Origin of the sequence: Zoogloea dura (assembly GCF_012927165.1) — a bacterium.
In the GTDB taxonomy this organism is placed as follows: Bacteria; Pseudomonadota; Gammaproteobacteria; order Burkholderiales; family Rhodocyclaceae; genus Zoogloea; species Zoogloea dura.
Genome location: NZ_JABBGA010000006.1, coordinates 1 through 114,241 on the forward strand (window position 1 = coordinate 1; position 114,241 = coordinate 114,241).

Annotated in this window: 97 protein-coding genes (1 of these 97 cut by a window edge); 62 read left to right on the forward strand and 35 right to left on the reverse strand. The window is 66.4% G+C overall.

Annotation, left to right across the window (positions count from 1 at the left end; all coding sequences use genetic code 11):
* The 3 genes from HHL15_RS09245 to HHL15_RS09255 form a co-directional block, all read right to left on the reverse strand.
* Window positions 1–197 (reverse strand): leucine zipper domain-containing protein (locus HHL15_RS09245; RefSeq protein ID WP_169145479.1); only part of this gene is annotated, 197 nt, incomplete at its 3' end.
* A 268-nt stretch (window positions 198–465) separates the two neighbouring features.
* On the reverse strand, window positions 466–2,514 hold the full coding sequence (gene fusA / locus HHL15_RS09250; protein WP_169145480.1) for an elongation factor G: 2,049 nt from the start codon (window positions 2,512–2,514) through the stop codon (window positions 466–468).
* A gap of 117 nt (window positions 2,515–2,631) precedes the next feature.
* Window positions 2,632–4,371, reverse strand: a complete 1,740-nt coding sequence (locus tag HHL15_RS09255; protein ID WP_169145481.1) for a SulP family inorganic anion transporter — start codon at window positions 4,369–4,371, stop codon at window positions 2,632–2,634.
* A gap of 239 nt (window positions 4,372–4,610) precedes the next feature.
* On the opposite strand from HHL15_RS09255, the gene HHL15_RS09260 reads away from it, so the two are divergent.
* From HHL15_RS09260 to HHL15_RS09270, 3 genes are all read left to right on the forward strand, one after another.
* Window positions 4,611–5,750: a response regulator gene (locus HHL15_RS09260; protein ID WP_328825011.1), complete on the forward strand. Its 1,140-nt coding sequence runs from the start codon at window positions 4,611–4,613 to the stop codon at window positions 5,748–5,750.
* Window positions 5,747–10,228 carry a PAS domain-containing hybrid sensor histidine kinase/response regulator gene (locus HHL15_RS09265; protein WP_169145482.1) on the forward strand — a complete coding sequence of 1,494 codons (4,482 nt, stop codon included), beginning with the start codon at window positions 5,747–5,749 and terminating at the stop codon, window positions 10,226–10,228. The genes HHL15_RS09260 and HHL15_RS09265 overlap by 4 nt, the downstream gene beginning before the upstream one ends.
* A 74-nt stretch (window positions 10,229–10,302) precedes the next feature.
* Window positions 10,303–11,538: an MFS transporter gene (locus HHL15_RS09270; protein ID WP_169145483.1), complete on the forward strand. Its 1,236-nt coding sequence runs from the start codon at window positions 10,303–10,305 to the stop codon at window positions 11,536–11,538.
* 11 nt (window positions 11,539–11,549) lie between these two features.
* Here HHL15_RS09270 and HHL15_RS09275 read toward each other — a convergent pair whose 3' ends face one another.
* The 3 genes from HHL15_RS09275 to HHL15_RS09285 all read right to left on the reverse strand — a co-directional run bounded on the left by HHL15_RS09275 (window position 11,550) and on the right by HHL15_RS09285 (window position 14,777).
* Window positions 11,550–12,017, reverse strand: a complete 468-nt coding sequence (locus tag HHL15_RS09275) for a M15 family metallopeptidase (protein WP_169145484.1) — start codon at window positions 12,015–12,017, stop codon at window positions 11,550–11,552.
* A 188-nt stretch (window positions 12,018–12,205) separates the two neighbouring features.
* The gene (locus HHL15_RS09280; RefSeq protein WP_169145485.1) at window positions 12,206–14,116 is read right to left on the reverse strand and encodes a sensor histidine kinase; all 1,911 of its coding nucleotides are present in this window, start codon (window positions 14,114–14,116) and stop codon (window positions 12,206–12,208) included.
* Window positions 14,117–14,129: 13 nt separating this feature from the next.
* A complete protein-coding gene (locus HHL15_RS09285) occupies window positions 14,130–14,777 on the reverse strand; it encodes a response regulator transcription factor (protein ID WP_169145486.1) in 648 nt (215 codons plus the stop codon).
* 210 nt (window positions 14,778–14,987) lie between these two features.
* Between HHL15_RS09285 and HHL15_RS09290 the strand changes: the two genes are divergently transcribed.
* The 3 genes from HHL15_RS09290 to HHL15_RS09300 all read left to right on the forward strand — a co-directional run bounded on the left by HHL15_RS09290 (window position 14,988) and on the right by HHL15_RS09300 (window position 18,403).
* On the forward strand, window positions 14,988–15,743 hold the full coding sequence (locus HHL15_RS09290; protein WP_169145487.1) for a hypothetical protein: 756 nt from the start codon (window positions 14,988–14,990) through the stop codon (window positions 15,741–15,743).
* An 18-nt stretch (window positions 15,744–15,761) separates the two neighbouring features.
* A complete protein-coding gene (locus tag HHL15_RS09295) occupies window positions 15,762–16,736 on the forward strand; it encodes an alkaline phosphatase D family protein (protein WP_169145488.1) in 975 nt (324 codons plus the stop codon).
* Window positions 16,737–16,930: 194 nt separating this feature from the next.
* Window positions 16,931–18,403, forward strand: a complete 1,473-nt coding sequence (locus HHL15_RS09300) for a malonyl-CoA decarboxylase (protein WP_169145489.1) — start codon at window positions 16,931–16,933, stop codon at window positions 18,401–18,403.
* Window positions 18,404–18,406: 3 nt separating this feature from the next.
* Here HHL15_RS09300 and HHL15_RS09305 read toward each other — a convergent pair whose 3' ends face one another.
* A complete protein-coding gene (locus HHL15_RS09305; protein WP_169145490.1) occupies window positions 18,407–19,540 on the reverse strand; it encodes a GNAT family N-acetyltransferase in 1,134 nt (377 codons plus the stop codon).
* A gap of 99 nt (window positions 19,541–19,639) precedes the next feature.
* On the opposite strand from HHL15_RS09305, the gene HHL15_RS09310 reads away from it, so the two are divergent.
* From HHL15_RS09310 to gltX, 3 genes are all read left to right on the forward strand, one after another.
* Window positions 19,640–21,259: an NAD+ synthase gene (locus HHL15_RS09310; RefSeq protein WP_169145491.1), complete on the forward strand. Its 1,620-nt coding sequence runs from the start codon at window positions 19,640–19,642 to the stop codon at window positions 21,257–21,259.
* A gap of 84 nt (window positions 21,260–21,343) precedes the next feature.
* Complete coding sequence (locus HHL15_RS09315; RefSeq protein ID WP_169145492.1) at window positions 21,344–21,682, forward strand: P-II family nitrogen regulator; 339 nt, start codon at window positions 21,344–21,346, stop codon at window positions 21,680–21,682.
* Between the two features lie 135 nt (window positions 21,683–21,817).
* Window positions 21,818–23,215 carry a glutamate--tRNA ligase gene (gltX, locus tag HHL15_RS09320; protein WP_169145493.1) on the forward strand — a complete coding sequence of 466 codons (1,398 nt, stop codon included), beginning with the start codon at window positions 21,818–21,820 and terminating at the stop codon, window positions 23,213–23,215.
* 55 nt (window positions 23,216–23,270) lie between these two features.
* Here gltX and HHL15_RS09325 read toward each other — a convergent pair whose 3' ends face one another.
* Complete coding sequence (locus HHL15_RS09325) at window positions 23,271–24,086, reverse strand: outer membrane lipoprotein (protein ID WP_169145494.1); 816 nt, start codon at window positions 24,084–24,086, stop codon at window positions 23,271–23,273.
* A 127-nt stretch (window positions 24,087–24,213) separates the two neighbouring features.
* On the reverse strand, window positions 24,214–25,410 hold the full coding sequence (mnmC, locus tag HHL15_RS09330) for an FAD-dependent 5-carboxymethylaminomethyl-2-thiouridine(34) oxidoreductase MnmC (protein WP_169145495.1): 1,197 nt from the start codon (window positions 25,408–25,410) through the stop codon (window positions 24,214–24,216).
* A 688-nt stretch (window positions 25,411–26,098) separates the two neighbouring features.
* Between mnmC and HHL15_RS09335 the strand changes: the two genes are divergently transcribed.
* From HHL15_RS09335 to pepN, 14 genes are all read left to right on the forward strand, one after another.
* On the forward strand, window positions 26,099–33,613 hold the full coding sequence (locus HHL15_RS09335; protein WP_328825012.1) for an SDR family NAD(P)-dependent oxidoreductase: 7,515 nt from the start codon (window positions 26,099–26,101) through the stop codon (window positions 33,611–33,613).
* Entirely contained in the window at window positions 33,610–34,941 is a 1,332-nt protein-coding gene (locus tag HHL15_RS09340) for an aminotransferase class I/II-fold pyridoxal phosphate-dependent enzyme (protein WP_169145497.1), read from the forward strand. The genes HHL15_RS09335 and HHL15_RS09340 overlap by 4 nt, the downstream gene beginning before the upstream one ends.
* 126 nt (window positions 34,942–35,067) lie before the next feature.
* Entirely contained in the window at window positions 35,068–36,165 is a 1,098-nt protein-coding gene (locus HHL15_RS09345) for a hypothetical protein (protein ID WP_169145498.1), read from the forward strand.
* Between the two features lie 5 nt (window positions 36,166–36,170).
* Window positions 36,171–36,950, forward strand: coding sequence for an ABC transporter permease (locus HHL15_RS09350; protein WP_169145499.1), 780 nt, complete (start codon window positions 36,171–36,173; stop codon window positions 36,948–36,950).
* Entirely contained in the window at window positions 36,947–37,597 is a 651-nt protein-coding gene (locus HHL15_RS09355) for an ABC transporter ATP-binding protein (RefSeq protein WP_169145500.1), read from the forward strand. Before HHL15_RS09350 ends, HHL15_RS09355 begins: the two co-directional genes overlap by 4 nt.
* A 10-nt stretch (window positions 37,598–37,607) precedes the next feature.
* Entirely contained in the window at window positions 37,608–38,900 is a 1,293-nt protein-coding gene (locus tag HHL15_RS09360; protein WP_169145501.1) for a glycosyltransferase family protein, read from the forward strand.
* A gap of 40 nt (window positions 38,901–38,940) precedes the next feature.
* Window positions 38,941–40,590: a methyltransferase domain-containing protein gene (locus HHL15_RS09365; RefSeq protein ID WP_328825013.1), complete on the forward strand. Its 1,650-nt coding sequence runs from the start codon at window positions 38,941–38,943 to the stop codon at window positions 40,588–40,590.
* A gap of 106 nt (window positions 40,591–40,696) precedes the next feature.
* Window positions 40,697–41,854 (forward strand): polysaccharide biosynthesis/export family protein, encoded by a 1,158-nt coding sequence (locus tag HHL15_RS09370; protein ID WP_206198693.1) that lies wholly within the window; start codon window positions 40,697–40,699, stop codon window positions 41,852–41,854.
* Between the two features lie 56 nt (window positions 41,855–41,910).
* On the forward strand, window positions 41,911–43,059 hold the full coding sequence (locus tag HHL15_RS09375) for a glycosyltransferase family 4 protein (RefSeq protein WP_169145504.1): 1,149 nt from the start codon (window positions 41,911–41,913) through the stop codon (window positions 43,057–43,059).
* Window positions 43,034–44,074 carry a capsular polysaccharide export protein, LipB/KpsS family gene (locus tag HHL15_RS09380; RefSeq protein WP_169145505.1) on the forward strand — a complete coding sequence of 347 codons (1,041 nt, stop codon included), beginning with the start codon at window positions 43,034–43,036 and terminating at the stop codon, window positions 44,072–44,074. Before HHL15_RS09375 ends, HHL15_RS09380 begins: the two co-directional genes overlap by 26 nt.
* Before the next feature lie 107 nt (window positions 44,075–44,181).
* Window positions 44,182–45,318 (forward strand): capsule biosynthesis protein, encoded by a 1,137-nt coding sequence (locus HHL15_RS09385; RefSeq protein WP_328825014.1) that lies wholly within the window; start codon window positions 44,182–44,184, stop codon window positions 45,316–45,318.
* Complete coding sequence (locus HHL15_RS09390; protein ID WP_169145507.1) at window positions 45,315–46,082, forward strand: SDR family NAD(P)-dependent oxidoreductase; 768 nt, start codon at window positions 45,315–45,317, stop codon at window positions 46,080–46,082. Before HHL15_RS09385 ends, HHL15_RS09390 begins: the two co-directional genes overlap by 4 nt.
* Entirely contained in the window at window positions 46,072–47,619 is a 1,548-nt protein-coding gene (locus HHL15_RS09395; protein ID WP_169145508.1) for an LTA synthase family protein, read from the forward strand. The genes HHL15_RS09390 and HHL15_RS09395 overlap by 11 nt, the downstream gene beginning before the upstream one ends.
* A 69-nt stretch (window positions 47,620–47,688) precedes the next feature.
* On the forward strand, window positions 47,689–50,379 hold the full coding sequence (gene pepN, locus HHL15_RS09400; protein WP_169145509.1) for an aminopeptidase N: 2,691 nt from the start codon (window positions 47,689–47,691) through the stop codon (window positions 50,377–50,379).
* A 52-nt stretch (window positions 50,380–50,431) separates the two neighbouring features.
* Here the strand turns inward: pepN and HHL15_RS09405 are convergent, their stop codons facing one another.
* Genes HHL15_RS09405 through HHL15_RS09425 form a run of 5 tightly spaced genes read right to left on the reverse strand, consistent with a single transcriptional unit; the run spans window position 50,432 to window position 55,274 of the window.
* Window positions 50,432–52,021: an ArnT family glycosyltransferase gene (locus tag HHL15_RS09405; RefSeq protein ID WP_169145510.1), complete on the reverse strand. Its 1,590-nt coding sequence runs from the start codon at window positions 52,019–52,021 to the stop codon at window positions 50,432–50,434.
* A complete protein-coding gene (gene rffA, locus HHL15_RS09410; RefSeq protein ID WP_169145511.1) occupies window positions 52,018–53,142 on the reverse strand; it encodes a dTDP-4-amino-4,6-dideoxygalactose transaminase in 1,125 nt (374 codons plus the stop codon). Before rffA ends, HHL15_RS09405 begins: the two co-directional genes overlap by 4 nt.
* Window positions 53,139–53,552 (reverse strand): GtrA family protein, encoded by a 414-nt coding sequence (locus HHL15_RS09415; RefSeq protein ID WP_169145512.1) that lies wholly within the window; start codon window positions 53,550–53,552, stop codon window positions 53,139–53,141. Before HHL15_RS09415 ends, rffA begins: the two co-directional genes overlap by 4 nt.
* Window positions 53,549–54,331, reverse strand: coding sequence for a GNAT family N-acetyltransferase (locus tag HHL15_RS09420; protein ID WP_169145513.1), 783 nt, complete (start codon window positions 54,329–54,331; stop codon window positions 53,549–53,551). Before HHL15_RS09420 ends, HHL15_RS09415 begins: the two co-directional genes overlap by 4 nt.
* On the reverse strand, window positions 54,324–55,274 hold the full coding sequence (locus HHL15_RS09425) for a glycosyltransferase family 2 protein (RefSeq protein WP_328825015.1): 951 nt from the start codon (window positions 55,272–55,274) through the stop codon (window positions 54,324–54,326). The genes HHL15_RS09420 and HHL15_RS09425 overlap by 8 nt, the downstream gene beginning before the upstream one ends.
* Before the next feature lie 241 nt (window positions 55,275–55,515).
* On the opposite strand from HHL15_RS09425, the gene HHL15_RS09430 reads away from it, so the two are divergent.
* From HHL15_RS09430 to HHL15_RS09470, 9 genes are all read left to right on the forward strand, one after another.
* On the forward strand, window positions 55,516–56,163 hold the full coding sequence (locus HHL15_RS09430) for a DedA family protein (RefSeq protein WP_169145514.1): 648 nt from the start codon (window positions 55,516–55,518) through the stop codon (window positions 56,161–56,163).
* A gap of 9 nt (window positions 56,164–56,172) precedes the next feature.
* Window positions 56,173–56,817, forward strand: a complete 645-nt coding sequence (purN, locus tag HHL15_RS09435) for a phosphoribosylglycinamide formyltransferase (protein WP_169145515.1) — start codon at window positions 56,173–56,175, stop codon at window positions 56,815–56,817.
* A gap of 7 nt (window positions 56,818–56,824) precedes the next feature.
* Window positions 56,825–57,922: a DUF3108 domain-containing protein gene (locus HHL15_RS09440; RefSeq protein ID WP_169145516.1), complete on the forward strand. Its 1,098-nt coding sequence runs from the start codon at window positions 56,825–56,827 to the stop codon at window positions 57,920–57,922.
* 60 nt (window positions 57,923–57,982) lie between these two features.
* On the forward strand, window positions 57,983–59,242 hold the full coding sequence (locus HHL15_RS09445) for an RsmB/NOP family class I SAM-dependent RNA methyltransferase (RefSeq protein ID WP_169145517.1): 1,260 nt from the start codon (window positions 57,983–57,985) through the stop codon (window positions 59,240–59,242).
* Window positions 59,242–59,886, forward strand: a complete 645-nt coding sequence (locus tag HHL15_RS09450; protein ID WP_206198694.1) for a phospholipase D family nuclease — start codon at window positions 59,242–59,244, stop codon at window positions 59,884–59,886. Before HHL15_RS09445 ends, HHL15_RS09450 begins: the two co-directional genes overlap by 1 nt.
* Window positions 59,852–61,183, forward strand: a complete 1,332-nt coding sequence (locus HHL15_RS09455) for a mechanosensitive ion channel family protein (RefSeq protein WP_169145518.1) — start codon at window positions 59,852–59,854, stop codon at window positions 61,181–61,183. Before HHL15_RS09450 ends, HHL15_RS09455 begins: the two co-directional genes overlap by 35 nt.
* Before the next feature lie 105 nt (window positions 61,184–61,288).
* Complete coding sequence (locus HHL15_RS09460; protein WP_169145519.1) at window positions 61,289–62,461, forward strand: DesA family fatty acid desaturase; 1,173 nt, start codon at window positions 61,289–61,291, stop codon at window positions 62,459–62,461.
* Window positions 62,462–62,545: 84 nt separating this feature from the next.
* Window positions 62,546–63,154, forward strand: coding sequence for a pseudouridine synthase (locus HHL15_RS09465; protein WP_169145520.1), 609 nt, complete (start codon window positions 62,546–62,548; stop codon window positions 63,152–63,154).
* Window positions 63,155–64,288: 1,134 nt separating this feature from the next.
* Window positions 64,289–64,750, forward strand: coding sequence for a DUF192 domain-containing protein (locus tag HHL15_RS09470; RefSeq protein ID WP_169145521.1), 462 nt, complete (start codon window positions 64,289–64,291; stop codon window positions 64,748–64,750).
* Window positions 64,751–64,863: 113 nt separating this feature from the next.
* On the opposite strand, the gene fdx is transcribed toward HHL15_RS09470, so the two are convergent.
* From fdx to HHL15_RS09500, 6 genes are read right to left on the reverse strand one after another with little or no spacing between them, the layout of a single operon-like run.
* Complete coding sequence (fdx, locus tag HHL15_RS09475) at window positions 64,864–65,202, reverse strand: ISC system 2Fe-2S type ferredoxin (protein WP_169145522.1); 339 nt, start codon at window positions 65,200–65,202, stop codon at window positions 64,864–64,866.
* Complete coding sequence (gene hscA, locus HHL15_RS09480; RefSeq protein ID WP_169145523.1) at window positions 65,202–67,079, reverse strand: Fe-S protein assembly chaperone HscA; 1,878 nt, start codon at window positions 67,077–67,079, stop codon at window positions 65,202–65,204. The genes fdx and hscA overlap by 1 nt, the downstream gene beginning before the upstream one ends.
* A 25-nt stretch (window positions 67,080–67,104) precedes the next feature.
* Window positions 67,105–67,428 (reverse strand): iron-sulfur cluster assembly protein IscA, encoded by a 324-nt coding sequence (gene iscA / locus HHL15_RS09485; RefSeq protein WP_169145524.1) that lies wholly within the window; start codon window positions 67,426–67,428, stop codon window positions 67,105–67,107.
* A 39-nt stretch (window positions 67,429–67,467) separates the two neighbouring features.
* On the reverse strand, window positions 67,468–67,821 hold the full coding sequence (erpA, locus tag HHL15_RS09490; protein ID WP_169145525.1) for an iron-sulfur cluster insertion protein ErpA: 354 nt from the start codon (window positions 67,819–67,821) through the stop codon (window positions 67,468–67,470).
* A gap of 12 nt (window positions 67,822–67,833) precedes the next feature.
* Window positions 67,834–68,259: a Fe-S cluster assembly scaffold IscU gene (iscU, locus tag HHL15_RS09495; protein ID WP_169145526.1), complete on the reverse strand. Its 426-nt coding sequence runs from the start codon at window positions 68,257–68,259 to the stop codon at window positions 67,834–67,836.
* Window positions 68,260–68,293: 34 nt separating this feature from the next.
* Window positions 68,294–69,505 carry an IscS subfamily cysteine desulfurase gene (locus HHL15_RS09500; RefSeq protein ID WP_169145527.1) on the reverse strand — a complete coding sequence of 404 codons (1,212 nt, stop codon included), beginning with the start codon at window positions 69,503–69,505 and terminating at the stop codon, window positions 68,294–68,296.
* 436 nt (window positions 69,506–69,941) lie between these two features.
* Between HHL15_RS09500 and nifA the strand changes: the two genes are divergently transcribed.
* From nifA to HHL15_RS09600, 20 genes are all read left to right on the forward strand, one after another.
* A complete protein-coding gene (gene nifA, locus HHL15_RS09505; protein WP_169145528.1) occupies window positions 69,942–71,588 on the forward strand; it encodes a nif-specific transcriptional activator NifA in 1,647 nt (548 codons plus the stop codon).
* A 114-nt stretch (window positions 71,589–71,702) separates the two neighbouring features.
* Complete coding sequence (locus tag HHL15_RS09510; RefSeq protein ID WP_169145529.1) at window positions 71,703–72,995, forward strand: sensor domain-containing diguanylate cyclase; 1,293 nt, start codon at window positions 71,703–71,705, stop codon at window positions 72,993–72,995.
* A 337-nt stretch (window positions 72,996–73,332) separates the two neighbouring features.
* Window positions 73,333–73,554: a hypothetical protein gene (locus HHL15_RS09515; RefSeq protein ID WP_169145530.1), complete on the forward strand. Its 222-nt coding sequence runs from the start codon at window positions 73,333–73,335 to the stop codon at window positions 73,552–73,554.
* Window positions 73,555–73,685: 131 nt separating this feature from the next.
* The gene (locus HHL15_RS09520; RefSeq protein ID WP_169145531.1) at window positions 73,686–77,354 is read left to right on the forward strand and encodes a bifunctional diguanylate cyclase/phosphodiesterase; all 3,669 of its coding nucleotides are present in this window, start codon (window positions 73,686–73,688) and stop codon (window positions 77,352–77,354) included.
* A gap of 37 nt (window positions 77,355–77,391) precedes the next feature.
* Window positions 77,392–81,354, forward strand: coding sequence for a PAS domain S-box protein (locus tag HHL15_RS09525; protein ID WP_169145532.1), 3,963 nt, complete (start codon window positions 77,392–77,394; stop codon window positions 81,352–81,354).
* A gap of 28 nt (window positions 81,355–81,382) precedes the next feature.
* Complete coding sequence (locus HHL15_RS09530; RefSeq protein ID WP_169145533.1) at window positions 81,383–82,015, forward strand: response regulator; 633 nt, start codon at window positions 81,383–81,385, stop codon at window positions 82,013–82,015.
* Window positions 82,016–82,219: 204 nt separating this feature from the next.
* Complete coding sequence (gene nifB, locus HHL15_RS09535) at window positions 82,220–83,788, forward strand: nitrogenase cofactor biosynthesis protein NifB (RefSeq protein WP_169145534.1); 1,569 nt, start codon at window positions 82,220–82,222, stop codon at window positions 83,786–83,788.
* A 45-nt stretch (window positions 83,789–83,833) separates the two neighbouring features.
* A complete protein-coding gene (locus HHL15_RS09540; RefSeq protein ID WP_169145535.1) occupies window positions 83,834–84,028 on the forward strand; it encodes a 4Fe-4S dicluster domain-containing protein in 195 nt (64 codons plus the stop codon).
* Between the two features lie 2 nt (window positions 84,029–84,030).
* Entirely contained in the window at window positions 84,031–84,417 is a 387-nt protein-coding gene (locus HHL15_RS09545) for a HesB/IscA family protein (RefSeq protein ID WP_169145536.1), read from the forward strand.
* 13 nt (window positions 84,418–84,430) lie between these two features.
* On the forward strand, window positions 84,431–84,997 hold the full coding sequence (locus HHL15_RS09550; protein ID WP_169145537.1) for a hypothetical protein: 567 nt from the start codon (window positions 84,431–84,433) through the stop codon (window positions 84,995–84,997).
* Window positions 84,994–85,794: a 4Fe4S-binding leucine-rich repeat protein gene (locus HHL15_RS09555; protein ID WP_235943323.1), complete on the forward strand. Its 801-nt coding sequence runs from the start codon at window positions 84,994–84,996 to the stop codon at window positions 85,792–85,794. The genes HHL15_RS09550 and HHL15_RS09555 overlap by 4 nt, the downstream gene beginning before the upstream one ends.
* Window positions 85,787–86,128 (forward strand): nitrogen fixation protein NifZ, encoded by a 342-nt coding sequence (locus HHL15_RS09560; RefSeq protein WP_169145538.1) that lies wholly within the window; start codon window positions 85,787–85,789, stop codon window positions 86,126–86,128. The genes HHL15_RS09555 and HHL15_RS09560 overlap by 8 nt, the downstream gene beginning before the upstream one ends.
* Before the next feature lie 4 nt (window positions 86,129–86,132).
* The gene (locus HHL15_RS09565; RefSeq protein WP_169145539.1) at window positions 86,133–86,387 is read left to right on the forward strand and encodes a nitrogen fixation protein NifZ; all 255 of its coding nucleotides are present in this window, start codon (window positions 86,133–86,135) and stop codon (window positions 86,385–86,387) included.
* Window positions 86,388–86,413: 26 nt separating this feature from the next.
* Complete coding sequence (locus HHL15_RS09570; protein WP_169145540.1) at window positions 86,414–86,749, forward strand: DUF3024 domain-containing protein; 336 nt, start codon at window positions 86,414–86,416, stop codon at window positions 86,747–86,749.
* A gap of 10 nt (window positions 86,750–86,759) precedes the next feature.
* Entirely contained in the window at window positions 86,760–87,908 is a 1,149-nt protein-coding gene (locus tag HHL15_RS09575; protein WP_169145541.1) for a cysteine desulfurase family protein, read from the forward strand.
* Between the two features lie 40 nt (window positions 87,909–87,948).
* Window positions 87,949–88,158, forward strand: coding sequence for a putative nitrogen fixation protein NifT (gene nifT / locus HHL15_RS09580; RefSeq protein WP_169145542.1), 210 nt, complete (start codon window positions 87,949–87,951; stop codon window positions 88,156–88,158).
* The gene (locus HHL15_RS09585; RefSeq protein ID WP_169145543.1) at window positions 88,155–88,421 is read left to right on the forward strand and encodes a hypothetical protein; all 267 of its coding nucleotides are present in this window, start codon (window positions 88,155–88,157) and stop codon (window positions 88,419–88,421) included. The genes nifT and HHL15_RS09585 overlap by 4 nt, the downstream gene beginning before the upstream one ends.
* A gap of 2 nt (window positions 88,422–88,423) precedes the next feature.
* Window positions 88,424–89,620, forward strand: a complete 1,197-nt coding sequence (locus tag HHL15_RS09590; RefSeq protein WP_169145544.1) for a DegT/DnrJ/EryC1/StrS family aminotransferase — start codon at window positions 88,424–88,426, stop codon at window positions 89,618–89,620.
* Window positions 89,621–89,650: 30 nt separating this feature from the next.
* Window positions 89,651–90,523, forward strand: coding sequence for an SIR2 family NAD-dependent protein deacylase (locus HHL15_RS09595; protein ID WP_169145545.1), 873 nt, complete (start codon window positions 89,651–89,653; stop codon window positions 90,521–90,523).
* Window positions 90,524–90,580: 57 nt separating this feature from the next.
* Window positions 90,581–90,877: a 2Fe-2S iron-sulfur cluster-binding protein gene (locus tag HHL15_RS09600; RefSeq protein WP_169145546.1), complete on the forward strand. Its 297-nt coding sequence runs from the start codon at window positions 90,581–90,583 to the stop codon at window positions 90,875–90,877.
* Between the two features lie 82 nt (window positions 90,878–90,959).
* Here HHL15_RS09600 and HHL15_RS09605 read toward each other — a convergent pair whose 3' ends face one another.
* Window positions 90,960–91,340 carry a rhodanese-like domain-containing protein gene (locus HHL15_RS09605; protein ID WP_169145547.1) on the reverse strand — a complete coding sequence of 127 codons (381 nt, stop codon included), beginning with the start codon at window positions 91,338–91,340 and terminating at the stop codon, window positions 90,960–90,962.
* A gap of 900 nt (window positions 91,341–92,240) precedes the next feature.
* Between HHL15_RS09605 and HHL15_RS09610 the strand changes: the two genes are divergently transcribed.
* Complete coding sequence (locus tag HHL15_RS09610) at window positions 92,241–92,885, forward strand: RluA family pseudouridine synthase (protein ID WP_169145548.1); 645 nt, start codon at window positions 92,241–92,243, stop codon at window positions 92,883–92,885.
* Here HHL15_RS09610 and HHL15_RS09615 read toward each other — a convergent pair.
* The 7 genes from HHL15_RS09615 to HHL15_RS09645 form a co-directional block, all read right to left on the reverse strand.
* Window positions 92,882–93,868: a CapA family protein gene (locus HHL15_RS09615; protein WP_169145549.1), complete on the reverse strand. Its 987-nt coding sequence runs from the start codon at window positions 93,866–93,868 to the stop codon at window positions 92,882–92,884. The two genes, HHL15_RS09610 and HHL15_RS09615, sit on opposite strands and share 4 nt — an antisense overlap.
* Entirely contained in the window at window positions 93,865–94,308 is a 444-nt protein-coding gene (locus tag HHL15_RS09620) for a hypothetical protein (protein ID WP_169145550.1), read from the reverse strand. The genes HHL15_RS09615 and HHL15_RS09620 overlap by 4 nt, the downstream gene beginning before the upstream one ends.
* A gap of 971 nt (window positions 94,309–95,279) precedes the next feature.
* Complete coding sequence (locus HHL15_RS09625) at window positions 95,280–95,702, reverse strand: ArsC/Spx/MgsR family protein (protein ID WP_169145551.1); 423 nt, start codon at window positions 95,700–95,702, stop codon at window positions 95,280–95,282.
* Window positions 95,699–96,652, reverse strand: a complete 954-nt coding sequence (draG, locus tag HHL15_RS09630; protein ID WP_169145552.1) for an ADP-ribosyl-[dinitrogen reductase] hydrolase — start codon at window positions 96,650–96,652, stop codon at window positions 95,699–95,701. The genes HHL15_RS09625 and draG overlap by 4 nt, the downstream gene beginning before the upstream one ends.
* Entirely contained in the window at window positions 96,645–97,517 is an 873-nt protein-coding gene (locus HHL15_RS09635) for an NAD(+)--dinitrogen-reductase ADP-D-ribosyltransferase (protein WP_169145553.1), read from the reverse strand. Before HHL15_RS09635 ends, draG begins: the two co-directional genes overlap by 8 nt.
* A 27-nt stretch (window positions 97,518–97,544) precedes the next feature.
* Entirely contained in the window at window positions 97,545–98,132 is a 588-nt protein-coding gene (locus HHL15_RS09640; RefSeq protein ID WP_169145554.1) for a hypothetical protein, read from the reverse strand.
* Window positions 98,113–98,715 carry a group II truncated hemoglobin gene (locus tag HHL15_RS09645; RefSeq protein ID WP_235943324.1) on the reverse strand — a complete coding sequence of 201 codons (603 nt, stop codon included), beginning with the start codon at window positions 98,713–98,715 and terminating at the stop codon, window positions 98,113–98,115. The genes HHL15_RS09640 and HHL15_RS09645 overlap by 20 nt, the downstream gene beginning before the upstream one ends.
* Before the next feature lie 487 nt (window positions 98,716–99,202).
* Between HHL15_RS09645 and nifH the strand changes: the two genes are divergently transcribed.
* From nifH to HHL15_RS09685, 8 genes are all read left to right on the forward strand, one after another.
* Entirely contained in the window at window positions 99,203–100,084 is an 882-nt protein-coding gene (gene nifH / locus HHL15_RS09650) for a nitrogenase iron protein (protein ID WP_169145555.1), read from the forward strand.
* A 144-nt stretch (window positions 100,085–100,228) separates the two neighbouring features.
* Window positions 100,229–101,677, forward strand: coding sequence for a nitrogenase molybdenum-iron protein alpha chain (gene nifD / locus HHL15_RS09655; protein ID WP_169145556.1), 1,449 nt, complete (start codon window positions 100,229–100,231; stop codon window positions 101,675–101,677).
* Window positions 101,678–101,743: 66 nt separating this feature from the next.
* A complete protein-coding gene (gene nifK, locus HHL15_RS09660) occupies window positions 101,744–103,303 on the forward strand; it encodes a nitrogenase molybdenum-iron protein subunit beta (RefSeq protein WP_169145557.1) in 1,560 nt (519 codons plus the stop codon).
* A 71-nt stretch (window positions 103,304–103,374) separates the two neighbouring features.
* On the forward strand, window positions 103,375–103,722 hold the full coding sequence (locus HHL15_RS09665; RefSeq protein WP_148578767.1) for a 2Fe-2S iron-sulfur cluster-binding protein: 348 nt from the start codon (window positions 103,375–103,377) through the stop codon (window positions 103,720–103,722).
* Between the two features lie 64 nt (window positions 103,723–103,786).
* Window positions 103,787–104,020 carry an FmdB family zinc ribbon protein gene (locus tag HHL15_RS09670; protein WP_169145558.1) on the forward strand — a complete coding sequence of 78 codons (234 nt, stop codon included), beginning with the start codon at window positions 103,787–103,789 and terminating at the stop codon, window positions 104,018–104,020.
* 81 nt (window positions 104,021–104,101) lie between these two features.
* Window positions 104,102–104,500 carry a COG4315 family predicted lipoprotein gene (locus tag HHL15_RS09675; protein ID WP_169145559.1) on the forward strand — a complete coding sequence of 133 codons (399 nt, stop codon included), beginning with the start codon at window positions 104,102–104,104 and terminating at the stop codon, window positions 104,498–104,500.
* A gap of 30 nt (window positions 104,501–104,530) precedes the next feature.
* Complete coding sequence (locus tag HHL15_RS09680) at window positions 104,531–105,031, forward strand: sigma-70 family RNA polymerase sigma factor (RefSeq protein WP_169145560.1); 501 nt, start codon at window positions 104,531–104,533, stop codon at window positions 105,029–105,031.
* Window positions 105,028–105,819, forward strand: coding sequence for an anti-sigma factor family protein (locus HHL15_RS09685; RefSeq protein ID WP_169145561.1), 792 nt, complete (start codon window positions 105,028–105,030; stop codon window positions 105,817–105,819). The genes HHL15_RS09680 and HHL15_RS09685 overlap by 4 nt, the downstream gene beginning before the upstream one ends.
* 288 nt (window positions 105,820–106,107) lie before the next feature.
* Here the strand turns inward: HHL15_RS09685 and HHL15_RS09690 are convergent, their stop codons facing one another.
* From HHL15_RS09690 to HHL15_RS09720, 7 genes are all read right to left on the reverse strand, one after another.
* Window positions 106,108–106,323: a hypothetical protein gene (locus HHL15_RS09690; protein WP_169145562.1), complete on the reverse strand. Its 216-nt coding sequence runs from the start codon at window positions 106,321–106,323 to the stop codon at window positions 106,108–106,110.
* On the reverse strand, window positions 106,320–106,949 hold the full coding sequence (locus HHL15_RS09695) for a DUF2238 domain-containing protein (protein ID WP_169145563.1): 630 nt from the start codon (window positions 106,947–106,949) through the stop codon (window positions 106,320–106,322). Before HHL15_RS09695 ends, HHL15_RS09690 begins: the two co-directional genes overlap by 4 nt.
* Before the next feature lie 25 nt (window positions 106,950–106,974).
* Window positions 106,975–107,355 (reverse strand): type II toxin-antitoxin system VapC family toxin, encoded by a 381-nt coding sequence (locus HHL15_RS09700; RefSeq protein WP_169145564.1) that lies wholly within the window; start codon window positions 107,353–107,355, stop codon window positions 106,975–106,977.
* On the reverse strand, window positions 107,352–107,558 hold the full coding sequence (locus tag HHL15_RS09705; RefSeq protein ID WP_169145565.1) for a type II toxin-antitoxin system VapB family antitoxin: 207 nt from the start codon (window positions 107,556–107,558) through the stop codon (window positions 107,352–107,354). Before HHL15_RS09705 ends, HHL15_RS09700 begins: the two co-directional genes overlap by 4 nt.
* 95 nt (window positions 107,559–107,653) lie before the next feature.
* On the reverse strand, window positions 107,654–109,753 hold the full coding sequence (locus HHL15_RS09710) for an ATP-dependent helicase (RefSeq protein WP_169145566.1): 2,100 nt from the start codon (window positions 109,751–109,753) through the stop codon (window positions 107,654–107,656).
* A 98-nt stretch (window positions 109,754–109,851) separates the two neighbouring features.
* Window positions 109,852–110,691 (reverse strand): hypothetical protein, encoded by an 840-nt coding sequence (locus tag HHL15_RS09715; protein ID WP_169145567.1) that lies wholly within the window; start codon window positions 110,689–110,691, stop codon window positions 109,852–109,854.
* The gene (locus HHL15_RS09720) at window positions 110,688–112,325 is read right to left on the reverse strand and encodes a DUF4384 domain-containing protein (RefSeq protein WP_169145568.1); all 1,638 of its coding nucleotides are present in this window, start codon (window positions 112,323–112,325) and stop codon (window positions 110,688–110,690) included. The genes HHL15_RS09715 and HHL15_RS09720 overlap by 4 nt, the downstream gene beginning before the upstream one ends.
* A gap of 180 nt (window positions 112,326–112,505) precedes the next feature.
* Between HHL15_RS09720 and HHL15_RS09725 the strand changes: the two genes are divergently transcribed.
* Window positions 112,506–114,241 carry the 5' portion of a CHAT domain-containing protein gene (locus HHL15_RS09725; protein WP_169145569.1) on the forward strand. It continues 1,213 nt past the right edge of the window, so only the first 1,736 of its 2,949 coding nucleotides appear in the window; its start codon is at window positions 112,506–112,508; its stop codon lies off the right edge, out of view.

The window sequence follows — 114,241 nt, forward strand, 5'->3', positions numbered from 1 at the left end:
CAGGCCGGGCGCGAGGACTTGTCGCACAGGCTGGCAGCGCCCTCGGCCAGATAGCGGCCGAGCCACTTGCGGGCCGTCACGGCACTCACGTCATGCGCGGCGCCCGCCTGCGAGGCCGACAGGCCGCGTCCGGTGATGTCCTGAACCATTTCCAGGCGACGAAGGTACGTCAATCGGGCATTCTTATGGGTGTTCATCCGGGGCAGGCTCTCGAGGTGACTGGGGGTTTGGCGATTTCCAGTCTCTCAGAATCTCTCCGGGTGAACACCCGAAACAACCTATTGAACCTCCACAGCTAGGGCGTCCTGGCCTTGAGCGCCACGGTGCGCCCCTAGGTCATGAGGCGTGAGTCCGGCCTGCTTCCCCGGTGTGACCGGGGGGCGGAAGTCCAGGCCCGGGTCTGGAGCATGCCCATCCCGGACAGCCGCCTCAGCGGGGCAGGGATGGGCGGTCTGAGGCTTGCTGTTACTGGCCGCTGCGCTTGCCCGCGTGCTCCCGGGCCAGGCGCTGCTGCACCTCGGCGGGCGCCGCTTCGTAGTGGCTGAAGGCGATGCTGCAGCTGCCGTCGCCGCCGCTGATGGATTTGAGGCGGGATTCAAAGCCTTCCATCTCGGCCATCGGCACCTGGCTGGTGATCTCGGTCCAGCCGGGTTGCGGGCTGTCGGTGCCGGTGACGCGGCCGCGGCGGCCGGAGAGTTCGGCGCTGATGCCGCCGAAGTGTTCGTCGGCGATGCGTACAGTGAGGGTGATCAGGGGTTCCAGCACCACCGGGCGGGCGGCCTGGACGGCTTCCTGCAGGGCGTGGCGGGCGGCGGTGATGAAGGAGATCTCGTTGGAGTCCACCGCGTGGTGCTTGCCGTCGAACACCGTCACCTTCAGGTCCTGCAGCGGGAAGCCGGCCATGACGCCTTCGGCGATGGCCTGGCGCACGCCTTTTTCCACGGCGGGCATGAAGTTGTAGGGGATGGTGCCGCCCTTCACCTCGTCGGCCAGTTCCAGCCCGGCGCCCCGTTCCAGCGTTTCGACGCGCAGCGCGACTTCGCCGAACTGGCCGGCGCCGCCGCTCTGCTTCTTGTGGCGGTAGCGGGATTCGGCGCTGCCGGCGACGGTCTCCCGGTAGGGGATGGCCGGCGGTTTGGTGGATAGGGTCAGGTTCCAGCGGGTCTTGAGGGTCTCCAGCACCGACTTGAGATGCACTTCGCCGAGGCCGCGGATCACCGTTTCCTTGGCCTGCATGTCGTGTTCGACGGTCAGGCAGGGGTCTTCGTCGAGCAGGCGGTGGAGGGCTTCGGAGAGCTTCTGTTCGTCACCATGCTTCTCGGCACGCAGGGCTAGGCCGAACACCGCCTGCGGGTAGCGCGGCGGGGCCAGGTGGAAGTGGTCCTCGTCGTGGGAGTCGTGCAGCACGGCGTCCCGATGGATCTCGTCGACCCGCGCCACGGCGCAGATGTCGCCGGGGATGCCGATGTCGATCTCGGTCTGGGTCTTGCCCTGCACACGCAGCAGGTGGCCGACCTTGAAGGGCTTGCGGGCGTCGCCGATGAACAACTGGGTGTTGGGCGTGACGCTGCCCTGGTGGATGCGGAACAGGCCCAGCTTGCCGCGGAAGGGGTCGTTGCTGACCTGGAAGACGTGGGCGATGACGTGTTGGTCGGCTTGGGTGGTGATGCCGACTGGTTCGGCAGCGGGGCCTTCGCCCTTCAGGACGCGCGGCGGGTTGCCTTCGGTGGGGTCGGGCAGCAGGCGGCCGAGGATGTCCAGCAGTTCGGAGACGCCGGCGCCGGTACGGGCCGAGGTGAAGCACACCGGGATCAGGTGGCCTTCGCGCAGGGCCTGCTCGAAGGGGTCGTGGAGCTGCTCCGGCTGCAGGGATTCGCCCTGCTCCAGGTAGACGGCCATGAGTTCCTCGTCCACCTCGACGACCTGGTCAACGATGCGGTCGTGGGCCTCGCGCACGCTGGAGAAAGCCGGGGAGGCGGCGTAGTCGGGCTTGAAGAAGCAGTCGACGACGCCGGCGCCGCCGGCCAGGGGCAGGTTGATGGGCAGACATTCCTTGCCGAAGCTGGCGCTGATGCGCTCCATCAGGGCGCCGAAATCCACCCCCGGCGCGTCGATGCGGTTGATGACGAGCATCCGGCACTTGTCGGCGGACAGCTCCATGACCTTGCGGGTCAGGGTTTCGATGCCGGCGGCGGCGTTGATCACCACCACCGCGGTCTCGACCGCCGGCAGGGTGGCCAGGGCGCGCCCGAGGAAGTCGGGCAGGCCCGGCGTGTCGAGGATGTTGACCCAGTGCTCGGCCCACTCCAGGTGGGCGAGGCTGGCGTTGAGGGAGTGGCCGAGGGCTTTCTCCTGGGGGTCGAAGTCGCTGACCGTATCGCCCTTGTCGACCGAGCCGGCGGCGCCGATGGCTCCGGCGGTGGCGAGCAGCTTTTCCAGGAGAGTGGTCTTGCCGCTGCCGGACTGGCCGAGAAGGCTGAGGTTGCGGATGTCGCGGACCGAGGTGGGTGTCATGCTTGCTCCCTTGTCGTTAGAGTTCTGGATACCAAACGCCGGATGCTGTGCAGATTGCGCAAAGTATCTGCCTCCGCAAGGGGGGCGACAACGACTCAGGTCAACATTTTTCCCCGCCTACCACTCGAAGCCGCGGCGCGGCGGTGGCGGCTCGGTGGCGCCCGACAGGCCGGGCAGCAGGTGCTGGAGGGCGTGGTCTTCGGTGCGGTAGGCGCCGGAGGGGCCCAGGGCCTGCCACAGGCCGGTGCGCTCCAGCACGTCGATCACCTGTTTCTTGAGGCCGCAGCAGGCCAGGGTCTGGCCGGCCTCGGCGAGCTGGCGCTGCATGCGCCGCAGGGTGTCCACGCCGCTGGCGTCGATGTCGTTGATGCCGGCGCAGGCCAGCAGCAGCACCTTGAGCCGCGGGTTGTCGCGCCGGGCGGCCAGCACGGCGTCCTCGAAGGTGGCGGCATTGACGAAGTGCAGGGGGCCGTCGAAACGCAGGATGGTCAGCTCCGGGTGTGGCGGCGGCAGCCCGAAGCGGGCGGCGTCGCGCCAGGTGCCGTCCGGGTGGCGGCCGAGCACGGCGACGCGGGGCTTCATGCTGCGGTAGATGAGCAGGGCGAGGGCCAGGATCAGGCCGGCCAGGATGCCGATCTCGATGTGCGGGGCGAAGGCCAGGGTGGCGACGAAGCTCACCGTGCCGGCCATCCCGTCGTCACGGCTGGTGCGCCAGGCCTCCTTGAGGGGCGCGGGGGAGAGCAGGCTGGCGAGGGTCACCAGGATCACCGCGGCGAGGACCGGCAGCGGGATATGGGCGATCGGCCCGGGCATGGTGAGCAGGGCGCTCAGCACCATCACCGCACCGACCACCGAGGCCAGCCCGGTGCGTGCGCCGGCCGCCAGCAGGAAGGCCGAACGGCCGAAGGATCCACTCACCGGATAGGCCTGGCACACCGAGGCGGTGAGCTTGGCCAGCCCCTGGCCGATGAGTTCCTGGTTGCCGTTCCAGCGGGTCCCGGTGCGTGCCGAGGCCACCTTGCAGCTGGACATGGCCTCCAGGAAGCTCACCAGGGCCAGTACGAAGGCCGAGGGCAGCAGGTCGGTGATCTGCCCCCAGTCGGCCCGGGGCAGGGCGAAGGCCAGCGTTTCTTCCGGCAGCGGGCCGACCACCCGTCCGCCGTCGGCCTCGAAGCCGCTCAGCCAGGCCACCCCGCTGAGGCCCGCGACCACGATCAGCACGCCGGGCCAGCGTGGGGCCAGGCGGCGCAGCAGGATCAGCAGGACCACCGCCGCCGCGCCGAGCGCGGCCGAGTGCAGGTGGGTGTCGGGCAGGGCCTCGACGAGGTTGCCGATCGCCTCGAAGAAGGGCCGTTGGCCGGCCGAGCGCAGGCCCAGCAGGGTCGGCAGCTGGGCTGCGCAGATGAGCAGGGAGCAGGCGTTGATGAAGCCGTGCAGGACCGGATGCGACAGCAGGTCGGCGAAGTGGGCGAGATGCAGCATGCCGAAGATCACCTGCAGCAGGCCGGCCAGCATGGCCAGCTGGACCGCCAGCAGCAGGTAGGTTTCGGAGCCGGGCAGGGCCAGGGGGGCCAGCGAGGTGGCGGTCAGCAGGCTGGTGAGCGCCACCGGGCCGGTGCTGAGCTGGGCCGAGGAGCCGAACAGAGCGCCGACGATGGCCGGCAGCAGGGAGGCGTACAAGCCCACGTAAGGCGGCAGCCCGGCGAGCTGGGCGTAGGCCAGCGCCTGCGGGATGGCGACCAGGGCGACGGTGAAGCCGGCCAGCAGGTCGGCACGCAGGGCCGGGCCGTCAAGCTGGCGACGCCAGGCAAGAAAGGGGAGCAGGCGTGGCAGCAAGCGGGCAAGGGCGGTGCTCATCGGTGGGCGATCCTGGCAGGCATGGGGCCGAGTTTAGCGCGGCCGGCGGCCCTTGCCGCCGTGGCGGGCAGGGCATGATGTGCTGCGTGTGATTCCGGGGCTGATTCAATTGGCTGCGGTCTTGCTCTAAAGTCCCGCGGGCTGGCGTCGATAAGTTGACACGTAGCCGTGGTTTAAATCGGTCCTGGTCACCCGATGCCGCCGCTGCCGATCCGGTCGCCGGCCCTTCCATCTTGCGCGTGCCCCTCCTTACGGTGATTCCCGACACCTTCGCCTCCGACCCCGCCAGCACTCGCGCGACCATCCTGATCGTCGACGACGTGCCGGAGAATCTCGAGGTACTGGGCGAGCTGCTTCAGCCCCTGTACCGGGTGAGGGCTGCCCAGAACGGTGCGCGTGCGCTGCAGGTGGCGCGTACCCGCCCGATCCCCGACCTGATCCTGCTCGACGTGATGATGCCGGGAATGGATGGCTACGCCGTGTTTGCGGCACTGCGCGCCGATCCGCTGACCCGCGACATCCCGGTGATCTTCGTGACCGCCCTGGACGGCCTGCAGGAGGAAGAGAAGGGGCTCGAGGCAGGTGCGGTGGACTACATCAGCAAGCCGATCCGTCCTTCCATCGTGCTGGCCCGGGTGCGCAACCAGCTGGAGCTCAAGAAGGCCCGCGACCGCCTGCGCGACCAGAACGTGCTGCTTGAATCCGAGATCGCCCGGCGGATGGGCGAGAACCTGCTGATCCAGGAGGTCAGCATCCGGGCGCTGGCCCGCCTGGCCGAAATCCGTGATCCCGAAACGGGAAACCACCTGCGCCGGACCCAGGCCTATGTGGCGGTGCTGGCGACCCAGCTGGCCAAGGACCCCCGCTATACCCGCCAGCTGACCTCGCACACCATCGATCTGATCGCCAAGTCGGCGCCGCTCCACGACATCGGCAAGGTGGGCATTCCCGACCACATCCTGCTCAAGCCGGGCAAGCTCACCCCCGAAGAGTGGGTCATCATGCAGACCCACGCGCGCCTGGGCAGCGAGGCGATCGAACATGCAGAAGAGGATGCGGAGCGCCCGGTGCCCTTCCTGGCCTTCGCCAAGGAGATTGCCCGCCATCATCACGAGCGCTGGGATGGCAGTGGCTACCCGGACGGCCTGGCCGGCGAGGGCATCCCGCTGTCGGCCCGCCTGATGGCGCTAGCCGATGTCTTCGATGCGCTCATCTCGCGGCGGACCTACAAGGAGCCGTTCTCCCTGGAGCAGGCCCGGAAGATGATCAGCGACGCCCGTGGCAGCCATTTCGACCCGGACGTGGTGGATGCCTTCCTGGTGGAGTTTCCCCGTTTTGCGGAGATCGCCGAGCTGTATGGCGACGAGGCCGGAGAATGAACGCGCCGCCCTGGCTGTCCGCACCGGCAGAGGGCAAGCGCGGCAGCTTCCTGTTCTTTTACCTGATCGCCCTGGCCGTGATCGTGGTGGGCTATGGCAGCGCCGTGCTGTCCATGCGCGAGCGGGCTGGGCAGGAGGCCTTGCGCCTGGAGGCGGTAGCCGATCTCAAGCTCGGCCAGATCTCCTCCTGGATGGACGAGAGGCGGGCGGACGCGCGCTCCCTGGCCGGTGATCCGGGGCTGGCCCGCCTGTATGAGCGGTGGGCCCGGCGGGCCGACCCGCAGGCCCGCATCGATCTGCTGGAGCGCCTCGAGGCGGTGCGGCGGGCCTACGGCTATGTGCGCGTGGGGCTGGTCGATGAGCATGGCGAGGCCGTGCTGGCGACCCCGGAACTGCTGCAGGCGTCGCCCGGCCTGAGAAGCCTGGTGGTGCGTGCCCTGCGCGAGCAGACCGTGGTGGAGAGCGACTTCTACCGCTTCGGCGAGCAGCCGGATGCCCCGCCGATGCTGGATTTCGTCGCCCCGCTGGGGCCCCGCGAAGGCGGCGTGCCGCTGGCGGTCGTGCTGCAGGTGGACCCCAACGCGTATCTGTATGCCTATCTGCAGGGCTGGCCGGCGCCCAGCCGTAGCGCCGAGACCCTCCTGTTGCGCCGGGACGGGAAGGATCTGCTGTTCCTCACCCCGCTCCGCCACGAGTCCGCCCCGGTGATGACCCGCCGTACGCCGGCGGACCAGCAGAATCTGCTGGGGGCACAGCTGATCAACGAGACCGAGCTGCACGGCCGGGTGATCGAGGCGCTGGATTACCGCCGGGTGCCGGTTGTCGGGGTGGGGCGGCGGGTGCCTGGGACAAGCTGGCTGCTGGTGGTCAAGATGGATCAGGATGAGATCCGGGAGGCCTCCAGCCACGCCTTCTGGTGGATCCTGCTGGCCTCCGGGCTGGCCCTTGCCGCGACCGCCGTGGCGGCCATGTTGCTGCAGCAGCGCCGCGAGCTGCGGCTGACCCGGCAGCGCGAGGAGTCCCAGGCCGAGCGGCTGCGTACCCTGCAGCTGCTGGACGCCATCACCGAGGGGTCGGCGGATGCGATCTTTGCCAAGGACGGGCAGGGGCGCTACATCTTTGTCAATGGCGAGGCGGCCCGGCTGATCGGCAAGCCGCGGGAGGACATCCTGGGGCGCAACGACGGGCTGCTGCTGGCGCCCGAGGAGGCAGCGCGCCGGCGCGACGAGGACCTGGCGGTGATGCAGGGCGCGGGAGCCATCACCCGGGTGGAAGATCGCCAGATGGGCGGGGAGCTGCGCAGCTACCTGTGCACCCGGGGGCCGTTGAAGGGGGCCGGGGGAGAGGTGGCCGGCCTGTTCTGCATTTCCCGCGACATCACGGTGCAGCGGCGCGACGAGCAGGCCTTGCGCGAGCGTGAGGAGATCTTCAGCGCCATCGTCAATCAGGCAGTCGATGGCATCGTGTTGCTCGACATGGAGAGCCTGCGCTTCGTTGAGTTCAACGATGCGGCCTGCAGCCGGCTGGGCTATTCCCGCGAGGCCTTTGCGGCACTCACGGCAACCGATATCCAGGCCGTGATGAGCCCGGAGGCCGTGCGCGAGCGCCTCGCCGGCATCGTCTCGGAGGCGCGCGCCGTCACCTTCGAGAACCGCCATCGCTGTGCCGACGGCAGCGTGCGGGACATGGAGCTGAGCTACCGGGCGCTCGAGCTGCACGGACGCTGCTACCTCGCTGGCGTGTGGCGGGACATCACCGAGAGGCGCCAGGCGGCCGAGCAGTTGCTGAAGCTGTCGCTGGCGGTGGAGCAGAGCCCGTCCGCCGTCATCGTGACCGATCCGGAGGGCTGGATCGAATACGTCAATCAGGCTTTCGTGCAAGGTTCCGGCTATCCCCTCGAGGAGATCCTCGGGCGTCGCACGGGTTTCCTCAAATCCGGCCAGACGCCGCGCGAAACCTACCTCAGCCTGTGGGCCGCCCTGAGCAGGGGGCAGTCCTGGGAGGGCGAGTTCATCAACCGCCGGCGGGACGGCCAGATCCGGGTCGAATATGCCCGCATCTCGCCGGTGGTGCAGCCCGACGGGCGTGTCTCGCACTTCATCGGCATCCAGGAGGACATCACCGAACGCAAGGCGGCCGATGCCGAACTGCGCGAGTACCGGGAGCATCTGGAGCAGCTGGTCACCGAGAGGACGGGCCAGCTGGAGGAGGCCAACCGGGCCTTGTCCTTGCGCACGGCCGAGCTGGAGTCGGCCCGCGAGGCCTCGGACAGCGCCAACCGGGCCAAGAGCGCTTTCCTGGCCAACATGAGCCACGAGATCCGCACGCCGATGAACGCGATCATCGGCCTGACCCACCTGCTGCGGCGCAGCCTGCAGGGGGGCGACGTGCAGGCCCGGCTGGAGAAGATCGGCGATGCAGCCGAGCATCTGCTGTCGATCATCAACGACATCCTGGACCTGTCGAAGATCGAGGCCGGCAAGCTGTCGCTCGAAGAGTCGGAGTTCAACCTGGAGGAGGTGGTGCGCAAGGCCTGTGCGCTGGTGGCCGACAGGGCGCACCAGAAGGGGCTCGACCTGGTGGTCGACATGGGCAGCGCTCCCACCCTCCTGAAGGGCGATGCGATCCGGCTGGGCCAGATGCTGGTCAATTACCTCGGCAACGCGGTCAAGTTTACCGAGCAGGGCCTGATCCTGCTGCGCTGCCGGGTGGAGCACGAGGAGGAGGGGGAGGATGGCGAGGTCCGGGTCCGCCTGGAGGTCAGCGACACCGGCATCGGCATCGATGAAGAGCAGCAGGCCCGCCTCTTCCAGCCCTTCGAGCAGGCCGACGGCTCGACCACCCGGCGCTTTGGCGGTACCGGGCTGGGGCTGGCGATCACCGGGCATCTGGCGCGCATGATGAAGGGTCAGGTCGGGGTCACCAGCGAGTTGGGGCGCGGCAGCTGCTTCTGGCTCAGCTTGCCTTTCCGGCGCTCGCCGCGCAGCCTGCCGGCAGCCTCACCGGTGCCGGCCCTGCGGGTGCTGGTGGTGGACGACCTGGCGGAGTCGCGGACCGTCCTGGCATCCATGGCGATGACCCTCGGGGCGCGGGTCGTCACCTGCGAGTCGGGCTCGGCGGCGCTGGCCCTGGTGGCCGCCGCCGACCGGGAGCGGGACCCCTTCCAGGTGGTGCTGCTGGATGCGGACCTGCCCGGCCCCGATGGCTACGCGACGGCTGCCCGGATTGTCGCCCAGGAACTCGTCACCACGCCCCGCTGCATCCTGCTGACCCTCGGCGAGACCGGCGCGGCGGGGCACGAGGCGGAGTCCGCCGGATCACCATGGCAGGGGCCCGCGATCCTGGCCCGGCCGGTGACCCTGTCGAGCCTGCAGGATGCGTTGGGCGCAGCGGCCGGGCTGGGCTCCGACGCTGCGCCGGGCGGCCCGGGCCGTGCCGGTGAGCTGGCCGCAGAGCGCACGCTGGCCCGGGAGCACCGCGGTACCCGGGTATTGCTGGTGGAGGACAGCCCGATCAACCAGGAGGTGGCGATGTCCCTGCTGGAGGCCGTCGGTCTCGAGGTGGAGCTGGCCGGCGATGGCGCGCGTGCCGTGGAGATGGCGCTCGGCGGCGAGCACGCCCTGATCCTGATGGACATCCAGATGCCGGTGATGGACGGGCTCGAGGCGACCCGGGCGATCCGCCTGGCTGGCCTGGACAAGGTGCCCATCCTGGCGATGACCGCCAATGCCTTCGGCGAGGACCGCCAGCGCTGCCTGGACGCCGGCATGAACGATCACCTGCCGAAGCCGGTGGACCCGGCCATGCTCTACGCCAAGCTGGTCCAGTGGCTGCCCCCCGGGGTGGCCCTGACGCCGCCGCCCGGGGACGAGCCTGTGGACATCCGCGGCATGCTGGACGGGGTGCCGGGGCTGGACGTGGCCTACGGGCTGAAGAACCTGCGCGGGCGCATCCCCAACTACCTGCGCCTGCTGCACAAGTACGCGGACAGCCATGGACGGGACGCCGAGCGTATCCGCGTGTCGCTGGCTGAAGGGCCGCCGGACGAGGCCTTGCGGCAGGCTCATTCCCTGAAGGGTGTTGCCGGGATGATCGGCATCCCGGTGGTGCAGGAGCTGGCCGCGCAGCTTGAGGCGGCGCTGCGCGGGGGCGCAGGGCGGGAGGAGATCGACGCCTGCCTGGAGCGCCTCGACGCGGCCCAGGCGGCGGCGGTGATGGCCATCGATGCGCTGCCGCGGGAGCCCGCCGCGGTCGCCCCGCCGGCAAGCAGCGCGCCGGACCCGGCGGAGCTGGCGGACAGCCTGAAGCGTCTGGAAGCCCTGCTGGCCGAGGACAACGTGGCGGTGGTGCGGGCCGTGCGCGACAGCGCCGAGCTGCTCAAGTCTGCCCTGGGGCCGGACTGGAGCCGCTTCGAGCGGGAGGTGGGCGCGTATGACTTTCCCTCGGCCCTGGCCACCCTGCGTACCTGCAAATCCTGATTGACCCGGGCGCCGGTTCCGGAGATCCTGCCGGGCTTCTCAAGTAAAGCCTGTGTATTCAGGGTGGATAACCCATGAGCCCGAACCAGCCCCGGCCGCCCCTTGGCGCGGATGCCGCGCACACCGCGCACCTCTCCTACTGGCCCCTCATCCTGCTCGCCTCCACGGTGCTGATGATCACCATGGGGATCCGTCAATCCCTCGGCCTGTTCCTGTCGCCGCTTAACAGCGCCACCGGGCTGGGCATTGCCAGCATCAGCCTGGCCATGGCGGTGGGGCAGTTCGTGTGGGGTGCCGCCCAGCCGGTCTTCGGCGCCGTGGCCGACCGCTATGGACCGGCGGGCTCGCTGTTCACCGGGGCCATCATGCTGGTGCTCGGGCTGGTCCTGACGCCCATGGTGGACAGCCAGTTCGGCCTGATCCTGACGTTTGGTTTCCTGATTGCGGCGGGCGCCGGGGCGGGGAGTTTCTCGATCCTGCTTGGCGCCCTGGCACAACGGGTGCCGGCGCCGAAGCGTGCCTTTGCTTCCGGCTTCATCAACGCAGGCGGCTCCTTTGGGCAGTTTCTCCTGGCGCCCCTGTCCCAGTTCCTGATCGGTAGCTTTGGCTGGGTGACGGCCCTGTATGGCCTGGCCGCCTGTGCCCTGGCCACGTTGCCGCTGTCCTGGCCCTTGCGCCACAAGGTTGAGCATCCGCCCTCGGCGGCCGCGGAGATGGGGCTGAAGGCCCAGTTGCGGATCGCCTTGCGCGATCGCAGCTACTGGTGCCTGCATGCGGGCTTTTTCACCTGCGGCTTCCACATCGCCTTCCTGGTCACCCACCTGCCCGGCGCCGTGGACCTGTGTGGGCTGCCGGCCAGCGTCTCGGCGGTCTCCCTCGGCCTGATCGGGCTGGCCAACATCGCCGGCAGCCTGGGCGCCGGGGCCCTGGGCCAGCACTACCGCATGAAGTGGCTGCTGGTCATCATGTATGCCTCGCGGGCGGTGCTGGTCGGTCTCTATCTCGCGGCCCCCAAGACCGAGCTGACCTTCTACGCCTTTGCCATCGGGCTCGGCCTGACCTGGCTGGCCACCGTGCCGCCCACCGCCGGCCTGGTGGGCAAGCTGTTCGGCCTGCGCTACCTGGCCACCCTGTTCGGCCTGACCCTGCTGTCCCACCAGACCGGCGCCTTCTTCGGCGCCTGGCTGGGCGGCCTGGCCCTGGTGGCCTTCGGCAACTACGACTGGATGTGGTACGCCGACATCGTGCTGGCCCTGCTCGCCGCCATGGTGAACCTGCCGATCCGCGAGGAGGCGCCGCGGCGGGGGTGAGGGGGCACAGCTCAGGGGTATTTCGCTTTTGGAAGTTCGAAGTGAGGCCCGTCGATGAAGGCCCTCAGCCCATTGGCTTTGCGGCGGGCGACATACTGGCTGACGAGATCTTCGGCGGACTCGCTGCTCTGGGTGAAGTCCACATCCCAGGCCCCGCCCCAGCGGATCGGGATGTTCAGTTCCCGGGCGGCCATCCGGACCGCGTCGGCGATCATGTAGATCGGGTCCCATTCCCAGCGGAGCTTGCCGTTGATGTAGGGCACCAGATCCACCGCATGGCCGCTGATGTGGCGTGAGTCGAGGGTCTGGGAGGCGCCCGCTGCAACGAGCTTCTTTTGCTCGGCAAGGGTGCGGATGCCGTCATGGACGGCGAAGTCCTGGACGGTGATCTCGATGGCGCGTGTTGCCACCGCGACGAGGTCAGGGTGTACGCCATTCAGTTCCTTCAGGGAGGCGGGGCCCAGTTTGAATTTCGGCATGGGATGAGCTTTCGGTTATTTCCGGGTCTGGTCGGGACGGCCGTCAATGGAGGGTGGATGCAAGGTGAGTGAAGCGATTGTGGGCCTGCGATGAGGTGCCTGCCATCACCATAAATGGTGATGGCATGGCCCGTGCCCGTTTGCCGGGCCGGGCGATCACCCGGTGTGCCGTGGGGAGCTGGCTGGGCTCAGATCTGCGGAGGGACGCTTTGGGGCGCGGTACTTGAGGTGGGGGCCGGTGTGCTGGTCGAGATGGGCCATTCGATCAGAATGCGGGTTCCCCCGCCCGGCCGCTGGCAGATGTCCAGGTGGGCCCCGATCATCATGGCGCGGGTGCGCATGTTGTGGGTGCCGAGGCCATGGGAGGCGCCGGGGCCTTCGTGGCCGGGCCGGCCGATGCCGTCGTCCTCGACGGAGATGCGGATCGCCTCCGGGTAACCTCCTACATCGGCGTGCAGGGAGATGGTGCTGGCCTGGGCGTGTTTGAGGATATTGGTGAAGGCTTCCAGCAGGATGCGCTGCAGGTGCAATGCCGACTGCGGGGTGAGCTGGGTGTGGCTGGGCAGGTGAGGGACGTCCCAGGCCACCTTCAGGCCGGCTGCCGCCAGCCGCGGCTGCAGGCGGTAGCGCAGGTTGGCCAGGAGGGCGGTCAGGTCGTGATCGAGTGGTTGCAGGGAGTCGACTGCAATACGCATCTCGTCGAGGGCCACCCGCACATGCTCGGACAGGGTGGGCAGGTCGGTCACCTTCCGGTCGAGCAGGTTGAGCAGGCCGACCAGTTGGGAGCCGATCCCGTCGTGGAGTTCGCGCATGATCCGTTGCCGTTCCTCGGCCAGGGCCTGGGCCTCCCTTTCCCGGTGGAGGGTGGCCAGGGCTTCGGTGAGCTGCCGCTCCCGTTCCCCGATGCGGCTGGCCAGGCTGGCGTTGAGATCGTGTACCGCGGCGATGGAGCGGCCGTAGCGATCCACCACGATGCCGGAGAGAATCAGCACGAAGAAGAACACGGCGTGGGGCATCAGCGGGTAGGGGGCTCCGCTGCCGATCCCCATGCGCACCTGGATGAGATCGTGGCCACCGCAGGCGATGGCGGCTGCGCCGGCAATGGAGAGGAGCCGGGCGATCGGGCTCGAGGTCTGCTGCAGCTGGTGCAATACGTGTCCGTAGCAGGCAAGCCCTACCACCATGAGGAGGCCCAGGGCCCCCGTCCACAGCTGGGGCTGGCCGAGCCCGAAGGAGGCGGCGATCAGCACCAGCACTGTCAGCAGGAGGCTGTGGATGCCCCTGACCAGCCAGGGCGGGGGCTTGCCGAGGGCCTGCAGCACGAACTGGGCCACGAAGCAGAGGTGCAGGCTGTAGCAGACGGCGACCACGGCGCCCCAGGCGGGCCAGGGCAAGGGGGTCAGGATGAGGGTCTGGTCGTATACCCTGACGAAACCGGACAGGGCGGCGATGCTGAAGCTGCCGTAAAGCGGATCGGCCTGGCGGTGCCAGAGGGCGAGGGAGAGGGTGCCGATCAAGGCCAGGCTCACCGCGTAGATGCGCGGCAGATCCCGGCTCCACAGCTCGTCCCGGGTGTGCCGGGCGTCGATGTCCGACAGCGGGCCATAGTGCACGGCGCCAAGGCCGGCGGCCCGGAGAGGTTGCATGGTGGTATCGATCTCGAGCAGGTTGTCGGGCCCCGCCTGCAGCAGCGGGGCCGGAAGCCGCAGCACGTGGCTGCCCTTCAGGGCATCCGTGCGGCTGTCGCCCGGTGTGCCGACCCTTTCCAGCAGCTGGCCGTTAAGGCGGGCCTCCAGCTGGCTGCCGCTGTGGTCCAGCTGCACCGCCATGGGTTCGTCGGCAGGGGCCGGTGGCAGCCGGAGGCGATAGTGCGCCCTGCCGCCCAGGCCCGGAAAGTCCTTCTCCCAGCGATGGCGCAGGCTGACCAGGCGAGTCTCCACCGGTCGGCCATCGGGGGCCAGCGTGGCCTCGGCCTGGTCCAGCCGCGTCAGCTCGGTGCTGTCGGCCGGGTTCCGCAGGGCTAGGATCACCAGCAGCAGGAGCCCGGCCAGAAGGAGCTGCGGAGACCATCGGGGAGGCGCGAGGCGGAGGCGCAGCATGGACGGCTCCCGCTCAGCGCAGCAGGCCGATCTGCCGTGCTTCGAAGATCGCCTCGGTCTTGTTGTGCACTCCGAGCTTGCCGTAGATGTTGCGGATGTGGGTGTGCACGGTGTTGAGGGACACGGAGATCTGGTCGGCAATTTCTCCATAGGTGAAACCCCGGGCGACCAGGTCGAGGATCTGGCTTTCCCGCGCGGACAGGCGATCCGTCTGTTCGGGCTGCTGCTGCGTGCGCGCAGGATGCAGGCGTTGCAGCAGCTTGCGGGCGATCAAGGGGGAGAGGGGGGAGCCGCCGTCCTGCAGGCTGCGCACATGTCCGGCCAGGTCCGCCTCGGTGCCGTCTTTCAGCAGGTAGCCGCAGGCCCCCGCCTCGAAGGCGTCAAGCATGTTCTTCTCGTCGCCGAAGATCGACACCACCATGATGGCGCAGTCCGGCCGCAGGCGGGCGCAGGCGTGGATGACCTGAATGCCCGGCATGTCCGGCAGCCCCAGGTCCACCAAGAGCACGTCCACGGGATTGCGGGCAAACCAATGGAGCAGGTCGCCGCCCGTGGCGGAGGCGTGCAGCAGCGACAGCCCGGGGGAGCCGGCGATCACGCGGGTGAAGCGCGCCCGCGTGTCAGGGTCGTCTTCGACGAGGGCAAGAGTGGTCGTAAGCATCGTTGTTCTTGTGGACTGGCGCTCTGCGGGGGGAGGTTGGTGGCCGATGATGGGTATGCCATCCGCCTTTTCATCCTTGCACACGCTTCCGCTTTTTTCTACCCGGATGTAATCCCCATTAGTGGGGATGAGAAATGCCCCTGCGTTTTGCAAGACTGCCCTTGTCATTGCATCGGCATGGTGCCTGCAATGGAACCTGGGGAGAGAGACATGTCATCGCATCGAATCCTGAACTGCATCGCTGCAGGTGTGAGCCTTCTGGCGCTCGGCGGGGCCGCCGAGGCTGTCGAAGCAAAGCCGGCCGCCGACCGCAACCTGCCCAACGACAATGCGAACTTCATCGGCGACAGCCTGAGTTTCGAAGTCGATGCCTTGCTGGCATCGGACGGTGGAGAGGCCTGCCTGCGCAGGGGCGAACAGGTGGGGGTGATCGGTTTGAAGAACAACGACATCCTCCAGCTCCGCGTCAAGACGGGCTCGCAGACGGCGGAGCGCATGTGCCCGGTGAAGGGGGGGGAGGCCATCACGGCCAAGCCTGTCGAGCGCATGCGCTATGAGCTGCCTGTTTCCGGCCTGGAGGAGCTGGGGGCCCACCGCTCCGGCTGGACTTATGGGATGTTGATGGTGCCCTTCAAATATGTGTTGTCCGGCGACCGGGGCATGCGGGGTGCCAGCACTGTGGGCGGCTACATGGGGTGGCGCCAGACCCCGGTGCTGGGGATGGAGTACAGCTATATCGGCTTTGTCGGCGCCACGGTGATCTCCATCCAGAAGACGGAGAACGGCGAAACCCGTAAAACCGACAACGCGGGCCTGTCCGCCGGTTTTGGCGTCATCACCCGGATGAAGGGAGCCTTCCAGGTGGGAGGTGTGATCGGCTGGGACATGGTCTCCCGGGACGCGGGCTATGCAGGCAATTACAAGCCCTGGGCATCCATCCAGGTCGGGTATTCCTTTCTGCAGTGACATCGACAGGGGGACATCATGAAAATCGCCTTCACTTCTTGTTTCGACGCCGAGGACGATCTGGTCCAGGTCGTCTGGGACCGCATCGCCGAGCAGGGCCCGGATGTCCTGCTCCTGCTTGGGGACTCCATTTACATGGATTTCGGGATCAAGCTCCTGGGGGCGGATCGGCCCCTTGGGCGGCCGCGCAAGTTTTCGCTCGAGAAGTTCGCTGCAGTGATGCACGGGCTGTATGCCCGACAATGGGGGGTTGCTTCCTTCCAGCGCCTGGTGCGCAGTGGGCTGCGCCTGGGGATGACCTGGGACGACCATGATTTCGCCTGGAACAACAGCCGGGGGGCCGGGCAGCAAGACGACTTTGCCGTGCCGCAGGAAAAACGGCGGATTTCCCGCGGCCTGTTCCTGCAGTTCCGCCACGCCCTGGAGACCCTCGCCTCCGGCAGCCCCTATCCTGCCTGCCCACCCTTGCCTGAACTCCTGGCTCAGCCCGATGCGGGAATCCAGTCCCTGTTCGACGTGGGCGAAGTTCGTTTCATCATGCTCGACGGGCGCAGTTTCCGGCAGGACCCGAGCCACACCGATCCACCGATCTCGTCCATGCATGGGGCCAGCCAGATGACCTGGTTGATCGACCAGTTGAAAGCCTGGCCGGGGATCAAGGTTGTGGGAGCGGGCAGTGTGATGAGCGGTGCGGACGAAGCCTGGGAGGCATACATGGATTACGCCCGGATACTGGATGAGGCACCGAATCGGGTCATCGTGCTGACGGGGGACATTCATCACAACCGTCGTCCCAGGGACCGTCGGCCCCTGGGAGCGCATCTCTACGAGATCACCGCGTCGGGTGCAGCCCGTCCCGGCCTCTTCGATCGCAACCCCCGATTCCTGGGGGCCAGCGGCAATTTCGGCTTGCTGGTGGTGGAGCACGGACAGGTCGAGGCGCGCCTGTTTGAAGCAGGGGGTTATTCAGGGACCTGGCGTCTCGATTTCTGAAAGCCCCCCGGTTTCGCACGATGATCCACGGCAGGTACGCCATGACATGGCGCACGTTCGGCCTGCAGGGACGCTGCGATCATCGATCCCGTTCGGTTACAGTGGCTCACACGGCCTGCGTATCGCGCGCTGGCGGAACATGTGGCCGGCCCGGCTGTCTGCCGGGTTGGAGCAATCGATCGAGGAGCCTGGAGATGGGGGTGGAGCGTAGCAATGACGGCCGTGGGCTGGGAGCTTCGATGGCGGGGCTGTGGCGGCGGCTGGTGAAGGGGCGGGAAGAGGACAAGGCGCCAGTGCCCCGGTCTGCCGGAGTGCCGGCCCGTACCTGGCGGCGCATCAACGAGGTACTCAAGGCGGCAGCCGGTGACTACGATGGCGAGGCCCGCGCCCGGGAGCGGGTCGGCCACCTGCTGGCCTTCTACCGGGACGCCGGTGACGATGACCGGCGTGAATTCCTGGCCCGTCTTGAAGCGGGCTTCGCTGCGCCTGCCGCAGAGGTGCGGCGGGCTATCGAGGACTATCTCAATGCGTCGGATGGCGCGGCGCGGGTGAGGGCGGAGGGGCTGCTTGCGGCCAGCCTCGAATCCCCGCGCCTGCGCATCCTGCGCCAGTTCAACCTGCTGCCCGACGGGGTGCACGCCCTGGTGGACATGCGGGCCGATCTCTACCGCCTGGGGGCGGATGCCTGTCCTGCCCTGGAGCAGGACCTGCTGCGTCTGCTCACCCTGTGGTTCGATGCGGGCTTCCTCGAGCTGCGCCGGATCGGCTGGGAGTCGCCCGCGTCCCTGCTCGAGAAGCTGATCCGCTACGAGGCCGTGCACGAGATCAAGTCGTGGAGCGACCTGCGCAACCGGCTCGATTCCGACCGGCGCTGCTATGCCTTCTTCCATGGCCGCATGCCGGCCGAGCCGCTGATCTTCGTGGAGGTGGCGCTGGTCCGGGAGATTGCCGACAAGGTGCAGACCCTGCTCGACGAGACCCAGCCGACTCTCGATCCGGAGTCGGCCACCACCGCGATCTTCTACTCCATCTCCAACGCGCAGACCGGGCTGCGCGGGGTGAGCATGGGCGAGTTCCTGATCAAGCGGGTGGTGCAGCAGTTGCTGTCCGAGTATCCGCGCCTGCGCAACTTTGCGACCTTGTCGCCGATCCCGGGTTTCAGCCGCTGGCTGGACAAGCGGCTGGCGGAGGCGGCTTACCTGGAGCGCATCCCTACCGAGGTCAGGGCGCTGCTGGAGGCCACCGGCAAGAGCGGCATGGCGGCCATCCAGCATTGTCTTGCCCAGGAGGTGGCGGGCGCGGCCGGCCAGCCGGCCCTGAAGGCCTGGCTGGAGGGGGAGTGCGCCTACTACCTGGCCCGCGAGAAGAGCGGCAAGCACCCTCTCGACCCGGTCGGGCGCTTCCATTTTTCGAATGGTGCCAGCCTGGGGCGCATCAACTGGCTGGGCGATGTGTCGGCCCGTGGCCTGCGCCAGTCCTGTGGGCTGATGGTGAACTACATCTACGCGCTGAAGAACATCGAGCGGCAGCACCAGGACTATGCCCGCGAGGGCAGCCTGACCCTGGATGCCGATGTCGAGCGCTGTCTCGATGCGGCGCTCCGGCTGCGCCGGGGCCGGCGGCCGGCGGGACGGGCGACTCCGGCGTCCCCGGCCGGGGTGTCCTGAGCGTCAGGCGGGATCGGCGGCGGAGCGGAAGGGCAGGCGCTCGGACAGTTCATCCAGGTAGGCCTCCATGCCGCCCCGTTCCTGGGCCAGGAAGCGGGCCACTGCGTCGCGGAAGCGCGGGTCGGCGATCCAGTGGGCCGATACGGTACGCACCGGCTCCAGGCCGCGGGACAGCTTGTGTTCGCCCTGGGCGCCGCCTTCGAAGCGCTGCAGGCCCTGGCGGATGGCGTAGTCGATGGCCTGGTAGTAGCAGGCCTCGAAGTGCAGGCAGGGAATGAACTCGGTGCTGCCCCAGTAACGGCCGTACAGGGCATCCCGGTCGCACAGGAAGAAGCTCGCCGCCACCGGCGTGCCGGCCCGTTCGGCGATCATCAGCACGCAGGCGTCCGGGGCGAGGGCGCAGAAGTCCTCGAAGAAACGCCGGGTCAGGTAGGGCGTGGAACGGTGCTCGGCGTAGGTGCGGCTGTAGCAGGCGTGGAAGTAGGCCCATTCCTCCGCGCCGATCGCTGCGCCGCGCAGGATGCGGAACACCACGCCGGCTTCGGCGACCTTGCGCCGCTCCTGGCGGATCTTCTTGCGCTTGGGCTGGGCCAGGCGGCCCAGGAAGTCCTCGAAATCCCGGTAGCCGGCGTTCTGCCAGTGGAACTGCACGCCGTGGCGGATCTCCAGGCCGGCGTCGGCCAGCCAGGTGGCCTCCTCGTCGGTGGGGAAAAGGATGTGCAGGGACGAGACGCCCGACTCTTGCACGGTTTCGAGCAGGTGCCCCAGCAGGGTGCGCCGTGCCGCGGCGTCCCGGCCGAGGATCCGGCTGCCCGGCACCGGCGTGAAGGGAATGGCCGACAGCCACTTGGGGTAATACTCGAGCCCGTGGCGGTGGTAGGCCTCGGCCCAGGCCCAGTCGAAGACGTATTCCCCGTAGGAGTGGCTCTTCAGATAGGCGGGCAGGGCGGCGAGCAGTCGATCGCCCTCCCACAGGGCTGCGTGGCGGGGTGTCCAGCCGCTGCGGGGCGACACGCAGCCCGAGCTTTCCAGCGTGGACAGGTAGGCGTGGGAGAGGGTGGGCTGTGCGCCGGCCAGGGCGTCCCACTGGTCGGCAGGAATCTCGGCGAGGGCGGCGTGCAAGGCGAAGCGGGGCATGGCAGTAGGGGGGCCGTGGGGACGTCAAGCATACAAGCATGAGGCAGACCATGGTCCATGCGCGCGGCGGGTGGCCCCTTCGCGGTATAGTGTCGCCCCATGAAAACCCCTCTTACCGTCGCTGTCGCCCAGCTCAACTGTGTCGTGGGCGACATCTCCGGCAATGCACGCCGGATCCTGGATGCGGTGACCCGGGCCAAGGCCGCGGGCGCCGATGTGGTGCTGACTCCCGAGCTGGCCCTGTGCGGCTACCCGGCAGAAGACCTGTTGCTGCGCCCGGCCTTCATCGAGGCCTGTGCCACCGAGCTCGCCGCCCTCGCCGTCGAGGTGCAGGGCATCACCGCGCTGGTGGGTTACCCGGCCGAAGTGGAAGGCGTGCGCTACAACGCGGCCGCGGTGATCCGTGATGGCCGCGTGGTGGACACCTATTTCAAGCATCGCCTGCCCAACTACGAAGTCTTCGACGAAGAGCGCTATTTCGAGGCCGGCACAGGCGCCTGCGTGTTCGAGCTGAAGGGCGTGCGGGTCGGCGTGAACATCTGCGCCGACGTGTGGGAGTCCGGTGCCGCCGAAGTGGCCCGCGAGGCAGGGGCCGAGCTGCTGCTGGTGCTCAATGCCTCACCCTTCCACATGAACAAGCAGCAGCGCCGCTACGAGGTGCTGCGCGAGCGCGTGGCCGACACCGGCCTGCCGGTGGCCTACTGCAACCTGGTGGGCGGGCAGGACGAGCTGGTCTTTGACGGCGGCTCCTTTGCCCTCGACCCGGATGGCGGCCTGGCCTGGCAGGGCAGCGTGTTTGCCGAAGAACTGGCCATGCTGCGCTTTGCCGAGGGTGCCTGGCAGGACCGCCAGCTGCCCGAATCCCGCCCGGTTGAGGCGGACGTCTACGAAGCCCTGGTGCTGGGGGTGCGCGACTACCTGGGCAAGAACGGCTTTCCCGGCGCCCTCATCGGCCTGTCCGGCGGGGTGGATTCGGCCCTCACGCTGGCCATCGCGGTGGATGCCCTGGGCGCCGAGCGGGTGCGCGCGGTGATGATGCCCTCGCCCTACACCGCCCAGATGAGCCTGGATGATTCCCGCGAGATGATCCGCCGCATCGGCGTGCGCTACGACGAGATCGCCATCGAGCCGGCCATGCGCACTTTCGCCGAGCTGCTGGCGCCCCATTTTGCCGGCCTGCCGGAGGATGCCACCGAGGAGAACCTGCAGTCGCGCATCCGCGGCATGCTGCTGATGGCCCTCTCCAACAAGACCGGCGCCATCGTGTTGACCACCGGCAACAAGAGCGAGATGGCCACCGGCTACGCCACCCTCTACGGCGATATGGCCGGCGGTTTCGCGGTCATCAAGGACATCTACAAGACCTTCGTGTATCGCCTGTGTGCCTGGCGCAACGCCCAGCCTGGCGGCCCGGTGATCCCCGACAACATCCTGACCCGGCCGCCCTCGGCTGAGCTCAAACCCGACCAGTGCGACCAGGACTCCCTGCCACCCTACGAGGTGCTCGACGCCATCATCGCCGCCTACATGGAAGAAGACCTGTCGCCGGACGAGATCATCGCCCGGGGCTATCCGGAGGCCGATGTGAAGCGTACCGTGGGCATGCTCCGGCGCAACGAGTACAAGCGCCGCCAGGCGCCCCCCGGCGTGCGGGTCACCCAGCGGGGTTTCGGCAAGGACTGGCGCTATCCCATCACCTCCCGCTACCGCGACGCCTGAGCCCGCCGCGCCCACCCCAACACCCCGGCATGCCGGGCGGGATTTATCCGGCTAGAATGCCGGACCGTTTCAAGGAGACTGCAGATGAAGAAAATCGAAGCCGTGATCAAGCCCTTCAAGCTCGACGAAGTTCGCGAGGCCTTGTCCGAAGTGGGCATCACCGGCCTGACCGTGACCGAGGTGAAGGGGTTCGGCCGCCAGAAGGGGCATACCGAGCTCTATCGTGGCGCCGAATACGTCGTGGACTTCCTGCCCAAGATCAAGATCGAGGTGGTGGTGACCTCCGATGTGGTCGAGCAGGCCGTGGAAGCCATCGTCAAGGCTGCGCGTACCGGCAAGATCGGCGACGGCAAGATCTTCGTGATGTCCGTCGAGCAGGTGGTGCGCATCCGCACCGGCGAGACCAATGAGTCTGCGATCTGAGCCTGTCCTGACGCCGCGCTGACGCGCCTCCCGGCGCCGTTTCGCCCCGCACAGCCCGGCTTTGGCCGGGCTTTGTGTTGATGGGCCGCCGCTTTGCGTAAAATGGCGGGTTTTCAGCTTCTCCGGATTCCCGTCATGGCCTCTACCGTCCGCACCCGCTTCGCCCCCAGCCCCACCGGCTACCTGCACATCGGGGGCGCGCGCACGGCGCTGTTCTCGTGGGCCTATGCCCGTCGCCATGGGGGGCAGTTCATCCTGCGCATCGAGGACACTGATGTGGCCCGCTCCACCCCCGAGGCGGTGCAGGCCATCCTGGACGGCATGAACTGGCTCGACCTGGGCTGGGACGAGGGGCCGTTCTACCAGATGCAGCGCATGGACCGCTACAAGGTGGTCATCCAGGAGATGCTGGCCGCCGGCACCGCCTACCCCTGCTACATGCCGCCGGAAGAGCTCGACGCCCTGCGCGAGGCCCAGCGGGCCCGTGGCGAGAAGCCCCGCTACGACGGGCGCTGGCGCCCCGAGGCCGGCAAGCTGCTGCCCGAGCCCCCCGCCGGGGTGCAGCCGGTGATCCGCTTCAGGAACCCCACCGAAGGCGTGGTGGCCTGGGACGATCTGGTCAAGGGCCGCATCGAGATCGCCAATGCCGAGATGGACGACCTGATCATCGCCCGCGCCGACGGCACACCTACCTACAACTTCTGCGTGGTGGTGGACGACTGGGACATGGGCATCACCCAGGTGATCCGCGGCGACGACCACGTCAACAACACCCCGCGCCAGATCAACATCCTGAAGGCCCTGGGCGCAGTCGTGCCGCAGTATGCCCACCTGTCGATGATCCTCGGCGATGACGGCCAGAAGCTGTCCAAGCGCCACGGCGCGGTGAGCGTGACCCAATACGACGACGACGGCTACCTGCCGGAAGCGGTCATCAACTACCTGGCGCGCCTGGGCTGGAGCCACGGCGATGACGAGATCTTCTCCCGCGAGCAGCTGGTGGAGTGGTTCGACCTGGACCACATCACCCCGTCGGCCGCCCAGTTCAACACCGAGAAGCTCAACTGGCTCAACGCCCACTACATCAAGCAGACCGACAATGCCCGCCTGGCGGCCGATGTCAGCCGCCGGCTGGCCCGTCGTGGTGTGGACCCGGAGAGCGGCCCGGCGCTGGAGGCCATCATTGCCCTTTACAAGGACCGGGTGAGCACGCTCAACGAACTGGCCGATGCGGCCGAGGCCTTCTACATCGACCTGCATCCGGCCGACGAACTGATCGCCCAGCACGTCACCGAGGTGGTCCGGCCGGCCCTCGCCACCCTGCGTGGCAAGCTGGCCGAGGCCGCCTGGGAGAAGGCCCTGCTCAGCGCTGCGATCAAGGAGACCTGCACCGCCCATGGCCTGAAGATGCCCCAGGTGGCCATCCCCCTGCGGGTCGCCATCCTTGGCCAGCCCCAGACCCCGTCCATCGACGCGGTGCTGGAAACCATGGGGCGCGACCTGGTGCTGGCCCGCATCGACCGGGTTCTGTAAAAGCGGCGCAGGGGCGGTTTCGGCCGCCCCTGCGCGCCGGTAGCGGGCCTGAGGGTCAGAAGTCCCGGCTGCCCTGGGCCGGGCGGGATCCGCCGCCGGCCACGATCTCTCCGTTACGGATCCGTACCGCATCACCGTTGCGCCAGGCGGGCTCGCTCTGTTGCTCGATCACGCGGCGGGTGCCATCTTCCATGCGTACGGTGACGCGATAGTGGCTGACCGTGCGGACGCGGCGCTCCGCTTCGTTGCCGGCAAAACCTCCCAGCACCGCACCACCGATGCGTGCCAGCTGCTTGCCGGAACCTTCGCCCACCTGGTGGCCGAGCACGCCGCCGAGAATGGCGCCGCCCACTGCACCGATGCCGGTGCCTTCACCCTTTTGCTGGACCGCCTCCACGTGCTCGATCACGCCGCAGTCGCGGCAGATCGGGGGCGGGGCTTCGGTGACGCGGCGGGCGTCCGGGCTGCCCGGCGGCGGCGGGGCGGGGACGGCGTCGTTGGGGATGGCCGCTGCGGCCGGCTGGCTGGGCGGGTTGGCAGGTGTGGATCTGGCGTGGGGCTTGGACGCTGCCTTGGGGGCGCTCTCGCGGTGTTCGGCTTTGGCCGGGCGTGTCGCGGTGGGTTCGGCGGGCGCTGCCACCGCACTGGCCGGCGGCTCGGCGGCAGCCAGGGCGGGCGGTGGCACGGGATCGGCGGGAATCGCCGGGACGCCGGGGGTCGTCGCGATGGCTTCGGTGGCGGGCTGGTTTGAACCGAAATCGGGCAGTACTCCGGCGATCTTGGCGACACCTGCCAGGCTGACGGCGGTGACAGATGCGGCGGCGACCCACAGCATGGGGTGCAGGCCGGGGCGGGCAGGGGTAGTGCTCATGGTTTTCTCCTGTTGAGGTGGAGAGAGTAACGCCGGCCGTCGCCACAGGGGGACTGCTGCAAAGGCCTTTTACACAAAGGCCTTTCACACAAAATATGCTTACAAACCGCCGTGTCGCCACCGCGTCTCACTCGTCCCCGCCCCGGTCGGGGCGCGGGGGTTTGAGCAGGTAGCGGGCCGGGTCGACGGCATCCACCAGGTCCTGCTCCAGTGGCAGGGGGGCGTCGTTGAGCTGGCAGGCCAGCAGTTCTCCCATCAGGCTGGCCCACACCAGCCCCCGGGCGCCGAAGCCGGATACGGCATACAGGCCGGGGTGCCGCGGGATGTCGGCAAGCGGCGTGGTCCGCTCGGCACGGTCCACTGCGGGAACGGCGCCGACCATCGGCAGGCGGTCGGGGGAGGCGGGGCGGAAGCCGACCCGCCCGCCGAGCGTGGCGGGGTCGAAGGCCGCCGCGTAGCCGGGCAGGATGAAATCTAGCTTGGTGAGGTTCTCCCGATGCTCTTCTTCTCGCAGTTCGCTGCCGTCGTCGTCGGCAATGAAGGTGGCGCCGGCGCAGCGGATCCCATCCACCTCCGGGCTGACGTAGCCCAGCCGGCACACCACGATGCGGGGGGCGCTGCCTGAGGTGGCAGGCAGATGCGAGACCTGGCCCCGTGCCGGCCTGACCGGCAGCGGCGCGGCCTGGGGCAGGGCGCGGATGCCCACTCCGTTGGCCAGGATGGCCACGGGCGCACGGGCGATTTCGGTGCCGTCCGCGGCGAGGGCGATCCAGTCTCCGGCGACGCGTTCGAGGCGTGCCAGATGCTGTCTGAAGTGTGTGCTGATTTGCTTGCCGCCGGCCGCCAGGTTGCTGGCGCACAGGCTGGGCGGCTGGATCCAGCCGCCGCCGGGGAACCACCAGCCACCCAGCTCCACCGGCCAGTCGGCCAGCTTGCCGGCTTCTTCCCGGTCGACGAAGCGGAGATAGTTGGCGGGAGGGCGATGGGCGTCCACCACGGCGCGCATCTTGGTTTCCTGCTTTGCATCCCGCGCGAGATGCAGCACCCCGGTGGCCTCCCAGCGTACCGGGTGGCCGCGCTCGGCGAGCTGTGCGAGGTGGCGCAGCCCATGCAGAAAGCCGGCCCGCGTGATGCGCGCCAGGCGGTTGTCGTCCAGGCTGGGCAGGGGCCGGAACACGCCGGCGCGATTGCCCGACGCGCCCTGGCCTGGGCGGTCCGCCTCGTCGATGATGCTGATCCGCCAGCCGCGGGCGGCGAGGCGCTCGGCAACGGAGGTGCCGGCAACGCCGGCTCCGATGATCAGGGCAAATCTTTCTTTTGGCATAATCGGGTCCTTGGGAGGGTCTGTTATCCGTTTGTGGCAACATGCTCCGCTTCGTGCCCAGGCAGGGCGGTCGTCAGGGGGCAAGACCTGTGATTGCAGGGCTTTAATCCAATATCGATTGCGTGGTTGCCTTGTGCTTAATCCCGTTTTGGGGGCGTCACGAAACGTGGGGAAAATGGATGAACATTGGAGCTTTTAGCATTGCCTTCAAGAAAAATTCATTTGGCATTAATGTCAGGGCGTTGCCCAGGTTCGCTGTGTGGTGACATCAGCGATTGGGCAGCTCTTGGGCTTTACGGAGTCTTGCCATGCCCGCCTGCCGTGTGTTAAATATTTCTAATGCCGTGGTGCTTTCTTGCTGATGACAGAAAAAATCATATGGAATGATCCGGGGTGCTGCCAGGAGGGGGCATGGTAGTTCTTCACACCATGCAGGTTGTAAAAACCGGTAAAATGTAAGCTTGGTGCAAGCTTTGCATTCATTCGGCTTTTTTGGGGGTTTGGTTGCATCAAAATTGCTGATTTCGACAGAGAGCGTGCTGATGAGTTGCGGTGGGTTTCGGGTGAGTGCTTCTGTTGCGGTAGTGGTAATGAGTGTAATTCTTGAATCGGCGGTGCAATGAGTCAATCAGGGGCGTCTCGGGTCGGAGGGGGGGCGGCTGCCGGTGGCTTGTCCGGTTGTTCGGACGTGGCCATTGTCGGTCTGGCTTTCCGTTTTCCCGGCGATCTATTCAACGAGGCAGGGCTCTGGCAGGCCTTGCGGGACCGCCAGGATCTCATCGGTACAATTCCTTCCGATCGCTGGGCCGTTGGCGAATTGTGCCATCCGCGGCGTGGCGAGGCAGGGCGGAGTGTCACGTTTTCGGCCGGTGTGTTGTCCCGCATCGATGAATTTGACGCGTCCTTCTTCGGCATTTCACCGCGCGAGGCTGCCTGGCTCGACCCTCAGCAAAGGCTCTTGCTGGAGCTGGCCTGGGAAGCGACGGAAAATGCGGGTATCCCGGCATCCGCCCTCGCCGGCTCCGATTGTGCCGTGTACGTCGGCATGTCCAGCCTGGATTACGGAACCCGCGGGCTGGACGACCTGGCCAGCCTGTCCGCTTATTCGATGACGGGCAATACCCTGAGCGTGGCGGCGAACCGGCTGTCCTATGTGTTTGATCTGCATGGGCCGTCCCTGGTTGTAGACACGGCCTGCTCCTCCTCGCTTGTGGCGCTGCATCACGCATGCAACAGCCTGCGTTCGGGAGAGGCCTCGACCGCCCTGGTGGGCGGAGTCAACCTGTTGCTGCACCCCTATCCCTTTGTGGGCTTCACCAAGGCGTCCATGCTGTCGGCGGGAGGGCGCTGCAAGCCCTTTGACGCGTCGGGGGATGGCTATGTGCGCTCGGAGGGGGGCGCGGTGCTGATTCTCAAGCCGCTTGAGAAGGCGCTGGCCGACGGAGACGAGATCCATGCGGTGATCCTGGCGAGCGGTGTCAATGCCGACGGGGCGCGCAAGACAGGCATCACCATTCCCAGCAGTGCCGGCCAGGCCGAATTGATGCGGGAGGTACTGGCCCGCAGTGGCCTCGCTGCGGATGAGGTGGACTTTGTCGAGGCGCATGGCACGGGCACCGCAGTTGGTGATCCTGTCGAGGCCGCGGCTATTGGGCAGGTATATGGTCGCGCTCGTTCGCGGCCCTTGCCGATAGGCTCGGTCAAGGCCAATCTCGGCCACCTGGAGCCGGCGTCGGGCATGGCTGGTTTGATAAAGGCTGTCCTGGCACTCAAGAACCGGGCATTGCCTCCCGCCCTTCATCTCGATAAGCCGAATTCGCATATTGATTTCGCGGGGCTCAATCTCGAATTGGTCACCGAATACCGGGCACTCGAAAAGCAGAATGGCCGGGCCCTGGTGGCGGGTGTCAATTCATTCGGGTTCGGTGGGGCCAATTCCCACGTATTGCTGCAGGAATATACCCCTGTCTATTCTGTCGGGCAGGCCGAGCCTGTTGCGGGTTTGCCGCCCTTGTTCATTTCTGCGCGTGGGCATGCCGCCCTGAAAGCCCTTGCGGGGCATTACGCCGCGCTGCTTGATGGGGCATCGCCGGAAGCGTTTTACGACCTTGCGCATGCCGCCGCTTATCGACGGGACCGCCTTGACAGCCTTCTGGCGCTGTCGGCGGCAACGCCGGAGGAGGCTCGGGAATCCCTGTCCCGTTATGCTGCGGGCGAAATGCCCCGGGGTCTGGTCGTCGAGGATGCCCTGCCTCAGGCGGGCGATGTGGCCTTTGTTTATTCGGGCAACGGGGCCCAGTGGGTCGGCATGGGCCGTGCCATGCTGGCCGGGTCAGCCCGCTTTGCCGAGATCCTGGCCGGGCTCGATGAGCAGATGCGCGTGCCGGCCGGGTTTTCCCTGCTGCTCGAGTTGCAGGCAGACGGAGACGCGGCAAGGCTCGATGACACCGTAGTGGCTCAGCCCCTGCTTTTTGCGATCCAGGTGGCGGTGACCATGCTGCTGCGGGAACGTGGGGTCGAGGCGACGGCCGTGTGTGGCCACAGCGTGGGGGAAGTGGCGGCGGCATGGGCTGCCGGCGCACTGTCCCTTGAGCAGGGCATTCGGGTCATCTGCGCGCGCAGCCAGGCCCAGGGGCTGACCCGAGGCGCCGGGCGCATGGCTGCGGTTGGTCTGTCGGTTCAGGCCATGCGGGCCGTGCTGGCCGAATCGGGAGGCGATGCCGATATCGAGGTTGCCGGCATCAACAGTCCGGACAGCATCACGATATCCGGCAGCCTGGAAGGGCTGCAGCGTCTGCGCGGGCCGATCGAAGCCCGGGGCGTGTTCTTCCGCCTGCTCGATCTGGACTATGCCTTCCACAGCCGGCACATGGACCCGATAGCGTCCGATCTGGCCGGACGGCTGGATGGGCTGGTGCCCGAGAGGGGCGGGCAGGCCGTTTTCGTCTCGACGGTCACGGGCGACGTGCTTGATGCAGCCGCCCTTGGCGCCGACTACTGGTGGCGCAATGTGCGTGAGCCGGTGCGCTTTGCGGATGGTGTGGCCAGGCTCGCTGCGCTGGGCTGCCGGGTGTTCGTGGAGATCGGCCCGCATGCCATCCTGCAGCGCTACATCACCGAATGCCTGGGGGCGGGTGGGCTGGTAGGGCGGGCTCTGCCGACCCTGAGGCGCAATGATGATGCCCCGGAGCGGATAGCCGATACGGCCCTGCGCGCCCTTCTGCTGAATCGCCGACAGAATCTCGAGGCCTGCTTTCCCCGGGCCGGGCGACGGGTTCGCCTCCCCAACTATCCCTGGCAGCGCGAGCGCCACTGGCATCCGGCAACGAGCGAGGGGCTGCGGGCGATCATGCGTCGGCGGGTCCATCCCCTGTTGGGCTGGCCTCTGCCTGAAGCCGAGGCGGCCTGGGAGAACATTGTCGATCCCGTGCTGGAGCCCTGGCTGGCAGACCACCGGGTGGGCGGGGCTATCGTCTTTCCCGGCGCCGCCTACCTCGAGCTTGCGCTTGCCGCCGCGCGGGAGTGGTGCAGTGGGGATGCGTTCGTCGTGGAGCAGCTCGACATCGTCGCGCCGATGGTCTTCGACGGCGAGCATGCCCGCAGCGTTCACTTGATCGTCAATCCCAGGGATGGGGGCTTCCAGATCCGCAGTCGCCAGCGTCTGGGGACGGATGAATGGGTGCTCCATGCGGCCGGGCGGCTGCTCGAAGCGACTGGCCGGCTGGCCTTGCCGGTGATACCAGCGCCGGAAGCGCACGCCCGCTACGTTGCGCACGAAACGCATTACCGCCTTGCGGAGAGCCTCGGTCTTGATTACGGGCCCGCCTTCCGGGGGTTCCAGGACGCGCGGGTGGACGGGGCCCTGCTCGAAGCCCGTGTGGCCTTGCCGGATGCGCTGGACGGGCAGTCCTTCCTGTTGCATCCGGCGGTGATGGACCTGTGTTTCCAGTCCCTGGTGGATTTCTTCGGTGAAGCCATTGCCGCAGGGCGGGGGATTGCCTTCCTGCCTGTCAAGGTTGGGCGGCTGGATGTTGTCGGGCATGACCAGGTGACTTCCTTCCGGGCCCGCCTCAAGCGTGGCAGCGCCCGCTCCGTTGTGGCGGATTTCGAATTGCTGGACAGCCGTGGCGGCTTGCTTGCGCGGGCCTCCGGCTGTCGTTTCCGGGCTGCGCCCCTGAAGCGCCACGACCGCCATGCGGTGTCTGCCTGGGAGACCCGCGTCGTGCCCTTGCCGCACCCGGTTGATGCGGCAAGCGCGTCCTTGCCGGCCCTGCCCGCGATGCTCGATAGCATGCGGACCGGGCTGGCGGCACGGGCCGGGGAGCGTCTTGGATGGTTCCGGGAGACCTTGCCGCTGGTCGAGGCCCTGACCTTGTCCTTCGCACATCAGGCCATGCTTGGCCTGGCGCTTGCCCACCCTGACGACTGGCGGGCCCGTCTGGCCACGCCGCATGCGCGCTGGGTGGCAGCCCTGCTGGAGCAGGAGGGGCTGGTGGAGCAGCAGAGGGGGCGTGCCGTGGTGGTTGCCGAGCCTGATCTGCCACCTGCCGATGAGTTGTGGCGGGTGTTGCTGCAGGATGCCCCTGCCTGCCTGCCGCAACTGGCCTTGCTGGGGCGCGTGGGCGCCAGGCTGCCAGAGTTGCTGCGAGGAGGTGCCGACGCTGGCGCTTTGGTTCGGGAACTGCGCCATTCCCCCATCGCGGAGGCACGCCATGATGATGATCCGGCCTACCTGGGCACCCGGCTCGCGGCTGAGGCGCTGCTGCGCAAGCTGACCCGGGAGTTGCCAGCCGGGCGGAAGCTGCGTGTCCTTGAGCTTGCTGCCGGCTCCAGCGAATTGCCCAGAGTTGTGGCCGCCACCGGTCGCAATGATGCCTTCGACTACGTGCTGGCGGTGCCGGACGAGGAGGTTCGGGCACGCCAGCATGCCGAGTACCACGAGCAGCCTGGCGTGGCGGTGGTGCACCTTGATGCGTCCAACTGGACGCTGACTGCCGGGCAGGCTTTGCCTGCGCCCTTCGATGTGGTCATCGTCCGCCATTGCCTGCACCGTGCCAGCGACCCCCGGGGAGCACTGGCGCAGGTTCGGGCCTGGCTCGCCAGGGGAGGCGTCGTGCTGCTTGCAGAACGTCACCCGGACTGGAGTGCGGACTTCCTGGAGGGGCTCGACCCTGCGTGGTGGCAACAGCCCGAGGGCGAAGCGCTCGACAGCCTGCCGCATTCATCGCTGCGTTCCCCTGTTGTCTGGCAGCAGGCCCTGGCGGATGCAGGCTTCAATCCCTGCGAGGTTCTCACCGAGACGGCCGGCGACGGTCTGGCTGTGGGGGCTTACCTGCTCCTCGCCAGAAAGCCTGATGAGGATGCCGCCGATCCGGTGGTGCCGGAGGCCGGCACCACCAGCTGGTTGCTCCAGGCCGACGAGGCCTCCGTTGATCTCGCCCAGCGCCTGCGTGGCAGGCTGGAGGCGGAGGGCCAGCAGGTGGTCGTGACGACGGAGCGGGAAGACGTGCTGCCGGAAGGGCTCGGCAACCTGGTCTGCCTGCGGGGCTGGAACGACACCTCGGACAAGGCCGGACAGGGGCTTGCCGAGCTGATGCGTGACGTGCAGGCGCTCGGCCGGCGCTCCGCGCAGGCTCCGCGTCTGTGGTGTGTCACCCGTGGTGGCGCCATGGCGTCCAGGGTGCCGGCCGGTTCGGCGCCCAAGCCCTGGCAGGCCGCGCGGTGGGGCTTCGGGCGTGTCGTGATGAACGAATTTCCCGCGCTGGGCTGCACCCTGGTTGACCTGGCCTGCGATCCGGCCGGGCCGGACACGCCCCTGCGGCTAGGGAACGAGTTGCTCAGGCCGGATGGTGCCAGCGAGATCATCCTCTCTGCCGGCGCGCGCCATGGTTTGGTGCTGGATGCCGCGGCTGGCGGGCGTTCGACCGTGGCGTCCGAGGGGGCACGCTTCCGTCTGGACTTCCACGTGGCAGGGCAACTGCGCAATCTCGTGTGGCTGCCCGGAGTTGAGACCCCCCTTGGCGAGGGCGAGATCGAGGTCCAGACCCGGGCCACCGGACTGAACTTCAGGGATGTGATGTACCTCATGGGGCTGCTCCCCGATGAGGCCGTGGAGAACGGCTTTGCCGGTGCCAGTCTGGGGCTGGAGTTCTCCGGTGTGGTCAGCCGGGTCGGCGCCGGCGTGCGCGACCTGCAGCCGGGCGATGCGGTGATGGGCTTCGGTGCCTCCTGTTTTGCCAGCCATGTGCTCACCCGGGCGGACGCGGTGGCGCGCATGCCCGAGGAGTGGACCTTCGAGGCTGCCGCCACGGTGCCGACGGTCTTCCTCACCGTGTATTACGCGCTGCGCCAGCTGGCCAACCTCCAGCCCGGCGAGCGGGTGTTGATCCACGGTGCCGCCGGTGGCGTGGGGATTGCCGCGATCCAGCTGGCCCGCCATATCGGCGCCGAGGTGTTTGCCACTGCCGGCAGCGCCGAGAAGCGTGACTTCGTGAGGCTGCTGGGAGCCCACCATGTATTCGATTCCCGTAGCCTGGCGTTCGCCGACGACGTTCTCGCGGCGACCGGGGGCGACGGCGTGGACGTGGTGCTCAACTCCCTGGCAGGCGAGGCCATGCGGCGTAGCCTGGATGTGCTCCGGCCTTTTGGGCGCTTCCTCGAACTGGGCAAGCGGGACTTTTTCGAAAACACCCCGCTTGGCCTGAGGCCCTTCAAGAGCAACATCAGCTATTTCGGCATCGATGCCGACCAGCTGCTCACCGGCCGTCCGCAACTCGCTGCTCGACTGTTCCGGGAAGTCATCGAGCTGTTCCGTGAGGGCGCACTATCGCCCTTGCCGCATCGCGTCTTCACGACCGACCGGGTTGTGGATGCCTTCCGGGTCATGCAGCAGGCCAGGCACGTCGGCAAGATCGTCCTGAGCCTGGAAGGGGCCCGGCCGCTCATCGAGCAGGCTCGGGAGGCCCACCCGGATGTGTCCGGAGCCCTCGGCGGATGCTGGCTGGTGACAGGCGGCCTGAGTGGATTCGGCCTGGCCTCGGCGCGCAAGCTGGCAGACCTGGGAGTTGGCCGCTTGATCCTGGTGGGGCGCCGCGGCGCCGATACACCGGGGGCTGGCGAGCTGCTTGCGGAGTTTGAAGCCCGCGGGGTGGAGGTCCTGGTCGAGGCCTGCGACGTGACTGACGGCGCTGCCGTGGCCGCGCTAATCGCCCGTGCCGGTGAGGGCATGCCGCCCCTCAGCGGTGTGTTGCATGCCGCCGCGAGCTTCGATGACCGGCTGATTGCCAATCTTGATGCGGACGGGCTCCAGGCCGTCCTGGCCCCAAAGCTGCTTGGTGCCTGGAACCTCCATCAGGCCACGTTGACGCTGCCGATCACGCATTTCGTGTTGTATTCGTCGGTGACCACTGCCATCGGCAACCCGGGGCAGGGCAATTACGTCGCTGCCAACGCAGGCCTTGAAGGTCTGGCGGCCTTGCGCTGCAGCATGGGGTTGCCCGTCCATTGCATCGCCTGGGGGCCGATCGGCGACGCCGGCTATCTCACGCGCCACGAGGCGGTGAAGGACAGCCTCGCCCAGCGTCTCGGCCGCCCGCCTCTTGAGGCGGAAGAGGCGCTGGCCGGCCTGGCCGGGATCCTCGCCGGGCCGTCGGGTCTGCACACCCTGGCGAACTTCGACTGGAGCGCGCTCTCGCGCCTGCTGCCGTCCTCGGGCAGCAGCCGGTTCGCGGCCCTCAACCAGACCCTGGGCGAGGTGGCCCAGGTCTGTGACATCCAGGACATCCGTGCCCTCATCGCCGGACGTTCGCCCGGCGAGATTATCGAGCTGGTGCGGGGGCTGGTGGTGCAGGAGGTGGCGCAGATCCTCAGTGTCGGGGCAGAACGCATCGAACCCCATCGCTCCCTGCACGACCTGGGCATGGATTCATTGATGGCGGTGGAGCTGGCACTCGGTCTGGAGCAACGTTTCGGCATTCAGTTGCCGGTCATGATGCTCAACGATGCACCTACGGTCGATAAAGTCTCCGCCCGCATCATCGAGAAGCTGACCGGCGGCGAAGGCGCTGACACTCCTGAAACAGCGGACGCGCTGGTTGCCGGCCTGGTCCAACAGCACGGAGAAAGCATGAGCCCGGATGAAATAAAGGGGCTTGCGGACGAGGCGCGAGCGCTGACCCGCCAGGGCGCGAGGCTGACCGAATGAGCCGTTCTCCAATCGGCCAGCGGGCCAGAACTCAATTGATCGACCGCATCCTGGGCCGCAAGGCGGGCGGCGGCGCGGGTAGCGACGACAGCTTGCCGGCCTTGCGGGTAAGCGCCCGGGCCGACGTTCCGGAGGCATTCACCCGCTTCGATCGCCACCCTGGCTATGAAAAGATGCTGGTCCCCAAGGCCGCCGCCAATCGCCTTGGCCTGACCAACCCGTTCTTTCGCTCCCACGATGCATCCGCCGGCGCCACCACCCTCATTGGAGGCCGGGAGTACATCAACTTTTCAAGCTACAACTACCTGGGCCTGTCCGGGCACCCGGCAGTGAACAAGGCCGCCATTGACGCCATTGAACGTTACGGCACCTCTGCCTCGGCCAGCCGCCTGGTGGCCGGCGAGCGGCCCGTCCAGCGGGAGCTGGAGCTGGCCCTGGCAGAACTCTACGAGGTTGAGGATTGCGTCGTTTTCGTCAGCGGACACGCTACCAACGTCAGCACCATCGGCTATCTCTTCGGCCCGAAGGATCTGGTCGTCCATGACAGCCTGATCCACAACAGCGTGCTCGAAGGCATCCGTCTCTCCGGCGCCGCCCGCAGGGCCTTTCCCCATAACGACAGCCAGGCCCTGGACAGCCTGCTTGCAGAGGTCCGCGGCCAGTTCGAGCGTGTCCTCATCGTCGTGGAAGGGCTCTACAGCATGGATGGCGACATCCCCGATCTGCCAGCCCTGATCGACATCAAGCGGCGTCACCAGGCCTTCCTGATGGTCGATGAGGCGCATTCCCTCGGCGTGCTGGGGGCGACTGGTCGCGGCATCCGCGAGCACTGCGGCGCTGCAGGCAAGGACGTGGATATCTGGATGGGTACCCTCAGCAAGGCCCTGGCCAGCTGCGGCGGCTACATCGCCGGCGAGCGTGCGTTGGTGGAACACCTCAAGTATGCGGCCCCCGGGTTCGTATACAGCGTGGGCATGTCACCCCCCCTGGCCGCCGCATCACTGGCCGCCCTGAAACTCATGCTGCAGGAGCCCGAAAGGGTCTCACGCCTGAGGGAGCGCGCAGGGGTGTTCCTTGCGATGGCGAAGCAGGCCGGGATAGATACGGGATATTCCCAGGGCTATGCCGTCGTCCCGGCCATTCTGGGCAGTTCGCTGAAGGCAGCGAGGCTGTCCAATCTGTTGTTTGAACGGAATATCAATGTGCAGCCGATCATTCACCCGGCGGTGGAGGAAAAGGCGGCGCGATTGAGGTTTTTTATCTGTCAGGCGCATTCGGATGAACACATAAAAGTGACGATGAATACCTTGATGGAGTCCGCCCGTTGAGCCGGGTTTGTATTCAATTGCGGCGTGTCAGCTCCGAGGTGCGTGGGCATGAGACGCAAGCTGATTTTCTCTCGCGGTCCTGATATGGGATGCGAGAGGACTTCCTGATATAGAAAGAGTTTTCTGATGACAGGCCTGTTGAAGAGCAAGATTTTTCTGCTGACCACTTTGGTTCCGACTTTGGCATCAGTCGTGTACTTCGGTGTAGTGGCCTCTGATGAGTACGTTTCCGAGTCGAAATTCGTGGTTCGGACTCCGGAGCGCGCTTCTCCGTCACCTTTTGGACAATTGTTGCGAAGCTCGGGCTTTTCGAAGACGCTGGATGACTCCTATGTCGTGCAGGAGTACATGCTGTCCCGTGATGCCCTCTCGCTACTTGAGTCTGATCTGTCGTATAGAAAGGTCTACGAGCGGAATGGGATGGACGTATTCAACAGCTTTCCCGGAGTCTTGTTCGATGATTCCTTTGAAACGCTTTACAGGTTTTACCTCAAGAAGACCAGTGTTGATACAGATAATGCAACGTCAATCACCACACTGACGGTGGTAGCTCCGACCCCCGAAGGGGCGAGGACCATCAATCAGGTCTTGCTTGAGGCAAGCGAACGGCTTGTAAACAAGCTGAACGAGCGCGGCCGCCAGGATGCGCTGAAGACGGCGAAAGGCGAAGTCAGTGAGGCCGAGGATGACGTGAAGAAGTCCGCTGTCAAGCTGGCGTCATATCGAAACCAGTCCTCGATAATTGATCCGGAGCGCCAGTCCGCCATAAATTTGCAGCAGATAGCAAAGCTGGAGGATGAATTGGTCATGTCGAAGCTTCAGTTGCAGCAAGTGCTTATTTCTGCGCCAAATAATCCCCAGATTCCTTCGTTGAAGTCCAGAATTTCACACCTAGAGAAGAATATTACGGAAGAGAAGGCGCGCGTTGCTGGGAGTGGCAGATCAACCTCTCTTGCGTCCAAGTCGGTAGCCTATCAAGAGGTTCTCCTTGATAAAGAAATAGCCGAGAAGAAGTTGATGGTGGCTCTCGCCTCCCTTGAAGCGGCTAAGTCGGAGTCTCAGAAGAAGCATATCTACCTCGAGAGGATCGTTGAGCCGAACGCACCTGATTTTCCTCTGCTTCCCAAGCGAATCAAGGGGGTGTTGACCACATTTTTTGCCGGTCTGCTGGCATGGGGGGTTCTGTCCCTCGTAACGGCAAGTGTTCGTGAGCACATGGAGTGACGCCCATGTCCCGTGCTAGTGCGTTGCTGCTCAATGTCAGAGTTATATGGGCGTTGGTTCTGCGGGAGATTATTACTCGCTACGGCAGGGAGAATATCGGTTTCTTGTGGTTGATTGTTGAACCGATGCTATTCACCGGTGGAATTGCAATATCGTGGTCTTTCTTTGCGTCGCTGCACGGACATCGAATCGGTGTCCTCGAGTTTGCTGTGACAGGATATTCGTCAATTCTGCTCTGGCGCAATTGTGCCAATAGGGCAGTGAACGGTGTTCAGCCAAATTTTGACCTGCTCTACCATCGGCGGGTGAAGGTCTTGGATGTCCTCGTTGCACGTTGCCTTCTGGAGATTGCGAGTGCCACGCTATCTTTTGTGGTGCTAACAGTCGCCTTTGTTTTTCTCGACATGATGCCTGCACCTCGCGACCTCATGCAGGTCATGATTGCGTGGTTCTTCTTGGCGTGGGTCTCCGTCGCCATAGCTCTGGTCGTTGCCGCTTTGAGCGAAATGTCCGATTTGGTCGAGAGGGTGTGGCATGTGGCTACCTACCTGTTCTTTCCCTTGTCAGGCGCATTATTCATGGTGGATTGGCTCTCGCCCGCGATGCAGAAGGTCGTGCTGTGGATTCCCATGGTTCACGGGCTTGAAATGCTTCGGGGAGGGTATTTTGGGCCGAGTATTAGAACTTTATTCTCGGTTGAATATCTTTTTTTGTTCTGCGGGATTTGTACCTATCTCGGTCTTTTGCTGGTCAAGGTCATGTCCAGACGGGTTGTTCGGAAATGATTACCTGTGTCAATCTCACAAAAAAATACAAGACCCGAAGCGGTTTTAATGTTTGCATTGATGATGTTTCATTTTCCGTTCAAAAGGGGGAGCGCCTGGGAATCCTTGGGAAGAATGGTTCCGGGAAGTCCACATTGATTCGACTGATCGCAGGGGTTGATGCTCCGACCAGCGGGCATGTCAAAAGGGAAATGAGCGTATCGTGGCCCCTGGCCTTCGACGGTGGGTTTCAGGGAAGCTTGAGTGGGATCGACAACATAAAGTTCGTTTCGCGAATTTATGGAATGGACTTCAAGACTTGCCGGGATTTTGTGAGTGACTTCTCCGAGCTCGGGAAGTCTCTTTGGGAGCCTGTCAAGCATTATTCGAGTGGTATGCGCTCGAGGCTTGCTTTTGCGTTGACCTTGTCAGTGGATTTCGATTGCGTTCTGATAGATGAGGTTATTTCCGTCGGAGATTCTAGATTCCAGCAGAAGTGCCACGATGAATTGTTTGTGAAGCGTCCAGAGCGCTCGATCATTCTGGTCTCACACCATCATGATGTGGTGGAAAGATACTGCACGCATGCTGCTGTACTAAAAGCCGGAAAACTGACGATTTGTAGTGATATCTCGTCAGCTTACGAGGAATACGAAAATAATGCTTGAGGTAGGTCTCATGAAGAAAAAGTTAGGAATTGTCAGTACGTATGATGAGCTTTGTGGTATCGCTGGATATACCAAACACATCGAGCCTGTGCTGAAGGAAGCATTCGATGTTGAGGTCTTTGATCTCAATCAGTTCATTTTGCGCACCCCCGGGCGTCTGGCCCGAAAGTTGGGTGACGTGGAAATCGAGAGGATTTGTGAGGGGTTGAAGCAGTGTGACTGCGTTAACATTCAACTTGAGCACGGAACGCTTGGTATCGGGCATAAAGACATTGTTCGTCGACTCGAAATGCTGGTCAGGGCCAGCAAGAGTGTGTCGATAACATTTCACACGATCTTGAAGTCTGATCCTTTTGATTTTGACGGGTTTTTCAAGAAGCTGGGTGGGTTGAGGATTGGTGCTGCACTGGGGCAGATTTCTTCCTACAGGAAGAACAACTATCTCTTTCTTCAAATCAACAGCATGATTCGCCGGGAGCAGAAAAGGCGAGAGCTCAGTGTGATTGTTCACACGAGGCGCGATGCGAATGTCTATCGGACATTTCAGAAGTTTGATCGTGTATTTCATCACCCCCTGTCTTTTCTGACCGAGTCACAACGGGATGAGGTGCTGAAGGGCGCGAAGCGGGACCTCTTTCCGGTCTTGAGAGGACTTGATCCGACGGTCAAGATTGTTGGGGTTTTTGGTTTCGTGGGAGAGTACAAGGGGGTTGATGTGGCCATTCAGGCTTTGTCTCATCTGCCCAGTAACTATCATCTCGTTATTTTTGGTGGTGTTCATCCCAACTCAATAAAGCCTGGTGTTCCAATTGACCCATATGTTTCGAAAATTCTCTCACTGATTTCGCCGAACAGGAACGTGTTTACGTCGCTGCTTGAGGACGGAGGGAGCGTGAACGTCAATTTGAGTGGCGCGGATCTTGCAGGTCTGCAGGACGTGCCAATAAGGAATAATCTTTCCGAGCGTGTTCATTTTGCAGGTGCTCTCAGCGATGCCGATTTCGCGACTGCAATCGCACTGAGTGATGTTGCCTTGCTTCCGTATAGAGAGGTTGGGCAGGCGTCGTCCGGCCCAATGAGCATTGCTAATGAGATGGGTAGTACTATCTTGGCGTCTCGGACAAAGGCGTTCATGCAGTTCGAGAAGTACCATTCTGGCAGAGTTACTTTCTTTGAGCAGGGGAATTATCTTCAACTTGCCAAGCTTGTCCTGGCAGTGGATGGGACTGCTCGACTCCCTTATCCGGAGAGATTTAATGCGGAAACGAATCTGCAAGTGTACTGTGAAGCCCATGGGGCTTGAATAGAAGCTATGTCAATGATGGTTTTGCTCATGGGTTTGTATGTATCAGGTTGACGTGGGTAGGTGGTCTGACATCGGGTCGTTCTCCGAGGACTGGGATCGGAGGGCGTGTGCCGTTTCTGCTTTCATCCCGAAGGGGATGAGGATTCTTGATGTCGGGTGTGGTCGGATGTCATTGGAGGCTTTTTGTCCAGGCAGCCATTACTTTCCTGCTGATCTCGTGGCCCGGGACGAGAGGACCATCGTTATCGACATCAACCGCGATGGATTGCCGGAGTGTCGGCTCGATGGCGTGGATTTGGTAACCATGCTGGGTGTTGTTGAGTACGTCAGTGATTTTTCAAAGATACTCGAGGATATTGCTGCCAGCCGCCGTGCCTTGCTGTTCACTTATTGCGCAGTTGATTTCTTCCCGAAGAAGAATGCGGCGCTGCGTTACGATAGGGATGGTTGGTTTAACAGTTTCTCCATCTCGGATCTGTGTCGGATGACCGCCGATGCGGGTTTCAAGATCGTTCGATACGACGTTTTCGATTGCAGTCAGGCTGTTTTTCTGGTGGCTCCGTTGGGGTCGGAGGATAAGTTCGAGCAAGCAGCCTATCGACTCAGGTCCCGCAGCGAGATAGTTCGGGCTATTCGTCGTTTGCGAGGAGTGCCGCGAAAAAAGCTTGTTTTGGCCGGTTTTTTCGGGCGCGGTAACGCCGGCGATGAGGCTCTGTTGCAGTGCGTTTACGAGTCGTTTTGCGATGATTTTGATATTGCGATCGCAGTCGATGGTCACGGAGCCTATAAGGGCTTCTGGGATTGGTATCCGTACAATAAGTCCAGGATTTTTCACCAGTGCGCTACCGAGATATTCTTCCAGTCTCCATCGACGGTAGCTGGACTTATCGTCGGCGGAGGAGGGCTTCCCGTAGGGTTTTGCGCGAATCTCGTGTTCGCTGCGAAGGCCAATGGAATTCCAGTGGTGTTGGCAGGCGTTGATCTCTTTGAAGATTGCGATGAAAGCGCAACACGTGCGGTGGTGGATTATCTGAATCTATTTGATTTCTTTTCTTATCGGTCCGAGAAGCGTGAGCAAGGTGTCATCCCGCTGCTCCGGTGCGAAAATGCTCTTGGCGCCGATTGGGCCTTGCGTTTGTGCGTGGATGAGGCTGAGGATATCAATCCGGATCCACAGCGAGCTGTGCTGGTATTGAGGGAGTACCCACAGGGAGCACTGCGGGAGGATTACCTCAGTACTGTAAGAGAGGTTGTGCGCTTGGTCGAGCGGGAAGGCTACAAGGTTGTCATGGCTCCTTTTTGTCCGGAGGATGTGCGTTTTCTCGACCAACTTGGAGTTCGTAAGGAGTTTGATGTTGTCGAGCTATGGTCGAACCCCCGTCGGATGAAGCAACTGATTGCCTGTAGCGGGTTGTTGGTGAGCATTGGTAGGCTCCACCCGATCCTCTTTGGGGTTGACTGTCCAGTGAGGATCGTGGCTGTGGCGCCGCCCGTTGTCGGCTACGAGAATGTCCTGTCAGACAAGATCATCAAGATTTGCAGGGACTTTGGGGTTCCGTTCGTGTTTGGTGTTGACCAGTTCAAGGCCGTGCTACCGAAGCTACTGCCCGTTGACAGGGAAGTGGTGCTTGCTGCCAAACTGCGGCTGGACCGCATAGTGGATAGAATTTACGACAGGTTGGTATGAGGGGTTTCTTGCCCGGTTCTGCGATGGGGTGATATTGGGGCGTGTGATTACACCGATTGCCGTGAACGTTAAATTTCACTGATTTTTATATATGAATTCATCAAGAGTGCGTGAACTGTCGGCGTGCGTGCTGTCTGGATTTCTGGCCATTGCCGGTCTTGCGTCCTGTGCTGCAATTCCTTCGTCAGGCGCGAACAAGTATGGAGTTCGCGATGTGGTGAGCACCCCCGAGTTGCCGGTCAAGATCGTTGATGTGGACGACAAGGCTGCACGCAGGCTAATTGCCGCGAACAGTCGGCAGCGGTTTTCGGATGCGTTTGTTGAACGGCGCGAGGTGGGATACGGCGTCGGTGCGGGCGATGTAATTGAGGTGTCGGTTTGGGAGGCTCCGCCCGCCGCACTTTTCGGGGCGACAGTGATTGACCCGCGTGCAGGCGCCGCTACGGCCCGCGTGGTGACCTTTCCGGATCAAATGATCTCCCACCAGGGGACTATAAGGATCCCATTTGCAGGGGCCATTCCAGCGGCAGGGAAGTCACCTCAACAGATTGAGGCGGAGATTGCCCGTAGGCTTCAGGGCAAGGCTAACCAGCCGCAAGTCTTGGTTAGGGTTACACGGAATGCAACTTCGAATGTGACCATAGTCGGCGAGGTGAGTCAGAGCACCCGCATGCCGCTGACGGCGAAAGGTGAGCGATTGCTCGATGCCATTGCGGCTGCGGGGGGAGTGAGGCAGCCGGTTGGAAAGATGACGGTTCAATTGACACGTGGCAGTTCCGTACACTCCATGGCCCTGGATACCATCATTCAGGATCCAAAGCAGAATATAGTTCTTTATCCTGGTGACGTGGTTACAGCGCTTTTTCAGCCCCTCAGTTTCACTGCTCTCGGGGCTACAGGGCGAAATGAAGAGGTGCAGTTTGAGGCGCAGGGGATTTCACTTGCCCAGGCTCTTGCCCGGTCAGGTGGCCTGAAGGATGAGCGTGCTGATGCAAAAGGTGTGTTCATCTTCCGGTTTGAAGATCCGAGTGTGCTGGGAGGCTCTACTGGCGATGAGGCTGTGACCCCCGATGGGAAAATTCCTGTCATTTACCGGGTTGATTTGAAGGATCCGCGGAGTTTCTTCGTCGCGCAAGGGTTCCCCATGCAGAACAAGGATGTGGTGTATGTGTCGAATGCGCCGGCCGCAGAGTTGCAAAAATTCCTCAATATCCTGACTTCGGTGGTCTTTACTGCGACCGGTCTTGGGAATATCGGCCGCTAAATGCCGATGTTTTTTTTCAGGCTGGATGATTCCTGGGCGCTTGGGTTCCTCAAGGCATGTTGATAGACGTGACCCGGCTGGTGGATCGCACGCTTAAGCAGCGTCTGCCTACCGGTGTTGATAGGGTAAGCCTTGAATATATTCGGCATTTTTCTCTTCAAGCGCGAGCGCTGGTACGTTTTGCTGGAAGATGGGTCGAGTTGGGGGACTTTGGCTCTGCCCTGCTTTTTGATGCATTGCTGAATGACGTTCCGGATCGGATGGGGGTTATTCGTCGCTCGGTCGGGCGAGGATATGCATTCTCATGGCGGAGACACAGGGGGGCATTCCTTTTCAACACTGGCCATAGCGGTCTTGATCAGCCTGTCTATGTGGAGGAAGTTCGAAGAAAGGACTTGAGGCCTTTGTTCTTCCTCCATGACTTGATACCGATATCACACCCCGAGTATTGCAGGCCCGGCGAGGCGGAGAGGCATCATCGACGGCTCGAGACGATGCTATCTGTGGGTAGAGGATTGCTGGTCAATTCCCAGGCTACTCTTGAGGAGCTCACGTCTTACGTTGCCGAACGTGATATTGATATGCCGCCCTGCAAGGTTGCGCCATTGGCTCCGGCAAGTCTGGGGCGGCCTGCATTGGAGTCGTATATTTCTGGTCCATATTTTGTGGTGCTTGGAACCATTGAACCAAGGAAGAACCATCTGCTCTTGCTGCATGTCTGGCGCCAGTTGGTTGAGGAGATGGGGCCGGGTGCGCCAAAGCTGGTTCTTATCGGGCAGCGGGGGTGGGAGTGCGAGCAAATAGTCGACTTGCTTGAACGATGCACCTCGTTGCAAGCCGTTGTTGTTGAGCGAAGTCGTTGTGACGACTTGGAGCTCGCCAACTGGCTGGGGCATTCGCGCGCATTGCTCTTTCCATCGTTTATCGAGGGGTATGGCATGCCGCTGGTCGAGAGCTTGAGGTTGGGGGTGCCTGTGATTGCGAGCGATTTGCCGGTGTTTCGCGAGATTGTTGGAGATATTCCCGATTATCTTGATCCGGTAGATGGACTTGGCTGGAAGCGCCACATTCTCGAGTATCTGCCGGACGATAGTGTGTCGAGACGTGCCCAGTTGCAACGCATGGCTGGTTATGCCCCGCCCGATTGGAGGCAGCATTTTTCGGTAGTTGAGAGTCTGATTGACCAAATTACTCACTCAAGTTGAGCAAGAGGTTTTTGCGCTACGGTTTTCGGCTTGGAAGCGCCCCTACGTGCAACTTTGTTTTCCAGGGAGGGTGCGCTTTGTCGATAGCGTCACCCAAGTACCTGCAGGAGCCAGGTTGGTTGTTTGGGGGGTTCGGGACTCCTTGGAAGGTCTTGCTCCCAATGTCCAGGTAGTTCATGTGGAGGACGGATTCCTGCGATCTGTGGGGCTTGGGGCAGATTTGGTTCGCCCGCTGTCCTGGGTGGTGGACGATTGCGGTATGTATTTTGATGCAACTCGTCCGTCGAGACTCGAGTCCATTCTTCAGAGCACTGAATTTGATGGAGTGGTGATTGATCGGGCTCGGGACTTGCGTACGAAGATTGTGGCTGCCCGGTTGAGCAAATACAACATCGCAGGGGGGGCATGGAGACGTCCGTCCGCGGGTGTGCGATGCGTCTTGGTTATAGGGCAGGTGGAGACAGATGCTTCGCTCTTTTTCGGGGCTGTCAGCGTACGGCGGAACATGGATCTGCTGAGAGCGGTCCGAGCTCAGTGCAAGGATGATTACATCATTTACAAGCCGCACCCGGATGTTGTTGCGGGGATGAGAAATGCAGGCATCGATGAGCATTCGGCACGGACCTGGTGCGATGAGGTTGTGGTCGATGTATCTATAAGCGAGATGCTGGATGCGGTTGATGAAGTGCATGTGATGACATCCCTGACTGGGTTTGAAGCTTTGCTAAGGGGTAAGCGCGTGCAATGTCATGGATTGCCCTTTTATGCAGGTTGGGGGCTGACTCATGATGTGGCGCGATGCCCGCGCAGAACACGTCGATTGACGATTGACGAGTTGGTTGCCGGATCTTTGCTTGTTTACCCGCTGTACTTTGATCGGAGTGGTGAGCGTTGTATATCAGCGGAGGATGCCTTGGGCGTCCTGCAGGCGTGGAAGGCCACTGCGGGGGACGTTGTGCCCTGGTGGCGCTGCTTATTCAGGATCATATTGCGCCTCGTGGTTGGTGTGCGTTGAGTGCCGGTTGAGAGCAAACAGTGACGCGTCGTTTTCTGTTCTTACAGGGAGTGTGCTCGCCCTTTTTCCATCGGCTTGCCGCGAGGTTGTGCTCCGTGGGGCATGGCGTGCTGAAGGTAAACTTCAATGCGGGTGATCTGATCTATTGGGGGGGGCAGGAGTCTGTCGCCTTTCGAGGTCAGGTGCTCGGCCTGCGCGACCACCTCGACCACCTCTATCGTCACCACGGCATCACCGATCAGATCCTCTTTGGCGACCGTCGTCCCGTGCATCGGCCGGCGGTGGATCATGGCGAGGCTTGCGGAGTGCGGACGCATGTTTTCGAGGAGGGCTATTTCCGGCCCTTCTGGGTGACGCTGGAGCGGGAGGGGGTCAATGGCCATTCGCTGCTGCCGCGGGATCCTGACTGGTTCCGTGATGCGGGGGGGCGCCTGGCGGAGCCGGATGCGCCGGTGCATTTCCGTACGCCCTTCAGCCTGCGGGCGGCCCACGATGTGGCCTACCATGCGGCAGGCGCGCTCAATCCGGTCTTTTTTCCGGGCTATCGCTCTCATGCGCCGGTCGTGGCGCCGCTGGAGTACGCGGGCTATGCCAGGCGGTTCGTGTACCTGCGCTTCATCCGTGAGCGGGAGCGGCGGCGGGTGGCGGATCTCCTGGCGGCGGGTCGGCCATATTATTTCCTGCCGCTGCAGTTGAACAGCGATGCGCAGATTCGTGACCATTCCCGCTTTGCCCACATGGGTGAGGTCATTGAGCATGTGATGGCCTCCTTTGCCCGGCATGCGCCCTCCGGTGCCCTGCTGGTGATCAAGAATCATCCGCTTGATGCGGGCCTCATGGATCTGGCTGGCCAGGTCCGGCACTTCGGGCGGCACTACCAGGTCGAGGATCGGACGGTCTATCTGGAGGATGGTGACCTGCATGCGCTGGTGGACCGGGCACAGGGGGTGGTCACCGTGAACAGCACCGTGGGCTTGGTGGCCCTGGAGGCGGGGCGGCCGACGCTGAGCCTGTCCGACCCCATCTACAACCTGCCGGGCCTGACCTTCCAGGGGGGGCTGGACGAGTTCTGGCGGGACTCGGAAGGCCCCGATCGCGAACTGTTTGCCCGCTTTCGACGGGTGGTGATGCACGCTACCCAGGTGAATGGGGGGTTTTACTGCCCGAAGGGCATCGCCCTGGCGGTGGACAACAGCGCGCGGGTGCTCACCGCCGCGCGGTCGCCCCTCGAGGCCCTGCTATGAAGGCTCCGCGCACCATCCTCATCACCGGGGCGACAGGCGGCATAGGGCAGGCTCTGGCGCTGGAGTACGCGAGCCCCGGTTACCGCCTGATCCTGCAGGGGCGTCGCAGCGGCACCCTGGCGGAGCTGGCTGCGGCCTGCGAGGCGCGGGGGGCCCGCGTGCTCACCCAGGCCCTGGACCTGCGGGATGCCCAGGCCCTGGCCCGTTGGCTGGTGCCGCTGGCCGAAGCCGAGGCCCTCGACCTGGTGATAGTGAATGCGGGTCTGAACGCCAGCATCGGCCCCGACGGCCGGGGCGAGAGTGCGGGCGAGGCGCGGGCCTTGATCGAGGTGAATCTGCTGGCGGCGATGGCGACGGTGGATGCCGTGCTGCCGGCGATGCGCCGGCGGGGCAGGGGGCAGATCGCCCTGATGAGCTCACTTGCCGCCTACTTCGGGCTGCCCGTGACCCCCACCTATTGCGCCACCAAGGCGGCGTTGAAGGCCTACGGAGAGGCGCTGCGGGGCTGGCTGGTGGCCGAGGGTGTCGAGGTGAACGTCGTCATGCCCGGCTATGTGGAGTCGCCGATGTGCGAGGCGATGCCGGGGCCGAAGCCCTTCCTGTGGTCGGCAGCGCGTGCGGCACGGGCCATCCGTCATGGGCTGGCCCGCAATCAGGCCAGGATCAGCTTTCCATTTCCATTGAATCTGGGAAGCTGGTTTCTTGCTGTGCTGCCGGCAGGGGTGTCGCAGCGGATTCTCGGTTGGCTGGGCTATGGGCGTTGAGCGTGCTTTTGACGTGGTGCTGCAGGCCGCAGGCGCGGGGGTGCTGGCTTCACTGGTGCTCGAGCGCATGTTGCGGCCGCAGCCAGACCGTGGCCGGCCGTGGCCGGCCTGGGCGGTGCACTGCGGACTGTGGCTGGCCGCCTACGGCGTGTTGCTCGCCCCCCTGGGGCGGCCGTGGTTTGCCGCTTGCGGGGTGACTGCCCTCGTGCTGCTGCTGGTGCAGGTCAATAACGCCAAGGTCAAGGCGCTGCGCGAGCCCTTTGTGTTCCAGGATTACGAGTATTTCACCGATGCCATCCGCCATCCGCGGCTTTACATTCCTTTCCTGGGGTGGGGGCGCTTCCTGGCTGCGGTGACCGGTTTTGCGCTGGCGGTGGGGGTAGGGCTGTGGGGGGAGGCGGTACCGCCTGATCGCCTGGCCTGGTCAGGGCAGTTGGGGGGGGGGACCACGGTGCTGGGGGCTGCCGTGCTCCTGCTCTGTTTGGCAGGGCGGCGGAGCTTCCTGCCGGTCAGCTTCGATCCCGAGCGGGATGTGCGGGCCCTCGGACTGTTCGCCAGCCTGTGGCGCTATGGCCTGGAGGGGCGGCGTCTGCCGCGTGCGCGTTCGCCCTTCGAGGGGGCCGCCGGGCTGGCCAGGCCAGAAGGTCTGCCCCATCTGGTTGCCGTGCAGAGCGAGTCATTCTTTGACGCCCGGGCGCTGTACCCGGGGATCCGGCCCGAAGTGCTGGCCCGTTACGATGCCCTCAAGGCAGATGCCGTGATGCATGGCAGGCTCGCTGTCCCGGCCTGGGGGGCCAACACGGTGCGCACCGAGTTTGCCTTTCTGGCGGGGATCGCTCAGGACACGCTGGGGGTGCACCGCTTCAACCCCTATCGGGCCCTGGCCGCCGGGTGGGACGTGTCGTCGATTGCCACCTTCCTGAGGCGCTTGGGCTACCGGACGGTCTGCATCCATCCCTATCCGGCCAGCTTTTATCTGAGGGACCGGGTCTATCCGGGCTTGGGTTTCGACGTTTTCGAGGATATCCGGGCCTTTGCCGGAGCTGGGCGATCCGGGCCCTACGTGGGCGACGCCGCAGTGGCGGAACGGGTCGCCAGCCTGCTCGATGCGGCGCAAGGGCCGGTCTTCATCTTTGTCATCACCATGGAGAACCACGGCCCGCTGCATCTCGAGCGGGTCGGGCCATCCGACGAGGCGGAGCTCTACAGCACGCCCCCGCCCGCAGGGTGCGAGGATCTGACCATCTACCTGCGCCATCTGCGCAACGCGGACCGGATGATCGAGCGCCTGCGCCGGGCTGCCGACGCCTCGCCGCGGGCGGTGGGCCTGTGCTGGTATGGGGACCACGTGCCCATCATGCCGGCCGTGTACAGCAGCTTCGGAGTGCCGGTGGGTGATGTGGAGTATGTGTTCTGGCATTCGTCGGAGCAGGGCGGAGGCGGGCAGCGGAGTTTGTCCGCCGAGCAGCTGTCCGTTGAGTGGCTCCGGACGATGGGGTTGGTCCGGGCAGCGGAGGATCGTACGGATAGTGGCTGAGGGGGGCTCAGGGGGAGCCGCTCGGGCTAAAATCCCGTCCTTGCAGAAGAACCCACAAGGACTCCCCCCATGCGTACCCAACAAGGCACCCCCGTCCGGCGCGAGGCCTACCAGCCTCTGGCCTACGGCGTAGAAACCGTCGACCTGGATTTCCTTCTCGATCCCAAGGCCACCCAGGTCAGCAGCCGCCTGGTCTGCGTGCGCAACCCGGATGCGCCGGCCGGCCCCATCGTGTTGTTCGGCGAGGGGCTCGAACTGCTGTCCCTGCACATCGACGGCGCCGAGCCGGCCGCCGGCCAGCTGCGCAAGACCGATTCCGGGCTGGAGCTTGATGTGTCGGCCGAGCGCGTGGTGCTGGACATCGTGACCCGCATCGATCCCTCCGCCAACCTCACCCTGTCGGGCCTCTACCAGTCCCGGGGCGGCTACTACACCCAGTGCGAGGCGGAGGGCTTCCGCAGCATCACCTACTTCCCCGACCGGCCGGACATCATGGCCCGCTACACCGTGCGGCTGGAAGCCGATGCCGCGGCGTGCCCGGTGCTGCTGTCCAACGGCAACCTGCTCGAGACGGGCAACCTGCCCAACGGCCGCCACTTCGCCCGCTGGGAGGACCCCTTCCCCAAGCCCTCCTACCTGTTCGCCCTGGTGGCGGCCGACCTCAAGGCGCTGGAGCGCAAGGTGGACACCGCCTCTGGCCGAGAGGTGTTGCTGCAGGTGTGGGTGGAGGAGCGTGATCTTGACCGGGTCGGCCACGCCATGGATTCGCTGATCCACTCCATGCGCTGGGACGAAGAGGTGTTCGGCCTGGAGCTGGATCTCGACCGCTTCATGATCGTCGCTGTGTCCGACTTCAACATGGGGGCCATGGAGAACAAGGGCCTCAACATCTTCAACACCAAGTACGTGCTGGCCAACCCCGAGACCGGCACCGATCTGGATTTCGAGAACGTCGAAAGCGTGGTGGCCCACGAATACTTCCACAACTGGACCGGCAACCGGGTCACCTGCCGCGACTGGTTCCAGCTCACCCTCAAGGAAGGCCTCACCGTCTTCCGCGACCAGCAGTTCACTGCCGACATGATGGCCCGGGCCTCCGACTCGCCGGATGCCGCCGCCTCCGCCCGAGCGGTGACCCGCATCGCCAACGTGCGCGGGCTGCGCGGTGGCCAGTTCCCCGAGGACGCGGGCCCTATGGCGCACCCGATCCGCCCGGACAGCTACCAGGAGATCAACAACTTCTACACCGCCACGGTGTATCAGAAGGGCGCCGAAGTCATCCGCATGCTGCACACCCTGCTTGGGCGCGAGGGCTTCCGCAACGGCATGGACCTGTATTTCTCCTACCATGACGGCCAGGCCGTGACCTGCGACGACTTCGTGGGCTGCATGGCCGAGGCCAATGGTGCCGACCTGGACCGTTTCATGCGCTGGTACAGCCAGGCCGGCACGCCGCGCCTCAAGGCCGAGGGGGTGTATGACCCGGCCGGCCGCAGTTACAGCCTGACCCTCAGCCAGAGCACCCCGGCGACCCCGGGCCAGGCGGACAAGCTGCCCCTGCACATCCCGGTGGCCGTGGGCCTGATCGGCGCGGACGGTGTCGACCTGCCCCTGCAGCTGGAGGGCGAGGCCCACGCCGGCGACTCCACCCGCGTGCTGGAGCTCAAGGACGCCAGCCAGACCTGGCGCTTCACGGGCATTGATGCCGAGCCGGTGCCCTCGTTGCTGCGCGGCTACTCCGCCCCGGTGATCCTCGACGTCGTCGAGGACGACGCCCGCCTGGCCTTCCGCATGGCCCACGACAGCGACCCCTTCAACCGCTGGGATGCCGCCCAGCGCTACATGGAGCGGGTGGCCCTGGCCCTCGCCGCCGAGGCAGCCGCCGGCCGTCCGATGGAAGTGCCCCAGGCCTTCGGCCACGCCTTCCGGGCGCTGCTGGTCAATGCCAGCCTGGATCCAGCCTTCGTCGCCGAAACCCTCGCGCTGCCCTCCGAGGCCTACCTGCTCGAGCGCATGCAGCCGGCCGATCCGGCCCCGCTGCGCGCCGCGCTGATCCACCTGAGCCGTGAGCTGGGCCAGGCCCTGCAGGGCGACTTCCTGGCCCGCTACATGGACCTGGAGGTGGACGGCGAATACCGCTATCACCCGGCCGATGCCGGCAAGCGCGCCCTGCGCAACCTGTGCCTGCGCTACATGATGGCCTGGGGCGGGCCGACCGCGGTGCAGCTGGCCAGCCTCCAGTTCAAGACCGCCGGCAACATGACCGAGCGCTACGGCGCCCTGGCCGCCCTGGTGCAGAGCGATGCGCCGGAACGCCTGGAGGCCCTCGAGGCCTTCCACGAGCGCTACAAGGACGACGCCCTGGTGCTGGACAAGTGGTTCCTGCTGCAGGCCTGCGCCTGGCGCTGGTCCGCGGATGCGCCGGCCACCCTTGAGCGGGTCCGCGCCCTGATGGACAACCCGGCCTTCAGCCTGTCCAACCCCAACAAGGTGTACTCGCTGCTGGGGGGCTACTTCAAGGCCAACGCCGCGGAGTTCCACCGGGAGGATGGCGCCGGCTACGCCTTCTGGGCCGAGCAGGTGGTGGCCCTCGACCGCAACAACCCGCAGGTGGCCTCGCGCATGGCCCGCGCGCTGGAAGGCTGGCGCAAGTTCACGCCGGCCATCCAGGCCCGCATCCGGGTGGTGCTGGAGCAGGTGGCGGGAGCCGAAGGCCTGTCGCCGGATGTCACCGAGATCATCGGCAAGGCGCTGGCCTGATCACGCGGGCCCGGCCTCGTCAGGAAGAGGCCGGGCCCGTGAGGGTGCTGTGTCAGCCCGGGCAGCGCACCTTGCTGGCGTCGGGGATGCGATAGACCTGCGCCGGTGCAGGCTCGACCAGTTCCGTCAGCTTGCCGGCCATCTTGCTGCCCAGGCTGCCGGGCAGCAGGCCCGCGGCACGGGCCATGGCGTGGAACAGGCCGCTCAGGCGGGTTTCGGTGACCGCCTGCAGGGGGCCGAGGGGCTGCCAGCAGGCCGGCACGGCGCTGCCCTCCGGTGACGAGGGTGTCGGATCGACGATGGCGATGATGCCCCGCCCTGGCGCCGGCTGGATCTTGGCTTCGCGCAGGTCGGCCAGCAGGAGGATCTTCACCGGATCGCCGCCGGGGCGCACCATGCTGTCGAAGTAGGCCGCCTTCTCGGCGCTGACCGGGCCGTAAACCTGGTCTTCGGCCTTGAGCTTGCGGGCCAGTTCGACGGCGCCCTTGGCGTTGGCGGTGAACACCGCCACGGTGTTTCTTTCCAGCGCGCCCAGCAGCAGGCTGGGCAGCACGATCAAGACCAGCGCCATGCCCAGGGCTGCCCCCCGCAGGCGTGAGATGAACACCGCGGCGAGCAGGGCCAGGGGGGCTGCGAACATCAGCATGTAGTTGACCTGCTTGCTGATCAGCTTGAGCGGGTGCAGGGAGACCGGCAGCAGGGAGAACAGGGCCAGCAGGCCGATCGCCCACAAGGCCACGAATCTGCCACCGCTGCCGGCCGCATCGCTGCGCTGCCGCCACAGGCACGCCAGCCCGAGCAGGGCCAGGGGGCCGAGCAGCCAGGAGTGGTAGACCTTGAGAAAGAAGTAGTCGAGGTAGTAGGTGGCGGCGGAGTCGTTGGCAACACCCGCGAAGCGGCCGGAGCTGGCTGCGTAGTCGGCCGCGGCGGAGCCGGCAATGCGCAGGACGTAGAGCGGGTCGCCGGTGAGCACGAAGAACAGCAGCAGGTTGGCGCCCACCATCAGGGCGAAGCCGCCCAGCATCCACAGCCATTTCCAGTTCCAGCAGCGGAACAGCAGGGGGTAGGCGAGGAAGACCGCGAGGTACAGGGTGGTGACCTCCTTGACCCAGAAGGACAGGCCGGCAGCCAGCCCGGCCAGCAGAAAGGTCGGTGTCGAGTCCCGCTGCTGTCCGCGCCAGAACAGCAGGAAGCTGGCGCTGAGGCACAGGGCCAGCGGCGCATCGGCCATCAGGCGGCCGGCGAAATGCACATGCAGGGGCAGCACCGCCAGAACAAGGCCGGCAATCAGCGCTGCACGGGTGCCCACCAGGTGGCGGCCGAGGGTGGCAACCAGGGCCACCTCGGTGATGGAGCACAGGAAGGGCCACAGGTTGAGGGCCGACTCACTGGGGCCGAACAGCGCTGCAAAGCCCGCCATGGGGAGCTGGAGGCCGTAGCGGATGGCGCCGATGTAGCTGGACGGGGTGAAGTCGCCAGCCGCGATGCGCAGGGCCGACTCCACGTAGGTAAGCTCATCCGACCCGAAGAAGCCGGTGTAGAAGAACAGGCGGACCGCCACGGCGAGGGCCAGCAGCGCCGCCAGGGCCAGGCCGGAAGCTGCGTGGTCCGCGCTCCGGGCATCGGCCCGGTAGCCGCTCACAGGGCCTCCAGCACGTGCTGGATGACCTGCGCCTGGTGTTCCTCCAGACCGATCCACAGGGGCAGGCGCACCAGGCGGTCGGCCATCTCGGTGGTGACCGGCAGTTCGCCATGGGCGCGGCCGTAGCGCTGGCCGGCAGGGGCGTTGTGCAGGGGGATGTAGTGGAACACCGAGTGCACGCCGGCCTGGCGCAGGCGCTCGATGAAGGCCGTGCGGTGCTCCAGGTCGGGCAGCAGTACGTAGTACATGTGCGCGTTGTGCTGGCAGTGGGTCGGCACGATGGGGCGGCGCAGCTTGCCGGATCTCTCGGCATCGGCCAGCCACTGGTGGTAGGTCGTCCAGATGGCCAGGCGCTGGCGGGTGATCTCGTCGGCCTCGTCGATCTGGGCGGCGAGGAAGGCGGCGATGATCTCGCCCGGCAGGTAGGACGAGCCGATGTCCATCCAGGTGTATTTGTCCACCTGACCGCGGAAGAACTGGGAGCGGTTGGTGCCCTTCTCGCGGATGATCTCGGCCCGCTCGGCGAACTGCAGCCCGTTGGCCAGCAGCGCGCCGCCCTCACCGGAGATGATGTTCTTGGTCTCGTGGAAGGACAGGGCGCCCATGTGGCCGATGGAGCCGAGGGGGCGCCCCTTGTAGCTGGCCATCACCGCCTGGGCGGCGTCTTCCACCACCAGCAGGTTGTGCCGGTTGGCGATGGCCATGATGGTGTCCATCTCGCAGCCGACGCCCGCGTAATGCACCGGGACGATGGCCTTGGTGCGCGGCGTGATGGCGGCTTCGATCTGTGTCTCGTCGATGTTGAGGGTGTCGGGCCGGATGTCCACGAACACCGGCACCGCACCCCGCAGGGCGAAGGCATTGGCCGTGGATACGAAGGTGTACGAGGGCATGATGACCTCGTCGCCGGGCTGGATGTCGGCCAGGATGGCGGACATCTCGAGGGCGGCCGTGCACGAGTGGGTGAGCAGGGCCTTGCTCGTCCCGGTGCGCGCCTCGAGCCAGCGCGAGCAGCGCTTGGTGAAGCTGCCATCGCCGGCGAGGTGGCCGTTGGCGTGGGCCTGGGCGATGTTCCAGAGTTCCTTGCCCGTCATGTAGGGCTTGTTGAAAGGGATGTTCATGAGCGCGTCGGATGGGCGGTTGGCGTGGAGGAGTCGGTCCGGAAGACCCAGAGCTTCTGCAGCAGGAAGAGGAGGGCGGCGATCACCAGGATCATCACGCCCTGCACGACCTGGTGGGGCAGGCCGAGGCGGTCCACCAGCAGGTGGAGGGCGGCCAGGTTGACCGCGTAGCCGATGGCATAGCTGGCGCAGTAGCGCACGAAGGTGGCCCGGTGGGCGCCCTCGTGGCGAAAGGACCAGCGCTTGTTGAAGAAGAAGGTCTGGGCCACCCCCACGGCGTAGAGCAGGCTCATGGCGAGCTTGGCGCCGACGCCGACGCTGGTGAGCGCCAGGTAGGCCAGGTAGAGGACGCCGTTGGAGGCGAGCCCGACCAGCCCGTAGCGCAGGAGCTGTCCAAGCGTGCCCTTCACGCGCCGGCCACCCAGTGGAAGGTCATCTGCGGCGGCGGGAAGCGGAAGCCCAGCCTTGCGTAGAGGTTGAGCACCCGGTGGTTGCGCGCCACGATGCTGGTGCGGATCTGCCCGGCGCCGTTGCGGCGGGCGTGTTCGATCATCGCCTCCCAGGTCCGCCGCCCGTAGCCCTGGCCCTGCAGCCGGGGGGCGATGGCGGTGAGGTGCCAGTAGCACACCCCGCCGGGAAGGTCTTCGGTGATGAAGAAGGCCACCTGGGCGTCGCCGTCGCGGATCGCGAAGAGCTGCTGCGAGGGGTGGGCCAGGGTGTTCTTCACCCAGTTCTGGTAGCGCAGGTCGCCCAGGGCGGAAGGCAGCCGCGGGTCCATGTGGAAGCGCTCGTTGCCGAAGGCGGCACCGGCGGTGTCCAGCATGTCGGGCAGGTCGGCCGCGGTGGCCCGGCTCACCGTCAGGCCCGTATCGGCGCCCGCCGGGCCGGCCAGGTCGAGGCTGGGCTGGTAGAGCATCTCGATGAAGCGGAAGCCCAGGTCTTCGAGCAGCATCGACTCGGCCAGCCGGTCGTGGGGCAGGCGGCAGCTGACCAGCCGGGTGCCGAGCCGGTCGCGTTCCTCCACGAAGGATCGGGCCGCCTCCGCGGCGCCGGCGCCGCGGACGGCCAGGGTGTTGATCTGCAGGACCGGCGCGCCAAACAGCACGCTGTCCCAGGGGGCCTCGGACCACGCCAGTTCAAGTGCGGGGGTGTCGATGTGGCCGGCGGCGGGGGAGGGGGTGTCAGGCATGGATGTCGCCCTCCCGGGGCAGGCGGGTGTCGTGCTGGGTGGTGTAGGGCGGGCGTTCCATCGAGCGGAAGTGCATGCGCGCGAGGTATTCCCCGAAGACGCCGAGGGCGAACAGCTGCACCCCCGAGAAGATGGTGATGATCGAGGCCAGGAAGGTGAAGCCGGGCACCGCGCTGCCGGAGATCAGGTAGCGCACCAGCACGTAGGCGAGGATCAGCAGGCCGAAGACCCCGAAGGTGATGCCCAGCACGCTGGCGATCTGCAGGGGCAGCACCGAGAAGCCGGTCATCATGTTGATGGCGTGGTTGATCAGCTTCCTCAGGGTGTAGCCGGAGTCGCCGACCGTGCGGTCGTCCTGGCGCACCGCGACGGAAGCAAAGCGGGTACTGCCCCAGGTCAACAGCACGTCGAGGTTCACCGACGGGCTGCGGTAGTCGGCAAAAGCCTCGCGCAGGCGGGCCCGGAAGGCCCGGAAGGCGCTCACCTTGCTGGCCGATTCGACACCCATGGCACCCTGCAGGGCGAGTTTGGTGACGCGCGAGGCCATGTCCCGGAAGAAACCGTGGGTCTCCTTGGCCGGCGAGCCGTACACCACGTCGTGGCCTTCGGCCAGCCGGGCGAGCAGCTTGGGGATCTCCTCGGGGGGGTTCTGCAGGTCATCGTCGATGGTGACGATCACTTCGTGGCGGGCTGCCCGGATGCCGCACAGCAGCGCGTTGTGCTGGCCGTAGTTGCGCGCCAGCTTGATGCCGCGGACCTGCGGGTCGCGCCGCGCCAGGTCCTGGATCACCTCCCAGGTGTCGTCACCGCCGCAGTCCTCCACCAGGACGATCTCCAGCGGGCCGCCCAGGGGCTCGAGTGCGGCGATCAGGCGGGCGTGGAGTTCGGGCAGGGTGGCCCGGGAGCGGTAGCAGGGGATGACGACTGACAGACTGGGGGGCACGGAATACCTTTCGGGATCGTTGCGGGCAGGCTCCTGCGCATGCCCGCGCCTCTGCGGCCACGCGCCGCGGAGCCTGCAGTTTGCATAACCGGCATTAGTAACATGGAGCCCCGCGCAGGGGCAACGCGCATATGTCACGCTGCCGGGCATCCTTCCGCGCAGGAAGGTGTCGGTATGTTGCAGCGCACGGTCCGGGCTCGTCTCCGGTATCATGTCGCACCCACATTTCTGCAGTGCGGCAATGGAACTCATCACCGCTTTCATCGACATCATCCTGCACCTCGACGTGCACCTGGCGGCCCTGACCGCCGAGTATGGCACCTGGATCTACGCCATCCTCTTCCTGATCATCTTCTGCGAGACAGGGCTGGTGGTGTTCCCCTTCCTGCCCGGTGACTCCCTGCTCTTCGTGGCCGGCGCCCTCGCCGCCACCGGCGGCATGGACATCGGCGTACTGTGCGCCGTGCTGCTGGCCGCCGCGGTGCTGGGCGACAACACAAACTACTGGATCGGCCACACCATCGGGCCCAAGGTCTTCCGCTGGGAAAACTCCCGGCTCTTCAACCGCTCGGCCTTCGACAAGACCCACGCCTACTTCGAGACCCACGGCGGCAAGACCATCATCATTGCCCGCTTCTTGCCGCTGCTGCGCACCTTCGCGCCCTTCGTGGCCGGTGTGGCGCGCATGACCTACGCCCGCTTCGTGGCCCTCGACTTCCTCGGCGGCTGCATCTGGATCTTCTCCCTGACCTGGCTCGGCTACTACTTCGGCAACATCCCGGCGGTCAAGAAGAACCTCTCCATCGTCATCCTCGGCATCATTGCCATTTCCCTGCTGCCCATCATCATCGGCTGGCTGAAGAGTCGGCGTGCCCCGGCGGCGGGCTGATCGCGCACCATGAAAAACATCGTCATCCTCATCTCCGGCCGTGGCAGCAACATGGAAGCCATCGTCCGGGCGCAGATCCCCGGCGCGCGCATCGCCGCGGTGATCTCCAACCGGCCCGACGCCGGCGGCCTGGCCTTTGCGGCCAGCCATGGCATCCCCACCCGGGTGGTGGACCACAAGGCCTACCCGAGCCGTGAAGCCTTCGATGCGGCCCTGGCCGACAGCATCGACGCGCTGGCTCCCGATCTGGTGGTGCTGGCCGGCTTCATGCGCGTGCTCACCGACGGCTTCGTCAACCGCTACAACGGCCGCCTGCTCAACATCCACCCCAGCCTGCTGCCGTCCTTTCCCGGGCTGCACACCCACCAGCGCGCGCTGGAGGCCGGCGTGAGGGTGCATGGCACCACCGTGCACTTCGTGACGCCGACCCTGGACTGCGGCCCCATCGTGATCCAGGCCGTGGTGCCGGTGCTGCCCGGTGACGACGAGGACGCCCTGGCCGCCCGCGTGCTGGTCCAGGAGCACCGCATCTATCCCCAGGCGGTGAGCTGGTTCGTTGCCGACCGCCTGTCCATCGACGCCGCAGGCCGGGTGGACGTCAGGGCCGAGAGCGCCGGCCCGACCGGCTGGACGGTGCCGCCCGTCGAAGCCTGACGTTCCGATGGCCGTCGGTGCCCGCTACAACCGGACTCTTGCCTTCGCCATCGGCCTCTCCGCCGTGGTGCATGTGCTCGTCCTGTTCGGCCCCGCCTGGCAGGTGCCGACCGAGCAGGCCACCGTGCTGCCGCCGCTCGACGCCCGCCTGACGCCCCTGCCCAGGCCGACCCTCACCAACCCGGACGACAAGCGCCCGCTGCTCGGCGATGCGCCACCGCCACGCCCGCGTCCGCGGCCTCGCAAGCCGGCACCGCCGGCCGAGGCCGTCGCCAGCGCCGCGCCCTCGGCCACGCTGGCCCCCGAGCCCGACTCGGGCGGCGATGGCAAGGCGCCCGATGCGCCGCCGCAGGATGCCGGCGCTGAGCAGGCTGCGGCAAGCAGTGAAGGGCAGGGCGGCCGCGAAGGCACACCGGACAGCAAGCCCCCCGGCCCCGGACCGGCAGACCTGTGGGCTGCCTCCGGCAAGATCCAGTACAACGTGATCCGCGGCGAACAGAACTTCGTCATCGGCCGCACCACCCATGCGTGGAGCCACGACCGGGAGCACTACTCGATGGAGACCGTCATCGAAACCTCCGGGCTGATCGGCCTGCTCAAGCCCTTCCGCATGGTCCAGCGCAGCGAGGGGCGGATCGGCCCGCGTGGCCTGCAGCCCGAGAAGTTCACCGTCGAGCGGGACGGCAAGCTCAAGGAGCGCGCCGATTTCGACTGGTCCACCGCGCAGGTCGTGCTGGTGGCCGGCGAGCGCCGCCGGGAGTTCTCGCTGGCCGAGGGCGACCAGGATGTGCTGTCGCTGATGCATCACCTGTCCCTGCAGCCGGAAGGGCCGATGCGTGTCGAGCTGCTGGTGGTGACCGGCAAGAGCGCGGTGCGTTCGGTCATCGAGAACCTCGGCATCGAGGAGATCGAGGTGCCCGCCGGCCGCGTTTCCGCCTACCATCTCGGCAGTTCGGGGCATCGCGGCGAGCTCAAGATCGACATCTGGCTCGCCCGGGATTACGCCAACCTGCCGGTCCGCCTCAAGATCACCGACAAGAGCGGCGACGTGCTCGACCAGGTCGCCACCGGTGTGGACCTCGGCCAGCGCGCCGCGCCCAGATAAAATTCATCGCTTCATGCCGGCCGCCCAGGCGGCCGGCGGTTTTTTCAGTATCGGAATTCCATGACCATCACACCCGCCCAGATCCAGTCCGCCAGCCAGGCCCTCCGCTCCGTGCTGCGCTTCGATTACCCCGCCGACTCGGTGCTGTCCCGCTACTTCCGGGACATGCGCGAGATCGGCGCGCGGGACCGGGCCTTTGTTGCCGAAGCCGTATATGGCGTGCTGCGCCGCAAGCGCACCCTCGAGCGCCTGTGCGGGCCCGAGGCCTCCACCCGGCAGCTGATCCTGGCCTGGCTGGCGCGCATCGAAGGCACCACCCTGCGCCAGCTCGGCGAAGGCCTGCACGGGCGTGACACCGACTACTTCACCGAGATCAAGGGGCGTGAAGCCGGCGAGATGAGCCTGGCCGAAACCGCCGATCTGCCCGACTGGCTGGCCGAGCGCCTGCTCGCCACGATGACGCCCGAAGAGGTCATCGCCCTGGCCCAGAGCCTCAACCGGCCGGCGCCGCTGGACCTGCGCGTGAACACCCTCAAGCTCGATCGCGACGCCCTGGTGGCGCGCCTGCAGGCCGACGGCATCGCCTGTGCCCCGGGCCGTTTCTCGCCCGCCGCGGTGCGCCTCGAAGGCAAGCCGGCGCTGCAGAAGCACCCGCTCTTCCTGGACGGCAGCTTCGAAGTGCAGGATGAAGGCAGCCAGCTCCTCGGCTACCTGTTGCAACCCAAGCGCGGCGAGATGGTGGCCGACTTCTGCGCCGGCGCCGGCGGCAAGACCCTGCTGCTGGGTGCGCTGATGCGCAACAGCGGGCGCCTGTATGCCTTCGACGTGTCGGACAAGCGCCTGTCCAAGCTCAAGCCGCGGATGGCCCGCTCCGGCCTGTCCAACGTGCATCCGGTGGTGATCGCCAGCGAGAACGACCCGCGCGTCAAGCGCCTCGCCGGCAAGCTCGACCGGGTGCTGGTGGATGCGCCCTGCAGCGGCCTAGGTACCCTGCGCCGCAACCCCGACCTGAAGTGGCGCCAGAGCCCCGAGGCCCTGGCCGAGCTCACCGTCAAGCAGGCCGCCATCCTGGCCAGCGCCGCGCGCCTGGTGAAGCCGGGCGGCCGCCTGGTGTACGCCACCTGCAGCCTGCTGCCCGAGGAGAACGAAGCCATCGTCGCCGCCTTCCTGGCCGCCAACGAGGGCTTCGCCCCGCTCAACGCCCAGGAGGTGCTCGCCAAGCAGGGCATCACCATCGAATGTGGCGAGCAGCTCCACCTCACCCCGCGCAGCCACGACACCGACGGCTTCTTCGCCGCAGTCCTCGAGCGCAAGGCCTGATGACCGGCTGGCGCGGGACCGGCTGGCGCGGGCTGCTGGCCGGCCTGGCGCTGGGGATGGCCGTACCGGCCGCGGCGCTGGCGCCGGAGCCCTCGCACCAGGTGGCGGCGCGCGGCACCATCGAGGTGGTCTTCTCGCCGTGGGCCGATGGCGAGGCCGCCTTGCTCAAGGCCATCGACGACGCGCGGGAACTCATCCTCGTGCAGGCCTATCTGTTCACCAGCAAACCCCTGGCCCGCGGGCTCGCGGCGGCCCATCGCCGCGGTGTGCGGGTTGAGGTGATCGTCGATGCGGACAGCAATCGCCAGGCAGCGCCCGGCGTGGTGCCCGAACTGCTGGCGGCCGGCATCCCGGTGTATGCCGACAACCGGCACAAGATCGCCCACAACAAAGTCATGATCTTCGACCCGGCCTCGTCCCGCGCAGCGGTGGCCACCGGGTCTTACAACTTCACCCGCTCGGCCCGGGTGAGCAATGCGGAGAACCTGCTGATCCTGCGTGGCAACCCGCCGCTGGCGCGGGCCTACCAGGCCAACTGGCGGCGTCACCGGGCAGACGCCCGGCGCATCGCCAGGCTTGCCGATCTCCCCGGACAGAAGAGGAAAGAGGATGGAAGAAAACCAGATCGCGCACCTGCTCATTGATTTGTGGGACGACATGCAGAAGCCCGACATCCTGTGGCAGGTCGGGGTGCTGGCCCTGTGCCTGCTGCTTGCCGGGCTGATCGCGCGGCAGATCCGGACGATCCTGCGGCGCCGCCGGGAGGCCAATCCGGAGTTGTTGCGTGGCGCTGGCGAGGAGGGCCTGCGCCGGGTCATCTTTCCGCTGTCGGCGCTCGCTCTGGTAGTGGTGGCCCGCGCCGCGCTGAACCAGTGGCACCACGTCAATCTGCTCAAGCTGGCGGTGCCGTTGCTGATGGCCATGGCGGCCATCCGCCTCACCGTGCATGCGCTCAAGCGGGCCTTCCCCAAGGCCGGCTGGCTGGCTTCCTTCGAGCGCTTCTTCGCCTTCGGCGCGTGGGCCGTGGTGGCCCTGCACATCGTTGGCGTGCTCCCCGCCGTGATCGACGGCCTGGAGCAGATCAGCTTCTCGGTGGGCAAGGCCAACCTCAACCTGTGGATGCTGCTGCAGGGCGTGCTGACCGTGATGCTCACCGTGCTGGTGGCCCTGTGGATCTCCGGCGTGCTGGAAGCCCGCCTGATGAACACCGAGGGCCTCGACGCCAACCTCAAGCTGGTCTTCGCGCGCCTCTCCAAAGCACTCCTGCTGGTGCTGGCGGTGTCGATCGGCCTGCCCCTGGTGGGCATCGACCTGACCGCCCTGTCGGTGTTCGGCGGGGCGCTGGGGGTCGGCCTTGGTCTGGGCATGCAGAAGATCGCCGCCAATTACGTGTCCGGTTTCATCCTGCTGCTCGACCGCTCGATCCGCATGGGCAACCTGATCTCGGTGGGCAACGAGCGTGGCATCGTCAGCCAGATCACCACCCGCTACACGGTGCTCAAGGGCATGAGCGGGATCGAATCCATCGTCCCCAACGAAACCCTGGTGGGGGCGGTGGTGCAGAACGAGACCTTCACCGACCCCAAGGTACGCATCGCCCTGCCGATCCAGGTGAGCTACGCCACCGATCTCGACAAGGCCATGAGCATCCTCGTCGAAGCCGCCCGCAAGCAGCCCCGCGTGATGGAGGACCCGGGCCCCGGCGCCTTCGTCGAGGCCTTTGCCGACAGCGGCATCAACCTGCAACTCGGCTTCTGGATCCGCGACCCGACCGAAGGCACCCTCGGCATCCGCTCGGCGATCAACCTCGACATCTGGCGGCGTTTCAAGGAGGAGGGCATCGAGATCCCCTTCCCGCAACGTGAAGTGCGCATCCTCAACCCCGCTGCCGGGTTGCCGTTAGAAGGAACGGCGGGCGCTGTCGCCCTGTCACAACAGTAAACCGGACTAAAGTCGCAGGAGCGGCGCTTTCGTCCGGCTTTCCTTGGTTTGGGTCAAGGCCTCGACTAGAATCCGCTCACCCATTCCTCAAGGACTCACGGCCTGATGTTCTCCGGTTCAATCGATCTGCCCTGGTGGGGCTATGTTGTCGTCACCCTGGCGATGACCCACGTCACCATCGCCGCCGTCACCATCTTCCTGCACCGCCACCAGGCGCACCGCTCCCTCGACCTGCACGCCCTGCCGGCGCTGTTCTTCCGCACCTGGCTGTGGCTCACCACCGGCATGGTCACCAAGGAGTGGGCGGCCATCCACCGCAAGCACCACGCCAAGTGCGAGACGCCCGACGATCCCCACAGCCCCCAGGTGTTTGGCATCAACAAGGTGTTGTGGACCGGCGTCTTCCTTTACGTCAAGGAAGCCCGTAACCGCGAAACCATCCAGCGCTACGGCCACGGCACGCCGGACGACTGGTTCGAGCGCAGCATCTTCTCCCGCTTCCCCAAGAGCGGCATCGTCATCATGCTGGCCGCCGACCTGGCCATGTTCGGCATCTGGCCGGGCGTGCTGATCTGGGGCGTGCAGATGATCTGGATCCCCTTCTGGGCGGCCGGTGTCATCAACGGCCTGGGGCATTTCTGGGGCTACCGCAACTACAACTGCGCCGACGCCTCCACCAATCTGGTGCCCTGGGGCATCCTGATCGGCGGCGAGGAGCTCCACAACAACCACCACTCCTTTGCCACCTCGGCCAAGCTGTCGGCCCGCTGGTACGAGTTCGACATCGGCTGGATGTACATCCGCCTGCTCGAGATGGCCGGCCTCGCCAAGGTCAAGAAGACCATCCCGACCCCCAAGTTCGGCATCGCCAAGGCCCGCGCCGACTTCGACACGCTGCAGGCCATCATCACCTGCCGCTACGATGTGATGACCCGCTACGTGCAGTCCCTCAAGGCCATCGCCAAGGACGAGTTCGAGGCCCTCAAGGCCCAGTCCGGCGGCAAGCTCAAGGCTGGTGAGCTGCGCCGCTGGCTGGCGGCCGACGAGAGCCAGCTGTGCGCCGAGGAAAAGACCCGCCTGGCCAGCCTGCTCAAGGAAAACACCCGCCTGCAGACCGTGGTGGCGATGCGTGACGAACTCACCGCCCTGTGGGCCCGCTCCACCGCCAGCCACGAGCAGCTGCTGCAGCAGCTCCAGGACTGGATCGCCCGCGCCGAGCAGAGCGGCATCCGCCAGCTCGAGGAGTTCTCCCTGCGCCTGCGCCGCTACGCGGTCTGAACCACCGCGCAGCGCCTCCGCATCACCCGAACCCGCCGGCAACGGCGGGTTCGTCGTTTCTGACCTGCCCTCAAGGCCGCCCCGATGAGCAAGCTGATCCTCTTCAACAAACCCTACGGCGTGCTGTGCCAGTTCACCGGCGAGGCCGGTCGCGAAACCCTGGCCAATCACATCTCCCTGCCCGGGGTATACGCCGCCGGCCGCCTCGACACCGACAGCGAGGGCCTGCTGGTGCTCACCGACGACGGCGCCCTGCAGGCGCGCATCGCCGATCCTCGCCACAAGCTGGCCAAGACCTACCTGGTGCAGGTGGAGGGCATCCCCGACGAAGCCGCCCTGGCCCGCCTGCGCGCCGGTGTGGATCTCGGCGACTTCACCACCCGTCCCTGCCAGGCCCGTCTCGCTGAAGAACCCGCCTGGCTGTGGCCGCGCAACCCGCCGATCCGTGAACGCAAGGCGATTCCCACCAGTTGGCTGGAGATCGTGCTCAAGGAGGGCAAGAACCGTCAGGTGCGGCGCATGACTGCGAAGGTCGGCTTCCCGACCTTGCGTCTGCTGCGGGTGCGTATCGGTGAGTGGACGCTTGAGGGGCTGGCGCCGGGGGAATGGCGGGAGGTGGCGGTGCCTGCTTTGCCGGGACTGGCCCCGGAGCGGCCTTCTGCTGTGCCGCGGAAGAGGTTGCCGCGCCGTTGATGTCGCGTGGGGCGATCGGTTGCGTCTGTCTGTCGGTGCCTTTGCTGGTTGGTTTTCCGTTGTTTTACGTTGAATTGGCCGGGATTTCGCCCCGGCGGGCGACTCACTTCTTTGCTTCGCCAAAGAAGTGAGCAAGAAAGGCGACCCGCCTCCCCGGTCATTCGCTGCGCGAATGACTGCCCTGCGCTGCTCACGCCAGGCGGCCGGCGCGGAACTCGCCCTGCGGGCTCAGACAACCGCGCCGGACTTCCCCGCCTGCCGCTGCGCTGCTCGGCGGGTCGGAACGGGCTTTCAGCAAGCACCGAGCCTCTGCGGAAGAGCCGGTGGCTGCGAGACGTTGGGGTTTGCTTTTGCGTTGATCATCGAGCCCTGCTTCAGCAAACGCGCGGTGTTTGCGAAAAGCCCGTTCTGACCCGCCGAGCAGCGGAGTATCGGGCGGGGCCTTCCGGCGCGGCTGTCTGAGGAGGCGCAGCCGACGAGTTCCGCGCCGGCCGCCCGATGCGAGCAGCGCAGGGGAGTCGTTCGCAACGCGAACGACCGGGGAAGCCGGGTCGCCTTTCTTTCCCCCTTTCTTTGGCGACGCAAAGAAAGGGGTCGCCTGCCGGGGCGAAATCCCGGCCAACTCAACGCAAAACAACGGAAAGCCGACCCGCAGCCCAAAACCCGCCTTAAACACAAAAATTCCGACAGGCCCATCACGCGCCGGCTTTACTCAGTTACGCCACCGCTTAACTGACATCCGCCTGCCGTTAACAGACATACGCGCTCCGTTAACAGACATCCGCCACCCGTTAACTCACATCCGGCTTCCGTTAACTGACTTCCTGGACCCGTTAACTCAATTACGCATCCCGTTAACTGAGTTAACGAGTCCAGGATGTGACATCCAGCCCCGCGTGATTGACATCCGGCACCCCGGAATTGACATCCGGGCCCCCGGAATTGAGATACGCGCTGCCGGAACTCAATTCCGCGGCTGCTGGAGCGGCTTCAGCCGCCCACGAGTCGTCATGCGGGGCCGGCAGGCTGAAGCCCGCCCCCGCGGACGTCCTTGGCCCGGCAGCATGCCGCAGGGAAGCCGCAAGGTATTTCGTGCTAAGTTCGTGGCGTCCATCCTTCACCCGAGTCTGCATCATGTTTCTGCCCCGCCCGCTGCTGTCCGTCCTTGCTGCTGCTTGCCTGCTTGCCCCGATCTCCCGTGCCGACGCCCAGGCGGCCATGCCGGTGACTGAGTTGGGGGCGGGGATGTTCCGGATCGAGGCGGAGGTGGCGGCGACCCCGGACAACCGGATGGTGGGCTTGATGCAGCGCCGCAGCATGGCGGCCAATCACGGCATGCTCTTTGTGTTCACCGAGGCGCAGCGCCATTGCATGTGGATGAAGAACACCCTGCTGCCGCTGTCGGTGGCTTTCATGGACGAGGAGGGGCGCATCCTCAACATTGAGGACATGCAGCCCCAGACGGAGACCAACCACTGCGCGGCCAAGCCGGCCCGCTTTGCCCTGGAGATGAACCTGGGCTGGTTCAAGCAGAAGGGCTTCGGGCCGGGTACGCGTATCGTCGGCGCAGACAGGCTCGCCGGCAGCGCGCGCTGAATCCTGCGGCGGCGGGTGAGTCACCCCACGGCGGGGTTTCGCCACCACAGGCCCGTGAGGGGCGTTCAGGAAAGCCCGGGGCGGCCCGCCGCCTTCCTTGGGGGCCGCGCCGGTCAGCCGTGTTCGCGGGCGTGGTTGCGGGAGTGCTTGGGGATCTCGATCAACAGGTCGGTGTCGCCGAGCTTGACGCAACAGGCCAGGCGCGAGTCGGCCTGCAGGGCCCAGGCCGAATCCAGCTGGTCTTCTTCCAGATCATTGCTCGGCGGCACGCTGGCGCCGCCCTGGCGGATGTAGACATGGCAGGTGGCACAGGCCGCCACCTTTTCGCAGGCGTGTTCCAGGGGCACGCCGGCGGCCAGCAGCGCATCGCACAGGGACTGGCCGGGCTTGGACTCGAAGTTCACGCCGGTCGGGCACAGGTGTGGGTGGGGCAGCACGCGGACGGTGGGCATCAGATGGTCTCCAGGCTGCGGCCGGCCAGGGCCCGCTTGATGCTGGCATCCATGCGGCGGGCGGCAAAGTCGCCGCTGGCAGTGTTGAGGGCGTCGGTGGCGGCGCGGATCTTGCGCGTGTCGCCTTCGTCGGTTTCCAGCAGTTCGGCGAGGGCGAAGATGGCCTTCTGCAGGGTGTCCCGCTCCGGCGGCGAGAGCAGCGCCGCGCCATCGCTGGCCAGCGCCGCTTCGGTGGCGTCGATCAGGCGGCGGGCTTCCACCTGGGCCTCGCGCAGCATGCGCGTGGCGGCGTCGATCTCGCCGCTGCCGTAGGCATCGAGGAGCATGCGCGCCACTTCGCCGTCACCCAGGCCGTAGGAGGGCTTCACCTCCACGTGGGCCTCGACACCGCTGGTCTGTTCCCGGGCGGTGACCGACAGGAGGCCGTCTGCGTCGATCTGGAAGGTGACGCGGATGCGCGCGGCACCGGCCACCATGGGCGGGATGCCGCGCAAGGTGAAGCGGGCCAGGGAGCGGCATTCGGAGACGATCTCGCGCTCGCCCTGCACCACATGCACGCTCATCGCGGTCTGGCCATCCTTGTAGGTGGTGAAGTCCTGGGCGCGGGCGGTGGGGATGGTGCTGTTGCGCGGCACGATCTTTTCCACCAGGCCACCCATGGTCTCCAGGCCGAGCGACAGCGGGCACACGTCGAGCAGCAACCAGTCGGCCTCGCTGCCGGATTTGCGGTTGCCGGCCAGCACATCGGCCTGCATGGCGGCACCCAGGGCCACCACTTGGTCAGGGTCGAGGTTGTTGAGCGGCGCCGTGCCGAACAGGGAGGCCACTGCCGCCTGCACGTGGGGCATGCGGGTGGAGCCGCCGACCATCACCACGCCCTTGACGTCCTCCACGCCGAGGCCGGCGTCACGCAAGGCCTTGCGTACCGGGCGCAGGCTGCGCGAGACCAGCTCGGCGGTGAGCTCGATGAACTGGGCGCGGGTGACCGCCACGCGTATCACCTGGCCGTCACCCAGGGTGGCGCTGGCGAGGGTCTGTTCTACGGCGGAGAGGCTTTCCTTGGTGCTGCGGGCCAGGGCCAGGATGCGCCTTTCATCCTCGATGGGCAGTTCGGCGGGCAATCCGGCCTGGGTTTTCAGCCATACGGCGAGGCGTTGGTCGAAGTCGTCGCCGCCGAGGGCCGGATCGCCATTGGTGGCGAGCACTTCGAAGACGCCGCGGGTGAGCTTGAGGATGGAGATGTCGAAGGTGCCGCCGCCCAGGTCGTACACCGCGTAGGTGCCTTCTGCCGCGTTGTCGAGGCCGTAGGCAATGGCCGCGGCGGTGGGCTCGTTGAGCAGGCGCAATACGTTCAATCCTGCCAGGCGGGCGGCATCCTTGGTGGCCTGACGCTGGGCGTCGTCGAAATAGGCCGGTACGGTGATGACGGCACCGGTGAGTTCGCCGCCGAGGCTGGCTTCGGCCCGCTCGCGCAGGGCCCGCAGGATGTCGGCTGAGACTTCCACCGGGGTCTTGCGGCCGGCGCGGGTCTCGATGCCGACCATGCCGGGGCCGTCGCTCAGCTGGTAGTGGCTGCGCATCGTCGCGTCGGCATCGGCGAGGGAGCGGCCCATCAGGCGCTTGACCGAGGCGATGGTGTTGAGCGGATCGTCGGCCTGGCCGGCGCGTGCGGCGCGGCCGACGATCCGCTCATCGGCGGCGTAACACACCACCGAGGGCAGCAGGGCGTGGCCGTCGGCGTCGGGCAGGGCCTTGGCGAGGCCGCTGGCCACCGTGGCCACGAGGGAGTTGGTGGTGCCGAGGTCGATCCCGACAGCCAGGCGGTGCTGGTGAGGGGCGGCGGCCAGCCCCGGTTCGGCGATTTGCAGCAGCGCCATGATGGTCTCTCCCTTTTAGGCTGATTCAGACGGCAAAGCTCTCGCCGCAGCCGCATTCGGCCTTGGCGTTCGGGTTGTTGAACTTGAAGCCCTCGTTGAGGCCCTCGCGGACGAAGTCCAGTTCGGTGCCATCCAGGTAGGGCAGGCTGCGCGGGTCCACCAGCAGCTTGACGCCGGCGCACTCGAAGACCAGGTCTTCGGGCAGGCTTTCGTCGGCAAACTCCAGGGCGTAGGCCATGCCGGAGCAGCCGCTGGTCTTGACGGCGAGGCGCAGGCCGAAGCCCTTGCCGCGCTTGTCGAGGGTTTTCTGGATGTGGCGCGCGGCCTTCTCGGTGACGGTGATGCTCATGCTGGCTTCCTTTCGGATCGGGGCGGGGCGGGCCCGGCCTTACATGGAGAAGGAGCTGCCGCAGCCACAGGTGCTGGTGGCGTTGGGATTGCGGATGACGAAGCGGGAACCTTCCAGGCCGTCTTCGTAATCGATCTCGGCGCCCATCAGGTATTGGGTGCTCATGGAGTCGATCAGCAGGGTGACGCCCGATTGCACGATGCTCATGTCGTCTTCGTTGGCCACTTCGTCGAAGGAAAAGCCGTACTGGAAGCCGGAGCAGCCGCCGCCGCTCACATACACGCGCAGCTTGAGGGCGGTGTTGCCTTCCTCGGCGATCAGTTCGGCCACCTTGCCGGCAGCAGCCGGGGTGAAGATGACGGAGGCGGGCATTTCGGTAACGGTGGTGTTCATGGCGTGGGCTCCTCAGGGGGCGACGGGGGCGCAGATGGCGGTTTCGGTTTCGGTGGTGCTGCCGTGCTTGGCGCGATAGTCGGCCACGGCGGCCTTGATCGCGTCCTCGGCGAGGATCGAGCAGTGGATCTTGACCGGCGGCAGGGCCAGCTCTTCGGCGATCTCGGTGTTCTTGATGTCGAGGGCTTCGCTGAGCGTCTTGCCCTTGACCCATTCGGTGACCAGCGAGCTCGAGGCGATGGCCGAGCCGCAGCCGTAGGTCTTGAACTTGGCGTCCTCGATGATGCCGTCGGCGGATACCTTGATCTGCAGGCGCATCACGTCGCCGCAGGCCGGCGCGCCGACCATGCCGGTGCCCACGTCCTCGTCTTCCTTGCCGAAGCTGCCGACGTTGCGGGGGTTTTCGTAATGCTCGATGACTTTTTCGCTGTAGGCCATGTTGTATCTCCGGGGTTTCGGTCGTTGGGGGCGTTCAGTGGGACGCCCACTGGATGCTTTCCAGGTCGATGCCTTCGCGCACCATCTCCCACAGGGGCGAGAGTTCGCGGAGCTTGGCGACCGCTTCGGTGACCAGGGCGATGGTGGTGTCCACCTCGGCCTGGGTGGTGAAGCGGCCGATCGAGAAGCGGATGGAGCTGTGCGCCAGCTCGTCGCTGCGGCCCAGGGCGCGCAGCACGTAGGAAGGCTCGAGGCTGGCCGAGGTGCAGGCCGAGCCGGAGGACACCGCCAGCTGCTTGATGCCCATCAGCAGGGATTCGCCTTCCACATAGTTGAAGCTGACGTTCAGGTTGTGGGGCACACGGGCATCGATGTTGCCGTTGAGGTACACCTCCTCCATGGCGGAGAGGCCCGCCCACAGGCGGTCGCGCAGCCAGCGGATGCGTTCGTTCTCGGTGCTCATGCTGCCGCGGGCCAGGGCGTAGGCTTCGCCCATGCCGACGATCTGATGGGTCGGCAGGGTGCCCGAACGCAGGCCGCGCTCGTGGCCGCCGCCGTGGATCAGGGCCTCCAGGCGCACCCGCGGCTTGCGCCGCACGTACAGGGCGCCGATGCCCTTGGGGCCGTAGGTCTTGTGGGCCGACAGGGAGAGCAGGTCGATCGGCGTGGCGGACAGGTCGATCTCCACCTTGCCGGCGGCCTGGGCCGCATCCACGTGGTAGATGATGCCCCTGGCGCGGCACAGGGCGCCGATGGCGGCCACGTCCTGGATCACCCCGATCTCGTTGTTCACCAGCATGGTGGAGATGAGGATGGTGTCCGGACGGATCGCCGCGGTGAGTTTGTCGAGGTCGATCAGGCCGTCACTTTCGACATCCAGGTAGGTGACTTCGAAACCTTCCCGCTCGAGTTCGCGGCAGGTGTCGAGCACTGACTTATGCTCGGTCCGCGGTGTGATCAGGTGCTTGCCACGGCCGGCATGGAAGCGCGCAGCACCCTTGATGGCGAGGTTGTTGGACTCCGTGGCGCCGGAGGTCCAGACAATCTCCTTGGGGTCGGCGCCAACCAGCGCGGCAACCTGTTCGCGGGCGATTTCAACGGCTTCCTCGGCCGCCCAGCCGTAGGCATGGGAGCGGCTGGCAGGGTTGCCGAAGAGCTCGGTGAGGTAGGGAATCATCTTGGCGGCAACCCGGGCGTCCACCGGGGTCGTCGCTGCGTAGTCGAGATAGATCGGTTGGGTCGTCATGGGTCTTGTTCTCCGCGTGGGGGGCTTTTGCGGAGGACTCCAGCAACTTCGGTGCCAAGCTGCAGGGTGTGTGCAGGGCTTTGATTTATAAGGATTGTCGCTTTTGTCGTATTGCATCATCGGGATGTCGGCGAGGGCTTTGTCACCTTTGTCAGATTCCACACAGGGCGAGGCCGGCAATGCACCAGGATGAAGCGTGGAGCCCCGTAAAGGGCTGTCGGCGGGCCGCCTCGAAGCTGCGCCGGCGGGCCTGGAATACGCGCCCCGCGAGCTCCCTTCCGCTAAATCAATGGCTTGTGCGGCGGGCCTGATACGAAATAACCATGGCGCTTCTAGGTATAAGCCTTGCTTGGTTTCCAGCCATGCGGGCCGGTGCGACATTCAGGCAATCCGGTTCGCCCCTGACAGACCTGAACCTGCTTGAAGGAGTCTCGCGATGAACGCGGTTCTGCATGTGCGGGCTCAGACCGAGCTCGCTACCATCTACGAGATCAGCAAGATCCTGACTTCCAGCCTCGACGTGGGGAAGACCTGCCGCGAAGCCCTCAATGTGCTGGCCAATAACATGGGCTACCGGCGCTGCATGATCATCACCGACAGCGAGGACAAGGCTGATCTCCACCTGCTGGCAGCGGCCGGCCTGAGCCCCGAGGAGTACGACGCGGGCCACTATCGCCCGGGGGAGGGCATCATCGGCAAGGTGTACACCAGCGGCATGCCCGCCGTGGTGCAGGACCTCGCCGCCGAGCCTTTCTTCCTCAACCGTACCGGCGCCCTGGATTCCGTGGACGGTGAGCGCATTGCCCTGGTGGGCATGCCGATCCGCATTGCCAAGACGGTGGTGGGGGTCATCACCATCGACCGCGTCAGCGGCAGCCACGGCAGCGGCGGTTTCAACGAGGACGTGCGCCTGCTGACCATGGTGGCCAGCCTGGTCGGCCAGGCGCTGGCCCTGCAGCGCACGGTGGTGGAGGAGCGCAACCAGCTGATCAGCGAGACGCGGCGCCTGCGCCAGGAGCTGAAAGGGCGCTTCCGCCTGGACAATGTGATCGGCGTGTCGAAGCGCATGCAGGATGTCTTCGCCGAGGTGCACCAGGCCGGGCCGTCACGCTCCACCGTGCTGCTGCGTGGGGAGAGCGGCACCGGCAAGGAGGTGATTGCCCGCGCTCTGCACAATCTGTCGCCGCGCAAGGACGCGCCCTTCGTCAAGGTGAACTGTGCGGCCCTCACCGAGAGCCTGCTGGAGTCGGAACTCTTCGGCCACGAGAAGGGCAGCTTCACCGGCGCCGTCGGCGAGCGCAAGGGGCGCTTCGAGATGGCCGACAAGGGCACCCTGTTCCTCGACGAGATCGGCGACATCTCCCCGGCCTTCCAGGCCAAGCTGCTGCGCGTGCTGCAGGAGCGGGAGTTCGAGCGGGTGGGCGGCACCCGTTCGATCAAGGTGGATGTGCGCCTGGTCTTCGCCACCAACCGCAACCTCGAGAAGATGGTGGCGGCCGGCGAGTTCCGCGCCGACCTGTATTACCGGATCAATGTGGTCAGCCTCTTCCTGCCGCCGCTGCGCGAACGCCGGGAGGACATCCCGCCCTTGATCGCCTTCTTCATGGATCGCTACAACCAGGAGAACGGCCGCGATCTCAAGGTGACTTCGGAGGCGCTCAAGGTCTTGGTCAACTGTTACTGGCCGGGCAATGTGCGTGAGCTCGAGAACTGTATCGAGCGCACCGCCACGATGGCCCGTGGCGAGGCCATCACCGAGGTGCATTTCCCCTGCCAGACCAGCCGCTGCCTGACCCAGACCCTGCACAACGTGGACAAGGACGACGCGGTGGCGCCGATCAAGGCGGTGTCGGGCGTTTTCGAGGTGTCGGTGCCGGTGCCCGAGATGCCCCACCGCAGCAATGCCGCCGCGCCGGCCCGCCAGTTCGGTGATGACATGCCGGACGGTGAGAAGGAGCGCCTGATCTGGGCCATGGAGCGCAGCGGCTGGGTGCAGGCCAAGGCCGCGCGGCTGCTCAACATCACCCCGCGGCAGATGGGCTACGCGCTGCAGAAGTTCGACATCGAGGTGCGGCGTTTCTGATTGCCCGGGCCCGCTGCGCCGGCGGCGGGCCTGCCGAATATGGCGGAAGGGGCGGGTGCCAGGGGTATACTTGCGGACCCGATAGTCATATCGCCCGAGTCTGCTCATCCCGCCATGGCCGATGCCGAACCCTCACCTCAAGCCGGCGCTCCGCGGCTGCCTGCCGCCGAAGCGCTCTTCGATCAGCTCGCCGATGCGGCCTACCTGATCGACCCGGAGACGTCCCGGATCGTCTGGGGCAACCGCAAATCCTGGGAGAGCCTCGGCCTTAGCCGCGACGAGGTGCTCGATCACAGCGTCCTCAGCCTGCAGAAGGATGTGCACGGGCTGCCCCAGTGGTCGGAGATCGCCGCGGCGATCCGCAGCAGCGAGTGCTTCCGCTTTCTCGGCCGCCACCGTCACCAGCAGGGCCACGAGGTGGAGGTGGAGGTCAATACCACCCACTTCGAGCTCGACGGGCGCAGCTATTTCCTGTCGATCGCCCGCGACATCACCAATCGGGTGGCCCAGGAGGTGGATGCCAACCGGCGCGAGAAGCAGTTGTGGTTCGCCCTCAACGAGGCCACCGACGGGCTGTGGGACTGGGAGGTGCCCACCAGCACCCTGTTCTTCAGCCCGCAGCTCAAGCGCATGCTGGGCTATGGCCCGGACGAGATGGAGCCGGTGCTGGAAACCTGGAGCAGCAATGTGCACCCGGAGGACAGGGCCCGGGTGATGGCGGTGCTGCAGGAGCACCTCGAAGGCAAGCGCGCCCGCTACGAGGCGGAATACCGCATCCGCAACCGCAATGGCCATTACCTGTGGGTGCATGACCGGGGCCGCGTTTGCGAATGCGGGCCCGACGGCCAGCCGGTACGGGTGGTGGGCATGGTGCAGGACGTCAGCGATCGCAAGCAGCTTGAGCTGCAGTTGCAGGCCCTGGCCTCCAGCGACATGCTCACCGGCCTGGCCAACCGGCGCCAGGGCACGATCTTCCTCAAGTCCCAGGTCGAGCTGTGCCAGCGCCTGGGCCTGCCCCTCGGGCTGGCCTTCATCGACATCGACAACTTCAAGGCGATCAACGACATCTACGGCCATCTGTCCGGCGACCAGGTGCTGCGCCAGGTCGGGCAGGTGATCAAGGGCGCGGTGCGCGGCTCCGACATGGTGTGCCGCTGGGGTGGCGAGGAGTTCATCGCCATCGCCACCAACACCACCCTCGAGCAGATGGCCCTGGTGGCGGAGAAGATCCGCCAGGCCGTGGTGCAGGAGCTGGGCGGCCACTCCCCGCCGGTGACGGTGAGCATCGGCGTGGCGGCCGGCAGCAGCCCGGCCATCGATGTCACTGCGCTGATGGCCGCCGCCGACTCTGCGCTCTACCGCGCCAAGGCCGCAGGGCGCAACCGGGTGGAAGTGGCCCGGGCCTGAAGGCAGGGGCCTGTGCGTGGCCCGCCCGCTGCCGCGAGGCGGCGGACGCCGGGAGCGCCGGGCCGCGTCGAGCAGGGCCTGATCGATGCGCTGTCAGGAAAACCCTAATCCCTGTCAGGGAATGCCCGGCGCCGAATCCGGCTCCGCTGATATCCCCCGTTTCGGGCAGGGAAGGACAATCGGGTCAGGCCGCCGAACTGATCTCGCCGATGTTCATCCGACTCTCCGCTCGCCCTGTCCGTTTCCGCATCCCGCCCTTGCCCGGGGTTCCGGCGCTCTTCCTGGCTGGCGTCCTGATCTCCGGCGTGGCCTGGCGATCCGCTGCCATCTGCATGGCATGACGGATGGCCGCCTGTGCCTGGAGAGGGGGCCGGGGCAGGATGGTGTCCTCCACCTCATGGCGCGCTTCAGGGCTTACCCGGAGAAGCTGCCGGCAGGCTTCGCGGAGGCCTGCATGGTCTGGCTGGTGTGCCGTGATGATCGGGTTCCGGTGGCCGCCGGCATTCTCGGTATTGGTGTCAGCCCGGTGCGGCCCCGGGCAGGGCGGCGGCAAATTTGATGCAGTGCGGAGATTTTCCGGTTTCCCAGCAAATGGAACTCATTCCCTTACTGGGAACAGTGGTACTTTCCGGGGCCTTCCGGTGACGGAAATTCACTTTTCAATCTTTTGACTCCATCATGAACCCGCCCATGCAGGTCACACCTCTGCGCCTTTTCTTCTCGACGCTGCGGCAATGGACGCTGGGCTGGGGCATCGGCCTGGTGGCCGTTCTGTTCTTCATGCCGGCCTCCTTTTCGCTCGGACCCGGCTGGGTTGCGCTCCACTCTGTCCTCGAGATCCTGGCCGTGACGGTGTCGGCGATGGTCTTCATGGTCGGGCGCAATGCGTTGGTGCTCAACGGTTCGATGGCCGGAGCCCATGTGGGGGGGCTGTTCCTGCTGGTGGCCCTGCTCGACATGGCCCACTTGTTGTCCTTCCCCGGTATGCCGGACTGGCTGACCCGCAACCAGGATGCCAAGTCGATCGCCTTCTGGCTGGCCGGCCGCCTGGTGATGGCGGTGGGCTTGTTCATCAGCGTCTCGCTGGACTGGTCGAAGCAGGGCAGCGCGCGCCTGCAGCGGAGCATGCTGGTGGCGGTGCTGGCGTCGGCGGCGCTGCTGATCCCCAGCGTGGCCATGCTGGCCGAGGCCTATCCCGGGATCTTCTGGGATGGGGGGCTGACGCGCATCAAGATCGGCGTCGAGTACCTCGTCATCGCCATCCTGTGCCTGGTGCTGCTCCAGGAGCTGCGGCGCGGCAGCACCCCGGCGCCGTATGCCCGCGAGGGAATGATCACCGCGGTGCTGACCCTGATCGCCAGTGAGTGGTGCTTCGTTGCGTACACCCGCAGCAACGATGTGTTCATCCTGATGGGCCACCTCTACAAGGTGGTGGGTTATTTCGTGCTGTACCGCACCTTGATCGGCGGCATGATCCGCGAGCCTCACCGTCGCCTCATCGAGGCCGAGCAGGTTGCGGCGAGGAAGGGCGAGGAGATGGAGGCGATGTTCATGTCGTCTCCGGATGGCGTGATCCTGGTGGGGGAGACGGGCGAGATCCTGCGCGTGAATCCGCACTTCAGCGGGCTGACCGGGTATGAGGAAGAGCATGTCCGGGGGCTGCCCATCGATGTGCTGCTGCCGGAGCGCTTCCGGGGTTCCCACCGGGAGAAGGTCATGGGCTATATGGCGGCGCCGCTGAGCCGCAGCATGGCGGGCGGCCAGGAGCTGTATGCACGGCGCCGCGACGGTAGCGAGTTTCCGGTGGATATCGCCCTCAGTCCGGTGGTCCTCGATGGGCGGCGCTGTGTCATCGCCACCATGCGTGACGTCGGCGAGCGTGTGCGCATGACCCGCCAGCTGCGGGAGAGCGAGCTGCGGGTGCGCAGCTTCCTCGACAACTCGGCGGACTGGGTGTGGGAGATGGATCCGGCTGGCGCCATCACCTATTCGAGTCAGCGGGTCCGGGATCTGCTGGGTTATCGGCCCGAGGAGGTGGTGGGGCGCAGCCTGTTCTCGTTCATGACCGAGGCGGATGCGGCCCAGCTCAGCCCGTTGGTCCGCGAGATCGTGGTCCGCCGCGAGCCGCTGCTGCATATGGATCACACCAACCGCGCCAGCTCCGGCGAGCTGCGCGTGGTGGAGACCAACGCGGCACCCTACTTCGAGCAGGATGGGCGCTTCATGGGCTACCGGGGGATCACCCGGGATGTGAGCCACCAGCGGGCGCTGCAGAAGGCACTGGAAAAGAGCGAGCGGATCTTCCGCCACGCCTTCGATGACTTCCCGACCGGCATGGCCTTCGTGGACTGCAACGGAGTGGTCCTGCGGGTGAACACCTTCCTCGGCGAACTGCTCGGCTATGCGCCGGGTGAGCTGGAGCAGCTTGCCCTGAACAGTCTTTTCCCGGTGGAGCAGCGCCTGAACGTGGCGCGGGACATCCTCGCCCTGTGCGAGGGCCGGCTGCCCCTGTATTCGGCAGAGCTGAAGATGCTGCGCAAGGACGGCCAGCATTGCTGGGCGCGCGTGGCGGCGGCCCTGGTGGATGCGGCCGACGGTACGGTGGGCCCCTTGCTGCTGATGATCAGCGACATCTCGGTGGAGAAGGAGGCGACCAGCCACAACGCGCGCCTGCTGGCGATCATCGAGCGGATGGGCGATGCCGTGGCGGTGGCCGACCGGGAAGGCCGCAATCTCTACCTCAACCCTTATGGCCGCACCATGCTGGGCATCGGCCTCAATGAGGACATCTCGGGTGAGTCCCTGGAGGACCACCATTCGAGGTCGGTGGCCCAGTTCATCCGCAACCGGGCTCTCCCCCAGGCGGAGAAGCACGGGGTGTGGGAAGGCGAGACGGTCTGGCGCAGCCGCAGTGGGGAAGAGATCGCCACCTGGCAGGTGATCATGACCCACAAGGACGCCAATGGCGCCTTCGAGTACTGGACCACGGTTGCGCGGGACATCCGCGAACGCAAGATGATGGAGGACCGCCTGTCCTTCCAGGCGACCCACGATGCGCTGACCGGCATGCCCAACCGCCTGCTGATGCGCGACCGCCTGCAGCAGGCGATCGCCAATGCCAGGCGTGAGCGCAAGCTGATGGCGGTGGTCTTCCTCGACGTGGACAACTTCAAGCGCATCAACGACACCCTTGGCCATGCCCATGGCGACCAGGTGCTGCTCGAAGTCGCCAGCCGCCTGCGGGAGGTGCTGCGCCACAGCGATACCCTGGCGCGCCAGGGCGGGGACGAGTTCATCGCGCTGTTGCCGGGCCTCAACACGGTGAACGATGTGGTCGGCATCGTCGACAAGATGGTCCAGGTCCTCGGCCGGGTGATCGTCGTGGACGGGCGCGAGATCTACGTCACGGCCAGCCTGGGGGTCAGTGTCTACCCCTTCGACCATGACAATGGCGACGAGCTGCTGCGCAAGGCCGACGTGGCCATGTACCGGGCCAAGGAGCAGGGGCGCAACGGCTACCAGTTCTACACCTCGGACATGGACGAGCGCTTCAACCTGGATCTGCAGATGGAGGTGGATCTGCGCCACGGCATCAGCAACGAGGAGTTGTTCCTGCTGTACCAGCCCAAGGTTTCGCTGCTCTCCGGCCAGGTCACGGGCTTCGAGGCCCTGGTGCGCTGGCGCCATCCGCAGCGAGGCATCGTGTCGCCCGGCGAGTTCATCCCCATCGCCGAGCGCAGCATGCTCATCGCCCACCTGGGCGAGTGGGTGATCCGCGAAGCCTGCCGGCAGATCCGCCTGTGGCGTGATGCCGGCGTGGCGGTTCTGCCGGTGGCGGTCAACGTGTCGGCCCAGCAGTTCGAATACATGGATGTGGCCCGCCTGATCCGCACCGCGCTGGCGGATGCGGCCCTGGAGGGGGAGCTGCTGGAGCTGGAGATCACGGAAGGTGTGCTGATGCGCGATCCGCTGGCGACCACCCGGGTGCTGACCCAGATCAAGGGGCTGGGCGTGAACATCGCCGTGGACGACTTCGGCACCGGCTACTCCTCGCTGGGCTATCTCAAGCAGTTCCCCGTGGATGTGCTCAAGATCGACCGCTCTTTTGTGGACGAGGTGTCGACCAACGCCGACGATGCGGCGATCGTCCGCGCCATCGTGTCGATGGCCCACAACCTGGATATCCAGGTGGTCGCCGAAGGCGTGGAGACGGCCGAGCAGCTTGCCTTCCTGCGCGAGTGCGAGTGTGATTTCGTGCAGGGGTATTTCTTCAGCCGGCCGGTGGCGCCGGCCGAGGCGGTGGCATTCTCGGCGCGGCACGGGGCAGCTCGCTCCGTACCGGTCGAGGCGGGTGAGTAGGCGGTCGGCCATGGAGGGCGTGTATCGGCTTGCAGGAATGCACTGGCTGGGTGGCCTGCTGGTCGCGCTCTTCGGCCTGCTGGCGGTGCTGTCCTGGCTGGGGCCCCTGTTGCCCGGCATCTATGTGACGGGCCCCCATGCCGGCATCGGCCTGGTGCTGGCTGGGCTGGGGGTCATCGCGGCCGCGTCGGTGCGCCCCTTCCTGCGCCTCGTTGCGGTGCTGCTTGCCATCCTGCTCATGGCCGATGGCATGCTGGGCCTGGCGGCGATCCATGGCAAGGTGACGCTGCCCGAGTGGCCGGGCCGTCTGAGCCTGGCCTCGTCCCTGGCCTTCTTGTTTGCCGGTGTGGCGCTGGGCGGGCTGGCATGGGGCCGCTCGCTGCTGTCCCAGCTGGCCACGCTGGCGGTGCTGGCGCTCGCCCTGATGAACATCCTCGGCTTCCTGCTGGGCGAGGGAACGGTCGGGCTGGGCTTGTCCGATGGCCGGGTACAGCCGGTGCCGACCTCGCTGGCCTTGATCGTCCTGACGCTGGCATTGGGCGGTGTCGGCCTGCGCGGGGGGGACTGGTGCGCCTTTTACCGCGACCGTGACGACCGGCGCTTGACCATGATGGGCGTGGGCATCGTGCTGCTGTCGTCCCTCTGCGTGGGGGTGGCCGGTGTCAATCTGACCGCCAGGGCCATGCTCAAAGCTTACGACGAAGCGCTGCTGGCCCGCCTCGTCGATCACGCATCGCGGCTCGACCGCGGGCTGGCGCAGGTCCGTGGCGACCTGGAGACGACCCTCGACCGGCTGCTGGCCGGAGAGGTGCCTGCCGATGGTGCGACCCTGCTGGCCCGTTACCACGCTTCAGCGCTCACCACTCCGCCGTCCGCCCTGATTGCGGAGCGGGAAGGGGGTGGGTATTGGGCCTTCGGCATACCCGTCAGGGAAGGGCACCGCCTGGCGACGGAATGGGAGGGCGTCAGCCTGCTCTGGGACGAATCGCCGAAGCTCGTGGTGACCCGCCTGCTGCATTACCGGGATGGCCGCAAGGGAAGCCTGTCGGTGGCGGCCGAGCTGAATGGCGCCGGCGTGGGCCTGTTCGTGCCGGCCACCTTCGGGCGCACCGGCGAGACCTTGTACTGCGCCCGCATCGACGGCCGTTCCCACTGCCTGTCGAGCCGCTTCTCGACGGCGCCCTTCGTGGCGCCGTCGACCGTGCGGGGGGCGCCGATTCCGATCACCCGGGCCCTCGACGGGGAAACCGGTGTGAGCATCGCCGCCGACTATCGGGCCGTGCAGGTGAAGGCGGCCCATATGTCCCTGGGGCGCGGACTTGCCATTGTCGAGAAGGTTGATCTCGATGAGCTCATGGAGCCGGCCCTGCGCTGGCTGTGGATGGCGGTATGGGCGATCGGCGGGTGTGCCGCGCTGGGGGGCTGGGCCCTCTACCGGGCTGCTTTCCCGCTGGCCCGGGCGCTGCGGCTGCAGCAGCGCAAGTACCAGGCGATCCTCGACCACGCGCCCTCGGCCCTGGTGACGGCCTCCGTGGATGGCCGGGTGGCGCTCCTCAACGCCCAGGCCGAAGCGCTGTTCATGCTGTCGCCCGATGCGGCCGCGAAGCGCCTGCTCTCCAGCTTCTTCGAGGATGAGTCGGTGGGCGCCTTCCTGCGCGACGGGGTGGTGGGCAGCCGCCATCAGGTGCGCTGCATGGCCAGGCGCAGCGACGGCCGTTCGCTGCTCGCCGATGTCCGCCTGACCTGTGTCGAGATCGATGGCGAGCGCTTTGTAATCGCCGCGGTGGATGACTGCACCGACCAGGCGACCCGCGAGCAGGAGCTGGAGTGCTGGGAGAAGGTCTTCATGAGCGCCAGTTCGGGGATCATGCTGAGTGATGCGGAGGGGATCTTCCTGAAGGACTTGAACCCGGCCTTCGCCCGCATGCACGGGTACGAGCGGGAGGCGCTGCTCGGCCGTCCCTTCGTGGAGGTGTTTGCCCCGTCGGTCCGCCAGGGGATGGCCGCGCATGTCGCCCGTGCCCACGATGCCGGCCAGCGCTGTTTCGAGTCGGTGCACCTGCGCAAGGATGGCACCGAGTTTCCGGTGCGCGTCCAGGTGAACGTGGTTTACCGGCCGGATGGCCGGGTCAACTTCCGGATCGTCAATGTGGAGGACCTCTCCCGCCAGTACGAGATGGAGGGGCAGTTGCGGGAGAGCGAGCAGATGCGGCGGCTGGTGCTGGACACCCAGCGCGACATGGTCTGCCGCTGGCGGCCGGATACCACGCTGGCCTACGCCAACCGGGCCTGCGCGGAGATGTATGGCGAGACCCAGGAGAACATCGTCGGCCAGCGCTGGGACGGACTGATGCGCCAGCAGGTGGCGACCGCGGAGGCCCTGCGCGAGTTTGAAGCCAGGTTGCAGGACCTGACGGCGCATCCGCGCCGGATGGAGCTGACAGTGCCGATGCGCCATCCGGTGGCGGGGCGCCTGTGGGTGCAATGGAGCATGCTGCCGCTGTACCGGGAAGGACGGGTGCTCGAAGGCTTCCAGGTGTCGGGGCATGATGTCACGGCGCGCAAGGCCGCCGAGACCGCCCTGGTGGAAAGCGAAAACTGGTTTCGCGCCCTGTTCGACTCCCTGTTCCACTATGCGGCCCTGCTGGACACGGAGGGGCGCTTCCTGGCCGTCAACCGGCGCAGCGCGGAATTCCTCGGCCTGATGTCGGCCGAGGTGGTCGGCGTGCCGATCTGGGAGATGGGGGCGGCGACCCAGGTGGACGGCACTCCGGACGTCCTCCGCCAGGGCGTGGCCCGGGCCGCGGCGGGGGAGAGCGTCCGCTTCGAACTGCAGGCCATGGCCCGCAACGGCGAGCGGGTGTTCCACGAGTTCTCCATGCGCCCCATTCCCGGTGAGGGCGGCCAGATCAGCCATGTGATCGCCGAGGCCCATGACATCACCGAATACCGTCGGCAGCAGCGCAGCATCGAGGAGCGGGATGCCCGCTTCCAGGGCATGGCGGAGAGCATGCCGGGGATCGCCTTCGAGTTCCTGCGGGAGGCCGGAGGAGGGATCCGCGTGCTCTATGTCAGCCGCAGCGTGCGCCACCTGTGCGGCGCCGATGCCGATGAGCTCGAGTCCGGCGGCAGGACCCTCATCGAATTCCTGCATCCGGAGGACCGCCAGGCTTTCCTGGCGGCCGTGGCCGACAGCGAGCGCTGCCTCGGCGAGCTGGCCTGGGTGGGGCGCTTGAGCGGCGAGCGTGACAGCTGGATGAGCCTGCGGGCCATCCCGCGGCGCATCGACGGCCAGGTGGTGTGGAGCGGTGTGGGCGTGGACATCACCGGGATGAAGGAGAAGGAGCTCGAGATCGAACACTCCCGCAAGGCGCTGCGCGAGCTGGCGACGCATCACGAGATGGTGCGGGAGGACGAGCGCAGGCGCATGGCCCGCGAGGTGCACGATGAGCTGGGGCAGAACCTCACCGCCTTGCGCATGGGCCTGGCCGTGCTTGGCGAGCGCGCCGACGATCTGCGCGTGGTGGACGAGTCGCGCCGCCTCAAAGGGGTGGTGGACCAGTCCATCAGCGTGGTCCGGGGCATCGCCACGACCCTGCGGCCGGCCGCCCTGGACCTCGGCATTGCGGCGGCCCTGCGCTGGCTGTCCAGTGAGTTCGAGGTCAATGTCGGCCTGCCCTGCCTGGTCGATGTGGATGCCGGCGTGGCGATTGCCGACGATGATCGGGCCACCGGCCTGTTCCGCATCGTCCAGGAGTCACTGACCAACATCGCCCGCCATGCCGCGGCCTCGCATGTGTGGATCCGCCTGCGCCGGATCAACCGGCATCTGGTGCTCGAGGTGGGGGACGACGGCTGCGGCTTTGACGTCACGCAGAACAGCGGCGGCTTCGGCCTGCTCGGGATGCGCGAGCGGGCCCTCAGCCTGAGCGGCGAGCTGACGGTGCGCAGCAGATCCGGCGAGGGCACGGTGGTGTCCGTACACATTCCAGTGAATTGAGGCTTTCCCCGTGCGAATCCGAATTCTGATGGCGGACGATCATTTCGTCGTCCGCCAGGGCATGCGCCAGATCATCGGCCTCTTCCCCGACATGGAGGTGGTCGGCGAGGCGGCTGACGGGCAGGAGCTACTGGCCGGCCTGGCCGGCCGGGAGGTGGATCTGATCCTCCTCGACATGACCATGCCGGGGCTCAGCGGCGTTGAGCTGATCGAGTGCATCCGCAGCCGGCATCCGCAGGTGCCGGTCCTGGTGCTGAGCATGCACAAGGAGGCGCAGATTGCCTTTGGCGCCCTGCGCGCGGGGGCCAGCGGCTACGTCACCAAGGACAGCGAGCCCTCGACCCTGGCCGAGGCCATCCGGCGGGTGGCCTCCGGCAAGCGCTACGTGATGTCCGAGCTGGCCGAGGAGATGGTGTTTACCTCCCTGCATGAGCGGCCTGCCCGCCTGGGCATCCTGTCGCCGCGGGAGCGGGAGGTGCTGGAGATGATCGTCTCCGGTGACTCGATGGTGCAGATCGCCGACAAGCTTCACCTCAGCGCCAAGACGGTGTCCACCCACAAGACCCGTCTGATGCAGAAGCTCAACATCCAGAACAATGCCGAGCTGATTCTCGTGGCGACCTCCGAAGGCATCCGGCCCCGCCTGCCCGGAACGCACTGAATCCCTCTTGTACGCTTTGTCGCAAGCCCGACATGCCTTCGCCGGCAGGTCGGGCTTTGTTCATACAGCGACACCCGGCCGGTGCTTCAAAAATGAGCCAAGGTTCTGATATGTAAGAAAAATAGTGGTTGGCATGGATCTGGCTATGAGTCTCTCAAACGACACTAAAACGTCCCCCCCGAACAGAGACAAGGAGCCGCCCCCATGCAAAGCGCCTACATCAGCCTTGGTGACCTGAAAGCCAATCGCAACGCGCTGGCCGAGCCCGCCGCCAGCCAAGCCTCCGGATGTTCCACCAGTGGTGGAGCCGGCAAGTCCAGCTGTGGTTCGTCGGGTGGCCCCGACGACATGCCTACGGAGATCTGGGACAAGGTCAAGAACCACCCCTGTTACTCCGAGGAAGCCCACCACCACTTCGCGCGCATGCACGTGGCGGTGGCTCCGGCCTGCAACATCCAGTGCAACTACTGCAATCGCAAGTACGACTGCAGTAACGAAAGCCGCCCCGGCGTGGTCAGCCAGAAGCTGACCCCCGATCAGGCTGTGAAGAAGGTGCTGGCCGTGGCCAGCGAGATTCCGCAGATGACGGTGCTCGGCATCGCCGGCCCCGGCGACGCGCTGGCCAATCCGAAGAAGACCTTCGACACCATGCGCCAGCTCACCGAGAAGGCGCCGGACATCAAGCTGTGCCTCTCCACCAACGGCCTGGCCCTGCCGGAGATGGTGGACGAGATCTGCAAGCACAACATCGATCACGTGACCATCACCATCAACATGGTGGACCCGGAGATCGGCGCCAAGATCTACCCCTGGATCTTCTGGAACCACCAGCGGGTCACCGGCGTCGAGGCCGCGCGCATCCTGCACGAACAGCAGATGAAGGGCCTCGAGATGCTCACCGCCCGCGGCGTGCTGACCAAGATCAACTCCGTGCTGATCCCCGGCATCAATGACGAGCACCTGATCGAGGTGAACCGCGAAGTGAAGAAGCGCGGCGCCTTCCTGCACAACATCATGCCGCTGATCAGCGAGGCCGAGCACGGCACCCACTTCGGCCTCACCGGCCAGCGCGGCCCCACCGCTCAGGAGCTGAAGGCCGTGCAGGACGCCTGCATGGGCGGCGCCAACCTGATGCGCCACTGCCGCCAGTGCCGCGCCGACGCGGTGGGCCTGCTCGGCGAAGACCGCAGCGAAGAGTTCACCCTCGACAAGATCGAGGAGATGGATATCGTCTATGACATCGACAAGCGTCGCGCCTACCAGGAGAAGGTCGAGGCCGAGCGCCAGGCCCAGCACCAGGCCAAGGTGGACGCCCTGGCCGATGCCCTGGACGCCAGCCTGATCGCCGGCCAGGAAGACCTCAAGGTGCTGGTGGCCGTGGCCACCGAAGGCCAGGGCCGGGTCAATCAGCACTTCGGCCACGCCACCGAGTTCCAGATCTTCGAAGTCAGCCGCAAGGAAGCCCTGTTCGTCGGCCACCGCCGCGTGGATCTGTACTGCCAGGGCGGCTATGGCGAAGACGAGCAGCTGCCGTCGATCGTCAATGCCATCAACGACTGCCACGCCGTGTTGGTTTCCAAGATCGGTGCCTGCCCCCGCGATGAACTGAAGGCCGCCGGCATCGAGCCGGTCGAGGAATACGCCCACGAGTTCATCGAGAAGGCGGCCCTGCAGTGGTTTGCCGACTACTGCGGGCGCGTGGCCAGCGGCGCCATCGTGCATCAGCCGCGCGGCGACGCCAGCATCCGCCAGGGCGCCGTGATGGCGGCCTGACCAGAACAACCCCCATTTCGTACCTACCACCGCAAGGAGACCATCATGGCCTACAAAATCATCGGTTCCACCTGCTCCGGCTGCTCCGCTTGCGACCCGGAATGCCCCAACGACGCCATCCGTGAAAAGAGCGGCGTGTTCATCATCGACCCGGCCAAGTGCACCGAGTGCGAAGGCCACTTCGACACGCCCCAGTGCGTGGCGGTGTGCCCGGTCGATGGCTGCATCGTGAGAGCCTGATCATGCTGCCCAACGTGACTGTCAATCCGGCCGCCGAGAAGTTCATGCGCCGCATGGTGCGCTTCTCGGGTCACGGTGACGGCGCCGGTTTCCGCCTCACGGTGAGCGCCGGCGGCTGTTCGGGCTACAGCGCCGAGTTCACCGTCGAGGGGGCTCCCCTCGCCGGTGACGAGGTGCTGGCGGTCGGTGACCTCAAGGTCTTCCTGCCGGCCGAATCGCGGCTGATGCTGGATGGCGTGACCATCGACTTCTCCGACACCCCCACCGCGAGCGGTCTCACCTTCTTCAACCCGAACGCCGGCGCCTGCGGCTGCTCCTCGAGCAGCGGCACCAGCGCCCAGCCGCCGGGCGTGGCGAAGGTCGACATCAGCTCGATCCGGCGCAACTGAGGAGAGCAGGGTCATGTCGGCCAGCGGAGTTCCAGGTGTGTCGTCCGGTTTCGAGGATGCCATCCTCGGCGCCGGGCTCGACCCCGCGGTCGAAGCGCTGATCGACAAGGCAGGCCGTGCGGGCATCGGCGACGAGGGGGCCCTCGGCCTCCTGTTGCAGGCCCGGGCCCTGGCGCCCGCGCACCCGGCGCCCCTGATCGCCCATTACCGTTTCTATTTCTACGCCAACCGCCTGGCCGACGCCCGCCGGGTAGCCCTGGAGGCCATCGCCCTGGCCGCCGGGCCCCTCGGCCTGCCGGCGGATTGGCGTCAGGTGGCCCCGGCGACGAGCTGGGGCCCGGAGCGGATCGCCCAACTGCGCGCCCACGCAGTGGCGCCCCGCTTCTACCTGTTTGCCCTGAAGGGCTATGCCTATCTCAGCCTGCGCCTCGGCGAGGCGGAGGAGGGCAGGGCCGTGCTCGACCTGCTGGAGGCCCTTGATCCCGCCGACAGCCTCGGTCACAAGGTCCTCGGGGCCGTGCTGGCGCGCGGCGGCCGCGACGTGGATTACGACGATGACGTGATGGAGGCCACTCCATGATGACGGGCGTCGTCCATCCCGTGCCCGCCTGGGTCCCGAACGAGCCACCGGTGGTGGACTGGCAGGGCCACGCCCTGGATTGCGAGGGCTGCGAGAACCTGGCCCTGCGCGACACCGGCAAATGCCAGCCCGGCCATGCCTGCGTGTTCGACCGCTACGCCAAGCGCATCGACCGCTTCTTCCGCTGGAACCCGGAGCGGGCCAACGACTACCTCGAGCACCCCTATTTCGAGGTGCGCGCGGTGGCCTCCCGGTCGGCCGATGTGTTCCGCCTGGTCGGGCTGATGCACGACCCCGACGAGACGGTGCGCCTGCACGTGGCCCTGCGCCTGCCCCAGCGCCTGCTGGCGGAACTGCGCCACGACCCGGACCGGGAGGTGCGTATCCGCGTCGCCCAGCGCCTGGAGGTCAACCATCTGATCGAGATGGCCGACGATCCGGACTACTTCGTGCGCAAGCTGGTGGCCGAGCGTCTGCCCATCGCCTTGTTGCCGAAGCTGGCCCGCGACCCGGACCGGGAGGTCCGCCTGGTGGTCGCCCGCCGCCTGGAAGTGCCGGCCCTGCTGGCCCTGCTGAATGATCCGGAGGTCGACATCCGGCGCACCCTGGTGGCCCGCCTGCCGGTCGGTCTGCTGGCCGAGATGGCCCGCGACCCGGCCTGGGAGGTGCGCTGGGAGTTAGCCCAGCGGGCCGACGATGCCCTGCTGCGCCGGCTGCTTCTCGATGAAGAGCCCGAGGTCCGCGAAGCGGCCCGGGTCCGTCTTGCCACCCTCGAAACGGAGACCCGCCATGGGTGACATTTCCCGCGACAGCGATGTCATTGAGCTCGAAGGCCCGCCCCAGTTCGACTTTGGCGAACGGGTGGTGAGCCGCTACAAGGTCCGCAACGACGGCACCTACCCCGGCAAGGACGTGGGCGAGGTGCTGGTGAATAAAGGCGACGTGGGTTACGTCACCTCGGTGGGCACCTTCCTGCAGCAGTTCTACATCTACGCGGTCGAGTTCGTCGCCACCGGCCACAAGGTCGGCATGCGCGGCCGCGAAATCGTCTCCCTCGACAAGCTGCCCGAGCACGTCGCCGAAGCCCTGGGCGGCGACAAGGTGGCCCAGCTCGCCCACATCAAGGAGTAAGACCATGATCGAACCGCGCGAACCGAAGTACCAGTGGGGCCAGCAGGTGGCCGCCGCCACCGACCTGTTCAACGACGGCAGCCACCCCGAGGTGCCCGAGGACGAGCTCATCGTCTCGGCCGGCACCACCGGCGAGGTGGTGCAGATCGGCCACCACGAGGAAGCCAACATCCCGGTCTACATCGTCGAGTTCGGCGCCGCCGAAGGCCGCGTCGGCCGCGTGGTGGGCTGCCTCGAAGAGGAACTGGCGGCGGCCTGAGCGTCGCCAGCCAGCGGGGCCGCATCATGAGCCGCCATGCCAGCGTCACCGGCCCCGGCGAACTGGTGCGCCGCCGCATCCTGCGCAAGCTGGAGCAGCGCAGCCGCTACCGCTACGTGCAGCCCGAAGTGTTCTGGGTGGACGGGGCCTGGCTGATCCGCAGCCCCTGCTGCTCCCGCAACATCGATCCGGATGGCGGCGTCATCGACATCGCCCGCCTGGAACAGCCCGAGCCCGCCGTGTGGCGGCTGTACGCCAGGGACCACGCGGCAGGGCGCTGGGTCTGGCAGGCCAGCGCCGGCCGCATCGACGAGCTGCTGACCCTGGTTGCCGATGACGCCCACCGGGTGTTCTGGCCTTGAGGAGCTTCCCATGATCTACCTGGACAACAACGCCACCACCCGCCCGCTGCCGGAAGTCCTGATCGCGGTGGCCGGCACCCTGGCCGAGCAGTGGGCCAACCCGTCCTCCAAGCACCCCGCCGGCCAGGCCGCGCGCAGCGTGCTGGCGGCGGCCCGGGCAGAGGTGGGAGGCCTGTTCGGAGCCTTGCCGGCCGAGGTGGTGTTCACCTCCAGCGCCACCGAGTCCAACGCCCAGGCCCTGCACGCCGCCCTGGCGGTGCCGGGGGCGCCGCGCCGCCTGGTGATCTCCGCCATCGAGCACAGCGGCCTGCGGGAGGCCGCGCGGGCCCTGGCCGGGCAGGGCGTGGAGGTGTGCGTCCTGCCGGTGGATGGGCGCGGCGTGATCCGTGCCGCCGTGCTGCCGGCGCTGTTGCAGGAGGGCGCCGCGCTGGTCTCGGTGATGGCCGCCAACAACGAGACCGGGGTGATCCAGCCGGTGGGCGAGATCGTCCGCCTAGCCCAGGCCGTCGGCGTGCCGGTGCATGTGGATGCGACCCAGCTGGCCGGCCGCCTGCCCATCGACTTCGCCGCCCTCGGGGCGCGCTTCGTCAGCGCCTCGGCCCACAAGCTGCACGGCCCCAAGGGGATTGGCGTGCTGCTGGTGAAGAAGGGTGCGCCCTTCACCCCGCTTTTCCCGGGCAGCCAGGAGCGCCGGCGGCGCGGTGGCACCGAGAACCTGCCGGGCATCGCCGGCTTTGCCGTGGCGGCCCGCCTGGCCCGGGTCTACCTGGCGTCGGGTGACGAGATGGCGCGCCAGGCGGCGATGCGTGACGCCCTCGAGGCCGGCCTCGGCGAGGCCCTGCCCGGCCTGCGGGTCTTCGGCGCCGGGGTGCCGCGCCTGCCCAACACCAGCTGCCTGGCCTTTGGCGCCCTCGATGCGGAGATCGTCCTGATGCGCCTGGAGAAGGCCGGCATCTGCGCCTCCAGCGGCTCGGCCTGCAGCGCCGGCGCCACCGACCCCTCCCACGTGCTGCTGGCGATGGGCGTGTCCGAGGCCGAAGCCCGCGCCGCGGTGCGCTTCTCCCTGGGGCGGGACACCACCCCCCGGGACATCGCCACCGTCATCGACACCCTGCGCTCGAGCCTGGCGCCCCTGCTGGTGGATGCGCTGGCTGCATGACCCCCTTACCCGAAACCGAACATTCAAAACGGAGCTTCCCATGAAAGTCATGCTGCGCAATACGCCCGCCGGCCTGTCGGCCTATGTGCCCAAGAAGGACCTGGAGGAGCCCGTCGTCTCCCAGGAGCAGGCCGGCCTGTGGGGCGGCACCATCACCCTGGCCAACGGCTGGGTGCTGGCCCTGCCCGAGATGGCGGCGGACACCCGCCTGCCGATCACCGTCGAAGCCCGCAAGGTGGGAGGTGAATGATGGGACTCAGCACCGATGACATGAGCGTGCTGTCCGGGTTGGGCAACGCGGCGCCGGACGTGGCGGCCCTGGCCGCCGCCGCCCGCGCCCACTGGAACGGGCTGCGCGTGACGGTGGTGGATGCCCTCGATGTGCGGGGTGAGACCCCCGCCCTGGAGACCGCCTCCGCCGATGTGTACCTGCTGGGTTCCGACGGCCACTGCTGGTCCCTCACCAGCGACCCCGCCGCCGCATCCGGCCTCATGCTGGCCGCCAGGAGCTGACCATGAACGCCCCCGCCGAGATGCAAACCGTCGACCACGACGAAGACTGGATCCTCCTCACCGACCCCGACGTGAGCGGGATCGAGCTGGACAAGGTGATCCGCGCCCTGCGCAGCCCGCGCCTGTCGGCCGGGGCCCGGGTCGAAGACTTCGAGGCCGAGTTCGCCGCCCAGCACGGCCGCGCCTACGGCATCGCCACCGCCAGCGGCACCCTGGCCATGTGGCTGGCCCTGCGCGCCATGGGCATCGGCCCTGGCGACGAGGTGGTGGCCTGCAGCTACGGCTGGCACCAGACCTCCCACGCCATCCTGCTGGCCGGGGCCACGCCCAACTTCGCCGAGATCGACTACTGGTCGGGCTGCATCTCCCCGTCGGCCGCGGCAGACCGGATCCGGCCCAACACCAAGGCCATCATCGGCAACAACTGCAACGGCCATCCGGCCGCCTGGAAGGCCTTGCGCCAGCTGGCCGAAGCCCGCGGCGTGGCGCTGATCGAGGACTCCACCGAGGCCATCGGTTCGCGCTACCTGGGGCGGCCGGTGGGCAGCTTCGGCGATGTGTCGGTGTTCGACTTCTCCCAGCCCGGGGCCCTGTGCTGCGGCGAAGGCGGCATGGTGCTGACCGACGACCCGCGCCTGGCCACCGAGCTGCGCTACCTGCGCTCCCACCGCCTGACCGACCGGACCTCCGTGTCGATCGGCAGCCGGGTGCCGCTGCAGGCCAACATGAGCGACCTCACCGCGGCCCTGGGCCTGGCCCAGCTGGAACGCATCGACGAGATCCTGGCCCGCCGCAAGCAGGTGGAGGCCTACTACCGGGATGAGATGCAGAGCTTCGAGGGCATCAAGCCGCCCTACCTGGGGCCGGACGTGGACGAGGTGCACTGGATGCTCTACGTGGTGCACCTGGGGGCCCGCTTCACCGCCAGCGGGCGCGCCCAGATCGTGGACGACCTGGAGGCCGACCTGATCGAGGCCGCCCCCTTCAGCGCCCTGCTGCACCAGCAGTTTGCCTACCAGGCCCTCGGCGAAGAGTTCAACTGCAAGCGCGGCTGCCTGAAGAACACCGAGCGCATCGGCGACCGTTCCCTGGCGCTGCCCTTCTACGGGCACATGGACGCCGACCAGGTGAGGTTCCTGGTCAAGACCCTCAAGGACGCCTGTACCAACGTGGGTGCCGGCGCCGCCATCTACCTATAAGACATCCCCCGACATCCCCAGAGGTTCCCCATGACGACGCTTGCCACCGCTCCTGCCCCGTCGGAAGTACTCCCCGACGGACTCCCCGCCAGCCTGGTCGAGGCCCTGGCCGCCGGCCGCGTGGTGCCCTACCTGGGCCCCCGCGTGCTGGCCCAGGCCACCGCCTACGGCGTGCCTGCCACCCCGGAAGAGCTTGTGGTCCTGCTCACCGCGCGGAGCTCGGTGCCCCACAAGATCCGCAACCGGCTCACCCAGTCGGCCCAGTACATCGAGAACTTCAAGCACCGCAAGACCCTGGTCGGCCTGATGAACGAGGCCTTCGCGGCCAAGGCCGTGCCGGCGCCGCTGCACCAGTCGCTGGCCGGCTTCGGCTTTCCGCTGATCGTCGATGCGTGGTACGACGACGCGATGGCGGCGGCCCTCGCCGAGGTGGCCCCGACCGGCAGCTGGGGGCAGGTCCAGGGCCTGGCCCAGTCGGAGCACTTCGGCACCTGGACCGGCTGGTACGACGCCGACGGCACGCCCACGCCCGACCACAAGCCCGACTGGAAGACCGTGCTCTACAAGCCCATCGGCGCCCACGCCCCGGCCGGCAACTACCTGGTGTCCGACACCGACTACGTGGAGGTGCTCACCGAGATCGACATCCAGACGCCGATCCCCCAGGAAGTCCAGCGCCTGCGCAGCGGCCGCAACTTCCTGTTCATCGGCTGCCGCTTCAACGACCAGCTACCCCGCGCCTTCGCCCGGCAGATCATGAAGCGCTCCTCCGACCGCCACTGGGCGGTGATGCCCGACGAGCCGACCCGCATGGAAGCGCGCTTCCTGGCCGAGCAGGGCATCGAGCGCATCCCGCTGCCCCTCGACGCCTTCGTGCCGGCGCTGCTGGCACGCCTCGGCTGAAGCGGCGCGGCCCATCCGCCCATACAACGCTTTCCCAACACGTCCAGAGGTAGTTCCATGGCTCTACTCACCATCCAGCCGTCCGGCAAGACCGTCGACGTCGCCGCCGGCTCCATCCTGCTCGGCGCCATCATGGCCGCCGGCGAGACCATCGCCCACAAGTGTGACGGCAAGGCCCAGTGCGGCAGCTGTCACATCTTCGTGCAGGAGGGCCGCAAGACCCTGCCGCGCATCCAGAAGCTCGAAAACGAAAAGCTCGACGCCCTGGTCGGCGTCAGCAGCAAGTCCCGCCTCGCCTGCCAGACCGTGATGGGCGAAGAGCCGGTGACCATCGAGTTGCTGAGCTTCGTCTGACGCATTGCGGCGGAGGCTCGAGGAGAGCCCCCGCCGGCAGCCTTTGGGGCGGCGCTTGCCGCCCTTTTTTTCGTCTGTGACTTTATTCGAAGCTCGGCAGTTCGGGCTTGACCACGGGCTTGCCTGCGGCGATCCAGGCATCGATGCCCCCGGCAATGCTGCGCACGGACAGGTAGCCCATCTCTTTCAGGCTGCGGGCCGCCAGGGCGGCGCGGCCGCTGGTCTTGCAGTACAGGACGATTTCCAGGTCACGCCGGCCGAGTTCAGGCTTGCTCCCCAGGCGGAACTCCAGCACGCCGCGGGGGATCAGGATGGCACCGGGTAGATGGCCTCCGGCAAACTCGTCGGCTTCGCGCACGTCGATCAGCACATCGGCATCGCGGATGGCCGCATCCGCCTCCTGCGGGGACACTTCGGTGATGTGCTGGCGCGCTTCGGTGACGAGGTCGTGGGGTGTTTTCATGGCGGTCCGTGGGGGAAGAGGTTGGCGGGAGCGCGCCTGAGAGTGCGCCCTTGGGGAAATGGATGGAATATTAGTTTTTTCTAATTTGAAGGGCAAGCTTCAAGGGGGCTGGCGGTCTGGTGCGAGATCTGTAGGGGCGGCTTCAGCTGTTTGTTTGCTTGTTTGTGCCTTTGCTGGTCGGCTTTCCTTTCTTTTGCGTTGGATTGGCCGGGATTTCGCCCCGGCGGGCGACCCCTTTCTTTGCGTCGCCAAAGAAAGGGGGAAAGAAAGGCGACCCGGCTTCCCCGGTCGTCCGCGTTGCGGACGACTCCCCTGCGCTGCTCGCATCGGGCGGCCGGCGCGGAACTCGTCGGCTGCGCCTCCTCAGACAGCCGCGCCGGAAAGCCCCGCCCGCTGCTGCGCTGCTCGGCGGGTCAGAACGGGCTTTTCGCAAACACCGCGCGTTTGCTGAAGCGGAGGTTGGCTTCCAGCGAGAAAAGCAAAACCCAGCGCCTCGCATCTGCCGGATTTTCCGCAGAGGCTCGGTGCTTGGCAAAAGCCCGTTCCGACCCGCCGAGCAGCGGAACGGCAGGCGGGGAAGTCCGGCGCGGCTGTTTGAGCCCGCAGGGCGAGTTCCGCGCCGGCCGCCTGGCGTGAGCAGCGCAGGGCAGTCATTCGCGCAGCGAATGACCGGGGAGGCGGGTCGCCTTCTTTGCCTTCTTTCTTGGCGAAGCAAGAAAGAAGGTCGCCCGCCGGGGCGAATTCCCGGCCAATCCAACGCAAAACAACGGAAAGCCGACCAGTAAAGGAGGCACACCCAGCCTCGAAGACAAAGCGCCGACAGCATCCCCCCTGGACGCAGCCGGTGCGGCTGGCGACAATCCGCGCCTTATCTGCCCTATCTCCGCCCCATCCGCCCGCATGCCCCACCTGAACCCCACCATCGTCCACGTCGATGAGGCCGTGATCGTTGCCGACAAACCGGCCGGTCTGCTCTCGATGCCGGCGCGGGGCGAGGCGCGGCAGGATTGCCTGGCCAGCCGGGTGCAGGCGCTCTACCCGGACGCCTTGCTGGTGCATCGCCTGGACATGGCCACCTCCGGCCTGATCATGCTGGCGCGGGGCCATGAGATGCTGCGCCGCCTGAGCCTGGCCTTCGAGCAGCGCATCGTGGGCAAGAAGTACTGTGCGCTGGTGCATGGCCATGTCGCCGATGACCGTGGCGAGATCGCCCTGGCCCTGGGTAGCGATCCGGACAATCGGCCGCGGCAGCGGGTCGATCCGCTGCAGGGGCGCCCGGCGCTGACGCGCTACCGGGTGCTGGCGCGCAGCGGAGAGGGCGCTGGCGCCCGGACCCGGGTCGAGCTGACGCCGCTCACCGGGCGTACCCACCAGCTGCGGGTGCACCTGATGTCGATCGGCCACCCCATCGTCGGTGATCCGCTGTATGCCGCGCCCGATGAGGCGCAGCAGGAGGCGCGCATGTGCCTGCACGCCATGAGCCTGGCCTTCATCCACCCGCAGACCCGTGTCCCTGCGTGTTTCGAGAGCGTGGTGCCGTTCTAGCGGGCTGCCGGTTTGTCACTGCAGGGGCGCGCTTCCGTCTGGCCGGCTTCCCAGCAGCTGCCGGCCTTGCGCCGGTCGGGGTGGGGGACGCCCTCCCGGTCGATGCGCGCGATGTGGGTGCGCCAGTGCCGCACCCCCTCGCGGCCCACTTCCATGTGCAGCAGCCAGCCGGTGTTGTTGTCCTCGCTGGTGAAGCTGTCGAACAGGAAGTTGCCCAGGCTGTAGATGATCGGCTTGCCGCGATAGGTCTCGATGTCCTGGGTGACATGGGGGTGGCCGCCCACCACCGCGTCGGCGCCGGCATCGATCATCAGGCGTGCGAGCTGGCGCTGCCGGGCGCTGGCCCGCTGCTCGTTTTCCCAGCCCCAGTGCATCACCGGGATGACCAGGTCGGCCCGATGGAGGCTGCGCGCGGTGGTGATGTCGAGGCGCACCTGCTCGTCCTCGCTCCACGCCACGCCGGGCTTGTCCACGTCGGCTTCGAAGGAGCGCGGAAAGAACTCGTCATAGCCCAGCAGGGCGATGCGCAAGCCCTTGCGTTCGATGATCAGCGGCGTGTGCGCCTCCTTCAGGGTGTGGCCGCCGCCGAAATAGGCGATCCCGGCCTTGTCCAGCCGGCCCAGCATCTCGGCGAAGGCGGCGGGGCCGAAATCCCCGGAGTGGTTGTTGGCCAGCCCCACCACATCGAAGTGGCGCTTGAGGACAGGCAGGGTGCGCGGGTGGGCACGGAAGGAATAGGGCTTGGCCGGGTCGGCCACGCCGGTGGTGGCCACCACGCATTCGAGGTTGCCGACCCGGATGTCGGCCTGCTTCAGCAGGTCGGAGAAGGGCGCAAAGGGATCGCGCCCCTGCCGGACCACCTTGCCCGGGGTGTCGGTCAGCATGATGTCGCCGACGAAGGCGATGGTCACCGTGGGCTCCGCGGCGGTGGCGGGCGCGGCCAGGGCCAGCATCAGCAGGGCTGCAGGGAGGGCGCGGATCATGACTCCACCTCCACCAGGGCGCACTCGTACTGCAGTTCGCGCTCGAGCCGGGGCGAGTAGAGATACTGCCGGCCCGTCAGGGAGCCGGCCGCCGGATAGGGCTGCGCGGTGGGCGCCAGGTACTTGGCCTGCTGCAGCAGGATGGGGCCGCGGGGGGGCAGGTAATAGACATACAGGCTGATGTACTCGACCTTGTCGCCGCGCTCGATCATCACCGCCTTGAAGCTGAAACGCTCGTTGATCGACACCGCCTTCACTTCGTAGGGGTTGGTGGCCGGGCCGAAATGCAGGGTCTCGCTGCGGCCGCCCTGGTTGATCTCGCAGTCGAGCCGGGCTGCGGCGATCGACGCGGCAGGCAGGAGACCGAGCAGACACAGACCCGCAGCCCCGGCCCACCTGCGCGGGGGGGAGAGGTCTGACATGAGACGCGGTGTGGGCAATTGGGGCTCCTGGGGGGCGGGGTAGGGGGCCTATTGTAGGGTTGCCGGGGGGCTTCATTCGCCCGTTTGTGCCTTTGTTGGGGCGGCTTTCCGTTGTTTTACGTTGGATTGGCCGGGATTTCGCCCCGGCGGGCGACCTTCTTTCTTGCTTCGCCAAGAAAGAAGGCAAAGAAGGCGACCCGCCTCCCCGGTCATTCGCTACGCGAATGACTGCCCTGCGCTGCTCACGCCAGGCGGCCGGCGCGGAACTCGCCCTTCGGGCTCAAACAGCCGCGCCGGACTTCCCCGCCTGCCGTTCCGCTGCTCGGCGGGTCGGAACGGGCTTTTCGCAAACACCGCGCGTTTGCTGAAGCCGCTGTTGAGAATCAACGCACAAGCAAAACCCCAACGCCTCGCGTCCAGCGGCTTTTCCGTAGAGGCTCGGTGCTTGCTGAAAGCCCGTTCTGACCCGCCGAGCAGCGCAGCAGCGGGCGGGGCCTTCCGGCGCGGCTGTTTGAGGAGGCGCAGCCGACGAGTTCCGCGCCGGCCGCCCGATGCGAGCAGCGCAGGGGAGTCGTCCGCTACGCGGACGACCGGGGAAGCCGGGTCGCCTTTCTTTCCCCCTTTCTTTGGCGACGCAAAGAAAGGGGTCGCCCGCCGGGGCGAAATCCCGGCCAATCCAGGGCGGAAAAAAGGAAAGCCGCCCAGAAAAGCCGCAGACGCAGAAATTGTCCACCCAACCCCGCATCCCTTGCACGAGCCGTCAGAACGATTTCACCGCCGTGAAGAAGGATTGCAAGGCCTGTCAGGACGACTGCACGGCGTGGGGAAGGATTACAGGCGCTGTCAGGACGATTGCACAGTCGTGATGAAGGATTGCAGGCGCTGTCAGGACGATTGCACGGTCGTGATGAAGGATTGCAGGCGCTGCAGGACGATTGCAAGCCCGTGAAGAAGGATTGCAAGCGCTGTCAGGACGACTGCACGGCCTGTCAGATGGATTCACAGTCCCCCGACATCGCGGCACAGCCCTCGGTACGCCTGCCATCCAGCGCGGCAAGGGCCGGGCTGTCCAGCCAGGCGGCGACGGTGGCGGGGTCGAAGCCGACGACGCGGCCGGCGGCGGTTTCCATCAGCGGGCGGCGGATCAGCAGGGGCTCGGCCAGCAGCAGGGTCAGGGCGCTGTCCCGGTCTAGGGCTTCCGGCACGACCTCGCCGGACTTGACCCGCGGTGCGGCGCGGTTGAACCACTCGGCCACCGGCAGTGGATCAAGAAAGGCCAGCAGGCTGTCGGCGGTCCATGGCCAGCTGAGCAGGCTGCGCACATCCAGGCTGTGGCCGGCGGCCTCCAGCCAGGCTTTCTGGCGGGCGTTGCCACCACAGCCGGGTTTCTCGTAGAAGATGACGTGGGTCATGGCAGGCTCCGTTGTTGGGATGGGCACTGGCCGAGGGCCAGCAGGGCTTGGGTCTGGGTGACGATGGCCTCCGCGATCGGCCGGTCGAGGCGCTCCAGCCAGCGCCGCGGCAGGGCGGTGGCGCCGCATTGGGCGCCGTGCAGCATGCCGACCAGGGCGGCGGTGGTGTCGGCGTCGTCGCCGCGGTTCATGGCGCCGACCACGGCACTTTCGAAGTCTCCTTCGGTGAAGCTGAAGTGGAAGACGGTCTGCAGGGTGTCCACCACGTAGCCGCTGGCCCGCCCGGGGTAGGGCTGGAAGCGGAACTGCGGGTTGTCGGCGATGAAGGCATCCACCAGCGGCCGGCAGTCGGAGAGCTGCCCGCCGAGCAGCAGGCGCCGCACCAGCTGGCCGCAGATCAGGGTGGCGGCATCCGACAGGCCGTTGTGGTGGGTGAAGTGGGCCTGGGCCAGGCTGCGGTTGCGGAAGGCGCTTTCGTCGGCCAGGGTGGCCAGCACCACCGGCAGGTTGCGCATCACCGCGCCGTTGCCGGCGTCGCCGTCGGAGGGCGGGCCGGCCAGGGAGCCATCGGCCATGTAGCGGCGGATGCCGCGCCGGCAGGTGTTGCCGCAATCCACCGGCTTGCCGCGCAGCCAGGCCACGTAGGCTTCGGCGACGGCTTTCATGCACCAGCCTTTGGCGTCGAGGATGGCCTTGCCGAGGGCCAGGCACATGGTGGTGTCGTCGGTGACCTGGCCGGGGGCGAGCTTGAGCCAGCCGCCGCCTATCATCTGGCGGTGCACGCCGTACTGGGCGGCGATCTCGCGGACGGTCATGAACTCCACGGTGGCGCCGAGGGCGTCGCCCAGAGCGAGGCCGAGGTAGCTGCCGAGGGCGCGGTCGAGCTGGCTGCCTGGGCGCAGGCCGGCGGGCAGCAGGCTGGACTGGGGGCGGAGGAGGGCGTCAAGCATAGCGGGCCACCACTTCGTATTCGCCACCGATGACCAGCACCTCGCCTTCTCCGGCAAGGGCAGATCCGGGCAGCAGGCCGGGAAAGAACAGGATCTTCACGGTGGGCACCCGGGCCTCGAGGATCCAGTCGCCGAATTCGTCGGCCCGGTCCCGCGAGGTGGAGAAGGACACCACGTTGTTGAGGCGCAGCACGCAGGCCCGGTCGCGGCGGTCGCCGGCGATGACGCGCTGTTCGCTGAAGTCATTGACGCCCCGCCACAGGGTGATGAAGTCCCGGGCGGGCTGGCCGAAGCGGGCGATGGCCCACTGGCAGTATTCGTAGAGCAGGTCGAGCTGCTGGTGGATGCAGTTGTTGTGGAAGCGGCTGCTGCCCTTTTCCTCGATGTAGGTGATCCAGGCCGGGGAGGGGAAGCGCCCGAGGGGGGCCTTGTGGAAGGTCGGGACCAGGCCGAAGCGGCTTTCCGCCCAGCCTTTCAGCACGGCGCCGGCGGCGGAGTTGGAGTCCAGCCCCCAGCCCTGCAGCAGCTTGAGGTAGCTGGAGCGGTGGCGCCCGCGCGGGTTGCTGCGGGTACCCGGTTCGGGCGGCGCCAGGCCGAAGACGATCTCCATGAAATGGCGGAACACCGCCGAGGCCGCCGGCAGGTCGCCGGCGGTGTCGAGCAGGCGGAACAGGCCCCGATGGGTCTCCCGCACGCCGGCAATGGTGATCGGCTGGGGATGGGCATTGAAGGCCGGGGAGCCGAGCAGGCCCACTGGCAGCCCGACCAGGTTGGTCGTGTACCAGCGGCCGGGCTCGGCCCCGCGGCCTTCGCCTGCCCATTCCTCGGCCGCTCCCCCGCTGCGGCGGGGTGAGGGCTCGTTCATGGGGCCTGTTCCGGAGTCAGACCGGGATCAGACCGGACGGTTGGCGCCGAGGTCGCGGATCGGGCCCATGATCTTCAGGCCTTCCTCGTAGGTCAGCGGGGTGTAGGTGGCCGAGAACTTGGTGGCGCCATTGGCCACGGCGTCCAGCTTGCCGGCGGTGTCGAACTTCTTGAGGTCGTTCTTTTCCAGGTACAGGAGCTCGAGGGTCTCGTTGTACACGGTGGCCTCGTCGATCGGCAGCACGGTGTAGCTGATTTCGCCGAGCTTGACGGTGTACTTCTTGGACAGGTCGATGTTGTCGCAGAAGACGATGTACTTGCCGGTGGGCACGAAGTAGGGGCCGAGGACTTCGTGCACCAGGGCCAGGTATTCGAAGGACAGCAGGAAGCTGCTGAAGAAGGGGATGGTCTTGCCATCGTCACAGACCATCATGACCTGGTCGGTGACGATTTCCGGCGGACGCTTTTCGTCGGCGAACTGCTCGGCGAACTTCAGGGCGACGTCGCCGCGGAAGCCGTAGCGGCCGGCCTTCTTGGTTTCTCCCTTGAAGACCGGGTTGAGCAGGCGGCCCTTTTCGTCCAGGTCGAGGATGGCATTAGCGAGGGTGGTGGTCATGACTGCTTCCTTTGTCATTGCGGATGAAATCGGCGGTCTTCAAGAACGCACGGGTGAGTTGATTCTTCAGGTCCGGGTCGGTGACGACTTCGTCGAGGGCGCCGCTCATGCACAGCATCCAGGCGTCCCGCTCGGCGGCGCCGATGGAGAAGGGCAGGTGCTTGCGGCGCAGGCGGGGGTGGCCACGCTCGACGGAGTACAGCTGGGGGCCGCCGGTCCATTCGGTGAGGTAGCGCACCAGCACCTCCTTGACCGGGGCCAGGTTGGGCCCGTGCATGGCGCGGATGCCGGCCGCTTCGGGCAGGCTGTCCATGCGTGCGTAGAAGCTGTCCACCAGGCGTTCGATGGCGGCGCTGCCGCCCAGGCGTTCGAAGTGGGGATTGTTGGCCGAAGCATCGTCTGCGGCAGGAGGGGACGCCACTGAGGACGCCACCGAGGGTGCCGGCTCGGCATGCGCGGCGGCCTGCACGGGCGCCGGCTCGCCATAGACGGGAACGGCCCAGCCGTCGCGCCGCATATAGCCCACCACCACCCGGGCGGGGCAGGGGGGCAGGGCGTCGGCGGGGGTGTCCGGCTTGCTCATGATCTTGACTCCAGGTTTGCGGCGGGCCGGCGACCGGGTGTGTCGGGGCCGTTTCTCCACCTTCTATAGGCAATTGTTGTGCCGCTCCCCCCGGAGGCGTTTCGGATTTCCGGTAATTCCTTTTGGATCAGTTATTTGAGGCTTTGTGTCGGGCTTTTGTAGGAGCGTCGTCGCGGCTTTGCGAATCTGTGTCCTTCCTGACAGCGCTGGGGTCTTTGTCACATTCCACACAAAGCCGGACAGGCCTGTCTGAATGCTTCGTAAAACTATTATTTCTTTATAAAACAAAGAAATAGAAATTTATTTCGAGGCTGGCACGGCGATTGCTGAATGATCGTCGCACCGATCAAGGCTTGCCGCAGCGTGTGAATACGAAGAGCAAAACGGACGCGAAAGGCTGCATTCCGGTTGCAAGGTAAATGGGTCCCAACACCCGGAATTCGTCAGTGAGTGAAACACCCGTTCAATTCATTTAGGAGATTTGAAAATGGCTGCACTTCGTCAAATTGCTTTCTACGGAAAGGGTGGCATCGGTAAGTCCACCACTTCCCAGAACACCCTGGCTGCCCTGGCTGAAATGGGTCAGAAGATCCTGATCGTCGGTTGCGACCCGAAGGCCGACTCCACCCGTCTGATTCTGCACGCAAAGGCCCAGGACACCGTTCTGTCCCTGGCTGCCGAAGCCGGCTCCGTGGAAGACCTGGAGATCGAGGACGTCCTGAAGGTGGGTTATCGCGACATCCGTTGCGTTGAATCCGGTGGCCCGGAACCCGGCGTCGGTTGTGCCGGCCGTGGCGTGATCACCTCGATCAACTTCCTCGAGGAAAACGGTGCTTACGACGGCGTCGATTACGTCTCCTACGACGTGCTGGGCGACGTGGTGTGTGGCGGCTTCGCCATGCCCATCCGTGAGAACAAGGCGCAGGAAATCTACATCGTCATGTCCGGCGAAATGATGGCCATGTACGCCGCCAACAACATCTCCAAGGGCATTCTGAAGTACGCCAACTCCGGTGGCGTGCGTCTGGGCGGCCTGGTCTGCAACGAGCGCCAGACCGACAAGGAACTGGAACTGGCCGAAGCGCTGGCCGGCAAGCTGGGCACCAAGCTGATCCACTTCGTCCCCCGCGACAACATCGTGCAGCACGCTGAACTGCGCCGCATGACCGTCATCGAGTACGCCCCGGAATCCAAGCAGGCCGCCGAGTACCGGTCCCTGGCCGAGAAGGTCCATAACAACGCGGGCAACGGCACCATCCCGACCCCGATCACCATGGACGAGCTCGAAGACCTGCTGATGGACTTCGGCATCATGAAGAAGGAAGACGAGTCCGTCATCGGCAAGACCGCTGCCGAACTGGCCGCCTAAGGCGTCGAGAGTCGAGGGTCGAGAGTCGGGGCGGATCGTCCCGGCTCTCCCCCCGGAGCCTCGCGGCTCCGTCCGGAACGACCCGATCTCGACTCTCCGCTCTCTACTCTCGACTTACCGATTTGAAATACAAGGAGCGATGAAATGAGTCTGACCGTTGATGAAAACAAGGCACTCATCGAAGAAGTGCTCAAGGCCTACCCGGAAAAGACCGCCAAGAAGCGCGCCAAGCACCTGGGCACCTTCGAGGATGGCAAGCCGGATTGCGGCGTCAAGTCCAACATCAAGTCCCTGCCGGGCGTGATGACGATCCGTGGCTGTGCCTACGCCGGTTCCAAGGGCGTGGTGTGGGGCCCGATCAAGGACATGATCCACATCTCCCACGGCCCCGTCGGCTGCGGCCAGTATTCCTGGGCCTCCCGCCGCAACTACTACATCGGTGAAACCGGCATCGACACCTTCGGGACGATGCAATTCACCTCCGACTTCCAGGAAAAGGACATCGTCTTCGGCGGCGACAAGAAGCTGGAGAAGATCATCGACGAGATCGAGGTCCTGTTCCCCCTGAACAAGGGCATCACCGTCCAGTCCGAATGCCCGATCGGCCTGATCGGCGACGACATCGAAGCGGTGTCGAAGAAGAAGGCCAAGGAATACGTCGGCAAGACCATCGTTCCGGTGCGTTGCGAAGGCTTCCGCGGGGTCAGCCAGTCCCTCGGCCACCACATCGCCAACGACGCGGTGCGCGACTGGGTCTTCGACAAGGTCGATCCGAACAAGAACGCGTTCGAATCCACCCCCTACGACGTGGCCATCATCGGTGACTACAACATCGGTGGCGACGCCTGGTCGAGCCGCATCCTGCTCGAGGAGATGGGCCTGCGCGTGATCGCCCAGTGGTCCGGCGACGGCACCATCGCCGAGCTGGAGAACACCCCCAAGGCCAAGCTCAATGTGCTGCACTGCTACCGCTCGATGAACTACATCAGCCGGCACATGGAAGAGAAGTACGGGATCCCCTGGGTCGAGTACAACTTCTTCGGCCCGACGATGATCGAGAAGAGCCTGCGCGAGATCGCCAGCCACTTCGACGACACCATCAAGGCCAACACCGAGAAGGTCATCGCCAAGTACCGCGGCATGGTTGATGAAGTCATCGCCAAGTACAAGTCCCGCCTGGAAGGCAAGAAGGTCATGCTCTTCGTCGGTGGCCTGCGCCCCCGTCACGTGATCGGCGCCTACGAGGACCTGGGCATGGAAGTGGTCGGCACCGGCTACGAATTCGGCCACAACGACGACTATCAGCGCACCACGCACTACGTCAAGGACGGCACGCTGATCTACGACGACGTCACCGGCTACGAGTTCGAGAAGTTCGTCGAGAAGGTCCAGCCCGACCTGGTCGGCTCCGGCATCAAGGAAAAGTACGTCTTCCAGAAGATGGGCGTGCCCTTCCGCCAGATGCACAGCTGGGACTACTCCGGCCCGTACCACGGCTACGACGGTTTCGCGATCTTCGCCCGTGACATGGACATGGCGATCAACTCGCCGGTCTGGGGCCTCACCAAGGCTCCGTGGAAGAAGGCTGCCTAATTCCTCTTCCGGGCGGGGCTCTGGCCCCGCCGCCCCGCCCTGATTACTGATTCTAGGAGTGCTGTCATGCCCCAAAATGTTGATAAGGTCCTCGACCACGAAAACCTGTTCCGCGAGCCGGAATACAAGGCGATGTTCGACAACAAGCGGAGCCAGTTCGAGTTCCGCGTGCCTGCCGAAGAGCTGGCCAAGCAGATCGAATATGCCAAGACCTGGGAATACCGTGAGAAGAACTTCGCCCGCGAAGCCCTGACGGTCAACCCCGCCAAGGCCTGCCAGCCGCTGGGCGCCGTGTTCGCCGCCGTCGGCTTCGAGAAGACCCTGCCCTTCGTGCATGGCTCCCAGGGTTGCGTGGCCTACTACCGTTCCCACTTCTCCCGTCACTTCAAGGAACCGACCTCCTGCGTCAGCTCCTCGATGACCGAAGATGCGGCGGTGTTTGGCGGCCTCAACAACATGATCGACGGCCTGGCCAACACCTACAACCTGTACAAGCCCGAGATGATCGCCGTGTCCACCACCTGCATGGCCGAGGTGATCGGTGACGACCTGGACGCCTTCATCAAGACGTCCAAGCAGAAGGGCTCCATCCCGGCCGAGTTCGACGTTCCCTTTGCCCACACCCCGGCCTTCGTCGGCAGCCACATCACCGGCTACGACAACGCGCTGCAGGGCATCATCAAGTACTTCTGGGACGGCAAGGCCGGCCAGGGCACGGCCCTGACCCGCATCCCCAACGAGTCGATCAACTTCATCGGCGGCTTCGACGGCTTCGTCTGCGGCAACCTGCCGGAGATCCGCCGCATGCTCGACCTGATGGGCGTTGAGCACACCATCCTGTGCGATCCGTCCGACGTGTGGAACACCCCCACCGACGGCGAATTCCGCATGTACGACGGTGGCACCACCAAGGCCCAGGTTGAAGCCGCGATCAACGCCAAGGCCACCATCAGCTTCCAGGGCTACTCCACCGAGAAGACCATGAAGCTGATCAAGGAGCATGGCCACGACACGACCAGCTTCCATCACCCGATGGGCGTGACCGGCACCGATGCCTTCCTGATGAAGGTTTCCGAGCTGACCGGCAAGCCGATCCCGAAGGAGCTGGAGCTCGAGCGCGGCCGCCTGGTCGATGCCATCGCCGACAGCCAGGCCCACCTGCACGGCAAGAAGTTCGCCCTCTACGGGGACCCGGACCTCATGCTGGGCATGACCGCCTTCCTGCTGGAACTCGGTGCCGAGCCGGTCCATGTGCTCTCCACCAACGGCGACAAGGAGTGGGCCGAGAAGGTCCAGGCCCTGCTGGACGCCAGCCCCTTCGGCAAGAACTGCAAGGCCTACCCCAAGGCCGACCTGTGGCACATGCGTTCCCTGCTCTTCACGGAGAAGGTGGATTTCCTGATCGGCAACACCTACGGCAAGTACCTCGAGCGTGACTGCGGCACCCCGCTGATCCGCCTGGGCTTCCCGATCTTCGATCGCCACCACTACCACCGTTTCCCCATCTGGGGTTACCAGGGCGGCCTGCGTGTCCTGACCATGCTGCTCGACGAGTACTTCGAGGCCCTCGACGCCAACACCAACGGCATCGGGACCACCGACTACTCCTACGACATCATCCGCTGAGCACCGCGGAAGGGGGGAGGCCTGCGGGCCTCCCTTTTTTCACTTATGCAATTGGTAAAGGTAAAGCCATCATGGCCAACATCACCTTCAGCTCGCCCAAGATGAAGAAGGACGTCACCGTCTATGCCACCGCCGGTGACACCCACACCCTGCTGCTGATCGCCCAGAACAACAAGATTCCGGTCGAGTTCGAGTGCGAAAACGGCGAGTGCGGCTCCTGTTGCGTCGAGGTCCAGATCCTCTCCAACAAGACCCCGATGGGCATCGCCCTGACCGAAAAGGAAAAGGTGGCACTGCGCCTGGCTGGCAAGATCACCAAGGAGCAGATCGCCGACGCCGAAGAGAAGGACCTGCCGCCCCCGTACCGGCTGGCCTGTCAGTTCATCGCCCGTAACGAGGACGTGCTGGTCAAGTTCTGACCCGTCCTGCAGCCCCCGCCGGTCGGGGGCTGTACCGTATCCATCGCCCGCCGGGAGTGCCGCCATGCCGATCTACGATTTCCACTGCCTGTCCTGCGACCGGGTCTTCGAACGCATCGTCCGCGCCGACGCGCTGCCGGCCTGCCCCCACTGTGGTGCCGCGCAGGTCGAAAAACTGGTGTCGATGCCCGCCGCGCCCGGCAAGTCTGCCGCCATCATCGCCAGCGGGCGCAAGCAGGCCGCCAGGGAAGGGCACTTCAGCAACTACAGCAAGGCCGACAAGGCCAGGGTGAAGTAAAAGAAATACACCCTCGCGGGAATAAACCCGCCACTGCCTCCGTTTACCCCGTGTAAGCCCAACACGCCAACGGAGGCCATCATGAACATCAAGAACACCGCACTGCCCCTCATCCTGTCCGCCCTGCTGAGCGCCTGCGCCGGCTATGGCGCCATGGCGGCCGCACCCGCACGCGTGGCGGACGGCGTCCTCACCGACGGCAAGGGCATGACCCTCTACGTCTTCGACAAGGACACCGCCGGCAGCGGCAAGAGCGTCTGCAACGGCCCCTGCGCCACCAACTGGCCGCCCCTGATGGTGATGGAGGGCGAGGCCGGCGGGGCCGATTACAGCGTCGTCACCCGCGACGACGGCGGCAAGCAGTGGGCCTTCAAGGGCAAGCCGCTGTACCGCTGGCTGAAGGACCAGAAGCCGGGCGACAAGACCGGCGACGGCTTCAACAAGGTCTGGCACGCCGCCACCCCCACCCTCACCCCCTGAGTCCGCCCGTCCGGTCGCATACTCTCCGCCATGGACAGCACCGCGATCCTTGCCGAACTGCCGCGCCTGCGCCGCTACGCGCGGGCGCTGGTGGGCGACAAGGCGGCCGCCGACGACCTGGTCCAGGACACCCTGGAGCGTGCCTGGTCGCGGCTGGCCCGCTGGCGCCCGGGCAGCGATCTGCGGACCTGGCTGTTCGCCATCATGCACAACCTGCGTATCGACCAGCTGCGCCACGGAGCGCCGGAGTGCGTGCCCATCGACGAGGAGGCGCACGTGCTGCCGGTGCGTGCGTCCCAGAGCGACCGCATCGAGCTGGACAACCTGGCCGAAGCCCTGGCCCAGGTGCCCGAGGAGCAGCGCGCCGTGTTGCTGCTGATTTCCCTTGAGGAAATGAGCTATGCCGAGGTGGCTGCGACCCTCGACATCCCGCTCGGCACGGTGATGTCCCGCCTCTCCCGCGGCCGGGAGCGTCTGCGCCAGATCCTCACCGGAGACAGGGCGTCTCCCCGTCTGAGAGTCGTACGATGAATGCCCCCGTCACCGATCCCGAGCTGAACGCCTTCCTGGATGGCGAACTCGCGCCGGCGCGGCGTGCCGAGGTGGAGCTCTGGCTGGCCGCTCATCCGGATGCCGTCATGCGCCTGGAGCACTACCTGGCGCAGCGCGAGGCCCTGCACCGGCTGTTCAACCCGGTGCTGGACGAAGCCCTGCCGGATGCGCTGCAACAGGCTGCCGTAGCTCCCGCGCCGCCCGGGTGGTGGCGCCGCTGGCCCTGGCAGCAGGTCGCGGCGGGCGTGCTGATGGCCTGCGTCGGGGCGGCGGGGGGCTGGTTTGCCCGGGATCACCAGGTGGTCGCACCCCTTGCGTCCACGGTGGCCAGCAGTGTTCCTCTGCCGCGCCAGGCCGCCGTGGCGCACGCCGTGTTCAGTCCCGATGTGAAGCGCCCGGTGGAGATCAGTGCCGAGCACGAAGATCAGTTGGTCACCTGGCTGTCGAAGCGCCTCGGTACGGCGGTGCGTCCGCCCCACCTGGGGCCCCTCGGCTTCGAGTTGATCGGTGGGCGCCTGCTGCCCGGCAACAACGGGCCGGTGGCCCAGTTCATGTATCACGACGCCAGCGGCCAGCGCCTGACCCTCTACGTCAGCACCGAAAACGCCGGCAACCGCGATGCCGCGTTCCGCTTCGCCCGGGAAGGGGCGGTCAATGTCTTCTACTGGATCGACGGCAGATTCGGCTACGCCCTGTCGGCCGGCATCCCCAAGGATGAGCTGGCAAGGGTGGCCACGGCGGTGTATGAGCAGCTGGAGCGGCGTTGAGCTGCGGTCTGCCTGCGCGTAAATGGGCCCGTAGGGGCGACTTCAGTCACCCGGGGACTTCGATCAACGCATGATGAGCGGCTGCAGAGGGTGTTGTAAAACGCTGCGGTCGCGCCGAAGCGAATGTTGTTCAGGGCGTGTTGGTTATTCTGTGCCTGTGCTGGGCGAATTCCAGGCCAATTCAACGCAAAACAACGGAACGCCGACCAGTAAAGGCACACCAGCTAGAACCCAAAGCGCCGACAGCATCCCCCCGCAGGCCTAGACCGGTGGATTTTGCGACACCCCCTACAGCGCGCGCTGGCAGCGGGCGTCTCGGTAAGGTCCGGCGACCCGGGTCCAGCCGGGGCCGGGGGAGGTCTGGGTGCAGATGCGGCGGTCGCTGTGCTGGCTGGCCCACAGGTACCAGGGGGCCGGGGCTGCGCTGAGGGAGGGAGAGAAGCTCGCCGCCAGGAGCAGGGCGAGTGAGCCTGCAAGCCGGCGCAGGGGGCTTCCTCCGCTCATGGTTGCTTCAGGCCTTCCAGCTGCCGGTCGTGCAGGCGGCCGAACAGGGCCAGGGCGGTGACCGCGCCGATCAGGGCGAAGAACATGTCGGACTGGGTGTCCCACGGATCGCCCTGGGTGCCCAGGAATTCGTCCGCACCTTGGCCGAGGGCCAGGGCAGCGCCCCATTCGATGAGTTCGTAAGTGGCGCTGATCGCCAGCACCACGCACACCGACAGGAAGGCCAGCATCTTCCGCCCCCGTACGTGCTCGCCCCGCAGCAGGATCTCCCGGGCGGCCAGGGCCGGTACGAAGCCCTGGAAGAAATGACCGATCTTGTCGTAGGGGTTGCGGCCCAGGTGCAGCAGGTCCTGCAGGGTGAAGCCCAGGGGGACCCGCGCGTAGGTGTAGGCGCCACCCAGCATGAGCACCAGCGCATGCAGGAAGATGCAGACGTACAGCAGCGAGCTGAGCGGGAAGCGCTGATGGCTGCCGGCCAGGATGGGCAGGGCGATCAGCACCGGCGCCACCTCCATCAGCCAGGTGGCCCGGTCGTAGGGCTGCCAGCCGGAGAGGACGAGCAGCCCGAGCAGCGCGAGTCCGGCAAAGGCCAGATGCGATCCTGGGGGAGAGTGGAGGGGCGTCATGCGGGGGCTCAGGAGGGTTCAGGCGTCAGTGACGGCGGTGCGAGTACGCTACCCCAAAACGTCGGGCAAGCGCCTCAAGCCGCTTGTCCAGCGTCCACAGTCTGGCGCCCGGGGTGATCAGGGTTGAGGCGAGGAGGGTGAGGTCCACCAGCCCGCATCCGAGACCGTAGAGCTGTTCCCGTTCGATGAAGTCCAGTACCTCGCCAAAACCGGCCTGGTTGGCGGGGTGCAACAGTTGCAGATCGCCCAGGCTGCGGTTGCGCGGCGCCGGGGGCGTGCCGCAGGCGAGTTCGATGACGATCATGGGGTGGATGAGTGCGCGATCCTGGCCGATCAATTCCACCAGCTGATCATTCCGGTGGCGGAAATGATCGATCCAGGTGGACGTGTCGATCAGGACGTTCATTGCGGACGCGGATCCTCGCGCCGACGGGGGACATCCGCCATGTCGGGGAGGCTGCCCCCCAGCGCTGCCAGACGTTTGGCGGCCTGCACCCGCACGAAGGTCTTCATCGCTTCGCGAAAGATGTCGGCCTTGTCCATGTCCGGGTCGGCGACTTCCAGCGCCTTCCTGTACAGCTCATCGTCGATGGTCACGGTGGTTCTCATGGCAGCGCTCGTTGATGATTTTTCATGATGCGAGTGTGTATCACAAATTGCATCACCACAATCATGTGCATTGGTGTGCTGGCTTCAGCGTGGCCTCAATCCCACATCGCCCGCATCTTCGCCGCCAGATCCACCGCTGCCTGGCGGGTTTCGTCGCGTGCGGCGGTCTGGGGTTCGGCGGTGGGCCAGGTGATCTGTTCGAAGTGGTTGAGCAGGCGGTTGGGGATGAAGCGGCTGCGACTGGCGTAGACGTGGCGGTCGCCGCTGCCGGACTGGCCGGAGACGTAGAAGCGCTGGGGGATGAGCAGGTCGAGGTGGTCCCGGGCGCGGGTCATGGCCACGTAGAGGAGGCGCATTTCCTCTTCGATCTCACGCTCGCTGCCGGTGGCGAGGTCGGAGGGCAGGCAGCCGTCCACCGTGTTGAGGATGCTCACGGCGGGCCATTCGCGGCCTTTGGCTGAATGGATGGTGGACAGGATGAGGTAGTCCTCGTCGAGCTGCGGAGCGCCGGACTCGTCGCTGGTGGCGTCGGGCGGGTCGAGGGTGAGCTCGGTGAGGAAGCGCTCGCGGCTGGGGTAGGTGGCGGCTATGCGGGTGAGCTGCTGGATGTCGCCCTTGCGCACCTCGTGGTCGTCGTAGAGGCCTTCCATACGGGTCTCGTACCAGGCGGCGATGCGCTCCAGGGGCGCCGGCCAGCTGGTGGCGGCGGCCAGGTCTTCGACCAGGCCGGCAAACTCGAGCCAGCCGGGGCGGGCGGCGTCGGGCACCGGCTGCTCGGGGAGCAGGGCGCAGCCGGGGGGCGCGGCCTGGACGTTGTCGAGGATGCGTCCAGCGATCCTGGGGCCGATGCCTGGCAGCAGCTGGATGGCGCGGAAGCCGGAGACCCGGTCGCGGGGGTTCTGGGCCCAGCGCAGCACGGCCAGCAGGTCCTTGACGTGGGCGGCCTCGAGAAACTTGAGGCCGCCGAACTTCACGAAGGGGATGTGGCGGCGGGTGAGTTCGATCTCGAGCCTGGCGCTGTGATGGGCGGCGCGGAAGAGCACGGCCTGCTGCTTGAGCTTGAGCCCTTCCTCGCGGCGGGCGAGGATCTGCTCGACCACGCAGGCCGCCTGGTCGGCCTCGTCGCGGACGCTGACGAGGCGCGGGCGGGCGGCCGAGACCCTGTCGGTCCACAGGTCCTTGCAATAGCGCTCGCGGGCCTGTCCGATCACCGCGTTGGCGGCGGCCAGGATGGGCTGGGTGGAGCGGTAGTTGCGGTCGAGGGTGACCTGCCGGGCGGGCGGGTCGAAGTGCCCTGGGAAGTCGAGGATGTTGCGGATGTCGGCGCCCCGGAAGCTGTAGATGCTCTGGGCGTCGTCGCCCACCACGGTGAGGCCGCGGCCGTCGGGTTTCATGGCCAGCAGGATGGCGGCCTGCAGGCGGTTGGTGTCCTGGTATTCGTCCACCAGCACGTGGCTGAAGCGCTCCCCCACCTCATGGGCCAGTTGCGGTTCGGAGACCATCTGGGCCCAATAGAGCAGGAGGTCGTCGTAGTCGAGGACTTGCTGTGCCTGCTTGGCCTGCACGTAGGCGCGGAACAGGGCTTTCAGGTCGGTCTCCCAGCCAGCGCACCAGGGAAAGGTGGACAGCAGCACCTCGCCAAGGGGCGCCTGGGTGTTCACCACGGCCGAATAGATGGCCAGGCAGGTGCCCTTGAGGGGGAAGCGCTTGCCCTTGCCGGAGAGGCCCAGCTCGTGGCGGACCAGATTCATCAGGTCGGCGGAGTCTTCCCGGTCGTGGATGGTGAAGGCCGGGTCGAGACCGATGCGTCCGGCAAACTCCCGCAGCAGGCGGGCGCCGATGCTGTGGAAGGTGCCGGCCCAGGCAAAGCCGCCGGCGGCCAGGCGGGCGTGGGCCGGGGAGACTTTGGCGGCGATGCGCTGGACACGCCGCACCATCTCGTCGGCGGCCCGGCGCGAGAAGGTGAGGAGCAGGATGCGCCCGGGGTCGGCGCCACCCGCGAGCAGGTGGGCGACCCGGTGGGCGAGGGTGTTGGTCTTGCCGGAACCGGCGCCGGCGATCACCAGCAGGGGGCCGCCGGCCTGATCGGCCGTGCCGCCATGGGTGGCGGCTTCCAGTTGGGCGGGGTTGAGGCCTTCCAGGTAGGCAGGCAGTCCGGCGGGGGCGCCGGCGACAGCGGCATCGGCTTTGGTCATGGGGCAGCTCGCCCGGCCCGGGCATGCGGAAGATGAGTGAACTGTAATCTTATACAGTCATGCAAAAACCGCAAGCCGGCGTCACCTCCGCAGGCGGGCTACTCGTGGCGCAGGCGGAGGGTCTGGGCGATCAGGGGGTAGGTGCCGGCCGGGGTTTCCTGGAGCAGGTTCGAGCCGTGGGCTTCGTCCTTGCGGAAGGCCGGGGCGGGCGTGGCGGCGTCGCCGAAGGCGCGCGGGTCGCGCAGGCTCAGCACCAGCTGTTCGTCGCCCTTGATCCCGGTGAACTCGAAATACTGGTCCCGGTCCAGGGGGACCAGTATTTCGGTGCCGGCCTTCACCGCCACCACCTGCTCCCGGCCTGGCGGGTAGATCTGGTCGCGTTGGCCGCCTGGGCTGATGGCTTCGATCACCAGGAGGCCGTCAAAGGTGGGGAGCAGCTTGAGCTTGAAGCGCTCGCCGGTGCGGAAACCGTCGCCCAGGGCCCGCAGCCCGGTGGGCAGGCCGTTCCGGTCAAATCCGAGCAAGGCCACGTTCACGCCCTGGTAGTTGACCTGGCCGTCCTTGTAGCTGAAGGCCGCGGTGGGGTCGCCGCTGACTGTGTTGATCGGGGCGCCAGTGGCCTTGGCCGCGACGCCCGGAGTGGCCGCATCCCGCACCGGCAGGATGCTGGCGGTGAGGCTGTTGAGGTAGAGCTTGCCGAGGTTCTGGGGGGTGAGTTCGGTGGTCAGCTTGTCTTCCAGCCAGTCCATGAACAGGGAGGCCACCACCTTGACCGCGGCATTGAGCAGCATGCCCCAGATGAAGCGCGGTTGCATTTCGGCTTCGGCTGCGCTGCCCGAGGCTTGCCGGGGCGGGGTGGGAGGCGTTTGCGCGCTGCCCTGGGCGCTGCAGAGGAGGGCGAGCAGCAGGGCTGCGATGCGGGTGGGCCGGGTGGTCACGGGGCGATTTCCTCGAGGGTCAGCAGGGCGGCGCCGTAGGTTCCTGCGCAGCGTTTGCGGATGGCCAGGTTGCGCTGGGGGTTGGGGTTGGTGCGTTCGCACTCGTCGGTGGCGCCACCGCCCTGGATGGTGACCAGCTGGATGTCCTTGGCGCGGGCCGCGTCGGCGCTGGAGAAGGGGCCGGTCGGTTTGAGGCCGGCGCGGGAGAAGTCCCGCGGGCCGTCGGTGACGATGGCGAGCACGGTGTTGCGGCCGGCCGGGCCCTGGGCTTCGAGCTCCCAGCGCTGGCGGGGCAGCTTGAGGGTCTCGCCGGGGCGGATGCGGTTGTCGCTGTCCAGGCTGTTAGGGAAGAGCAGGTCGAAGGCTTCGCCGTCGGAGCCAGCCATCAGCAGGTAGACGTAGCCGCCTTCCCGCGAGCCCAGGGTGAAGGACACCTTGTCCCGGCCGATGCGCAGTTGCGCCTGGTCGGTGTCGAGGCTCACAAGGCGGCGGTCGTCCCGGTTGTTGTAGATGTCCTGCAGGGCGGCGAGCGGGGTGCGCCGTGTCTCGCCGGGCCCGACGGCGGAGGGCGGGCTGGCGGAGAGGGGGGCTGCCACCGGCGGGGTGGCCGTGACGGGGGCCGCCAGGGAGGCCGCTGCCGTGAGCGCCGGGGCAGGCGTCGCCGCAGCGTAGCTCAGCACCATCTCGGCGTTGCCGGTGATGGCGACATGGTGGGGTAGATAACCCGGTACGTCCTTGAGCCGCCCGTCGATCCCGCGCTGGGCGCATTCGCGGATCTCCTCGGCGGACAAGCCGCCGCTGCCATTGCTGTCCTGTGCGCCACCGGCCATGCAGGCCAGCCAGCTCTGGGTCGCCACGCCTCCCCGGCCGGGCTGGTCGAGGGAGATCTCGTCGGCACGGGCGGCGGCGATATAGGCGAAGTTGCCGCCGCCGTTGCCCGGGCGGGCGGTGGTCAGCACGATGTTGCGGGTCAGGACGTTCACCGGGCGGCTGCAGTTCTCGGCATTGCCGCCTTGCCAGAACTTGGCGGTGAAGGGGGTGTCGCGGCCGAGGGCCCGGGTGGTGACGCCGCCCGAGTGGCAGGCATCGATGAAGACCACCAGCTTGCGGGCACGGCTGGATAGCTTCTTGAGGCGCGCGTCCAGTTCGCGGTCCAGGAAGGCCTGGCCGTCCACGCTCACCAGCGATTCGGCACAGCGCTCGCTGCCGTCGGCCTCCTGCACGGTCTGGCGGCTGCCGTGGCCGGAGTAGTAGATGAACAGCTCGTCGTTGTCACCCAGTTCGGCTTCGAGGCGGTCGAAGGCCTTGCGCAGGCCGGCGAGGGTCAGCTCCTCGTCCCGGAGGGCCAGGATATTGTTCTCCGGGACGCCCATGCGACGCGCGATGGCCCGCGCCGATTCGGCATCGCGGGCCACCCCGGAGAGGGCCGGGATGCCGTTGCGGTAGGCGCCGATGGTGAGGATCAGGGCGCGGACCTGTGCCGAGGCGGGCCGGCTGAAGCCGCCGGTGGGCTGGGGCGCACCGGTGTCGGCGGAGAGCGGTGCGGCAAGCAGGGGCGGAGTGAGGAGCGGGGACAGCAGGGCAGTGAGAAGGAGGGGGGCAAGCCTCCCCGGGCGGGACAGGGTCTTCATCATTCTTGCTTTTTTCCTGACGGTGGGCGGGCTGGAACAGGACGCGGTTCAAGCTTGGCCGGGCCTTGCCGACAAGGCACAGGAGGCCGGGTGCGGTGGCAGGCTCCCGGCCGGCAGCCGGACAGGTGAATATCGATACAAAGACGGGATGCTTGAGGGGAAAAACCGGTGAGTCGGGAAAAAATGTGTTGGAGGCCGAGCCTGGGGAGGCTGGGCCTGATCGTCGGGCTGTGCCTCGCCACGCCGGCCCTGGCGGCATTGGGGGGGCCGGGGCGCGGGCAGGTCGGGGCGCAGTTCCGCCAGTTGGCGGAGAGCATCACCGCGGCGCAGAAGGCCGGCGACCTGGCCCTGGCCGAAGATCTGGCCCGCCAGCGCCTGGCCCTGGTGGACGACGGCCCGCCCCGTCTGCAGGGCAATGCCTACATGACGCTGGGCAGCATACTGCGCCTGCGGGGCCGCGGCACCGAGGCGGAGGTCATGCTGCGCAAGGCCCAGCCACTGATCGAGGACGAGAGCGGGCGGCTCTCCATGGCGGCCATCCGTGGCCTCTTCGGGCTGGCCGGCGTCCTGATCAGCCAGTCCCGCTATGCCGAGGCGGATGCCTTGCTGCGGGACGCGCTGGAGCGCCAGCAGGCTTCCCGTCCGAATCATCCGGACATGTTGCGGGCCTACAACCTGCTGGCCAGGAATCGCATCAACATGACCCGCTTCGATGAAGCGCAGGCTCTGCTCAAGCAGGCGCAGGCCCTTGATCTGACTGAAGGGGAGGGCTGGGGCCTGGCCTACCGGAGGGCCCAGACCATGGACCTGGAGGGGACCCTGGCCTATCAGCGGGGGCAGGCGGGCGAGGCTGAGGCCCGCTTGCAGGCCGCCGTCGAGGCTTACCGGGCGATCGTGCCGGAGACTCACCCGGACTTGATCCAGGCGCGCATCATGCTGGCGGCCGCATTGCTGCTGCAGGACCGGGCGGAGGACGCCGAGGCGCTCCTGCAGGTGCTGGTGCTGCGGGCGGAGGAGGCCATGGGGATGCGCCACCGGGAAACCGCCCGGGCGCATTTCCTGCTGGCCCAGGCCCGCAGCCGGCTCGGCCGGGCTGGTGCCGAGGACATGTTCCGCCGCTCGCTGGAGGCGAGCCGGGCGGCCGGCCATCTGGGGCAGCTGGCCCAGTCCTGTCGTGGCTACGCCGGCTTCCTGGCCGGGCAGAGGCGTTTCACGGAGGCGCTGCCCATCTACCTGGAAGCCCTTGACGCCATCGATACCCAGTTTGCCCGCACGAGGGGCCTGGAGGATGCGGTGCGGGAGAGTTACATCGCCCGCTACGGCAGCTTCTACACCGAGACCCTCAACCTGCTGTTGCGCCTGCACAAGGGCGAACCCCGCGCGGGCTATGACCGGCAGGCGCTGGGCGTGGTGTCGCGCACCCAGAGCCGCCTGTTCACCGAAATGCTGAAACAGGCGGATGTGGGCAAGGTGTCGGCCGACGCGGCCTTCGTCCAGCTGAAGGCACGCCAGGACGCGGCACGGGGGCAACTGGCCGAGATGCGCCGCCTGAGGGTGGAGGCGGGGCGCGATGAGGAGCGGGAGGGGGGGGCGATGTCGACCGACCCCTTCATTGCCGAGCGTCTGGCTGCCCGCCGCAGCCGCCTGGGCGAGGAGCTTGCCGCCCGTGAGAAGGCGCTCGCCGACGCCGATGCGGAGATGTGGAAGCGCTATCCCCGCTACATGGAGCTGACCCAGCCCCGCCCCGTGGATGTGGACCTGCTCCAGAAGCGCGTCCTCAAGCCCGGCGAGACCCTGTTGAGTTATGCCCTGCTGCCGGGGCGGGTCCTCATTTTCCTGGTCGAGAAGGAGCGTTTCCGCCTGATCGAAGTGGTGCGGCCGCGCAAGGAGGTGGCCACCCTGGTGGCTGCGGTCCGACG

Bases quoted from the DNA above. Each gene is read 5' to 3' on its own strand.
- nifA (WP_169145528.1), top strand. From the start codon at position 69,942: ATGAACGCGGTTCTGCATGTGCGGGCTCAGACCGAGCTCGCTACCATC.
- HHL15_RS09470 (WP_169145521.1), top strand. From the start codon at position 64,289: ATGTTTCTGCCCCGCCCGCTGCTGTCCGTCCTTGCTGCTGCTTGCCTG.
- HHL15_RS09355 (WP_169145500.1), top strand. From the start codon at position 36,947: ATGATTACCTGTGTCAATCTCACAAAAAAATACAAGACCCGAAGCGGT.
- nifT (WP_169145542.1), top strand. From the start codon at position 87,949: ATGAAAGTCATGCTGCGCAATACGCCCGCCGGCCTGTCGGCCTATGTG.
- HHL15_RS09685 (WP_169145561.1), top strand. From the start codon at position 105,028: ATGAATGCCCCCGTCACCGATCCCGAGCTGAACGCCTTCCTGGATGGC.
- HHL15_RS09440 (WP_169145516.1), top strand. From the start codon at position 56,825: ATGGCCGTCGGTGCCCGCTACAACCGGACTCTTGCCTTCGCCATCGGC.
- HHL15_RS09360 (WP_169145501.1), top strand. From the start codon at position 37,608: ATGAAGAAAAAGTTAGGAATTGTCAGTACGTATGATGAGCTTTGTGGT.
- HHL15_RS09460 (WP_169145519.1), top strand. From the start codon at position 61,289: ATGTTCTCCGGTTCAATCGATCTGCCCTGGTGGGGCTATGTTGTCGTC.
- HHL15_RS09610 (WP_169145548.1), top strand. From the start codon at position 92,241: ATGCCCCACCTGAACCCCACCATCGTCCACGTCGATGAGGCCGTGATC.
- nifD (WP_169145556.1), top strand. From the start codon at position 100,229: ATGAGTCTGACCGTTGATGAAAACAAGGCACTCATCGAAGAAGTGCTC.
- HHL15_RS09645 (WP_235943324.1), bottom strand. From the start codon at position 98,715: ATGAGCAAGCCGGACACCCCCGCCGACGCCCTGCCCCCCTGCCCCGCC.
- erpA (WP_169145525.1), bottom strand. From the start codon at position 67,821: ATGAACACCACCGTTACCGAAATGCCCGCCTCCGTCATCTTCACCCCG.
- HHL15_RS09625 (WP_169145551.1), bottom strand. From the start codon at position 95,702: ATGACCCACGTCATCTTCTACGAGAAACCCGGCTGTGGTGGCAACGCC.
- draG (WP_169145552.1), bottom strand. From the start codon at position 96,652: ATGCTTGACGCCCTCCTCCGCCCCCAGTCCAGCCTGCTGCCCGCCGGC.
- HHL15_RS09390 (WP_169145507.1), top strand. From the start codon at position 45,315: ATGAAGGCTCCGCGCACCATCCTCATCACCGGGGCGACAGGCGGCATA.
- iscU (WP_169145526.1), bottom strand. From the start codon at position 68,259: ATGGCCTACAGCGAAAAAGTCATCGAGCATTACGAAAACCCCCGCAAC.
- HHL15_RS09345 (WP_169145498.1), top strand. From the start codon at position 35,068: ATGACAGGCCTGTTGAAGAGCAAGATTTTTCTGCTGACCACTTTGGTT.
- HHL15_RS09325 (WP_169145494.1), bottom strand. From the start codon at position 24,086: ATGAGCACTACCCCTGCCCGCCCCGGCCTGCACCCCATGCTGTGGGTC.
- nifH (WP_169145555.1), top strand. From the start codon at position 99,203: ATGGCTGCACTTCGTCAAATTGCTTTCTACGGAAAGGGTGGCATCGGT.
- HHL15_RS09640 (WP_169145554.1), bottom strand. From the start codon at position 98,132: ATGACCACCACCCTCGCTAATGCCATCCTCGACCTGGACGAAAAGGGC.
- HHL15_RS09680 (WP_169145560.1), top strand. From the start codon at position 104,531: ATGGACAGCACCGCGATCCTTGCCGAACTGCCGCGCCTGCGCCGCTAC.
- HHL15_RS09700 (WP_169145564.1), bottom strand. From the start codon at position 107,355: ATGAACGTCCTGATCGACACGTCCACCTGGATCGATCATTTCCGCCAC.
- HHL15_RS09420 (WP_169145513.1), bottom strand. From the start codon at position 54,331: ATGCCTGACACCCCCTCCCCCGCCGCCGGCCACATCGACACCCCCGCA.
- HHL15_RS09555 (WP_235943323.1), top strand. From the start codon at position 84,994: ATGATGACGGGCGTCGTCCATCCCGTGCCCGCCTGGGTCCCGAACGAG.
- HHL15_RS09540 (WP_169145535.1), top strand. From the start codon at position 83,834: ATGGCCTACAAAATCATCGGTTCCACCTGCTCCGGCTGCTCCGCTTGC.
- fusA (WP_169145480.1), bottom strand. From the start codon at position 2,514: ATGACACCCACCTCGGTCCGCGACATCCGCAACCTCAGCCTTCTCGGC.
- HHL15_RS09270 (WP_169145483.1), top strand. From the start codon at position 10,303: ATGAGCCCGAACCAGCCCCGGCCGCCCCTTGGCGCGGATGCCGCGCAC.
- HHL15_RS09545 (WP_169145536.1), top strand. From the start codon at position 84,031: ATGCTGCCCAACGTGACTGTCAATCCGGCCGCCGAGAAGTTCATGCGC.
- HHL15_RS09455 (WP_169145518.1), top strand. From the start codon at position 59,852: ATGGAAGAAAACCAGATCGCGCACCTGCTCATTGATTTGTGGGACGAC.
- HHL15_RS09255 (WP_169145481.1), bottom strand. From the start codon at position 4,371: ATGAGCACCGCCCTTGCCCGCTTGCTGCCACGCCTGCTCCCCTTTCTT.
- HHL15_RS09445 (WP_169145517.1), top strand. From the start codon at position 57,983: ATGACCATCACACCCGCCCAGATCCAGTCCGCCAGCCAGGCCCTCCGC.
- mnmC (WP_169145495.1), bottom strand. From the start codon at position 25,410: ATGCCAAAAGAAAGATTTGCCCTGATCATCGGAGCCGGCGTTGCCGGC.
- HHL15_RS09340 (WP_169145497.1), top strand. From the start codon at position 33,610: ATGAGCCGTTCTCCAATCGGCCAGCGGGCCAGAACTCAATTGATCGAC.
- HHL15_RS09570 (WP_169145540.1), top strand. From the start codon at position 86,414: ATGAGCCGCCATGCCAGCGTCACCGGCCCCGGCGAACTGGTGCGCCGC.
- HHL15_RS09350 (WP_169145499.1), top strand. From the start codon at position 36,171: ATGTCCCGTGCTAGTGCGTTGCTGCTCAATGTCAGAGTTATATGGGCG.
- HHL15_RS09635 (WP_169145553.1), bottom strand. From the start codon at position 97,517: ATGAACGAGCCCTCACCCCGCCGCAGCGGGGGAGCGGCCGAGGAATGG.
- rffA (WP_169145511.1), bottom strand. From the start codon at position 53,142: ATGAACATCCCTTTCAACAAGCCCTACATGACGGGCAAGGAACTCTGG.
- HHL15_RS09605 (WP_169145547.1), bottom strand. From the start codon at position 91,340: ATGAAAACACCCCACGACCTCGTCACCGAAGCGCGCCAGCACATCACC.
- HHL15_RS09695 (WP_169145563.1), bottom strand. From the start codon at position 106,949: ATGACGCCCCTCCACTCTCCCCCAGGATCGCATCTGGCCTTTGCCGGA.
- HHL15_RS09665 (WP_148578767.1), top strand. From the start codon at position 103,375: ATGGCCAACATCACCTTCAGCTCGCCCAAGATGAAGAAGGACGTCACC.
- HHL15_RS09675 (WP_169145559.1), top strand. From the start codon at position 104,102: ATGAACATCAAGAACACCGCACTGCCCCTCATCCTGTCCGCCCTGCTG.
- HHL15_RS09515 (WP_169145530.1), top strand. From the start codon at position 73,333: ATGACGGATGGCCGCCTGTGCCTGGAGAGGGGGCCGGGGCAGGATGGT.
- HHL15_RS09275 (WP_169145484.1), bottom strand. From the start codon at position 12,017: ATGCCGAAATTCAAACTGGGCCCCGCCTCCCTGAAGGAACTGAATGGC.
- HHL15_RS09395 (WP_169145508.1), top strand. From the start codon at position 46,072: ATGGGCGTTGAGCGTGCTTTTGACGTGGTGCTGCAGGCCGCAGGCGCG.
- HHL15_RS09705 (WP_169145565.1), bottom strand. From the start codon at position 107,558: ATGAGAACCACCGTGACCATCGACGATGAGCTGTACAGGAAGGCGCTG.
- HHL15_RS09295 (WP_169145488.1), top strand. From the start codon at position 15,762: ATGAAAATCGCCTTCACTTCTTGTTTCGACGCCGAGGACGATCTGGTC.
- HHL15_RS09450 (WP_206198694.1), top strand. From the start codon at position 59,242: ATGACCGGCTGGCGCGGGACCGGCTGGCGCGGGCTGCTGGCCGGCCTG.
- HHL15_RS09430 (WP_169145514.1), top strand. From the start codon at position 55,516: ATGGAACTCATCACCGCTTTCATCGACATCATCCTGCACCTCGACGTG.
- HHL15_RS09290 (WP_169145487.1), top strand. From the start codon at position 14,988: ATGTCATCGCATCGAATCCTGAACTGCATCGCTGCAGGTGTGAGCCTT.
- HHL15_RS09690 (WP_169145562.1), bottom strand. From the start codon at position 106,323: ATGAGCGGAGGAAGCCCCCTGCGCCGGCTTGCAGGCTCACTCGCCCTG.
- HHL15_RS09590 (WP_169145544.1), top strand. From the start codon at position 88,424: ATGAACGCCCCCGCCGAGATGCAAACCGTCGACCACGACGAAGACTGG.
- HHL15_RS09465 (WP_169145520.1), top strand. From the start codon at position 62,546: ATGAGCAAGCTGATCCTCTTCAACAAACCCTACGGCGTGCTGTGCCAG.
- HHL15_RS09585 (WP_169145543.1), top strand. From the start codon at position 88,155: ATGATGGGACTCAGCACCGATGACATGAGCGTGCTGTCCGGGTTGGGC.
- HHL15_RS09310 (WP_169145491.1), top strand. From the start codon at position 19,640: ATGAAAACCCCTCTTACCGTCGCTGTCGCCCAGCTCAACTGTGTCGTG.
- pepN (WP_169145509.1), top strand. From the start codon at position 47,689: ATGCGTACCCAACAAGGCACCCCCGTCCGGCGCGAGGCCTACCAGCCT.
- HHL15_RS09520 (WP_169145531.1), top strand. From the start codon at position 73,686: ATGCAGGTCACACCTCTGCGCCTTTTCTTCTCGACGCTGCGGCAATGG.
- HHL15_RS09560 (WP_169145538.1), top strand. From the start codon at position 85,787: ATGGGTGACATTTCCCGCGACAGCGATGTCATTGAGCTCGAAGGCCCG.
- HHL15_RS09305 (WP_169145490.1), bottom strand. From the start codon at position 19,540: ATGCCCCGCTTCGCCTTGCACGCCGCCCTCGCCGAGATTCCTGCCGAC.
- nifK (WP_169145557.1), top strand. From the start codon at position 101,744: ATGCCCCAAAATGTTGATAAGGTCCTCGACCACGAAAACCTGTTCCGC.
- HHL15_RS09600 (WP_169145546.1), top strand. From the start codon at position 90,581: ATGGCTCTACTCACCATCCAGCCGTCCGGCAAGACCGTCGACGTCGCC.
- HHL15_RS09530 (WP_169145533.1), top strand. From the start codon at position 81,383: ATGGCGGACGATCATTTCGTCGTCCGCCAGGGCATGCGCCAGATCATC.
- HHL15_RS09670 (WP_169145558.1), top strand. From the start codon at position 103,787: ATGCCGATCTACGATTTCCACTGCCTGTCCTGCGACCGGGTCTTCGAA.
- HHL15_RS09615 (WP_169145549.1), bottom strand. From the start codon at position 93,868: ATGATCCGCGCCCTCCCTGCAGCCCTGCTGATGCTGGCCCTGGCCGCG.
- fdx (WP_169145522.1), bottom strand. From the start codon at position 65,202: ATGCCCACCGTCCGCGTGCTGCCCCACCCACACCTGTGCCCGACCGGC.
- HHL15_RS09710 (WP_169145566.1), bottom strand. From the start codon at position 109,753: ATGACCAAAGCCGATGCCGCTGTCGCCGGCGCCCCCGCCGGACTGCCT.
- HHL15_RS09510 (WP_169145529.1), top strand. From the start codon at position 71,703: ATGGCCGATGCCGAACCCTCACCTCAAGCCGGCGCTCCGCGGCTGCCT.
- gltX (WP_169145493.1), top strand. From the start codon at position 21,818: ATGGCCTCTACCGTCCGCACCCGCTTCGCCCCCAGCCCCACCGGCTAC.
- HHL15_RS09550 (WP_169145537.1), top strand. From the start codon at position 84,431: ATGTCGGCCAGCGGAGTTCCAGGTGTGTCGTCCGGTTTCGAGGATGCC.
- HHL15_RS09565 (WP_169145539.1), top strand. From the start codon at position 86,133: ATGATCGAACCGCGCGAACCGAAGTACCAGTGGGGCCAGCAGGTGGCC.
- purN (WP_169145515.1), top strand. From the start codon at position 56,173: ATGAAAAACATCGTCATCCTCATCTCCGGCCGTGGCAGCAACATGGAA.
- HHL15_RS09365 (WP_328825013.1), top strand. From the start codon at position 38,941: ATGTATCAGGTTGACGTGGGTAGGTGGTCTGACATCGGGTCGTTCTCC.
- HHL15_RS09315 (WP_169145492.1), top strand. From the start codon at position 21,344: ATGAAGAAAATCGAAGCCGTGATCAAGCCCTTCAAGCTCGACGAAGTT.
- HHL15_RS09595 (WP_169145545.1), top strand. From the start codon at position 89,651: ATGACGACGCTTGCCACCGCTCCTGCCCCGTCGGAAGTACTCCCCGAC.
- HHL15_RS09300 (WP_169145489.1), top strand. From the start codon at position 16,931: ATGGGGGTGGAGCGTAGCAATGACGGCCGTGGGCTGGGAGCTTCGATG.
- HHL15_RS09285 (WP_169145486.1), bottom strand. From the start codon at position 14,777: ATGCTTACGACCACTCTTGCCCTCGTCGAAGACGACCCTGACACGCGG.
- HHL15_RS09500 (WP_169145527.1), bottom strand. From the start codon at position 69,505: ATGACGACCCAACCGATCTATCTCGACTACGCAGCGACGACCCCGGTG.
- HHL15_RS09280 (WP_169145485.1), bottom strand. From the start codon at position 14,116: ATGCTGCGCCTCCGCCTCGCGCCTCCCCGATGGTCTCCGCAGCTCCTT.
- HHL15_RS09575 (WP_169145541.1), top strand. From the start codon at position 86,760: ATGATCTACCTGGACAACAACGCCACCACCCGCCCGCTGCCGGAAGTC.
- HHL15_RS09525 (WP_169145532.1), top strand. From the start codon at position 77,392: ATGCACTGGCTGGGTGGCCTGCTGGTCGCGCTCTTCGGCCTGCTGGCG.
- HHL15_RS09720 (WP_169145568.1), bottom strand. From the start codon at position 112,325: ATGATGAAGACCCTGTCCCGCCCGGGGAGGCTTGCCCCCCTCCTTCTC.
- HHL15_RS09375 (WP_169145504.1), top strand. From the start codon at position 41,911: ATGTTGATAGACGTGACCCGGCTGGTGGATCGCACGCTTAAGCAGCGT.
- hscA (WP_169145523.1), bottom strand. From the start codon at position 67,079: ATGGCGCTGCTGCAAATCGCCGAACCGGGGCTGGCCGCCGCCCCTCAC.
- iscA (WP_169145524.1), bottom strand. From the start codon at position 67,428: ATGAGCATCACCGTCACCGAGAAGGCCGCGCGCCACATCCAGAAAACC.
- nifB (WP_169145534.1), top strand. From the start codon at position 82,220: ATGCAAAGCGCCTACATCAGCCTTGGTGACCTGAAAGCCAATCGCAAC.
- HHL15_RS09265 (WP_169145482.1), top strand. From the start codon at position 5,747: ATGAACGCGCCGCCCTGGCTGTCCGCACCGGCAGAGGGCAAGCGCGGC.